The 85,829-nt window shown below is 31.8% G+C and carries 72 protein-coding genes, 1 pseudogene and 1 other annotated feature (1 of these 74 cut by a window edge); of the genes and pseudogenes, 52 read left to right on the plus strand and 21 right to left on the minus strand.

All coding sequences use genetic code 11. The annotated features are described in order from the left end of the window. The 3 genes from Ctaglu_RS25755 to Ctaglu_RS09140 form a co-directional block, all read left to right on the plus strand. On the plus strand, positions 1–348 hold the 3' portion of the coding sequence (locus Ctaglu_RS25755; protein ID WP_125000293.1) for an HD-GYP domain-containing protein. Its footprint begins 933 nt before the window's first position; only the last 348 of its 1,281 coding nucleotides appear in the window; its start codon lies beyond the left edge, outside the window; the stop codon is at positions 346–348. Next, the gene (locus Ctaglu_RS09135) at positions 349–882 is read left to right on the plus strand and encodes a DUF5317 domain-containing protein (protein WP_125000296.1); all 534 of its coding nucleotides are present in this window, start codon (positions 349–351) and stop codon (positions 880–882) included. It abuts the gene before it with no gap. A 210-nt stretch (positions 883–1,092) separates the two neighbouring features. After that, positions 1,093–1,305: a heavy-metal-associated domain-containing protein gene (locus Ctaglu_RS09140; protein WP_125000299.1), complete on the plus strand. Its 213-nt coding sequence runs from the start codon at positions 1,093–1,095 to the stop codon at positions 1,303–1,305. Positions 1,306–1,354: 49 nt separating this feature from the next. Here Ctaglu_RS09140 and Ctaglu_RS09145 read toward each other — a convergent pair whose 3' ends face one another. Then, on the minus strand, positions 1,355–2,212 hold the full coding sequence (locus Ctaglu_RS09145) for a phage holin family protein (protein ID WP_125000302.1): 858 nt from the start codon (positions 2,210–2,212) through the stop codon (positions 1,355–1,357). 170 nt (positions 2,213–2,382) lie between these two features. Continuing rightward, entirely contained in the window at positions 2,383–2,874 is a 492-nt protein-coding gene (locus tag Ctaglu_RS09150) for a metallophosphoesterase family protein (protein WP_125000305.1), read from the minus strand. A 160-nt stretch (positions 2,875–3,034) separates the two neighbouring features. Here Ctaglu_RS09150 and Ctaglu_RS09155 point away from each other — a divergent pair, with 160 nt between their 5' ends. The 4 genes from Ctaglu_RS09155 (at position 3,035) to Ctaglu_RS09170 (ending at position 6,060) form a co-directional block, all read left to right on the plus strand. Then, positions 3,035–3,391 carry a DUF2500 domain-containing protein gene (locus tag Ctaglu_RS09155; protein WP_373861670.1) on the plus strand — a complete coding sequence of 119 codons (357 nt, stop codon included), beginning with the start codon at positions 3,035–3,037 and terminating at the stop codon, positions 3,389–3,391. A 28-nt stretch (positions 3,392–3,419) separates the two neighbouring features. After that, complete coding sequence (locus tag Ctaglu_RS09160) at positions 3,420–4,130, plus strand: DUF8091 domain-containing protein (RefSeq protein WP_125000311.1); 711 nt, start codon at positions 3,420–3,422, stop codon at positions 4,128–4,130. A gap of 165 nt (positions 4,131–4,295) precedes the next feature. Beyond that, positions 4,296–4,943, plus strand: coding sequence for a L,D-transpeptidase family protein (locus Ctaglu_RS09165; protein ID WP_125000314.1), 648 nt, complete (start codon positions 4,296–4,298; stop codon positions 4,941–4,943). Between the two features lie 139 nt (positions 4,944–5,082). Continuing rightward, positions 5,083–6,060, plus strand: coding sequence for a 2-hydroxyacid dehydrogenase (locus Ctaglu_RS09170; protein ID WP_125000317.1), 978 nt, complete (start codon positions 5,083–5,085; stop codon positions 6,058–6,060). A gap of 78 nt (positions 6,061–6,138) precedes the next feature. Here the strand turns inward: Ctaglu_RS09170 and Ctaglu_RS09175 are convergent, their stop codons facing one another. Further along, positions 6,139–6,603 carry a nucleoside deaminase gene (locus tag Ctaglu_RS09175; RefSeq protein ID WP_125000320.1) on the minus strand — a complete coding sequence of 155 codons (465 nt, stop codon included), beginning with the start codon at positions 6,601–6,603 and terminating at the stop codon, positions 6,139–6,141. Between the two features lie 28 nt (positions 6,604–6,631). After that, the gene (locus Ctaglu_RS09180) at positions 6,632–7,273 is read right to left on the minus strand and encodes a helix-turn-helix transcriptional regulator (RefSeq protein ID WP_125000323.1); all 642 of its coding nucleotides are present in this window, start codon (positions 7,271–7,273) and stop codon (positions 6,632–6,634) included. Between the two features lie 244 nt (positions 7,274–7,517). On the opposite strand from Ctaglu_RS09180, the gene Ctaglu_RS09185 reads away from it, so the two are divergent. The 4 genes from Ctaglu_RS09185 to xdhC all read left to right on the plus strand — a co-directional run bounded on the left by Ctaglu_RS09185 (position 7,518) and on the right by xdhC (position 12,075). Next, on the plus strand, positions 7,518–8,075 hold the full coding sequence (locus Ctaglu_RS09185; RefSeq protein WP_125000326.1) for an adenine deaminase C-terminal domain-containing protein: 558 nt from the start codon (positions 7,518–7,520) through the stop codon (positions 8,073–8,075). Positions 8,076–8,407: 332 nt separating this feature from the next. Then, positions 8,408–10,687 (plus strand): xanthine dehydrogenase subunit XdhA, encoded by a 2,280-nt coding sequence (gene xdhA / locus Ctaglu_RS09190; RefSeq protein WP_125000329.1) that lies wholly within the window; start codon positions 8,408–8,410, stop codon positions 10,685–10,687. A 19-nt stretch (positions 10,688–10,706) separates the two neighbouring features. Continuing rightward, the gene (xdhB, locus tag Ctaglu_RS09195) at positions 10,707–11,594 is read left to right on the plus strand and encodes a xanthine dehydrogenase subunit XdhB (protein WP_125000332.1); all 888 of its coding nucleotides are present in this window, start codon (positions 10,707–10,709) and stop codon (positions 11,592–11,594) included. Continuing rightward, the gene (xdhC, locus tag Ctaglu_RS09200; RefSeq protein ID WP_125000335.1) at positions 11,587–12,075 is read left to right on the plus strand and encodes a xanthine dehydrogenase subunit XdhC; all 489 of its coding nucleotides are present in this window, start codon (positions 11,587–11,589) and stop codon (positions 12,073–12,075) included. The genes xdhB and xdhC overlap by 8 nt, the downstream gene beginning before the upstream one ends. A 94-nt stretch (positions 12,076–12,169) precedes the next feature. Here the strand turns inward: xdhC and Ctaglu_RS09205 are convergent, their stop codons facing one another. The 5 genes from Ctaglu_RS09205 to dpaL form a co-directional block, all read right to left on the minus strand. Beyond that, complete coding sequence (locus tag Ctaglu_RS09205; RefSeq protein WP_125000338.1) at positions 12,170–13,522, minus strand: uracil-xanthine permease family protein; 1,353 nt, start codon at positions 13,520–13,522, stop codon at positions 12,170–12,172. A 29-nt stretch (positions 13,523–13,551) separates the two neighbouring features. After that, a complete protein-coding gene (arcC, locus tag Ctaglu_RS09210; protein ID WP_125000341.1) occupies positions 13,552–14,481 on the minus strand; it encodes a carbamate kinase in 930 nt (309 codons plus the stop codon). A 94-nt stretch (positions 14,482–14,575) separates the two neighbouring features. After that, on the minus strand, positions 14,576–15,769 hold the full coding sequence (gene ygeW, locus Ctaglu_RS09215) for a knotted carbamoyltransferase YgeW (RefSeq protein WP_125000344.1): 1,194 nt from the start codon (positions 15,767–15,769) through the stop codon (positions 14,576–14,578). Between the two features lie 240 nt (positions 15,770–16,009). Beyond that, complete coding sequence (locus Ctaglu_RS09220) at positions 16,010–17,320, minus strand: YgeY family selenium metabolism-linked hydrolase (protein ID WP_125000347.1); 1,311 nt, start codon at positions 17,318–17,320, stop codon at positions 16,010–16,012. A 55-nt stretch (positions 17,321–17,375) separates the two neighbouring features. After that, positions 17,376–18,584, minus strand: a complete 1,209-nt coding sequence (dpaL, locus tag Ctaglu_RS09225; RefSeq protein WP_125000350.1) for a diaminopropionate ammonia-lyase — start codon at positions 18,582–18,584, stop codon at positions 17,376–17,378. A gap of 397 nt (positions 18,585–18,981) precedes the next feature. On the opposite strand from dpaL, the gene ssnA reads away from it, so the two are divergent. From ssnA to Ctaglu_RS09310, 17 genes are all read left to right on the plus strand, one after another. After that, a complete protein-coding gene (gene ssnA, locus Ctaglu_RS09230; RefSeq protein ID WP_125000353.1) occupies positions 18,982–20,313 on the plus strand; it encodes a putative aminohydrolase SsnA in 1,332 nt (443 codons plus the stop codon). Between the two features lie 29 nt (positions 20,314–20,342). Further along, a complete protein-coding gene (gene ygfK / locus Ctaglu_RS09235; protein ID WP_125000355.1) occupies positions 20,343–23,345 on the plus strand; it encodes a putative selenate reductase subunit YgfK in 3,003 nt (1,000 codons plus the stop codon). 122 nt (positions 23,346–23,467) lie between these two features. After that, complete coding sequence (xdh, locus tag Ctaglu_RS09240) at positions 23,468–26,026, plus strand: selenium-dependent xanthine dehydrogenase (protein ID WP_125000357.1); 2,559 nt, start codon at positions 23,468–23,470, stop codon at positions 26,024–26,026. Positions 26,027–26,152: 126 nt separating this feature from the next. Further along, positions 26,153–26,887, plus strand: a complete 735-nt coding sequence (yqeC, locus tag Ctaglu_RS09245) for a selenium cofactor biosynthesis protein YqeC (RefSeq protein ID WP_125000360.1) — start codon at positions 26,153–26,155, stop codon at positions 26,885–26,887. 200 nt (positions 26,888–27,087) lie between these two features. Continuing rightward, positions 27,088–27,681, plus strand: coding sequence for a molybdenum cofactor cytidylyltransferase (mocA, locus tag Ctaglu_RS09250; RefSeq protein ID WP_125000363.1), 594 nt, complete (start codon positions 27,088–27,090; stop codon positions 27,679–27,681). Then, a complete protein-coding gene (gene yqeB, locus Ctaglu_RS09255; RefSeq protein ID WP_125000504.1) occupies positions 27,674–28,483 on the plus strand; it encodes a selenium-dependent molybdenum cofactor biosynthesis protein YqeB in 810 nt (269 codons plus the stop codon). Before mocA ends, yqeB begins: the two co-directional genes overlap by 8 nt. 4 nt (positions 28,484–28,487) lie before the next feature. Beyond that, entirely contained in the window at positions 28,488–29,297 is an 810-nt protein-coding gene (locus tag Ctaglu_RS09260) for an XdhC family protein (protein ID WP_125000366.1), read from the plus strand. A 52-nt stretch (positions 29,298–29,349) separates the two neighbouring features. After that, a complete protein-coding gene (locus Ctaglu_RS09265) occupies positions 29,350–29,682 on the plus strand; it encodes a winged helix-turn-helix domain-containing protein (protein WP_125000371.1) in 333 nt (110 codons plus the stop codon). 243 nt (positions 29,683–29,925) lie between these two features. After that, positions 29,926–30,948: a molybdopterin-binding protein gene (locus tag Ctaglu_RS09270; RefSeq protein WP_125000374.1), complete on the plus strand. Its 1,023-nt coding sequence runs from the start codon at positions 29,926–29,928 to the stop codon at positions 30,946–30,948. A 28-nt stretch (positions 30,949–30,976) separates the two neighbouring features. After that, positions 30,977–31,771: an ABC transporter permease gene (locus Ctaglu_RS09275; RefSeq protein ID WP_125000376.1), complete on the plus strand. Its 795-nt coding sequence runs from the start codon at positions 30,977–30,979 to the stop codon at positions 31,769–31,771. After that, the gene (gene modA, locus Ctaglu_RS09280; protein ID WP_125000378.1) at positions 31,764–32,594 is read left to right on the plus strand and encodes a molybdate ABC transporter substrate-binding protein; all 831 of its coding nucleotides are present in this window, start codon (positions 31,764–31,766) and stop codon (positions 32,592–32,594) included. Before Ctaglu_RS09275 ends, modA begins: the two co-directional genes overlap by 8 nt. A 41-nt stretch (positions 32,595–32,635) precedes the next feature. After that, on the plus strand, positions 32,636–33,946 hold the full coding sequence (locus Ctaglu_RS09285) for a dihydroorotase (RefSeq protein ID WP_125000380.1): 1,311 nt from the start codon (positions 32,636–32,638) through the stop codon (positions 33,944–33,946). A 386-nt stretch (positions 33,947–34,332) separates the two neighbouring features. After that, the gene (locus Ctaglu_RS09290; RefSeq protein WP_125000382.1) at positions 34,333–35,196 is read left to right on the plus strand and encodes an FAD binding domain-containing protein; all 864 of its coding nucleotides are present in this window, start codon (positions 34,333–34,335) and stop codon (positions 35,194–35,196) included. 250 nt (positions 35,197–35,446) lie between these two features. Then, entirely contained in the window at positions 35,447–36,622 is a 1,176-nt protein-coding gene (locus Ctaglu_RS09295; RefSeq protein ID WP_307720478.1) for an SAM-dependent methyltransferase, read from the plus strand. A 90-nt stretch (positions 36,623–36,712) separates the two neighbouring features. Then, entirely contained in the window at positions 36,713–37,066 is a 354-nt protein-coding gene (locus tag Ctaglu_RS09300) for a CidA/LrgA family protein (RefSeq protein WP_125000384.1), read from the plus strand. Continuing rightward, a complete protein-coding gene (locus tag Ctaglu_RS09305) occupies positions 37,059–37,763 on the plus strand; it encodes an LrgB family protein (protein ID WP_125000386.1) in 705 nt (234 codons plus the stop codon). The genes Ctaglu_RS09300 and Ctaglu_RS09305 overlap by 8 nt, the downstream gene beginning before the upstream one ends. A gap of 79 nt (positions 37,764–37,842) precedes the next feature. Beyond that, positions 37,843–38,409, plus strand: coding sequence for a hypothetical protein (locus Ctaglu_RS09310; protein ID WP_125000388.1), 567 nt, complete (start codon positions 37,843–37,845; stop codon positions 38,407–38,409). Positions 38,410–38,523: 114 nt separating this feature from the next. Here Ctaglu_RS09310 and Ctaglu_RS09315 read toward each other — a convergent pair whose 3' ends face one another. After that, the gene (locus Ctaglu_RS09315) at positions 38,524–39,789 is read right to left on the minus strand and encodes a VanW family protein (RefSeq protein WP_125000390.1); all 1,266 of its coding nucleotides are present in this window, start codon (positions 39,787–39,789) and stop codon (positions 38,524–38,526) included. A gap of 525 nt (positions 39,790–40,314) precedes the next feature. Between Ctaglu_RS09315 and Ctaglu_RS09320 the strand changes: the two genes are divergently transcribed. The 4 genes from Ctaglu_RS09320 to Ctaglu_RS09335 all read left to right on the plus strand — a co-directional run bounded on the left by Ctaglu_RS09320 (position 40,315) and on the right by Ctaglu_RS09335 (position 48,420). Next, positions 40,315–43,743, plus strand: a complete 3,429-nt coding sequence (locus tag Ctaglu_RS09320; RefSeq protein ID WP_125000392.1) for a pyruvate carboxylase — start codon at positions 40,315–40,317, stop codon at positions 43,741–43,743. A 551-nt stretch (positions 43,744–44,294) separates the two neighbouring features. Continuing rightward, positions 44,295–46,028, plus strand: coding sequence for a HAMP domain-containing methyl-accepting chemotaxis protein (locus Ctaglu_RS09325; protein ID WP_125000395.1), 1,734 nt, complete (start codon positions 44,295–44,297; stop codon positions 46,026–46,028). A 109-nt stretch (positions 46,029–46,137) separates the two neighbouring features. Continuing rightward, positions 46,138–46,641: a hypothetical protein gene (locus tag Ctaglu_RS09330; RefSeq protein ID WP_125000397.1), complete on the plus strand. Its 504-nt coding sequence runs from the start codon at positions 46,138–46,140 to the stop codon at positions 46,639–46,641. 213 nt (positions 46,642–46,854) lie between these two features. Next, complete coding sequence (locus Ctaglu_RS09335) at positions 46,855–48,420, plus strand: FAD-dependent oxidoreductase (protein ID WP_125000400.1); 1,566 nt, start codon at positions 46,855–46,857, stop codon at positions 48,418–48,420. Positions 48,421–48,518: 98 nt separating this feature from the next. Here Ctaglu_RS09335 and Ctaglu_RS09340 read toward each other — a convergent pair whose 3' ends face one another. Further along, the gene (locus tag Ctaglu_RS09340) at positions 48,519–48,860 is read right to left on the minus strand and encodes a cupin domain-containing protein (RefSeq protein ID WP_125000403.1); all 342 of its coding nucleotides are present in this window, start codon (positions 48,858–48,860) and stop codon (positions 48,519–48,521) included. 470 nt (positions 48,861–49,330) lie between these two features. Here Ctaglu_RS09340 and Ctaglu_RS09345 point away from each other — a divergent pair, with 470 nt between their 5' ends. The 7 genes from Ctaglu_RS09345 (at position 49,331) to hcp (ending at position 56,779) form a co-directional block, all read left to right on the plus strand. Next, positions 49,331–50,290 (plus strand): methyl-accepting chemotaxis protein, encoded by a 960-nt coding sequence (locus Ctaglu_RS09345; RefSeq protein WP_125000406.1) that lies wholly within the window; start codon positions 49,331–49,333, stop codon positions 50,288–50,290. Positions 50,291–50,451: 161 nt separating this feature from the next. Further along, complete coding sequence (locus Ctaglu_RS09350) at positions 50,452–51,219, plus strand: formate/nitrite transporter family protein (protein WP_125000409.1); 768 nt, start codon at positions 50,452–50,454, stop codon at positions 51,217–51,219. Between the two features lie 166 nt (positions 51,220–51,385). Further along, the gene (locus tag Ctaglu_RS09355; protein ID WP_125000412.1) at positions 51,386–52,072 is read left to right on the plus strand and encodes a Crp/Fnr family transcriptional regulator; all 687 of its coding nucleotides are present in this window, start codon (positions 51,386–51,388) and stop codon (positions 52,070–52,072) included. A gap of 131 nt (positions 52,073–52,203) precedes the next feature. After that, positions 52,204–53,211 carry an anaerobic sulfite reductase subunit AsrA gene (gene asrA, locus Ctaglu_RS09360; RefSeq protein ID WP_125000415.1) on the plus strand — a complete coding sequence of 336 codons (1,008 nt, stop codon included), beginning with the start codon at positions 52,204–52,206 and terminating at the stop codon, positions 53,209–53,211. Further along, positions 53,212–54,003 (plus strand): anaerobic sulfite reductase subunit AsrB, encoded by a 792-nt coding sequence (gene asrB / locus Ctaglu_RS09365; protein ID WP_125000418.1) that lies wholly within the window; start codon positions 53,212–53,214, stop codon positions 54,001–54,003. A 13-nt stretch (positions 54,004–54,016) separates the two neighbouring features. Then, entirely contained in the window at positions 54,017–54,964 is a 948-nt protein-coding gene (asrC, locus tag Ctaglu_RS09370) for a sulfite reductase subunit C (protein WP_125000421.1), read from the plus strand. 96 nt (positions 54,965–55,060) lie between these two features. Further along, positions 55,061–56,779, plus strand: a complete 1,719-nt coding sequence (gene hcp / locus Ctaglu_RS09375) for a hydroxylamine reductase (RefSeq protein WP_125000424.1) — start codon at positions 55,061–55,063, stop codon at positions 56,777–56,779. A 201-nt stretch (positions 56,780–56,980) separates the two neighbouring features. Here hcp and Ctaglu_RS09380 read toward each other — a convergent pair whose 3' ends face one another. Then, on the minus strand, positions 56,981–57,742 hold the full coding sequence (locus tag Ctaglu_RS09380; protein WP_125000426.1) for a DeoR/GlpR family DNA-binding transcription regulator: 762 nt from the start codon (positions 57,740–57,742) through the stop codon (positions 56,981–56,983). A gap of 316 nt (positions 57,743–58,058) precedes the next feature. Between Ctaglu_RS09380 and Ctaglu_RS09385 the strand changes: the two genes are divergently transcribed. The 3 genes from Ctaglu_RS09385 to Ctaglu_RS25095 all read left to right on the plus strand — a co-directional run bounded on the left by Ctaglu_RS09385 (position 58,059) and on the right by Ctaglu_RS25095 (position 61,572). After that, positions 58,059–58,862 carry a Cof-type HAD-IIB family hydrolase gene (locus Ctaglu_RS09385; RefSeq protein ID WP_125000429.1) on the plus strand — a complete coding sequence of 268 codons (804 nt, stop codon included), beginning with the start codon at positions 58,059–58,061 and terminating at the stop codon, positions 58,860–58,862. Positions 58,863–59,081: 219 nt separating this feature from the next. Beyond that, a complete protein-coding gene (locus tag Ctaglu_RS09390; protein WP_185732639.1) occupies positions 59,082–61,211 on the plus strand; it encodes a transporter substrate-binding domain-containing diguanylate cyclase in 2,130 nt (709 codons plus the stop codon). A 65-nt stretch (positions 61,212–61,276) separates the two neighbouring features. Then, positions 61,277–61,330, plus strand: a sequence feature (sodium ion sensor (DUF1646 type); this cis-regulatory element may regulate processes involved in with the transportation of sodium ions). Positions 61,331–61,428: 98 nt separating this feature from the next. After that, the gene (locus Ctaglu_RS25095) at positions 61,429–61,572 is read left to right on the plus strand and encodes a hypothetical protein (protein ID WP_185732640.1); all 144 of its coding nucleotides are present in this window, start codon (positions 61,429–61,431) and stop codon (positions 61,570–61,572) included. Positions 61,573–61,740: 168 nt separating this feature from the next. Here the strand turns inward: Ctaglu_RS25095 and Ctaglu_RS09395 are convergent, their stop codons facing one another. Both Ctaglu_RS09395 and Ctaglu_RS09400 read right to left on the minus strand, forming a co-directional pair. Next, positions 61,741–62,934 (minus strand): leucine-rich repeat domain-containing protein, encoded by a 1,194-nt coding sequence (locus Ctaglu_RS09395; RefSeq protein ID WP_185732641.1) that lies wholly within the window; start codon positions 62,932–62,934, stop codon positions 61,741–61,743. Between the two features lie 44 nt (positions 62,935–62,978). Further along, positions 62,979–64,436 carry a sensor histidine kinase gene (locus Ctaglu_RS09400; protein ID WP_233439727.1) on the minus strand — a complete coding sequence of 486 codons (1,458 nt, stop codon included), beginning with the start codon at positions 64,434–64,436 and terminating at the stop codon, positions 62,979–62,981. 346 nt (positions 64,437–64,782) lie between these two features. On the opposite strand from Ctaglu_RS09400, the gene Ctaglu_RS09405 reads away from it, so the two are divergent. From Ctaglu_RS09405 to Ctaglu_RS09420, 4 genes are all read left to right on the plus strand, one after another. Beyond that, positions 64,783–65,541 (plus strand): AIM24 family protein, encoded by a 759-nt coding sequence (locus Ctaglu_RS09405; protein WP_185732642.1) that lies wholly within the window; start codon positions 64,783–64,785, stop codon positions 65,539–65,541. Between the two features lie 90 nt (positions 65,542–65,631). Further along, complete coding sequence (locus Ctaglu_RS09410) at positions 65,632–66,081, plus strand: hypothetical protein (protein WP_125000439.1); 450 nt, start codon at positions 65,632–65,634, stop codon at positions 66,079–66,081. Between the two features lie 192 nt (positions 66,082–66,273). Then, positions 66,274–67,971: a methyl-accepting chemotaxis protein gene (locus Ctaglu_RS09415; protein WP_125000442.1), complete on the plus strand. Its 1,698-nt coding sequence runs from the start codon at positions 66,274–66,276 to the stop codon at positions 67,969–67,971. A gap of 275 nt (positions 67,972–68,246) precedes the next feature. Continuing rightward, entirely contained in the window at positions 68,247–69,560 is a 1,314-nt protein-coding gene (locus Ctaglu_RS09420) for a hemolysin family protein (RefSeq protein ID WP_125000445.1), read from the plus strand. A 59-nt stretch (positions 69,561–69,619) separates the two neighbouring features. Here the strand turns inward: Ctaglu_RS09420 and Ctaglu_RS09425 are convergent, their stop codons facing one another. Both Ctaglu_RS09425 and Ctaglu_RS09430 read right to left on the minus strand, forming a co-directional pair. Continuing rightward, the gene (locus Ctaglu_RS09425) at positions 69,620–69,877 is read right to left on the minus strand and encodes a hypothetical protein (RefSeq protein ID WP_125000448.1); all 258 of its coding nucleotides are present in this window, start codon (positions 69,875–69,877) and stop codon (positions 69,620–69,622) included. A 68-nt stretch (positions 69,878–69,945) separates the two neighbouring features. Further along, the gene (locus Ctaglu_RS09430) at positions 69,946–70,971 is read right to left on the minus strand and encodes an aldo/keto reductase (RefSeq protein WP_125000451.1); all 1,026 of its coding nucleotides are present in this window, start codon (positions 70,969–70,971) and stop codon (positions 69,946–69,948) included. A 324-nt stretch (positions 70,972–71,295) separates the two neighbouring features. On the opposite strand from Ctaglu_RS09430, the gene Ctaglu_RS09435 reads away from it, so the two are divergent. Beyond that, positions 71,296–71,478, plus strand: coding sequence for a hypothetical protein (locus Ctaglu_RS09435; RefSeq protein WP_125000454.1), 183 nt, complete (start codon positions 71,296–71,298; stop codon positions 71,476–71,478). A 183-nt stretch (positions 71,479–71,661) separates the two neighbouring features. Here Ctaglu_RS09435 and Ctaglu_RS09440 read toward each other — a convergent pair whose 3' ends face one another. Together Ctaglu_RS09440 and Ctaglu_RS09445 are read right to left on the minus strand one after the other, a co-directional pair. After that, on the minus strand, positions 71,662–73,599 hold the full coding sequence (locus tag Ctaglu_RS09440) for an oxidoreductase (protein ID WP_125000457.1): 1,938 nt from the start codon (positions 73,597–73,599) through the stop codon (positions 71,662–71,664). A gap of 288 nt (positions 73,600–73,887) precedes the next feature. Then, on the minus strand, positions 73,888–75,456 hold the full coding sequence (locus tag Ctaglu_RS09445; RefSeq protein WP_125000460.1) for a PucR family transcriptional regulator: 1,569 nt from the start codon (positions 75,454–75,456) through the stop codon (positions 73,888–73,890). Positions 75,457–75,593: 137 nt separating this feature from the next. On the opposite strand from Ctaglu_RS09445, the gene Ctaglu_RS09450 reads away from it, so the two are divergent. Together Ctaglu_RS09450 and Ctaglu_RS09455 are read left to right on the plus strand one after the other, a co-directional pair. Then, complete coding sequence (locus Ctaglu_RS09450; protein ID WP_185732643.1) at positions 75,594–76,373, plus strand: SDR family NAD(P)-dependent oxidoreductase; 780 nt, start codon at positions 75,594–75,596, stop codon at positions 76,371–76,373. A gap of 174 nt (positions 76,374–76,547) precedes the next feature. Continuing rightward, positions 76,548–77,471, plus strand: a complete 924-nt coding sequence (locus Ctaglu_RS09455) for a DUF6414 family protein (protein WP_125000466.1) — start codon at positions 76,548–76,550, stop codon at positions 77,469–77,471. 456 nt (positions 77,472–77,927) lie between these two features. On the opposite strand, the gene Ctaglu_RS09460 is transcribed toward Ctaglu_RS09455, so the two are convergent. Beyond that, positions 77,928–79,106, minus strand: a complete 1,179-nt coding sequence (locus tag Ctaglu_RS09460) for a MalY/PatB family protein (protein WP_125000469.1) — start codon at positions 79,104–79,106, stop codon at positions 77,928–77,930. Between the two features lie 209 nt (positions 79,107–79,315). Next, positions 79,316–81,376 carry a sigma-54 interaction domain-containing protein gene (locus Ctaglu_RS09465; RefSeq protein WP_307720480.1) on the minus strand — a complete coding sequence of 687 codons (2,061 nt, stop codon included), beginning with the start codon at positions 81,374–81,376 and terminating at the stop codon, positions 79,316–79,318. Between the two features lie 378 nt (positions 81,377–81,754). On the opposite strand from Ctaglu_RS09465, the gene Ctaglu_RS09470 reads away from it, so the two are divergent. Continuing rightward, positions 81,755–83,017 (plus strand): dicarboxylate/amino acid:cation symporter, encoded by a 1,263-nt coding sequence (locus tag Ctaglu_RS09470; protein WP_125000472.1) that lies wholly within the window; start codon positions 81,755–81,757, stop codon positions 83,015–83,017. Between the two features lie 204 nt (positions 83,018–83,221). Next, entirely contained in the window at positions 83,222–84,211 is a 990-nt protein-coding gene (locus Ctaglu_RS09475) for a D-cysteine desulfhydrase family protein (RefSeq protein ID WP_125000475.1), read from the plus strand. Between the two features lie 214 nt (positions 84,212–84,425). On the opposite strand, the pseudogene Ctaglu_RS09480 reads toward Ctaglu_RS09475, so the two are convergent. Beyond that, positions 84,426–84,905: pseudogene (locus Ctaglu_RS09480) on the minus strand (sensor histidine kinase); the annotation flags it as partial. Positions 84,906–85,060: 155 nt separating this feature from the next. On the opposite strand from Ctaglu_RS09480, the gene Ctaglu_RS09485 reads away from it, so the two are divergent. Next, positions 85,061–85,738, plus strand: a complete 678-nt coding sequence (locus Ctaglu_RS09485; RefSeq protein WP_125000483.1) for a DUF6431 domain-containing protein — start codon at positions 85,061–85,063, stop codon at positions 85,736–85,738. The last annotated feature ends 91 nt before the right edge of the window (positions 85,739–85,829 follow it).

Genomic DNA, 85,829 nt, shown 5'->3' on the forward strand with positions numbered 1-85,829 from the left:
GAAGAATTTGATATCATAAAAACTCATCCACTTATAGGCTATAACATATTAAAAGATATTAAAAATCTTGAAAATGTACTACCAATTATACGCAATCACCATGAGCAATATGACGGAAATGGATACCCAGATGGAAAAAAAGTTGAAGAGTTAAGTCTTGATGTTTTTATTGTGCAACTTGCAGATTCTATAGATGCTATGTCTACAGATAGACCCTATAGAAAAGCTTTAAATCATGAGATGGTTATAGAAGAAGTGAAAAAAAATTCTGGAACTCAATTTCATCCAAAGGTAGTGGCAGCATATTTTAAAGTTCTAGAAAAACAAAAAAATAAAGTGAGGATTTAAATGTTTATTGAAGCTTTAATTTTTGCAGTGATTATTGGATACATACTAAAAGGAAATATAAGAAATTTAGAAAATGTAGATATAAAACGCACATATCTTGTTTTTATATCTTTCTTTATAGAATTTTTTATTGTTATTTGCATAAGAAAGGATTTTTTTAATATAGGTATCTTTACATATATATTAAATTCAATCATGTATATTTTACTTGTAATTTTTATTTATTCTAACAGAAAAAATAAGTATATTGTACTTATGGGATTAGGTTTTTTGCTAAATGCTATTCCAATTTTTTTAAATGGGGGAGCAATGCCAGTAAGTGCTAAAGCAGCGAAGGCAGCAGGGATTACTTTAAATATTAGCAAAGAAGGACTTTATTCCTTAATAAATGAAAATACTAGGGTATGGTTTTTAGGAGATATTATTCCACTAACTTTCCTAAGGAACTTTGCCATAAGTATTGGGGATATTATTGCAGTACTAGGACTGATGTTATTTATAATTATGGGAATGAAGAAAACAGCTAAAAATTAGCTGTTTTTGTTATATAGTCAGGAATCAAAATTAAAATAAAAGGTAAAAATTATAAAATAGAATTTATTTTGTTTTTTTGGATATAATATTTTAAATGTAAAATAAAAAGAATTTGTGCCATTATATAAAATTTAGTTGACTTATTGATTATATAATCTAAAATGAAACATATATAATAATATAAATTAACAATTGAAAGGGGAATTATAAATGAAGAAAAAGATATATATTGATGGAATGAGTTGCAGTCATTGCGTAAGTCATGTTAAGGAAGCACTATTGGACATTGGTGCTATGAAAGTAAGAGTTGACTTAGAAGAAAAATTTGCTATAGCAGAATTTGATGATGAGATAAATGATAGTGAAATTACAGAAGCTATTGAAGAAGTAGGATATGAAGTTACTGAAATAGAAGAAGATTAACATAATTAACTTTGCCCCTGTTCATTTACATTGACAGGGGCAAAGTCAATTATATGGTTTTACGTGCATCAATTATTGTTTGATATAAAATTATTACAATACAATCAATAATTTGGATTTTTTTCTCTCTTGTTGTTTTTGTGGAATAACAAATAAATTTTAGTTTTTCTAGACACTTATCTACTTTAGGTTGATTCACTTTAGAAAAAAAATCAATATATTTTGTGGGGATTTTTTCTTCTGACCATTTTTTATTCATATCCTTAAGGCCGAGCTCTATTGTGGACAGTATCCTATAAAATAATATATCTGGATTATCATTAGTAGTTTCATCTATAAGAATGATTTGATTAATAGTAGATTTCATTACATCACATTTAATTTCTAAAAAGTTTCGAATATATTTATCCTCAAAAGCGGGAATTTGATAATTTATTATATCATCAATGTCAGAAAATTCACTATGCTTGTCCTTGGAAGTTTTTAACATAGCATCTAATCCTGGTATCTTCAGGGTCTTAATTAATATAGGCAGAATATTAGAAGGTATAGGAACTCCCAGTAGGGTTAGATTTTCTAAAATACTAACACTCTCTGTAATCGCTAGAAAAGCTATTATAATTTGGGATAACATGGTGGTGATTGTTATGGAATTTAAAATAGTCTCGAGCAATCTAACGGTAATTACGCAAAGGGAATAAGTGATAATCTTTTTAGTAGCTTTACGTAATCCTGCACTGGAAAACCTTTTATATTTTATAGCAGTAAATACCCCTGTAATAGTATCTAAAATAATAAGCATCAAAAGAATAATATAGGAGGTTTGCATGTTATTAAACATTTCGCAAATAAAACCTAAGATTCCAGATACTCCAAATATTTTTAACAAGAAGTCATTCTTGTGCATTTTTTCATCTCCATTAATAATCGACAAATATAAATATGGAATAAACAATTCCAATAGATTATTTATTCCATACAATATATGCTGTATTAAAGAAAAATGCTATCGCCGTATTCACCTATATGGCAAACCCTCTTTGGCGAGTTTAAATAATAAGGCAGTAGATATGATTATTAATTGAAAAAATTTAATTGAACATTTATTTTCTTATCTTCAATCTCTAAAATAACATAAGAATACCATGGTTCCCTCCGCTTGTAAGATGGTGAGCCTGGATTTATCATAAGGACTTTGTTTTTAGTTATAATCAGTGGTTGATGACTGTGGCCAAAGATAATTATATCTACTTTATCGCCACTAAATTCCGCGTAAGCTCTCTCAAGTGTAGATTTGTCATTACCATGACCATGGTACAAACCAATTTTGTATCCTTCCACGGGTATAATTATCTTTTCTTTTAATAAATCTCTAATGTATCCCTTATCATTATTTCCCCATACTCCAATAAAGTTCTTATGCTCTCTCAATTTTGCTACCACACTAGAGGAAACATAATCACCTGCATGAATTATCATATCAGATTCTCTAGATATATTATCTATGAATTTGAAAAGTTTATCGCTATGTTTTTTTACATGAGTATCAGATAGTATTGTAATTTTCATATTCATCACCTTCTAATAGTATATTATCTTATAGTGTGCATTGATACACAATTAGTATTTAAGTGTAAAATACATTTTTAAATTAATTCCTTTATCATAAAACTTTTGGTATTATTATAATATAATATAGTATAACTAAATAAAAGGGGATGAAAAATTAATGTTTATGTTTAACATTATCCAATTTATGGTTCCGGTTATATTTATGATAATATTTGGTATAATTATATTCGGCATAATTAAAGGCACAGGTCAATGGTCGAAGAATAATAAACAACCTGTTTTATCAGTAAAGGCAAAGGTAGTAACTAAAAGGGCACATACCACCAGTAGTAGTATGAATGATAATCAACCAGCCCATAGTAGTACATTTTATAATGTAACATTTGAAGTAGAGAGTGGAGACCGAATGGAACTGAAAATAAGTGGCGGGGAATATGGCTTATTAGCAGAAGGTGATGTTGGAAAGCTTACATTTCAAGGCACAAGATATAAAAACTTTGAAAGACAATTCTAATATATTTTTATAAATGTGAGGAGAAAAAATGGGACAAGCAGAAGATGTAGTCTATATTTTGGAGCAATCAGGAATAAACATAAATAATGAGAAATCACTGCACTCATCCATTAAACAATGGTATGCTATTCCAGGGGATAGATTAGAAGTAAAAGTAGATAAGTATATAATTGATTTAGTAAGGGAAGATTCATTAATAGAAATTCAAACGAGAAATTTCAGTGCAATTGGCAATAAGCTAAGAGAACTGGTTAAATACAATATGGTTACGCTAGTTCACCCTATAGCTATTGAAAAATATATAGTAACAATGGATGACTCGGATAAAGTAATTAGTAGAAGGAAATCCCCTAAAAAAGGCAAATTAGTGGATCTGTTTGATGAGTTAATTAGGATACCGGATTTGATAGATGAAGAAAAATTTATATTAGAAATCTTAATGACTAAAGAGGAAGAAATAAGATGTAAGGATGGCAAAGGGAGTTGGAGAAGAAAAGGCATTAGCATTGTGGACAGAAAGTTAGTGCAGGTAGTAGAAAAGGTAACCTTTAAAGAAGGAAAAGATTTTTTTATGTTTCTACCAGAAGATCTGCCAGAAAATTTTACAAATAAAGATTTAGCGAAAATATTGAAAGTTACTGTATATAAGGCGAGAAAAGTAACTTATTGCTTAAGGAAAATGAAGATTATAAAAGAAGTAGGAAAGCTACGAAATGAACTCATATTTGAGAGGCGATAAATCATAGGTATTAATTTTGCTTTTATTTATAATAATAGAAATGTCATTAAGAAGGAAAGTATAAAATTTAACTCTTTGATATATTTGCAATTATATGATAAATTAGATTTAATATAAAAATAGTAAAAAATATATAGTGTAAAAAAGATAGAAAGGAAGATATAAGTGAGAAAAAAAAATGTAGTTATTGGAGCCTTGCTTGCAGTTGGAGTAGTAGGAGCTTATGAATTTTATAAAAGCAATTTTAAAAATTGTGATTCTAATATTGGTGAAGTAAATGAAGCAGATAAACAATTTATATGGACGCTAGAGGGAGAAGGATTGTTTTTTACAAAACCTGAAGAGAAGCCACAACAGGTAGGTATAAAGGTATACAAAGGTATAAGGATATTAGAATTATATGGAGATGGTAATCTAATAGGTAAATTTAAAATTGCAATAGGGAAAGCTCCTATTGGTGATAAACATATGGAAGGAGATAGAAAAACTCCTGAAGGCAAATATCATATTTGCACAAGAAATGATAAAAGTAAATATACCTTATTCTTAGGACTTGATTATCCCAGTGTACAGGATGCTCAAAGAGGACTTGAAAATGGGTTAATAGAGGAACTTGCATTTAAAGAAATAAATACTCAAATTGAAAGTGGTAAAAGACCGGATTGGAACACTCCTTTAGGTGGCGCGATAGGCATACATGGCGGGGGAACACTAGGTGATTGGACTTCTGGATGCATCGCTCTATCAGATGATGATATTAAGATTGTTTGGGAATATGCTCAAATGAATACTCTTGTGGAAATTTGTGAATAATTAAAGCTATTGGTGATGAAGCTTATAAAGGTGATATAATAATAGAAACAAAATAGTTTAAATTTACTCAGAATCAGTAAAAAAGATATTTGTAATTATAAAACTCTATTCAAGAGGAATACAAGGAGGCTGGGATATAATGGATAAGAAGAAAGTCTACATAACAAGAAGAATACCAGATGAGGCTATTGAACTTTTAGAAGAACATTTTCATGTAGAAATAAATCCGCAAGATAGAGTTTTATTAAGAGAAGAACTTTTAGAAAAGGTAAAAGGTATGGATGCAGTTTTATGTCTTATAACTGATAATATTGATAGTGAGGTGCTGGAGGCAGCGGGTACTAAGTGTAAGATATTTGCTAACTATGGTGTGGGCTATAACAATATTGATATAGTAGCAGCTACTGAAAGAAGAATAATAATTACAAACACTCCTGGAGTATTAGATGATGCAACTGCAGACCTTGCATGGACGCTGCTTATGGCGGTATCCAGAAGAATAGTGGCAGCAGATAAATTTACAAGAAATGGTGCTTTTCAATCTTGGGATCCTATGATGTTTCTTGGACGAGACATTACGGGTAAAACCTTAGGACTTATAGGTGCAGGACGGATTGGATTTAACTTTGCAAAGAAAGCTAAGGCTTTTGATATGAAAATACTTTATACCGGACTTAGGCATAATTCAAAAATAGAAAATGAATTAGGCGCTATTTATGTGGATAAAGAAACCTTGCTTTCGGAAGCAGACTTTGTTTCATTACATGTGCCACTTTTGCCATCTACTACTCACTATATTAGCGATCTGGAATTTTCAATGATGAAAAAAACTTCAGTTATTGTTAATACATCTAGAGGGCCAGTAATTGATGAAAAAGCATTGGTTAAAGCCCTTAAGCAAGGTGAAATTTGGGGGGCTGGACTTGATGTATATGAAAATGAGCCAGAAATTGAGCCAGAGCTTTTAAACATGTATAATGTTGTAATTGTTCCGCATATTGCGTCAGCTACAATGGAAACAAGAACAAACATGGGGTTAATCGCCGCTAGGAATATTATTAAAGTGCTTTCGGGTGAAAAGCCGGATACCTGTGTTAACATGCAAGTATTAAAGTAATGAACAAATATTGAAATAATGTAGATAAAAAAGCACTTCCATTCAGATGAGTGAATAGAAGTGCTTTTGATTTATTATTTAATATTGAACTCTGTCCATCTTACCTTTCCATTTTTTAAAAGGTTCTAGACTCTCTTCTCTATCAATCTGTATCACCTCAACTTGTAACTGCGTTGCAGTACCATTGATTACGTCATATATGTATTGGTCATCAAAATCGATAGCTGCAGCATCGTGCCTTGTTGAACCATAATAAAGCTTTTTTATTTTTGCCCAATGAATTGCTGCAAAACACATAGGACAAGGTTCACAAGAAGAGTATATTACGCAATCTGATAAATCAAATCTGGAAAGTATGTTAGAAGCCCTTCTTATTGCTGTAACCTCAGCATGTGCAGTAGGGTCATTTGTATGAATAACTTCATTATGAGCCCTGCTAATAATTTCACCATTTCTCACAATAACTGCTCCAAAAGGACCGCCATCATTGTTTGCCATTCCTACCATTGCTTCATCTATAGCTATTTTCATAAATTCATTCATTTTCAAACCACCTTATTTTCAAATTATATTAAAGTTTATTTTTAATATCTATATAATTGTATATTGAGTATTTTGAAATACCAAAAAAATTAGCTGTTTTATCGCCAGCTTTTGTAATTAAGAAAGCACCGGCATCATTAAGAAATTGAATAGCTTGTATTTTTTCATCTTTACTCATAAGTGCCACAGGTTTACCTACTTTTTTTACCGATTCATCTAATAAGTCATCTAATAGTTGATTTACATTTTGAGGGATGTTACTTACATCCTCAGTATCCTCTTTATGGCTAAGCATTGAGTCTAAGCAATTTTTAGCTATAGTAAGCTCAGTAATATCATAATTTATAGAAAAAATCCCTGTAGGTTTATTTTGACTATCTCGTATATAAATGGTACTTGATTTTAGAGTCTTACCATCATGAGTTTTGGTAATATAGTTTAATTTATCTTCAAGTGAATTAACGTCATGTTTTAACGCATTTAAAACAACACGTGAAGTGCTAGTGCTTGTATCTCTGTGTGTAACATGACCATTTTCAATAAATATAATTGGATAATCTAAATGATCAGATGATAGGTCATGAATAACCACTTCGCAATTTCGTCCAAATTCAGATGATATACCCTTTGCTAATCTTTTTAAAAAATCTAAATTACAATCATTATCCATACAAAAACCTCGCAATTCATATTATAAAGTGTGAAATTAAAGAAATTTACAAATATTACATGGAATAAGTATATCAATGTTTATTTTTAAAATCAATATAATTTGTGAAAAACATTTTTAATTTACAAAATTTTTTTAATGTTATGAAAAAAAATTGATAAAATATTCTGTAAACTTTATTGACTTTTATTTTCTGAAATGATAATCTGATGAAATAAAGTACCATAAAGGAGAATGTTTTGCTATGAAATCAAGTAAAACCAAAAGTTTAATACAGGTAGCCACAGCTAGAAAAAAGGCGGATCTAGTCATTGAAAATTGCAATGTTGTAAATGTTTTTTCGCAGGAAATAATATGTGGTAAGCTAGCCATTAGCCAAGGTATATTTATTGGTATTGGTGATTATGAAGCTACAGAGATAATTGACGGTGAAGGGAAATATATAGTTCCGGGATTAATTGATTCCCATGTTCATATAGAGTCATCTATGGGTTCACCATATCAATTTGCAAGAGCTGTACTACCAAGGGGAACTACCACTGTCATTTCTGATTGTCATGAAATAGCTAATGTTAAAGGTCTTGAGGGTATAAAGTACATGATTGAGTCTAGTAATGATTTAGAGACTGTATCAAAAGGCCATGAAGAACTTAATAAAATTGCCATGGAGCAATTGGGCATTAATGAGAATGTAAATGCTTTTATGACCTTAGCATTTATGGCATTGCCAGTTATTCCAAAACTTAAAATTACTGATAAAGGCTTGTTTGATGTAATAAAATTTGAGCTTACCAGTTTATAGGTAGATATAAAATTTTTACATTAACTTTCTAGCCTTATAATATTAGCTAAATCTAGTTTTAAAAAAATTGTAAAAATAAAAAAAAATTGCAAAACATTATTGACTTACTTTTTTGTAATGATATACTAAATTTATATTTAAGTACTAAATTCATTATACTATATCTAGTATTATTAGAAGATTAGTTAGGAGATAATTATAAAAAATTTAATATTATTGAAATTTATCAAATATATTGTAACATGTGACGATAATGAAAATTTATTTGAAAGTATAAATATGTATATAGGAAGCTATGCTGTGGCAAAAAAATTTATACAGGGAGGAATAAAATGAGTATAGGGAAAAGTATTAATAGGGTTGATGCTTTTGATAAAGTAACTGGCCGTGCACAATTTACAGATGATTTTAAATTAAATAATGCACTTGTTGCTAAGGTTCTTCATAGTACCATTGCAAGTGGAGTTGTTAAAGTCATTGATATTTCGGAGGCTATGAAACTTAAAGGAGTCGTGAAAATTGTAACTTGCTTTGATGTTCCTGATATTCAATATCCAACAGCGGGGCATCCATATTCACTAGACCCTGCCCATATGGATATTGCAGACAGGAAATTACTAAATAAAATAGTTAGATATTATGGTGATGACATAGCAGCTGTAGTGGCTACAGATATTGTAACTGCAACAAGAGCAATTAATCTTATAAAAGTTGAATATGAGGAATATAAACCAATATTGTCTATTGAAGCTGCACTTAAGCAAGGAGCAAATAAAATTCATGAGGAGTATCCGGGTAACATTCTTGCACATACAAGTTATGAAATCGGTAATTATGAAAATGCTATAAAAGAAGAGGGACTTATTGTTTTTGAAGGAGAATATGAACTTTCTCCGGTTAAACATTGCCATATTGAAAATCCGATTTCTTATGCCTATGCAGAAGGAAAAAGATTGGTTGTGGTATCATCAACTCAGATTCCTCATATTGCGAGACGTGTAATTGGGCAAGCTCTTGGTATGGATTGGGGTAAAATAAGAGTTATTAAACCATATATAGGTGGAGGATTTGGGAATAAACAAGAGGTTCTGTACGAGCCACTTAATGCTTATTTATGTAAGGTTATTGGTGGAAGATGTGTTAAACTTGATATTTCAAGAGAAGAAGATTTTGTTAATACTCGTCTACGTACTGCTATGAAAATTAAAATTAAAAGTTATGTACGGGCAAATGGGCGTTTTGTTGCAAGAAAGTTAGAAATGTATGGTAACAAAGGTGCTTATGCATCCCATGGTCATAGTGTGACAAATAAGTCAGGTCATGCATTTAAACAGATATATAAAGATGAAGTTGCAACTAAAGGTGATATGTACTCAGTTTATACAAATATGCCTGCATCTGGTGCCATGCGTGGTTATGGTATACCACAAATCACTTTTGCTCTTGAATCTCATGTTGATGATATAGCAAGTAAACTGGGTTTAGACAAGATTGAAATGAGAAAACTTAATGCTATGAAATTAGGATTTATTGATAATCAGGTTAAATGTAATAGTAATGGTCTAGCAGAATGCATTGATAAAGGTAGAAAATACATTGATTGGGATAATAAACTTATAGAGTATAAAAATCAAACAGGGCCTGTAAGGCGCGGTGTTGGTATGGCAATATTTAGTTATGCAGTAGGGGTGTTTCCAATATCACTGGAAACAGCAGCTTGTAGGATTGTGCTTAATCAAGATGGATCTGTTCAAGTTCAAATGGGTGCCACAGAGATAGGGCAAGGAGCAGACACGGTATTTGCACAAATGGTATCAGAAGTTCTTGACATTCCTATTGAAAACGTACACACTATATCAACTCAAGATACTGATATTACACCCTTTGACACAGGAGCTTATGCATCTAGACAATCTTATGTATCAGGTATGGCAGCTAAAAAAGCTGCGATGGAACTTAAAGAAAAAATAATAGAACATGCAAATTTTATGTTAAGACTTCCTGCTGGGAACCTTGAACTTAAAGATAATAATATTATAAAAAAAGAAACTGGTGAAGTTTTAGCTTCACTTAAAGATGTTTCTATGCATGCACTTTATAATACAGAAAAATCCGTTCACATTACCTCAGAGGTAACAAACCAATGCAAATCAAATACATTTGCTTTTGGAGTATGTTTTGCTGAAGTTGAAGTTGATATACCTGTGGGGAAGATTAAAGTTATTAAGGTTATTAATGTTCATGATAGTGGCACGATTCTTAATCCTGCACTTGCTGCAGCGCAGGTACATGGTGGCATGAGCATGAGTTTGGGTTATGGTTTAACAGAGCAACTTTTATTTGATGATGCGACAGGTAGAATGCTCAATGATAATCTACTTGACTATAAACTTCCAACTACTATGGATACACCACATTTGGAGGCACAGTTTGTGGAAACCTACGATGTGTCAGGACCTTTTGGCAACAAGGCGCTAGGAGAACCTCCTGCAATTCCAGTTGCACCTGCAATTAGAAATGCTGTACTTAATGCCACAGGAGTTAATTTTAATATTGCTCCTTTAACGCCACAAAGACTAGTAGAAAAATTTAAAAAGGAAAATTTAATATAAAGGTGGGGGTGAAATAATAATGTATGATATAGAAAAAATATATCAAGCAACGTCAGTTAAAGATGCAATAAACCATCTTGTAGCTGATCCTAAATCCATAATTATTGCAGGCGGAAGTGATGTACTTATCAGCATTCGTCATGGCAAGCTTGCAGGGTGCTCCCTTGTTAGTATTTATGGTCTGGAGGAACTAAAAGGAATAACACTTGCTGAAGATGGCAGTATAAAGATAGGCGCTATTACAAGTTTTTCACATATAACAAAAAATGAGATTATTCAAAAATATATTCCGGTACTTGGGGAAGCTGTCAATGATATAGGAGGACCACAATTGAGAAACATTGGAACAATTGGAGGAAATATTTCAAATGGAGTTACAAGCGCTGATAGTGCATCCACGTTATTTGCGCTGAATGCTAAGCTTCAAATTGAAGGACCCACAGGTGTTCGAGTTATTCCTATTTCAGAGTACTATGTAGGTCCAGGAAAAGTTAGTTTGAAAAATGGGGAATTACTTACAGCTATCTATATTACAAAAGAAAATTATGAGAATTTTACAGGCAATTATATTAAATACGCTATGCGTAACGCAATGGATATTGCAACCCTTGGATGTAGTGTAACTTGCAAACTTAGTGCGAGTAAAGATACTATTTACGATGTACACCTTGCCTTCGGTGTTGCAGGCCCTATACCTATGAGATGCCCAAAAGCTGAAGAAGCTATAAAGGGAATGAAAATTTCTGATGAAATGTTCAATATTTTTGCAGAAGTTGCAAAAAGCGAAGTGAGTCCGCGTTCTTCTTGGCGTGCATCTAAAGACTTTCGTCTTCACCTTGTATGTGAACTCAGCAAACGGGCCTTAAAGGAATCAATAAGAAAATCGGGAGGCATAATAAATGGCTAATGGAATTTTAAACTGCACAGTAAATGGTGAAGCTAAGCAAATTATGATAGATGATAGAGAGTCGCTTACGGATGTTCTAAGAAATCAGCTAGGCCTTACAAGTGTTAAGAAAGGTTGCGAGGTTGGAGAATGCGGAGCTTGTACCGTGCTTATTGATGGTGAAGCATTTGATTCTTGTATTTACCTTGCAATTTGGGCAGAAGGTAAAGAAATTCGTACAGTTGAGGGACTTATGGATGCTGAGGGGAATATATCAGATATTCAAGAAGCGTTCATTGATGAAGCTGCTGTTCAATGCGGTTTCTGCACATGTGGAGCTATTATGTCATCCATACCTGTTCTTGAAGACAGTAAGGAGTATACAACAGAAGAAATTAAAAAAGAACTTTCCGGTAATCTTTGTCGTTGTACAGGTTATGAAAATATATTAAATGCTGTAGAAAAAACTAAAAAGCACCGTTGTGAAAATTGTAAGAATTGAGAATTATAATGAAAGGTTTTGTATTGCAAACTGATAAAATAAACAGAAATAAAAAAACAATTCGCTTTATCTAATAATGCGAATTGTTTTTTATTTACATGCCTTTTGTTTGGCAGTTAGCTTTAGTAATAATAGCATCTTCAGGTTTATCTTTAGGTAAGATAAGATTCAGTGCTATTGCAACTAATGTTGTAACAACAATGGATGATTTACCGAATATAGATATAAACCATGTTGGGAATAGAGCAAATGAATTAGGAACTTCAACAATACCTACACCGAGTGCAATTGCAATTCCTACAATCGCTGAGTTTCTCATTGTAAGCTCATTTGAAGTAATCATTTTAATCCCTGTCATTGTTATTGTGGCAAAAACAGAGATCGTTGCGCCACCAAGTACACATTGAGGAATAGTTGTAAGCAGTGAAGCAAATTTAGGAATAAGACCTGCTAAAATTACAACAAAAGAAGCAAAAACGAATACCCACTTATTGATAACTTTATTTGTAGTTATTATACCGGCATTTTGGCCATAGGTTGAAGTTGGCATACAACCAAATAGTGCACCAAGTATGCTTGAAAATCCGTTTCCAATAATACCACCAGAAAGCTCTTTGTCAGTAGGAGTTCTATTCATGCCCCCAAGTGTTATAACTGATAACTCACCTATAGCTTGAACAGAGTTTACAACATACATTATAGCCATAGATATTATAGCTGTAGTATTAAAGCTTATACCGAAATGTAGTGGTTTTGGAGCTTGAAAAAGTCCTGCGGAAGCAATGGCATCAAAGGATACCATTCCAAGAAATATAGCAATAACATATCCTACTATCATACCTATTAAAATAGATGCTAATTTTAAAGCTCCCTTAGTAAAGAAATTTAGAAATATTACAACAGAAAGTGTCACTAGAGCAACAACCCAGTTTTTAGGAGAACCAAAAGTTGCAGAACCAACACCACCAGCTATATATTTAATAGCAACTGAATACAGGGATAATCCTATGGCGAATATAACTGTACCAGTAACAAGCGGTGGAAAGAATTTTATAAGTTTCTTTAAGAATATTCCGAAAATTATCGCAACTAAACCACCTACTATTTGGGCCCCAAAAACCGTGGCAATATTAAATTCACCTGTAATAGCAGCCAGGGTTGGAACGTATGCAAAACTTACTCCCATCATTACAGGTAATTTGGAACCAATAACTTTACCTAGTGGAAAAATTTGAATTAAAGTTGCTATGCCAGCAAAAAACAGTGAGGATTGTACAAGCAAAATTTTGTCGGTCGCATTAAGATTAGCAATTCCAGCAATTATAAGAGCGGGTGTAACACATCCAACAAACATAGCAACAACATGCTGTAGGCCTAATGGTATAATTTCTTTGAGTGAAGGCTTACCATCAAATTGAAATAATAAAGACTTTTGATTAGAACTCATAAAAACTCCCCCTCAGAATTTGATTTGCATTACGTTATAATAGTACCTGTAATGCCTGCTATACCATCCTTAGCCTTTTCAAGTAGTGTTATAAGTGAATATCTTCCATCTTTTGATGAGGCAAAATCAATTGCAGCTTCTACTTTAGGTAGCATTGAACCAGGTGCAAAATGTCCTTCCTTTGCATACTGTTTAATTTCAGCAGTTGTAATATTATGGAGCCATTTTTCATTTGGTTTTCCAAAGTTTATAGCAACTTTCTCTACGGCTGTTAAAATAATAAGACAATCTGCATGGAGTTCTTTTGCAAGAGTACAACTAGCAAAGTCTTTATCGATGACAGCGTTTACGCCTTTTAGATGATTACCTTCTTTTATAACAGGTATACCACCACCGCCACAGGCGATAACAACTTGTCCCATTTCAACTAATGATTTTATTGTTTCAATTTCAATAATACCTACTGGTTTTGGCGAAGCAATGACTTCTCTATATCCACGACCTGCATCTTCAATAACCACTTTACCACTTTTCATGGAAATATCAGCTTCTTCTTTTGTCATGAAACTTCCAATAGGTTTTGTTGGATTTTCAAAGGCTTTGTCCTTCGGGTTTACTTCAACTTGTGTTATTATTGTTGAAACACTTTTGGTTATATTGCGGCTGAGAAGTTCTTCTCTAAGCGCATTTTGCAAATCGTAACCAATATAAGCTTGGCTCATTGCAACACATACAGACATAGGGCATAGTGAATATTTAGGATTATTTTTATGTAATTCACTCATAGCAATATTAATCATACCAACCTGAGGCCCGTTTCCGTGAGATATAACAACTTCATTTCCAGCTTCTATAAGATCGACTATAGCTATAGCAGTAGATTTTACAGCCACCATTTGCTCCTCTAAATTAGTTCCAAGAGCATTACCACCTAATGCAATTACTATTTTTTTCTTCATAATATTATCCTCCTAAAACTAATTTTATATAGTAAAAGGCTAGGTAGAATTTATAATCCACTCTAGCCTTTCACTATAAAAGTAAACTAAAAAATTATTTTATTTTACGGCTTTTATTGTTTTTCTCAAGCATAGATAAAACTCCCTGTGGATTTTTAATTTTACTTAAAAAGATCATGGAAGCGATTGCATAAGGTTTATAACTAGCTTCTCTATAAAGTGGTTTACGGTAACGATCAAATACAGAAGCGTCAACTTCTCCGACTTCGCAGCTAAGTCCTGAGATGTCAGCGGGAAGGCAGTGAAGATAAAGTGCTTTTCCATCTTTTGTTGTTTTCATAAGCTCTTCAGTACACTGCCAATCTTTATGCTCAGCATTTTGTGCAAGCAGTTCTTTTTCAAGTGAATTTATACCAGCCTTATCACCTTTTGCATATAAATCTGTACGTTTTTCCATAGCAATAAATGGAGCCCAGCTCTTAGGATAAACTATGTCAGCATCTTTGAATGCTTCTTCCATAGAATTTGTTTTTGTAAATGAACCACCAGATTCTTTAGCATTTTTCATTGCAATTTCTTCTACCTCATTCATAACTTCGTAACCTTCAGGGTGTGCAAGAACAACATCCATACCGAAACGAGTTAAAAGTCCTATTATTCCTTGAGGAACTGAGAGTGGTTTACCATATGATGGAGAATATGCCCAGGACATAGCTATTTTTTTACCTTTTAAATTTTCAATTCCGCCAAATTCATTAATGATATGAAGAGCATCAGCCATACATTGAGTAGGGTGATCTATATCACATTGCAAGCTAACAAGAGTTGGTCGTTGTTCTAAAGTGCCTTCTGCATTACCTTCTTGTACATATTTAGATACGTCTCTCATATAAGTATTGCCTTTTCCGATATACATATCATCACGGATTCCTATAACATCTGCCATGAAAGAGATCATGTTAGCCGTTTCTCTTACTGTTTCACCATGTGCAATTTGAGATTTTCCTTCATCAAGATCTTGAACTTCAAGACCAAGGAGGTTACAAGCAGAAGCAAAGCTAAATCTTGTACGAGTTGAATTGTCACGGAATAGTGAAATTCCAAGTCCACTATCAAAAATCTTTGATGATATATTATTTACTCTTAATTCTTTAAGAGCTTCTGCAACAGTAAAAACTGCTTCTAATTCATCTTTTGTTTTTTCCCATGTAAGTAGAAAATCATTGTTATACATTTTTTTAAAATCTAAGGAGTCAAGTTTTGTTACGTATTTATCCATTAAAGCCATTTTAATAGTCCCCTTTTTATTTAAGATTATTTATTCCATCTTTTAGCACGCTAAAAAGTCATATGTTGTGTAAAATGCTATTTGAACGAACTTAGCAATTCTTAACGGATTTTATTGAAGTAGCCGTTAAGAAAATCATATGTTTGAGCGATAGCGAGTTTATGATTTTTAGGATATTTTAATAAAATCCGATTAGAATTGCTTAGTGAAGAGAGATAGCATTTCTAGCAACATATGACTTTATTTATTTTTACAATAAATTGTTGGAAGAGCAGCATATACAGCAGCACAGCGAACAAGGTCTGCTTTCCAAGTTACTTCATTTGGAGCATGTGCTTGAGATTCTGCACCAGGTCCGAATCCTATGCATGGTATTCCATGACGACCCATTATAGCAACACCGTTTGTTGAGAATGTCCATTTATCAGTAAGTGGACGAGCTTTTCTCATTTCATCAGTGCTAGTAGAACCGCTTCTTGTTGTTCCGAACATTCCTTTGTATGATTCTTCCATTGCCTTAACAACAGCATGATCTTCAGGAATAACCCATGTAGGGAAGTAGCAATCCTGAGGGTATGAAAGTCCAGTCCAACTTTTTTTGTCATATTTATACATAGTAACTTCAGCGTTGTATTTTTTAGCAGCTGGAAGCTTACGAATTTCTTCTAAGCAACTTTCAAAGGTTTCTCCAGATGTCATACGACGATCTAATGAAACGGAGCAAGAGTCAGCTACAGCGCAACGGCTTGGTGAAGTAAAGAATATTTCTGATGTAGTTACAGTACCACGTCCTAAAAACTTCGCTTCTTCGAATTTAGGGTTATATTTTTTATCTAACATTTTTACGAGACCTTTGATTTCTGTAGAATCAGAAGCATCATTTGTGTTAAGGTTTTTGATATCCATTAAAATTTCAGCCATTTTGTAGATTGCGTTATCTCCTCTTTCTGGAGCTGAACCGTGGCATGAAACACCCTTAACATCAACACGGATTTCCATACGTCCTCTATGTCCTCTGTAGATACCGCTATCAGTTGGCTCTGTGCTTACAACGAATTCAGGTTTGATTTTGTCTTGTTCTATGATGTGAAGCCAGCAGTTTCCGTCACAGTCCTCTTCCTGTACTGATCCAACTACGAGAGCTGTGTAGTCTTCGCTTAACATGTCAAGATCTTTCATTATCTTAGCGCCGTATACAGCTGATACGATACCGCCAAGTTGGTCAGACGTACCACGTCCACCGATTTCTTCCTCAGTTTCAAAACCTATATAAGGATCAAAAGTCCAGTTAGAAAGCTCTCCAAGACCAACAGTGTCAATATGAGCATCAAAAGCTATAAGAGTTTTACCTGTTCCAACATAACCTAAAACATTTCCCTGTGGATCAATTTCTACTTTGTCAAAACCAAGAGAAATCATTTCTTGCTCTATTCTTTTAACAACACCTTCTTCACCACAACTTTCCCCAGGGATAGCAATTAAGTCACGTAAAAATTTTGTCATTTGTGCTTTATAGCCCTCTGATTTTTCTTTAATAGCGTTAAAATCCATAATACATTCCTCCTATAATTAGTATAAATTTTTTACCTAATATTAATATATATTATTATGATGAATAATCACCATTCCAAACGATTTCACGGAAAAAATCTGGGTCAGTATTTCCTTCTGTTGAAAACAATAGAACTTTTGAATTTTCATCAAGCTTCAGAGCTTCTTTTAAATCTTTTAGCTCATCATTTTTCATGATTTCAAATAGAACACCCATTGTTACAGCACCAGATTCACCAGAAATAACTTTAGGATCTCCCTTAAGAGGTACAGCGTATGTTCTCATACCTTTAGCAGAAATATTATCTGGGCAAGATACAAAGAATGAACTATTATTTTTCAAAATGTCCCATGCTATTGTATTTGGTTCACCACAGGCAAGTCCTGCCATAATTGTTTGCATATCATCAGTAACAATTCTTATATCTCCATCTTTAGCTGAAGCAGAACGGAATATACAATCTGCTTTATTTGGTTCTACCACAGTGACTATTGGTGGATTATTGGGATAAACGTTTGCAAAATATCCTTGAACTGCACCAGCAAGAGAACCTACGCCTGCTTGTATAAAAATATGAGTTGGTGCATCACAATTATTATCATGCAATTGCTCGTTAGCTTCCATTGCCATTGTTCCATAACCCTGCATAATCCAAGTAGGAATTTCTTCGTAACCTTCCCAAGCGGTATCTTGAATAACTACAGAACCAGGAACTTTTGCGGATTCAGCCATTGCAATACGAACACATTCATCGTAATTTACATCTTCTATTGTAGCTATAGCATTTTCTTTTTGAATGTTTTTAAGTCTAATTTCTGATGAACCTTTTGGCATAAAGACAACACATTTTTGGTTTAATCTATTAGCTGCCCAGGCAAGACCTCTTCCGTGATTTCCATCAGTTGCTGTGAAGAAGGTTGTTTGTCCAAAGTCTTTAAGAACTTCTTTTGATGTAATAGTATTGTAAGGAAGCTGTGATATATCTTTACCTAATTTTTTTGATATGTAACACCCTATAGCAAAAGAACCACCTAAGACTTTAAAAGCATTTAAGCCAAATCTATAAGATTCATCTTTTACATACAGATTTTTAAGACCAAGGAATTTAGCCATATTATCTAGTTTAGCTAAAGGTGTTTTAGTATACTCGGGGAAGCTTTTATGAAAAGAAGCTGCCTTAGCAATTTTTTCAGGTGACATTATATTTAGCATATTATTATCGGTTTTGGGTAGTTCATTTGATACCCACTTTATTTTGTTCATAATAGAACCTCCTAAGTTATTAAGCTACGTTGTCGTTAATTAAATTCATTTTAATATGAATTTAATTTTATAGTGTTATATTATATAGCCTATATGTTTTATTCTTTAGTTATTAATGAAATTGGGCTGTATAATTTTTTTAAAAATTCCTCTGTTTAGATAAAAAATCTAGAGTTAAAAGAATCTTATAAATATTTTATAAATTCAGTATATCAATATTTATTTCTAAAATCAACAATTTTTGCAAAAATATTTTTTATTTACAAAAATATTTTTTAAAACAAATTGACTAAAATAGGAAAACGGTGATAGAATGAATTTAAAGAATTAATAAGAATAATCAATTAATTGGTCATGTATTGTTTTAGAATTATAAATATATTTTAGGAGGAGTATTATGATATTAATAGGTAATGGTAAGTTATTGACGAGAGATGCTGATAATACATTTATTGAGGATGGCTGTGTATGTATTGATGCTAATATTATTGTTGACCTGGGAAGCACGCAGCAAATGAAGAAAAAGTATGAGGGTGCTGAGTTTGTAGATGCTAAAAATGGTTTAATTATGCCAGGAATGATTAATACTCATCATCATATATATAGTGCATTTGCAAGGGGACTTTCTATTAATGGTTATAACCCTAAAAGTTTTGGAGACATACTTTCGGGAATGTGGTGGAAAATAGATAGGTCTTTAACCTTAGAAGATACAAAATATAGTGCCTATTCAACTTATATAGATTGTATAAGAAATGGTGTTACAACTGTTTTTGACCATCATGCAAGTTACGGTAGCATTGAAGGAAGTCTATTTCAAATATCGGACGCCGCTAAAGAACTTGGCATTCGTACATCTCTATGTTATGAAGTTTCTGATAGAGATGGACAAGAAAAAATGAGACAAGCTGTTAGTGAAAACGTTCAATTCATGAAGGCAGCTAAAAAGGATTCTTCTGATATGCAAAAGGGTATGATGGGACTTCATGCATCATTTACGTTAAGTAATAAGACTCTAGAATATTGTGCGCAAAATATGCCTTATGATGCTGGATATCATGTGCATACAGCAGAAGGTATAGATGATGTATACGATTCATTAAAAAAATACAATAAAAGATTAGTGAATCATTTATTTGACCTTGATATTTTGGGTAGCAAAACTATTGCTGTTCATTGTATACATATTAACCCGGCTGAAATCGATTTACTAAAGGAAACAGATACAATGGTTGTACATAATCCAGAATCTAATATGGGTAATGCTGTTGGATGCACACCTGTGCTAGAGTTTGCACGAAAAGGATTGACTGTAGGGCTTGGAACTGATGGATACACCAGCGACATGTTTGAATCTATGAAGGTTGCAAATATTTTGCACAAGCACCATAACTGTGATCCGACTGTTGCATGGGCAGAAGTACCACTAATGATTTTTGATAACAATGCAAAGATTGCCAATAGATTTTTTGAAAAACCTGTTGGAGTTATAAAAAAAGGAGCATATGCTGACATTATAGTAGCAGAATATGATCCACTAACACCATTAAATGCGGATAATGCAAACTCCCATATCTTATTTGGAATTAATGGAAGATGTGTAACAACTACCGTGATAAATGGTAAAGTTCTTATGAAGGACCGTAAAATTATGGTTGCTGATTCTGAGAAAATTATGGCCAAATCAAGAGAAGTATCAAATAAATTATGGAATAAAATAAACAGTTAAAAATAAATTTAAATTAGGGGGTATTAACTATGGGTGATAGAATGACACCTATTCCATTTAAAGAATTAATGGAATGGATAACTTACGAAAATAAAAAGTACGGCAAGATATTTGGAGTGAATAAATTTTTTAAAAAGCAGGATGATAAGGTGCTTGAAATATTCGGAGAAAAAATTGAAACTCCTTTTGGACCAGCAGCTGGTCCACATACACAGTTAGCACAAAATATAATTGCAGCTTACGTTTCTGGATGTAGATTCTTCGAATTAAAAACAGTACAAACTCTTGATGGTGAAGATTTACCTGTATCAAAGCCATGCATAAAAGCAGAAGATGAGTGTTATAACGTAGAATGGTCAACAGAACTTAGAGTTCAAGAAGCATATGCTGAATACATTAAAGCTTGGTTTGCACTAAAAATATTATCAAAAGAGTTAGAACTAGGAAGTCCAGATGGCTTTATTTTTAATATGAGTGTAGGATATGATTTTGAAGGAATTTCTTCACCTAAAATAGATGAATTTATTATGGGGCTTAAGGATGCATCTAAGAGTAATATCTGGAGAGAATGCAGGCAGTATGTATTAGACAATATAGAAAAATTTAAAAATATAGATAAAGAGTATGTTGAAAGTATATCACCTAGGGTATGTAGATCAATAACACTATCAACATTACATGGATGTCCATCAAAAGAAATTGAACATATTGCAACATATCTATTAAATGAAAAAGGACTAAACACTTATGTGAAATGTAATCCTACTTTATTAGGGTATGAGTTTGTACGTAAAACTTTAGATAGTATTGGATTTGATTATGTTTCATTTGATGAGCATCATTTCCAGGAGGACTTACAATTTGATGATGCTATTGTTATGTTTAGAAAACTGCAAGATTTAGCAAGCCAAAAGGGATTGTCCTTTGGTGTTAAATTAACTAATACTTTTCCAGCGCTTATTAAAAATGCAGAATTACCAGGCGATGAGATGTATATGTCAGGAAAATCTCTATATCCTCTTTCCATAGCGATGGCATCTAGGCTATCAAATGAATTTGATGGGAAATTAAAAATATCTTATTCAGGTGGAGCAGATTTTTTTAATATAAATAGTATATTTGAAACTGGAATATGGCCTATAACTATAGCAACAACAATGTTAAAGGTTGGCGGATATCAAAGATGTGTTCAAATTGCTGAAAAATTAAGTAAGTTAGAATATGCAAATAAATATGTTATGAATAATGAAAAATTAAATGAGTTAAAAGATGAATCAGTAAAAGATATTCATCATATAAAACCTATAAAACCAAATTATACTGGCAAAATAAATAAAAAAGTACCATTAGCTGATTGTTTTATTTCAGCATGTGAAGAGGGATGTCCTATATCTCAAAATATTCCAGAATATATAAATTTTGTAGATAAAGGTAAACATCTTGAAGCGCTAAGGGTTATAGTAGAAAAAAACCCACTCCCATTTATTACGGGAACAATATGTAGCCATGCATGTATGGGCAAATGCACTAGAAATTTCTGCGATGAGTCCGTTAATATAAGAAATATAAAATTACAAGCAGCAGAAAATGCATATGAGGATTTATTAAATGAACTTGTGAAAACAGAAAAGAGTGGTGGACGAGTAGCCATAGTCGGTGGAGGAACTACAGGTCTTGCAGCAGCATATTTCCTTGCAAGAGAAGGAATGGATGTAACTATCTTCGAGAAAAGAAATGCTTTAGGAGGAATAGTCAGCCATATTGTTCCGGAATTTAGACTGCCACATGAGACTGTGCAAAAGGACATCAATCTTGTTTGTAGCCTGGGAGTTAAAGTTGAGTTAAATTCAGAGCAGAATTCTGTAGAGAATTTGAAAAAACTTGGATATAAATATGTCTTATTTGCTATTGGTGCGTGGAAACCAGGTAAGTTAAACATTGAAGGTGAAAATGTAATTAATGTACTACAATTTTTAGAGAGATTAAGAAGTAAAGATAGTACATTAAACCTTGGAAAAAATGTAGTTGTAGTAGGTGGTGGTAACACGGCTATGGACGCAGCTAGAGCAGCTAAAAGAGCAGAAGGAGTAGAAAATGTATATTTAGTTTATCGTAGAACTAAAAAATACATGCCTGCGGATATGGAAGAATTGCAGCTAGCAATTGAAGAGGGAGTAGAATTCAAGGAATTACTAGCACCAGTTAAAATTACAAAAGGTGTTCTCAGTTGTGAGATTATGGAACTAGGACAGCTAGATGAAAGTGGTAGAAGAAGACCAGTTGCAAGTGGCAAGATGATAGATATACAAGCAGATATTGTTATATCAGCAGTTGGTGAGAAGGTAGATGCTGTAATATTTAAAGAAAATAATATTAATGTAAATGAAAAAGAGCAAGCTATTGTAGACGTTATAACATTAGAAACAAATATTAAAGGGGTATATGTGGCAGGAGATGGGCTACACGGACCTGCTACTGTAGTAGAAGGAATAGCAGATGCAACAAAAGTTGCAAGAGCTGTAGTTAAACAAGAAAAAAACCATGATTTGGAAGTGGAATTACCTGAGACAAACACAAATATTGAAGCCATAATGGCTAAAAAAGGTATACTGAAAATGTCCCTGAGTGGTAAAGCAGAATGTGAAAGATGTCTTCAATGTTCAACAGTATGTGAAGCATGTGTTGATGTATGTCCTAATCGTGCCAATATTGCTATAAAAGTAAAAGGAAATAGTATGCATCAGATAATTCACGTTGATAAAATGTGTAATGAGTGTGGAAACTGTGAAATGTTCTGTCCTTATGATAGTGCTCCATACAAAGAAAAGTTCACATTATTTGCTAAAGTTTCAGACTTTGAAAATAGCGAAAACATGGGATTTGTATTAATAGATAGCGATAAAAAAAATGTAAGAGTTAGATTACAAGATAAGGTTTTAGAAGTTAATCTTAATTCAAGCAATACAGGAATACCTAAAGATATTGAGAATATGATTTGGGCTGTAATTTCAAATTATAACTATATGGTTTAAGAATCCATTAGGTAAAATTAGAGGTCAATTATTATAAAAGGTGGAAGTATTGTAACTCCAAAAGGGATCACTATAAGTTGAAAGTGATCCCTTTTGGAAAATATATAAAAGGAGGGGCACTAATGTTTAATTTTGTTGTAAATGGGGATAAGGTTTATGCAAAAGAAGATAAAAAATTAATTACTTTTTTAAGAGAAGACTTGAATTTAACATCAGTTAAGAATGGGTGCTCTGAGGGGGCCTGTGGAACTTGTATGGTTTTAGTTGATGGCGTGGCAAAAAAAGCATGTGTGCTAAAAACAAGCAAGCTTGTAGATAAAAACATTATAACTGTTGATGGTCTAACAGGCAGAGAAAAAGACGTATATGGATACGCGTTTATGGAGGCAGGTGCAGTTCAGTGTGGTTTTTGTACTCCCGGAATGGTTATAAGTGCAAAAGGTCTTATTGATAAGGTAGAAAATCCAACTGAGATTGAGATAAAAAATGCTTTGAAAAATAATATTTGTCGTTGCACTGGATATGTAAAAATAATTGAAGCTGTGAAGCTGGCTGCAAAGCTAATACGAGAAAATACAGAGGTACCTAACTGTACTTGCAAAGGCATAGTGGGAGAAAAATTAAATAGAGTTGATGCTGTGGACAAAGTACTTGGCATAGCAGAATATGTAGATGATATGCGTATAGATGGTTTAATTTACGGGGGAGCAGTTAGAACTAAATATCCCCGTGCTTTAGTAAAGTCTATAGATATTAGTGAAGCTAAAAATTTAAAAGGGGTTCATGCAGTAATAACAGCAAACGAACTTCCCGGAAATCAAAAGATTGGTCATATTGTAAAGGACTGGGATGTATTAATACCAGTGGGAAAGATAACTCACTGCATTGGAGATGCTATAGTTCTAATAGCTGCCGATTCACCAGAAATACTAGAAAAAGCTAAATCACTAGTTAAAATTGATTTTGAAGAATTAACACCAGTTACATGCCCAGAAGAGGCACTAAAGGGTGATGCTCCGCAAATACACGCAAGTGGTAATGTACTTACAACTGAAAATTTAGTATTCGGTAATGCAGATAAACATATAAAAAATTCAAAATATGTTGTAACAAATAAATACAGTACACCATTTACAGAACATGCTTTTCTAGAAACAGAAGCAGCAATTGCTGCGCAAGATGGTAATGGTGGGATGATAATATATTGTGCAGACCAAGGAATTTATCAAACGCGTAAGGAATGTGCAGAAGCCCTGGGAATGGATCAAAGTAAAGTAAGAGTTATAAGTAAAATAGTTGGTGGTGGTTTTGGCGGAAAAGAGGATATGAGCGTTCAACACCATGCAGCAATTCTTAGCTTTTTATCTAACAAGCCTGTGAAATTTGCATTAAGTCGCAGTGAAAGTATAATGATACATCCAAAACGTCATGCTATGGAGATGGAGGTTACAACTGCTTGCGATGAAAATGGATATTTGACTGCTATGAAAGCTATCATAATAGCTGATACAGGAGCCTATGCATCACTAGGCGGACCTGTGCTACAAAGGGCATGTACTCATGCAGCGGGCCCTTATAATTATCAAAACATTGATATAATTGGGAAAGCGGTATATACAAATAATCCGCCAGCTGGTGCCTTTAGAGGTTTTGGGGTAACACAAAGTTGCTTTGCAATAGAGTCTAATTTAAATCAGCTTGCAGAAATGGCAGGAATAACTCCCTTTGAAATAAGATATAGAAATGCCATTAGGCCTGGACAAGTAATGCCTAATGGTCAAATTGCAGACTCATCCACATCTATTGTGGAAACACTAGATGCAGTAAAAGAGATATGTCTTCAAAATCCTAAAGCCGGAATAGCCTGTGCTATAAAAAACAGTGGTGTGGGGGTTGGACTTCCTGATATTGGACGTTGTAAACTGATTATAAAGGATGGTAAGGTAAATATTTATACCAGTGCAGCTTGTATTGGACAAGGACTTGGAACTATATTAACGCAAATAGTTTGTGAAACTCTTAATATGTCACCGGATAAAGTTGTGCATGCGGCCCCAGATACTTTGACTTGTCCTGATTCTGGAAATACAACAGCTTCACGTCAAACACTGTTCACAGGTGAGGCAGCAAAAAGGGCGGCTAGAAAACTTCTAGATGTATTAAGCTATCAAACATTAGAAAACTTAGAGGATCAAGAATTTGAGGGCGAATTTAAAGGAATAACTGATAAAATGAATTCAAATAAACAAAACCCTGTAAGCCATGTAGCCTATGGCTATGCAACACATGTTGTTATTTTAAATGATGAAGGAAGAATTGAAAAGGTTATTGCAGCTCATGATGTTGGGACTCCTATAAATCCTAAAAATATTGAAGGACAGATTGAAGGCGGTGTTGTTATGAGCCTTGGATACGCGCTAACAGAAGATTATCCACTTGTTCGTAGCGTGCCAACTGCAAGATTTGGAACACTAGGACTTTTTAAAGCAACAGAAACACCAAAAATAGAATGTATTATACTAGGTAGAGGAAATACTAATCTTGCTTATGGGGCAAAAGGCATAGGGGAGATATGTTCAATACCTACGGCGCCTGCAGTGGCAGGTGCATATTATAACTATGATAGAGAGTTTAGAAGCAAGCTACCTCTTCCGAATACACCATATAGTAAGAAAAAATAGAAATGTGCGTTATTGTTCACTGTTAATTAAATACGTTAACAGTGATATGATTTAAATCAAGCATGTGAAAAAAATAACTATTGTACTGGCTAGTTATTTTTGAATATGCAATAAGTAGGTGATAGCATGATGCTGAGCAATTATATTGGACTAGTGGAAAAAGATATTTTATCTATTGTTGGGGCTGGTGGAAAAACCACCATGATGTTTAAGCTTGCAGAAGAGCTTAGAGGGAGTAACAAGGTTTTAGTAACTACAACTACTAAGGTATATACTCCAGCACTAAATAAATATGATTTTATTTGTACTGATAAAAATGATTTTTACAAATATTGTAACATGAAGGAAAATGGCATTTATATATTAGGACTGGGAATAAATGATGAAAATAAAATATTAGGACTTAGCTACAAAGAATTAGATGAGTTAGCACCTTATTTTGACTATATATTAATAGAAGCAGATGGAGCAAAGAAAAAACGACTAAAAGCATGGAATGAATTTGAGCCAGTTATATACGGAAAAACTACGAAAACTATAGGTATTATGGATATACAATCATTAGGTATGGTAATAAATGAGGATAGTGTTCATAGAAGTAAAATATTTCGAGAAATAACTGGGGCACATGAAGGTGAAATTGTTAAATCAGAGCACCTATCTGAGATAATAGTGAATCCACGAGGATTGTTTAAAGGCGCCATAGGGGAAAGAATATTATATATAAATAAAGTAGAAGATCCTAAGGATTTAAGATTAGCTGAACTGTTAGTTGAAGAAATAAATTTAAAGAATAAAAAATTATTAAATAGTGTATTTATCGGAAGCTTAAATAACAATGTGTATTACAGTAAAGTATGAAATTTCTCCTGCGTGCCTTGCAATCGAACTCAAAACAAGAATTTCTAAATCAAATTTCAATTGTTTGTCGTTTCTTATTGCAAGTCACTCCGGATAAATTTCATGATTCTAATTTATATTTAAAATACAGACATAACAAAAGTAAAAAGAAGGAATAAAGTTTAAACTATTTAGTTATGGATAAAGGCAGGTGATTAATAATGGTAAGTGCAATAATACTAGCAGCAGGGTACTCAAGGAGAATGGGTAAGAATAAGCTTCTTTTAAAATATAGGGGCAAATCACTGATCCAGCGCACTATAGAGACTATTGAAAAGTGTGATTTTTCAGAGGTAATTCTTGTAGGGAGAGAAGAAGAAATAATAGAAACTGGTAATAGGTATGGTTTAGTTGTTATTAAAAATGAAAATGCAAATAAAGGAATAAGTGAATCTATTAAACTGGGTGTAATGCAAGCGGCGCAAACAGATGGATATATGTTTTTTACGGCAGATCAGCCTTTTTTAGATAGGGATACAGTTAAAAGATTAATTCGTGAATTTACAGAAAATCCAGCCTATATAATTGTTCCGCGTTGTGATAAGAGTCGTGGGAATCCTGTAATATTTCCATACAGTCTTAAAGAAGAGTTTTTGCAGTTACAGGGAGATGTTGGGGGAAAACTAATAATAAATAAAAACTTGGACAAAGTTAAATTTGTAGAAATAAGTGATAGCTTAGGACTATTTGATATTGATACTAATGAAAATTATGAGTATATTCTAAAACTAGAGGAGAATAATGAATATGTTTAATGAGGTCGTCATTATACGTGGTGGAGGAGATTTAGCATCTGGTACAATTCAAAAACTATATAGAAGTGGATTTAGGGTATTAGTTTTAGAAGTTCCAAAGCCTACTGCTATTAGACGGGATGTATCCTTCAGTGAAGCGGTATATCAGGGAGAAGTAGAAATAGAAGGAATTACAGCTGTACATGTATGCTGTTTAAGTGAAATAGAAAAAGCCTGGAGTAATAAAAAAATCCCCGTGATTATAGACCAAGAAGGTAAATATATTAAAAAAATAAAGCCTAGAATTGTAGTGGATGCTATTATTGCTAAGAAAAACATGGGAACAATAAGGGATATGGCAGAAATAACTATTGCTCTTGGACCTGGATTTATAGCAGGAGAAGATGTAGATATAGTCATAGAAACTGCTAGAGGGCATAATCTTGGTAGGTTAATTTTTCATGGAGGAGCTTCGAAAAATACAGGGATTCCTGGAAGTATCATGGGTTATTCTAAAGAAAGAGTTATACATTCACCTTGCGTCGGAATAATGGAAAATGTTCTCCATATTGGTGATGTGGTTGAAAAAGATGATGTAATTGCCTATATAGGAGATGTAGAAGTAAAAGCAAAAATATCAGGATTGTTAAGAGGGATTTTACATAGTGGAAGCCCAGTAGTTGCGGGATTTAAAATAGCAGATATTGATCCAAGGTTGTCAGAAAAAATGAATTGTTATACTATTTCTGATAAAGCAAGAAGTATAGCAGGGGGAGTATTAGAAGCAATATTTTATTTGATAAATCAATCTAAGGAGGATTAACGGTGTGGAAGAGAAAATTTTAAAAGAAATTTATGAAAGTTTATCAAAAGGACATAAGGCAGCATTAGTCACTATTACAGATATAAAGGGTTCTACGCCTAGAAAAAAAGGATCTCTTATGGCAGTTTGGGAAGATGGAAGAATTGAGGGAAGTGTTGGAGGAGGTAATATTGAGTATTCGGCCATAGAAAAAGCCATAGAGTGTATTAAGAAAGAAACTGATGGGCAATTTGAATTTGAATTGAATGATGAAGGGGATTTGCATATGCAGTGTGGAGGAAAAGCTACTTTATATGTGAAGATATTTAAACCTAGATCAAAACTACTTATAATAGGGGCAGGCCATATAGGAGTAGAACTCTTTAAGCTAGCAAAGGTAATAGATTTTTATACTGTAATATTCGATGATCGGGAAGAATTTGCAAACGAAAAGCGATTTAACTCCGCCGATGAGATAATTGTAGGCGACATTGGGGGCAAGCTTTCACAGTATCCTATTGATGAAAATACCTATATTATAATAGTAACAAGAGGTCATAAATGTGACGCTGATGCTCTTAAGGTTACAGCTGAATCTGATGCTTCATATATTGGAATGATTGGAAGTAGGAAAAAAACAGAGTTTGTTATGAAGAATCTCATAGGTGAAGGAATTGGAAGGGAAGCACTTAAAAAGGTATATGCACCAATAGGAATTAACATTTCTTCGCAGGAGCCAAATGAAATTGCTTTTGGAATTATGAGTGAAATATTAATGGTTAAGAACGAAGGGTCATTGCAACATCTAAAGGATATAAAAAAGGTGGATTTTTAGATATACCATAGGAATATGTAGCTAAAATTTTAGAATAACTAGGAGAAGTAAAATGAATGTAAATTGGAGAATTTACTTGAAAGAAGACAATATAAAGGTTTTTGGCAAGGGTCCTAAAATGTTGCTTTTAAAAATTGATGAATTAGGATCTATAAGAAAGGCAGCAATTTCTATGAAACTTTCCTATACAAAAGCTTGGAATATGATTTTAAATTTAGAAAAGGGTACTGGCATAAAGGTACTTGAAAAGCAAATTGGGGGTAAAAATGGAGGTGGGTCTATACTTACCGAGGAAGTTAGAATTTTGATTAAAAAATTTGATGAACTTGAAATAGAAGTAGGAGAGTGCATTACAGAATTATTCAATAAAAAATTCAAGGAATAAACCATATTGATATTGTTTGTAATAAAAGGATTCATTATAGCAACCGTTATGTATTAGAAAACATAACCTGTTTTCTACCTAGAATTACGAGGAGTAAAGAAAATTTGAAAGCACAAACAAGGGAGGACAGAAAATTGGGTAATAAAAATATGGGAGGATGTTAAAGTGATGCGGTTCACATAAATCAGATGAAGATGTATTGAAGGAAGTTATAATGAAAAATATAAGTTAGGGGTGTATAATATGAAAAAAATACCTGTAAAAGATGCAGTTGGATCCGTTTTATGTCATGATATTACTCAGATTATTCCAGGAGTAGTAAAGGATATAGCATTTAAAAAAGGACATATAATTAAAGAGGAAGATATACCATTATTACTTTCCATAGGTAAAGAGAATCTATTTGTATGGGAGAAAAAAGAAGGATATCTTCATGAAAATGATGCTGCAGAGAGGTTAAGAGCCTGTGCAGCAGGTCAAGGCCTTACTTTTAGTGAAGTAAAAGAAGGCAAAATAAATTTTATAGCGGAGTATGATGGACTTCTTGTAATTAATACAAAGCTATTATATGAGCTTAACTCCTTAGGGGAGATAATTTTAGTTACACTACACAATAACTACCCTGTAAAAAAAGGACAAAAAGTTGCAGGAACAAGAGTTATCCCCCTTGTAATTGATGAGGATAAGATAAAAAAAGCAGAGGCGTTAATGGAACAGCAGAAAATTGTAAGCATCCTACCTTATGTGGCAATGAAAGTAGGAATTGTTACTACTGGTAGCGAAGTATATCACGGTAGAATAAAAGATGCTTTTGGTCCAGTAATAAGAAGGAAAGTTGAGGAATATGGCTGTGAAGTGCTTGGACAATCTATACTTTCCGATGATGAGAATAAGATAACACAAGCAGTTCAGGAATGGATAGACAAGGGCGCTGAAATGGTAATTTGTACAGGTGGTATGTCAGTGGATCCTGATGATGTTACTCCCTCAGCGATCATAAAAACAGGAGCAGAGCTTATAACTTATGGGGCACCAGTGCTTCCAGGAGCAATGTTTTTATTAGCCTATAAAGGAGATATTCCAATCTTAGGACTTCCTGGCTGCGTAATGTATAGTAGAACAACTATCTTTGATTTAGTTTTGCCAAGGATACTTGCAAAGGAAAGATTGTGCTTTGCTGATTTTGCAGCTTATGGACATGGCGGGCTTTGTAATGAATGTGAGGAGTGCAAATATCCCGATTGTGCCTTTGGAAAAGGAGTTTAGGGAAGAAAACTTAGAATAGAGGGCTGATATGAAAGACAAAGGATTATTTAGGATAATTTTAGCTTTAATATGCGGTATATGTGTTTTATTTTTAATAACACCTATCATTGCACTTTTCACTTTTCCTTGGGGGAGGTCACTGAATTTAATTTTGGATTCCTTTGTATTGAAGGCAATTATTATTAGTTTGAAAAGTACTTTTCTTTCACTATTAATAATTATAGCAGTGGGTATGCCAACAGCTTACTATATGGCAAGATACTCCTTTTGGGGCAAGAGATTTGTTGAAATAATTATGCAACTACCACTTGTATTGCCTCCAGCAGTAGCGGGGTTACTATTATTAGTTACATTTGGTAGAAATGGACTTATTGGAAAGCATCTAGCTCCCTTTGGTATTCAATTGCCTTTCACTTTTATAGCGGTGGTTATAGCGCAGGTGTTTATAGCAATGCCTATATTTATTCAGGCAGCACGTACTGGTTTTGAAAAGGTTGATAGGGAACTAGAGAATTCAGCAGCGGTTTTAGGAGGTTCTAATTTACAAATATTTTATCATATTACTATGCCACTATCAAAAAATTCCTTGATAACTGGTGCTATTTTATCTTGGGCAAGAGCACTTGCAGAATTTGGGGCAACTATGCTATTTGCAGGTAATTTAGCGGGAAAAACACAGACCTTGCCTCTTGCTATTTATACAGCAATGGAGGTGGATCTAAATATATCCATGGGGATTTCAGTATGTCTAGTGGTGGTATCAATTGGAGTTTTGGTCATATTAAAATGTATTGTAAGGTCGGAGGAGGATATCAATGTTTGATAGATATATAAGAAAAAAGATGAAAATCAGGTATATTAGAATAATGTCAATTATAATGAGCCTGCTATTAATTATGTTAAGCGGGGGATGTAAATCAAAACAGGAAGGGAATGTAGTTAAACAAGAAATTACTGTATTCGCAGCAGCTTCTTTAACAGAAAGTCTTCAAGAAATAGTAAAGTTATTTGAGAAAGAAAATCCAGAGGTAAAAGTAAAGCTGAATTTGGACAGCACAAGCAGATTAAGATTACAAATAGAGCAGGGAGTGGAAGGAGATGTTTTCTTTTCGGCAAACAAGACGCATTATGATGCACTAAAAAAAGAGGGATATATCACTAAAGGACAAGCCCTATTATATAATTCCATGGTTGTGATTGTGCCAAAGAATAATCCAGCACATATAGAAAAAGTAGAGGACTTGCAAAATAAATGTAAACTTGTTTTAGCCTTGAAGGAAGTACCTGCTGGAGACTATGCAAGAAAAATAATTCACTCTTTATCAGGGAGCATTGGAGCAGAATTTGAGAAAAAGGTACTAAATAACATTGTGTCAGAGGAAAATAACGTAAAACAGGTGGTAAATAAGGTTGTAATGGGGGAAGCTGATGCAGCATTTGTTTATTCATCAGATATTACACAAAGTGTGAAAGATAAGGTTAAAGTGGTGGAAATTGCACCGAAGTATAATGTACGTGCAGAGTACTTCATTGGTAAATTGAAGGCTAAAAATGAAAATCAATATATTAAAAAGATCTATTCTTTTCTAATAGGAGAAGAAGCTCAAAATATTTTTAAAAAATATGGATTCAATAGCATTAAATAGCAAGAGAATTCGTAATATAAATAGAAGGGAAGGGATAGTAGATGTTTGATTTAGGGATTGTAAATGGAAGGATATATATAGATGGGCGTTGGTATGAAGGAAATTTGTATATAAAAGATAATAAAATATCAACAATTTCCAATGAAGTACTAGAAGCTAAAGAAGAATATGATGCAAAAGGAAGAGATATATTACCAGGTTTTATTGATCCACATGTGCATTTTCAACTTACAGTAGGCACGCGCACCTCAGCGGATGATTTTTATAAGGGCTCAAGAGCTGCAGCCTTTGGTGGCATTACAACATATATTGATTTCTTAGACCCAGTAAAAAACAATACATCATTAAAAAAAGCTTTTAATCTAAGAAGGACTTTGGCTGCAGATAGTGTAATTGATTATGCCTTCCATGCAACTATTGCTGATTTAGATGAGAAGCCTATTAGCTTTATAAATGAAGTTAAAGCCTTAGGAATTCCTACAATAAAACTATTTACCACCTATTCAAGTTCTGATAGGCGTACAAAGGATAGAACTATAGATAGACTTTTAAGCCATACTAAAGAAACAAGAACTCTTTTACTAGCACATTCAGAAAATGATGGACTAATACTTGAAGGTGGCAAAATACCTGTGATTCAACATGAAAGATCAAGACCTGCAATAGCAGAAATAAGTGAGGTTATAAAGCTTGCTGAAATGACTAAATATAGAGATGGAAGAATGTATATTGTGCATACAAATTGTGGGACAACCGTTGAGAGACTTAAAGAAAATTATAGGTCCATTCTCAATAGGGATTTTATCCTTGAAAGCTGTCCACATTACTTTGTTTTTTCTTCTTCTAAATATTTACAGAGAGATGGGTATTTATACACCATGACTCCACCTCTTCGAAGTGATAGGGAAGTGAAAAAATTAAATGATCAAATAGATAATATATTTACAATAGGTACGGATCATTGTCCCTTTAATTCCACAGAGAAAAATAGAGAATTTATTGATGAAATGCCTATGGGTATAGGTGGAGTAGAATATTCGTTCCCACTTATGTATGCAAAGTTTGGAGAAAAAGTAATTGATAAGTTCACAAAAAATCCTGCAATTGTACATGGATTGTATCCTAAAAAAGGAACCCTGCTTCCAGGATCAGATGCAGATATAGTTATATTCGATCACAATGAACAGTATATTATAAAGGAAAATCATTCAAATGTAGACTACAATCTATATAAAGATATGGAGATAACAGGAAAAGTTTGTTCAACTATTTCTAAAGGTAAATTTGTAGTTAAAGATGGTGTTTTCATAGGTGGGAAAGGTGAATATTTGAGTCGAGAACTTAAATATTAATAATTTAAGAGGTTTTTCTTAGATTATGCCATAAGGAAAAGTATATATTACTATATATAAATTTGCATGAATTATGTGGAAAATGAACGCGAAAGGTTGCTATCAAGTGAGAAATCCTGATGCCAGATATATTATTTAACTTTAGCATTTTTATAATGCGTAAGTTATAATCCTGTATCTGGCATTTTAACGATATTTCAGATGATGATTTAATGTGGAGTTAAATTTCAGTGATGGTTATAAAATAATAAGATTTATTAAGCAGAAACATAGATAAGGTAAAGGAGAAATATGGGGATAAATATTAGGCGATTTATGTATATATGCATGATATAATAATATTATTATAGAAGCAAGTTCTCTAGCTTCAAAAAGGGGGAAGAATCATGACAGAAACTTTTATACCTAAAAGTAAGCAGGAAGCCTTAGGGCTCTTAAAACAAAAAAAATGTGTAATTTTAGCAGGTGGCACTAATTTAATGGTAAAAACAAAGAAATGGTCTGAAGGAATATCTGACCTTGATAGTGATATTATCCTTATAAAGCATTTGCAAGAACTTAAAAATATTGACATAAATAATAGATATTTATCCATGGGAGCTGCTTGTACACTTTCTGAATTAGCAGAGACTATATTATTACCCAGCTATTTTAGTGAAATAATATTAGATATGGCATCTCCAGCTATTAGGAATGTTGCTACTATAGGAGGAAATATATGCAATGTGGCATCAGAAGGAGATATATTACCTATTTTATATGCTTTAGATGCCATATTAATAATAGAGTGTTTAAGTGGAACAAGAGAAATAGCAATAGCAGATTTTATTTTGGATAGGGGTAAAAAAGATTTAAGAGCAGAGGAACTTCTAGTGGAAATTAGAATTCCTACAAATATGTTCAAATCATTTTATTATAAGAAAGTAGGCACAAAAAGATCTAATTCTCTTGCAAAAGCATCTTTTATTGGATTTTATATATTGGAACATGAGAGAATTGTGGATGTAAGAATGGCATTTGGATCAGCAGGGGCTATGGCTGTAAGGTCTAGAGAGCTTGAGGATAGACTTAAAGGGCTTAGTAAGGAAGAAATGGAAATAATTACGAAAGATTTAGAGCAAGAGTATATTAAAATTATATTATCTATTGATGATAAGAAGATTACAACTGAGTATAAAAAAGAAATTTATTTGCAGTTAATGAGGGAGTTTTTGGTGAGTATTTATGATAGTAATTCAACAAAAAAATAGACCACCAGAATGCCACCAACATGCCATTTGCTATGTTGGTGGCAATGTTTTTAGAAAATCTAAGTAAATCAAACAATTCCATATCTATGAAATTATGATTATCGTTTACTAAGCCCTATGCTTCTGTGTTTGGCTTTTGACTGCTACAGGAAAGAATGTTATACCTAATTAGACTGGTTTTTATTATTATGAGGTACATAAGTAATTATTAGTGGATTATATTTAAGATTTATATAAGGAGTGATAGATTTTGGTTGCTGATAAACTGTTTTATAAAACTTTATTAAAAAACATGTTTTCTGATTCATTTGGAATTGTGTTTTGGGATGGGAGTGAAGAAAACTACGGTGAAGGTGAGTCTAAATTTAAAATTATTTTTAATGAGCCAATACCAAAAGGTGATATTATAAATGATCCATCAATAGCCTTAGGAGAAGCATATATGACTAAAAAAATAGATATAGAAGGTAGTGTACAGTCTGTTATAGAATCCTTATATAATAATAAGGAGAGCTTTTTGAGGAAAAGTGAGATGTATCAAAAACTAATTAAAATAGTAAAAAGTACTATAAAAAAAAGCAAAGATAACATACAATTTCATTATGATATTGGTAATGACTTTTATAAATTATGGTTAGATGATAATATGACTTATTCTTGCGCATATTTCGAAAAGGATACAGACTCTTTAAATCAAGCTCAAAAGAACAAAATAGATTATATTTTAAGAAAATTAAACTTAAAGCAAGGTCAAAGCTTACTTGATATAGGTTGTGGATGGGGCGAACTAATAATTTCAGCAGCTAAACAATATAAAGTGAAGGCTACTGGAATTACCTTAAGCTCAGAACAGCTCCAAAAGGCTAATGAAAGAATAAAAGCTGAAGGATTAGAGGAGTTAGTTCAGGTTAGGCTTGTAGATTACAGAGAATTGAAGAATATGAGTTTTGATAGAATAGTTAGCATAGGAATGCTAGAGCATGTAGGAAAAGAAAATTTGCCAGAATACTTTAATGTAGTAAATAATCTTTTAAAGGAAAAAGGTCTGTCTTTACTTCATTGTATAACGGGAGTAAATGAAAGCGGTACAAACACATGGATAGATAAATATATTTTTCCAGGTGGAGACATACCTGGAATTAAAAACATAATTACTTATATAGCAGAACGGAAATTTGAATTAATAGATATAGAAAATCTTAGAAGACACTATGGAAAAACATTGGAACATTGGGCTGAAAATTTTGAAAATGCTCTTCCTATAATAGAAAAGAGTAAAGATGAAACATTTATAAGAATGTGGAGACTATATTTAAGTTCCTGTGCAGCATCTTTTAATTGTGCTAATATAAATCTTCACCAAATATTATTTGTAAAAGGTGTAAATAATGATTTGCCTTGCACAAGAGAGTATATGTATAAATAGGTAAATGCCTTATGAGATTTAATAATAAAATTACAAAAATAGATTTTTGATTGCATGTATGTAAATACTATATAAAAAGTAGGTGAAATAATGAAGTACTTAAGACAATTAATGATTATTTTGATTCCATATCTTATTGGAACCGTATTACAACTAATATTTAATTTGCCAATTCCAGGATCAGTAATTGGACTTATTTTATTGTTTTTAGCATTACAAATAGGAATAATTAAAGTTGAAATGATAGAAGAACTTTGTGAGTTTCTTTTATCAAACATGTCTTTTTTCTTTATTCCTGCTGGAGTAGGTTTAATGACAGCCTTCGGTGTGTTAAAAGGAAAATGGATACCATTTATCATTATAGTTATTATTTCCACGTGTTTAGTTTGGATTGTAACAGCCTTCGTAGTTAAAATTTTGAGGAGTGGACGTAAATATGAATAATTTAATTGCCTCACCAGTTTTTGGTGTGCTAATATCCCTTATTGCTTATGAAATTGGAATTTATATAAAGAAAAAAGGAAAACTTCCAATTTTCAATCCACTTTTAATAGCAATTATTATATTAATAGTTTTTCTTACAAAATTTCATATTAAATATGAAGACTACAATAACGGAGGGCAAATAATCTCGTTTTTCTTATTTCCTGCTACAGTGGCATTAGCTTTGCCTATGTATAAGAAATTTTCATTATTTAAAGAAAATGCTATGCCAATACTTATAGGGATTTTTAGTGGTGCTATTGTGGGTTTTGTATGTGTAGTGTTTCTTTCAAAATTATTTGGGATTGACCATGTAATTATTGAATCTTTGATACCAAAGTCTATAACAACACCTATAGGAATAGTTTTATCAAAGCAGTTAGGTGGACTTCCATCAATTACGGTTGTAGCTATAATAATGACCGGGATTATAGGTTCAATTGTGGGCCCCTTTCTATATAGTATTTTTAAAATTAAAGATAAAGTTGCCCTAGGAATTGCTATGGGAGCGTCTGCTCATGCGCTTGGGACAGCCAGGGCTATGGAAATAGGGGAAACTGAGGGGGCAATGAGTGGCTTAACTATGGCTATTTCAGGAATTGTTGCTGTTCTTTTATACCCTATTTTGTGGAAAATATTTCTTGCACTCTTAAAATAATTTATTAATATACTGTATTTTAGGTGGCAATTAAATTGTGTCTACAAATATAATATAAGCTTGATAAGGAGGTATTTTTATGGAGAAAAATGAAAACAAAGGGCCGCTAAATAAATTATTTGATTCAATAGACAATTTAGTATCTGATGAGAAGGAGCAAAAATTAAGAAGTAAATTGGGAAAAGAGATACGCAGGTGTATTTTTACAGATGATATAATTGAGAAACTTAATGAGAATGATTTTACAGGTTTGGTTGAACAGGAAGAAGAATTAATAGAGCTTTTTTCTATGATATTTCCTGTTTTTGTTGAAAAAAATGATGTTATATTTAGGTTATATAAGCATAAAATTGAAGTTGATTTATCAGAAAAAATGAGTGATAGATATATTTATATCTTTTCAGATGGGAGACTTACGTCAGGTTTATTTGAGTGTTTTAAGCTTTATGATGATGAATATATTTATGGAGTAAAAAAGATAATAAATATCATCCCAAGTTTTAGAGAAACTATACTAGAGGAGCTGATAAATTTAGATAAAAATGAAAAGCTACATAAAGAAAAGATGGGAACTTATAAGGACAGAGAAATAGTAGCTAAGAGAAATTTCAATGAATTGTTAGAGAACTTAAATAAAGTTAAGTAAATGTGTATAAATATTTTATATAGGAATTCTTTTGTGGATAAATAATTAAATAGTGGATTTTAAGGAGGCAGTAAGGTTGCAGAATATTTTGCAAACTTGCTGTCTTTTTTCAGGTTATGTTGGGTTAATAGTATCGGTGTAAAGCAAAGATTTAGATAAGAGGTTGCCATTCTCATAAGTAACCCTAAACACATTTACCTTATCTCCCACCACTTCATTAATAACCTCATATTTTTTATTACTAAGAATTGAATTTGAGTACACATTAAATGTTACAGTTTTGTTTTGCACTATAGATTCTATATATATTGGGTAAGAATATGTATTTTTAAACCTATAATCCAGAAGCCCATAGGCAACTGTAGCATCTAGACCTTGACCAATATATGCGGAATGTAAAGTGTGAGGGTACCTTTCCACGGAAATTATATTAGTTCTCAAAATAGCATTATAGAGTGTAGTTGACACTTGGCACACTCCACCACCTATGTCATCTACAATTTTATCATCTATAATTCCTTTTGCAGTTTTATAGCCTCTTTCAATAGATCTTTCACCTACTTCATCATTAAAGCTGAAAATATCACCTGGCATAAGAATTTTTCCATTTATAGCGCTGGAAGCTACTCTAATATTTTCTGAGCGATTTTCACTTGAATTCTCAAAGTCAGTTGTAACAGTAGATATCATAGTATTTACACCTTTTAAATCATTTTCTTTAATTTTTGGTTCAACTTTTCTTAATTCAGCTTGGACTATTAAATTTTGTTCTTGTTCAATATTATTAATTTTGTTAATTATAGCTTGTTTTAAAATTGCGGGATCAACCGTATATCCATATTCCTCTTTAGCTATAAGCAATTGCCCTAAATTGTTTTTAATAAGAGTTGCATTGGTTGCTTTTTTACTATTCTCTTTAACAATCTCCTTAAGAACTGTATCTACAATATTATAATTGTAAGTATGCTTAAGCTTAAGAACTTTCTCACCATGTGAATTTATAGCAAGAAAATTTTTGAAAATATTATCTTTTCTGCCAATATCATAAGCACTATCAAGGACTTTGATATAATTATATTTCATATCAAGTTTTGATGTATCAATAGTATATTGTTTGTTATTAAGTTTTACTGTTATATTTTTTTGCGCAATGAGTTTATTTTGATTTTCAACAATAGCTTTTTTTGCTTCATCCACTGTCTTTCCACCTACATATATATCTTCTACCCATACCTTTGGATATATTTTTGATTTGTATTTTGTTATGTTATAATACATGCTAATTCCTTGCATACTAAATAGAACTCCAATTATAATAAATACTGGCTTTTTTCTTTTTTTCGTTTGTTTTTCTGTTTTTGTAATAACATTTGACAACATTGTTGTTGCACCTCTTCTTATGATTAATAATAAATATATTATATATGTATAATAATAAAACTATTGTAGATGTTTTACAATAGCATTACTCTTATATATTTAATATTTTCAAATACTCCTTTTTCGAGAAATATTATTATACAGCTAAATATAAGGTTATAGGTGATAAATGCAGAATAGGCCACCCACATGCCAATTGCCATGTGGGTGGCATTTATTATTCATCCTCATATTGTTTAGCGATTTTATCTGCACGTTTTTTTGAAAGTCGATTCAATCCCCAAGAAATTAAAAACCAATAAACAAACGCACACAAGAAAACAATGATAATGGTTGCTTTATTTCGCATATATTTTGTGTAATCATTTAGTATGGGGCCACTCGCATGCCAAATGCCACATAGATGGCACTATTTTGACGGAAAAATAAAAAAAAATTGCATTTATTCTAAAAATCATGTATTGTAGTTGGTAATGAACAATGAAAAATAAAGTGCGCAAAAGCTTAATACAGGGGGTATAAACAGTGAAAAAATTTAAAAGAGTACTAGTAGCAAATAGAGGCGAAATTGCCATAAGAATTTTTAGAGCCTGTCATGAACTCGGGATTCGTACCGTGGCGATTTATTCCAATGAGGATAAATATTCACTTTTCAAAACTAAGGCAGATGAAGCTTATTTAATTGGAGAAAACAAGAGTCCCGTTGAGGCATATCTAAACATTGAGGAGATAATAAGTCTTGCACTTAAAAAAGGAGTGGACGCCATTCATCCAGGGTATGGTTTCTTATCAGAAAACCCTGAATTTGCAAAAAAGTGTGCTAGTGCAGGTATTGAATTTATAGGACCTACAGCAGAAATGATGGATAAACTGGGAGACAAGATTAAATCAAAAATTGTAGCAAATGCAGTGGGAGTTCCTACTATACCTGGAGATAAAAAAGAAGTTGAAACAATTGAGCAGGCAAAGGAACTTGCAGCGAAATGTGGATATCCCGTTATGATAAAGGCAGTTGCTGGTGGCGGTGGGCGCGGTATGCGAATTGTAAGAAACGAAGGAGAACTTGCCTCTTCTTATAGAAGTGCTAAAAGTGAAGCAAAAAAAGCCTTTGGAATTGACCAGCTTTATATAGAAAAATATCTTGAAAAGTCTAAACATATAGAAGTTCAGGTTCTTGGAGATAAGTTTGGCAATATTGTTCATTTGCATGAAAGAGATTGCTCTATTCAAAGAAGGCATCAAAAGGTTGTAGAATATACTCCTGCTTTTTCAATATCGCAGGAAAAAAGAAATGAAATATGTAGTGACGCACTAAAAATAGCTAAATCAGTAAATTATAGAAGTGCTGGAACCTTAGAGTTCTTAGTTGATACCCATGGAAATCATTTTTTTATAGAAATGAACCCTAGAATTCAAGTTGAGCATACTATTACAGAAATGGTAACAGGTATTGATATAGTTCAAAGTCAAATACTTATAGCAGAAGATTACGCACTAAATTCCGAAAATATTGGAATCTCTTGTCAAGAGGATGTTAAAGTTAACGGATATTCTATTCAGTGCCGAATAACAACAGAGGACCCTTCTAATAATTTTGCACCAGATACTGGGAAAATAGAAGAATATAGAACAGGTTCTGGATTTGGAATAAGGCTTGATGGTGGTAATGGTTTTGCAGGAGCTGTAATTAGTCCTTATTATGATAGTCTACTCGTAAAAAACATATCTTGGTCTAGAACCTTTCAAGATGCCATAAAGAAGTCTATAAGAGCTGTGGAAGAAACTAAAATTACGGGAGTAAAGACAAATGTAGGTTTTTTAATTAATGTATTGAATCATCCTACTTTTTTAAAGGGAGAATGTAATACAGATTTTATTGAAGAAAATCCAGAATTAATATCCATTGCACCTAAGGCAGATGAAGAAAGCAAAGTGTTAAAATTCATTGGTGAAAAAGTGGTAAATGAAACTAATGGCATTAAAAACCTTTATGATGTGCCACAAGTTCCCAAAATTATAATGCCAGAAAAATTAAGTGGGACAAAACAGATATTAGATATGCAGGGGACAGAAGGTCTTTTAAAATGGGTGAAAGATCAAAATAAATTATTGTTAACAGATACTACTATGAGAGATGCTCATCAATCCTTAATGGCGACTAGAGTGCGAACAAAGGATATGTTAAAGATAGCAAGTGCAACATCTGTTTATGGAGGAGATTTGTTTTCTCTTGAGATGTGGGGAGGAGCTACTTTTGATGTAGCTTACCGTTTTTTAAATGAATCCCCATGGGAAAGGCTGTCGCAGCTACGATCGAAAATTCCTAATGTGCTTTTCCAAATGCTTATACGTGGAGCAAATGCAGTAGGCTATAAAAATTATCCGGACAATATAATTCGGGAATTTATTAAAGAATCTGCAGAGACTGGTATTGATGTTTTTAGAATTTTTGATTCACTGAATTGGTTAAAAGGAATGGAAGTTTCAATAGAGGAAGTTCTTAAAAGTGGAAAGGTTGCAGAAGCGTGCATTTGTTACACTGGGGATATCTTAAATGATAAAAAAGATAAATATAATTTAGATTATTATATTAAGCTAGCAAAGGAAATTGAAAAAACAGGAGCTCATATTTTGGGAATAAAAGATATGTCTGCATTACTTAAACCTCATGCTGCATTTAAGCTAATAGATGCTCTGAAAAAAGAAGTAGGAATGCCTATACATCTTCATACCCATGATACTACGGGCAATGGAGTTGCTACAGTACTTATGGCGGCAGAGGCTGGTGTGGACATTGTAGATACTGCTTTTAATAGTATGTCAGGACTTACTAGTCAACCAGCTCTAAACTCAGTTGTTGCAGCACTTAAGAATACTGACAGAGATACTGGTATAGAACTTAAAGGGATTCAAGGAATTTCAGATTATTGGGATGCAGTAAGACCAGTTTATTCTAAGTTTGAATCAGGACTCAAATCCGGTTCTGCTGAAATTTATCGATATGAGATTCCAGGAGGTCAATACTCTAACCTTAAACCTCAGGTAGAAAGTTTCGGTCTTTCTCATAAATTTAATGAAATTAAAGAAATGTATAAGGTAGTAAATGATATGGTAGGGGATATTGTAAAGGTAACTCCATCATCTAAAATGGTTGGGGACTTTGCAATATTTATGGTTCAAAATGACCTTACACCAGAAAATATATACCACAAAGCAACTAATATGTCTTTCCCAGATTCCGTTGTAGCATACTTTAAAGGAATGATGGGTCAACCAATGGGAGGCTTTCCAGAAAAGCTTCAGAAATTAGTTTTAAGGGGAGAAGAGCCAATTACTGCAAGACCTGGTGAATTGCTTCCTGACGAAGATTTTAGTAAAATAGAAAAACACTTAATAGAAAAATTTAATATTGTTCCAGATAAAAAAGATTTGCTAAGCTATTCCTTATACCCTGAGGTATTCGATGGCTATATGAAATACACTAAGGAGTTTGGAGATTTAAGTAGAATTGGAAGTGATGTTTATTTCCACGGGCTCAGCGAAGGTGAAACCTGTGAAGCTGAAATTGCTGATGGAAAAGCCTACATGATAAAGCTACTTAAAATAGGTAAATTGGATTTAGAAGGCAACAAAGTTGTGGCTTTTGAAGTGGATGGAAATAGAAGAGAAATAAAAATAAAAGATAGAAATAACAAAGTTCTACAAGAGTTTCAAGCCTCAGAAATGGCGGATGCATCAAATCCTTTAGAGATTGGATCGCCAATACCTGGAACTGTCTCAGCCATTTTAGTGGCGCAGGGAGATACAGTAGCTGAAAATCAACCATTAATGATAGTTGAGGCTATGAAAATGGAGACTAGAGTAAGTGCAAGCATAGCAGGTGTGGTTGAGTCAATTAATGTTAAAGAAGGGCAACAAGTAAGGGCTGGAGAATTGCTAATAAATTTAAAATAAAAAGAAAACTTCAGTGGGAGTCTAAATCTCCTTCTGAAGTCGTTAATTACAGCTCCGCAGGAGATGATTTAATGCGTTGGTAGAGAGAATTGAAATTCTTGAACCAGCGCATTTTGTTTTGATTATAATAGGGCATAAATTTTATTAAGATTAGATTTGTGAAAATAACAGATATTTTGACAAAAAAATTGCAAAAAAAAACAAATAACTGATTGAAATATGTTATTAATAAGTGTAAGTTGAAAAAATAGTAAAAAAATACAATAAAGGGTTGATATATATATAAAGTAAATAGCAATTTAAACGATAATAAGGTATAGGATTATAACTATTTCAAAACAGGCTTAAAAAACAAAAATCACATAACTTAAATGATTACTGTAGTAATATAGGATTAGGTATGAAAGTATTGCCAAAGGCGGATTACAGGAGGTATTTTGAATATTAAAAGAGTGTAGTTATGACATAATCTAAAGATATTATTATAGTAAATCACTTTATGTACGAAATCTTAAAGAATGTATGATGAAAAAAAGAAGGGATGAGTTAAAATGAAATTTTTTATAAATTTAAGTGTAAAGAAAAAACTTATATCAGTATTTTCAGTAGTTTGTATTTTTATAGTTTTAATAGGAGCAGAGGGTATAGCAAGTTCATCAAAGATAAATAAGGGTTCTAAGATTATATATAGCACTAATTTAAGAGCTATCGAAGATTTGGAGGAAATTAAAGGAAAATTAAATTATGGTAGCGCTAATATGCTTAGAATTGTTTTTGAAAGAGATAAGTCTAAATTAGATGAACAAATAAAAATCAATAATGATTTAACAGATGAAAATGAAAAGACACATCAAACATATAATAGTTTGCCAGCCGAATTAAATCTTGATGTAGAAAAAGAAATGACAAAAATCGATGAGGATTTTAAAAATGAACTAGCAAAATATACAGAGTTAAAAACTAAGAGTATTGAACTTGTGAAAGCAGGAAACTATGAGGAAGCAGTTAAAATTTATAACACACAGGAAGCCTCAATAAGACAACCTGTTTTTGATACCTTAGTTAAATTAATTGCTATAAATTCAAAATCAGCGGAGCAGGTAAATTCAAATACTACAGCCCAATTTAATAATGCTAGAAATTTAATTATAATTTATACAACCATAGCATTTTTAATCATAATTCTTATGGGGTACATATTAAGTAAGAATATAATGGGGCCATTAAACAAAATTAAAGATTTAGCGCAGAGATTATCGTCTTATGATTTCTCAACTCCAATTACTATTACAAGAAAAGATGAATTTGGACAAACAGCTTTAGCTTTAAATACTTCACAGGAAAATGTAAGTAGCTTAATAAAAGAGATAATGAACAATTCTTCTGATATGAGTGCATCTTCTGAAGAACTTTCAGCTACAACTCAGGAAATAACATCTAGAATAGAAGTTATAGATCGTTCAACAGCGGAAATAAATACTTCGGTTCAAGAAGCCAGTGCTACATCAGAGGAAATAACTGCATCAGTTGAAGAAGTTAATGCAAGTATGGAAGAACTATCTTCAAAGGCTATGGAAGGTAGCGGTAATGCTACTCAAATTAAGGATAGAGCCAAAAGTGTTCAGGAATATGCTAAAAGCGCATTGGAAAAAAGTAACAGTGTTTATGAAGAAAAGGAAAAGAGTATATTAAAAGCTATAGAAGATGGAAAAGTTGTAGATGAAATAAAAATTATGGCTGATGGAATTGCAGCAATTGCAGCACAAACTAATTTACTTGCATTAAATGCAGCTATTGAAGCTGCTAGAGCTGGAGAACAGGGTAAAGGTTTTGCAGTAGTTGCAGATGAAGTAAGAAAGCTTGCAGAAAAATCCTCAGAAACTGTAAATACCATTCAAAGCACAATAGTAAAAGTTCAAGATGCATTTAAGAATTTATCAGGAAATAGCAATGATATACTTAAATTCATTATAGAAAATATTAAACCTGTTTTAGAACAATATTCAAGAGCAGGAAAACAATATGGTGAGGATGGTGACTTTATAAGCGCCATGTCAGAAGAAATTGCATTAATGTCAGAAGGGGTGGAAGCTACAGTAAATCAAGTTAGTACGGCAGTTCAAATTTTGGCGGAAAATTCACAGCTTTCGGCAGAACGTACAGGAGAGATTCAAATTAGTATTGATGAAACCTCAAAAGCTATGGAACAAGTATCACAAACTTCACAAATTCAAGCACAATTTGCACAAAAGCTTAATGAATTGGTACAGAAGTTTAAGATTTAACGAAAAATAGTAAGGTATGCAATTATAAAAACTATAGAAAAATATTTTTATAAAGAGTAAAATGAGATATATAAAAGTTTGTTTGTTAAACAAATGAGGAGGGATAGTTATGGAGATTAATAAAATATCACAACTGGTGAAGACTATAAGTAATGGAGAGGCACAATCAACAAAAGGAATTTTAGGTAACGATTCAACAGGAGATGCTAGTTCTAGTTTTGAAGCTTTACTTAATCAGATAGTGAACAATTCACAAAATACGACTTTAAATAATGCTGGGACAAGTATTCCTAATGTTAACAGTAAGGATAATATAGTTAGTGGACTAGATAGTATATCATTACAATCTCAAAAGACTGAGCAGCTTCAACAAATGGTTATGCAACAAATGATGCAGATTATGACAAAACAAGACACAAATAGTAGTTCAAGTATTGGTACTGTTGAAAGTGAAGATAGTTCAAATAGTCTTTTTCCAAGTACGAATAGCAATAATGACATGTCTAAATTACTACAAACTATAGTGCAAGAGCAAACTAATATTAGTACTACCAATAATAACCTAGATAATTCAAATCAAGTTAATGCTATTTTAAGTAATAGCAATCTTTAAATTTAGATTTTAAAGAATACTTTTCATATTTAAGTTACGAATTAAGGGAACTCATTTGAGTTCCCTTAATTCGTAACTTGAAAAGTCTTTATTAGCTGCAACAAGTCTTTTTTTATAATTTCAGATTAAAGCATTACTAATAATATACATGTTTTTAGGTGCATAAACACAAAATAGATACATCCATTTATTTTTAAAGAAAGGGTGTTATTTATGAATGAAAAAAACAATATAGGTATTAATGATGAGCCAACTGCTAAATCTTATTGGTTAGATTCAACCCCTGAAACAAACTATCCTAGGTTAGAAAAAGATATTAATGTTGATATAGTAATTATAGGAGGAGGCATTACAGGAATTACAACTGCTCTCCTTTTAAAAAACGAAGGTTTTAAAATAGCATTAATAGAAGCAGATAAAATAGCTCAGGGAACTACAGGACACACAACAGCTTATGTTACTTCACAACACGATATAATATATAGTGATTTAATCGAAAGAATAGGAATAAAAAAAGCTAAGCAGTATGCAGATGCTAATGAGGGTGCCATAGATTTTATAGAAAACACAGTAAAAAAATATAATATTGATTGTGACTTTTGTAGGGTGCCAGCATATACCTATACAACAGATGAAGATTATGTAGAAACCATTATGGCAGAAGTAAATGCAGCCATAAGCCTAGGTATAAAAGCAAAATATGTTGAAAAGTTAGATTTGCCATTTTCAATAAAAGGTGCACTATGTTTTGAAAATCAAGCTCAATTTCACCCTAGAAAGTATCTTCTTAAAGTTGCAGAAAATATCTCTGGTAATGAAAGTCAAATATATGAACATACAAGAGCTGTAGATATAAAGCATGATAATTTATATACTGTAATAACAGATACAGGATTTAAAGTAAGAGCTTCAAAGGTTATTTTAGCTTCGCATTTTCCATTTTATGATGGATTAGGATTATACTTTGCAAGACTTCGACCAGAAAGGTCATATGTAATAACAGCTAAAATAAAAGATGAGTTGCCAAAAGGTACATTTGTGGATTCAGGAGAGGCAGGGTGGTATTTTCGCTCACAGAATTATAGAGATGGTCAAATGATAATTATTGGGGGGCAAGACCATAAAACTGCTCATGGTGGCGACATGTTGGAGCATTATGACAATTTAAAAAAATTCGCACAGGAAAATTTTGCTGTTGAGGAATTTTTATATAAATGGTCGACTCAAGATTATATAACAATAGATAGTGTACCTTATGTAGGTAATCTTACTTCTAAATCAGAAAATATTTATGTAGCTACAGGTTATGGCGAATGGGGAATGACAAATGGAACCGCAGCTGCAAATATATTAAGGGATATTATAGTTAAGAATAAAAGCCCCTATGAGGATGTATACAATCCATCGCGCCATATTTCAACTGATGGAATTACGAACTTCGTTAAGGAAAACTTTGATGTTGCAAAGGAGTTAATAAAAGGAAAACTTGAAATTGGGCAACACAATATTGATTTAAAAAATGATCAGGGAAAGGTTGTAGATATTGATGGAGAAAGATATGGGGCATATAGGGATAAGAACGGTGAGCTTCATATAGTTGATATAACGTGTACACATATAGGTTGCGAACTAAAATGGAATAGTGCAGAATCATCCTGGGATTGTCCTTGTCATGGGTCAAGATTTACTTTTGAAGGCGACATTATAGAAGGGCCAGCTGTTTGCAGGTTAAATCACTACAAAGAAGGTAAAAATACCATTGATTCAAATATAATTTGATAAAAATTATGCTATATAAAAACAGATAAAAGAGTAAAAACTCGAAAATACTTAGCCTAGGTTAAGTATTTTCGAGTTTAAAGAAGCGTTTTATTCCATTAGCCTTTAACTATAACTAACATCATTTTAAATCTTTCATTAGCCTCTAAGCCATGGGGTATGTTGGCTGGCATTAATATTATTTCACCCTCTTTAACTATAACAGGATCATTATCCCCTATTGTTATTGTAACCTCTCCTTCAGTTACATATACTAATGCATCTCCAGGTGCTGAATGTGTACTTATTTCTTCTCCTTTATCAAAGGCAAATAGTGTTATACTAACGTTATTTGTTTGCGTTAGTGTTTTACTTACAACTTGTTTTTCTACATATAATACCTCTTCTTTTAGTCCTAATGCCGTTGCAACTTCAATATTTTTAAAAAACTTTCCATTCATAATTATTCCTCCTTATATTTCATTATTATTATTATTATTATTATTATTATTAAAACTTTTGAAGCTTAATATTCATTTCTTTAAATCTAGTTAGTCCAAGCACCTTGCTTTCTTATAACTCTATTGTATGCTTAATTTGATTAGAAAAATATGATTCAAATCAAAATATAAAAATAAATTCAATTTGAATTTTTAGAGTTTGGCGAAAATTATGAGGATTATCCAGCAGGAAGACTAGTTACAAAATCACTCTATAATATCTTGTATAATAATAAAAGGTGTAACAAAAGTTACCGTATATTTACATTGAAGTAGTTATAATAAAAATAAAAATAAATTTTATCTATACATATTTTATAGTATATTAATATAGATTAAGCTTTTAAGTAGTAAGGTGATATGAACTATAAGTTTAAGGAAATTTCAGAATGATTCTAATGTTAGAGAAAAATTAGGAGGAAGATAAACAAATGAATTTATTTAAAAATACAAAATCCAGAGAATTAGAAAGTAACCAGGACAAGGGTTCTGAAGAAACAACACAGAAGGAAGTTCAATTTCATAATGAAACTAAGGGCTTTATTCAAGATTTGAGCAAGTTGTTAGGGGAGACTGTAAAGCAGCACCATATTGTAGATAGTGAGCATGATGTTTTAGGCGAACTTGCGAGTAAAGTAAAGGTACATATGAATGAAATTTCTCATTTAACAAAAAATACTAATGGCTTAACTGATAGTCTATATTTGGAGGGAAATAAGCTTATAGAAATTACAGAAGACACAGTTAAAAAATCTTATGAAGGTAAGGATGCCATTTATGAAATGGTGGAAATAATAAAGTCTTTAGAAAGTGAAAATAGGAATAATACCCAAAGTATAAATGAATTGGCAAGAAAGTTTGGACAAGTACATGAAGTTGTTCAGTTAATAACGAGCATTGCAACGCAAACAAATCTCTTGGCTTTAAACGCAGCAATTGAAGCGGCTAGAGCAGGAGAACATGGTCAGGGGTTTGCAGTAGTGGCAGGTGAGATAAGAAAATTAGCAGAAATGACTAAACAAAGCACTAAGGACATATCAAATTTAATAGGTGGGATAGAAGATGAAACAAAGATAGTTTTAAATAATTCAGGTAAATCTAATGAGGTTATTGCCAGGGGGGTGAGGGCTTCTAATAATGCTGCAGAAAAAGTAGACGGAAGTTTATCTTCTATATCAAAAGTGGAACAGGAAGTAAGGGGAGTAATGGAGCTTTTAACTGATCAAAAGCATCACATTAAAAACATGAGTAAAGAAATAGTAGATGTTGATGAAATTTTAAAAATAACATCTCAAAGTATAATAAAACACATAGAAAAGGCAAGTGTTGTAGATCGCCAATTGGAAGAAACTAAAAGACAACTAACCTCTTATAGTAAGAAATTAATCTAGAAAATGTTTATGTAGCAGGGGATGTATCAGTTAAATGTGAGGATAGTGGCTAGTGCAATAACAGTGGAGTAACTTTTAGAAAATATGTGATATTAGTCACATATTTTTTTTGTGTGTAATGATAAAATGTGGATATGATTTATATAAGGAGATGGTATATCTTGTTTAGTGAAGAAATTAACAAAGTCTCTGCATCAGCGATAAAAAAATCTGAACTCTTAAAAAAAAGCAAAATGAGGTACCTCATTTGTGCGGCACTAGCTGGTGCTTATGTGGGATTTGGAATTTTATTAATATTTACTATTGGAGGGTCATTTGCAGCAGCTGAGTCTCCGGCAACAAAAACTATTATGGGAGCTTCCTTTGGCATTGCCTTAAGTCTTGTAATAATGGCGGGCTCAGAGCTCTTTACAGGGAATAACATGACTATGACCATAGGGTCTCTAGAAAAGAAAGTTTCGTGGCTTAATTCAATAAATATTTGGATATACAGTTTTATAGGAAATTTTTTAGGATCAGCAGTGATATCCGCAATATTTGTAGGTGCAGGACTTGCAAAGGGAAGCACAGCCACCTTTATTTTAAAAACATCACAAGTAAAGATGGCAACGCCAAGCATAGAACTATTTCTAAGAGGCTTACTTTGTAACATGTTAGTCTGTTTAGCAGTATGGTGTGCTATTAAATTAAAGGAAGAAACGGCTAAACTTATAATGATTTTTTGGTGCCTATTTGCATTTATAACTACAGGGTTTGAACATAGTATTGCGAATATGACTTTGCTTACAACGGCATTATTTATCCCACACACCCCATCAGTTTCCATAGGGGGATTAATTCATAACTTGATTTGGGTTACCTCAGGCAATTTCGTAGGTGGTGCTGTATTTATTGGGGCAGCATATTGGTATGTATCAAAGGAGAAATAAATAATAAAAGTATATATTACTTATAGTTTGAATTAGTTAAGGTAAATATAAACTTTCTTTTTGTTGCTCAATTTTAAAATTCATTGTTGTATAATAAGAGTATAAGTATAATAGGAGTATTTTTATAATAATGAGGTTCAAAATGAGCTCATAAGGAGAAATTAAGATGGCACAAATAACGCTTAGGCAATTAAAAGATCTTCATTTATTTGAATGTGTTGAGGATAAAACTTTGGATTTAATAAGAGAGAGTGTTATAATAAAAAAAATAAAAAAATCACAGATTTTGTTTGCTGAGAGAGAAATTATAAATAATATATATATAGTGCTAGAGGGAAAGGTAACCATGTACAGATTATCGGAAAAGGGTCAAAAGAGGGTTATCTATATCCTAAATAGTGGCGAGATTATAAATGAAGTAAATTTCGATAATAGTACAGCCTCAATTAATTGCGAAGGCTTTGAAGACAGTGAACTTATAAGCATATCAAAAGCAGACTTATTAAAAATAATGAAGCAGGATTTTAAGCTTACAGAAGTTATATTATACTCTATGAGTAAAAAAATAAGAAGACTGTACAGACAGATTAAGAACACAGTTCCTATTAAAATGGATAAGAGGGTAGCCGCAAAGCTTTGGAAAATGTCCAAAGATTATGGTGTAGAAACGCAGGAGGGCGTTTTAATAGATATTAAGATAAGCATAACTTATTTGGCAGATATGTTAGGAAGCTCTCGCGAAACTATTTCAAGGGCAGTAAAAGAACTTGAAATTATGGATATGGTTAAAATAAAAAATAGAAAATTCATAGTTAATAGAGAAAAGTTAAGTAGGTATTTTAAAGGTGTGTGATGAAAATCACATATTTTTTTTTGGGTTTAAAATACACTATGTATAGTTAGTTATAAATTTAGTTTTTATAGTGAATTAATTAACAATATTTGATGATTAAGTAATATTAATATAATGGAGGGTATGCATTTATGGGATTTAAGCTTACAATAGAGAAATTTGATGAGCATCTTGAGGCATTAAGGCAGGAATATAAGGTATATGCACCAGTAATACTAAAGGGAAAAGGAACTTTTGCGGACACAGATACTATTAGGTATAAGGAAATAAAGAGTATAAGGGAAGTAGAATTTAAACGTAAATCTAGTTTTTCTCCTAAAGAAATAATAATTCCAATTACTCAAACATTATTTTATTTTACTGAAAATGATTGCGTGGAGCCAAAAGAAGATGATAAGAAAATATTAATATTTTTAAGAAGTTGTGATATTCATGCCATGATTCGGCTGGATGAAATTTATTTAAGAAATGGAAATGAGGATTATTATTATAAGGTTTTAAGAGATAAAATTAAATTTGTGCTTATGGGTTGTAGTGAAAGTTTTGAAAATTGCTTTTGCGCAAGTATGGGATCCAATAAGACTGAAGATTATGATATGTACACTAGAATTCAAGACCATGAGGTTTTTGTGAATTGTAAATCAGAAGAATTAATGAATTACTTTAACATAGATAAAATAAACCAGGTAGAAGTATCCCCAGAATTTGTGGAGGCTAATGAAATAGTGGTTACTATACCAGAAAATTTAGATCAAAGAGTTTTTAAATCAAAGATGTGGGATGAATATTCTTCAAGATGTATCGCTTGTGGTAGGTGCAATTTTGTCTGTGGTACTTGCTCTTGCTTTACTATGCAGGACATCTTTTATAAAGAAAATAAAAACCTAGGAGAAAGAAGGCGGGTTTGGGCATCTTGTCATGTAGATGGATACAGTGATATGGCAGGTGGACATGGTTTTAGAAAAGACAAAAAAGATAGAATGAGATTTAAAGTTATGCATAAGGTATATGATTTTAAAAAGAGAGCCGGATATCATATGTGTATAGGTTGTGGGAGATGTGATGATATATGCCCTGAATATATATCTTTCTCAAATTGTATAAACAAATTAAATACTGCAATGGATGAGGTGGAATAGATGAAAAATATATACATGCCTTTTAAATCTAAAATACTTAAAATAAGTAAGCATACAGAAACGGATTATACCTTTAGAATGGAGTTCGATGGGGTTGTAAAGTCAGGACAATTTTTTGAAGTATCTATACCAAAATTTGGTGAATCACCTATATCTGTTAGTGAGATAGGTGAGGGTTATATAGATTTTACAATAAGACGTGTAGGTACAGTTACAGACGTAATTCATAGTTTTTTTGTAGGCGGTACCTTGTTTTTAAGAGGCCCTTATGGAAATGGATTTGACGTAAATAACTATAAAAATAAAGAAATTATTGTAGCGGCAGGTGGAACTGGATTGGCACCGGTAAAGGGAATAGTAGATTATTTTGCAAAAAATCCAAAGCAATGCACGTGCTTTAATCTAATGGCAGGATTTAAGTCGCCTAGTGACATCTTATTTAAAGAAAATTTCAAAGTTTGGGAAAAGAGTATTAATGTAACTTTAACTGTGGATAGTGCATATGAGGGTTATATTGGAACTGTAGGACTTATAACAAAATACATTGCCGATATTCCAGTAGAAAATATGGATGAGGTACAAGTTATTGTAGTAGGTCCTCCAATGATGCTTAAGTTTACAGTAGCTGGATTTATAAAAAAAGGAGTAAAAGAAAAAAATATATGGGTATCTTATGAGCGAAAGATGTGTTGTGGAGTTGGAAAATGTGGCCACTGTAAAATTGATGATACGTATATATGTTTAGAGGGACCTGTTTTCAACTATTTGGATGCAGTTCATCTAGTAGATTAAGGGGGAGAATGTAATGGATATAAACACTAAATTGCTTAAAAAGAATGCATACAGAATAACTAAGAAAAGAGGTAAAACCGCTATAAGAATAAGGGTACCTGGTGGTCATATAGAAGCTAAACATTTAGAAATTTTGCAAAAGGTAGCAGAAACTTATGGAGATGGGAATATTCATATAACTATAAGACAAGGTTTTGAAATACCAAATATTGATATAAATAAAATACCAGAGGTTAATAAGATGATTCAATCAGTAATCGATGGCCTTGAAATAAATCAAATTTCACCTAGTACTGGATATTCTGCCGCAGGTACTAGAAATGTGTCAGCTTGTATAGGGGCAAATGTCTGTCCATTTGCAAATTATAATACTACGGAGTTTGCAAAAAAGATTGAAAAGGAAATCTTTCCCAATGATTATCATGTGAAGGTAGCACTAACAGGTTGTCCTAATGACTGTATCAAAGCTAGAATACAAGATTTTGGGATTATAGGAATGACAGAGCCTCAATATGAATCTTATAGATGTATTAGTTGTAAATCCTGCGTAAATAACTGTAAAAAAAGAGTTACCGGTGCGCTTAAAATGGAAAACTTCAAAGTAGTACGAGGTCCAGACAAATGCATTGGATGTGGAGAATGTATAGGTAAATGTCCAACAGGTGCATGGAGTAGAAGCCTTGAAAAATATTATAAACTTGTGATAATGGGTAGAACTGGTAAGAAAAATCCTAGACTTGCTCAGGATTTTATAACTTGGGTGGATGAGGATAGTATTATTAAAATAATAAAAAACACTTATTCATATATAGAGGAATATATGGATGGAGATGCTCCAGGAGGAAAAGAGCACATAGGGTATATTGTTGATAGAACAGGATATCAAGTGTTTAAGCAGTGGGTCTTAAAAGACGTAACCTTAGGAGAAAAAGCAGAGGTTAAGAAACATATCAATTGGTAACGTACGTTACCGACAATATAATTATAAATCTGTATACTAATCTCATAACACAAGCGCAAATAGTGCGTAGAACAGTGAAAATGGAGGATGATTTGTATGTCTATGTTTTGTTATCAATGTCAAGAAGCAGCTAATTGTAAAGGCTGTACGGTAAAGGGAGTTTGTGGTAAGACTGAAGACCTTGCAAAGGCTCAGGACTTGCTAATTTATATAACTAAAGGAATATCTGTATACAGTGTTCGTGCTAGAGATAATGGTATAGTTAATAAGGAAGTAGATAATTTTATAATAGAAAGTTTATTTGCAACTATAACTAATGCAAATTTTGATAGAAATGTATTTATTGAAAGAATCAGAAAGGGATTAAGCTTAAGGGAAGAAATAAAAGGGCAACTTCTTAAAGCTGGTGTTAAGTTAAGCGATAAAGGCGAAAATGCTAGTTGGCTTAGTAAAATACTAAATACATTTGGATTTGGGAAAGAAGAGGAATTAAACGTGCCAGATGCAGCGGTTTGGTTTTCTAATGACCTAAAAGCCTTTGATGTAAAGGCAGGGAAAGTTGGTGTGCTTTCAACAGAAAATGAAGATATAAGATCCTTAAGAGAATTACTTACTTATGGACTTAAGGGTATGGCTGCATATGTTAAGCATGCTGATAATCTTGGATATGAGGAAGATGGACTTCATGCATTTACTCAAAAGGGATTAGCTTCTACTTTGGATGATAGTTTAGGAGTAGACGAACTTGTAGCACTGGTTCTTGAATGTGGTAAGTACGGCGTTTCCGCCATGGCATTACTGGACAAGGCAAACACTTCTAGTTACGGAAATCCTGAAATAACAAAAGTTAATATAGGAGTTAAAAACAAGCCTGGTATATTAATTAGTGGACATGACTTAAAGGATATGGAAGAGTTATTAAAACAGACAGAAGGTACTGGGGTAGATATTTATACTCACAGCGAAATGCTTCCAGCTAATTATTATCCTGCATTTAAAAAGTACAAGCACTTGGTAGGGAATTATGGAAATGCATGGTGGAATCAGAATCAGGAATTTGAAAGCTTCAACGGACCAATACTTATGACTACAAACTGTATTGTAACGCCAAAAGCATCTTATAAAGATAGAATATACACTACAGGAGTAACAGGCTTTGCAGGTGTTAAGCATATAGCAGATGGGATAAATGGAAAACCGAAAGATTTTTCTTCAATAATTGAACAAGCTAAAAAATGTGCGGCACCTAAAGAAATTGAAAAGGGCGAAATAGTAGGAGGCTTTGCTCATAATCAAGTTATAGCTCTTGCAGATAAGATTGTAGATGCTGTTAAAACTGGAGCAATAAAGAGATTTTTCGTAATGGCGGGCTGTGATGGAAGAATGAAGAGTCGCGATTACTACACAGAATTTGCTGAAAAACTACCAAAGGATGCAGTTATACTTACAGCAGGTTGTGCAAAATATAAATACAATAAATTGAATTTAGGTGATATTGGTGGAATCCCAAGAGTATTGGATGCAGGACAATGTAATGATTCATATTCATTAGTAGTAATAGCACTTAAACTTAAAGAAGTATTTGGCTTGGATGATATAAATGAACTTCCGATTTCCTACAATATTGCATGGTATGAACAAAAGGCAGTTATAGTATTACTTGCACTACTTCATTTAGGGGTTAAAAAAATTCATTTAGGACCAACTCTACCAGCCTTTTTATCACCAAATGTGGTAAATGTATTGGTTGACAACTTCGGCATTGCTGGAATAACCAGTGTAGATGATGATATAAAGATGTTTATGGAAGGCTAATACTTAGATTAGTGAACTACAGGAAGCTGTGGCAGATTTCTAGATTAACGCTCATAGATATACAGACATAATTGAAAATATAGAGGCACTAAACTTTTAATTGAGTTTAGTGCATTTTATTTTATTGAAATTTCATTTTTGCTAAGATACTCTCTTAATGTATTAGGTGAGAAAAATTATTGGATAAATTTATAAATATGGCTAAAGTAATTTTATAGTTGAATTTTCCAGCTTTTCTCGAATCTCATCAGCAAGATCTGAATCCGTGATTATAACATCTATGTCCTCTAAAGTAGCAAATCTATAGGTTCCATCTACATTAAATTTTTCTTTTTCTACAAGTAAAAACACCTCTTTACTATTAGAGACTATGATTTCTTTAACATTACCATCTTCTAAGGTAACAGTATCTACGCTGTTTGTTATTAAATTTATGCCTGAACTTCCTAGAAAACCTTTATTAAATGTATATTTAGATATACTCTTAGTCACCTCTGAACCAAAAACTCCACCAGATTTATTATTATATACTCCACCTATACAAATTAGCTTAACAGTTTCATTATCATTAAAAAGGGGTGGTATTATTGACATATTAGTTATTAAAGTTAACTTCTTAGTACCGTTAGATATTAATTTAGCTAACAAAAAATTGATACTTGAGGTATCTAAAAAAATTACATCCCCATCATTTATAAGGTCAAAAGCTTTTTGGGATATTAACTCTTTGCTATTTAAGTTTATATTCATCCTAGTAGCTATAGAACTATTTTTAGAGAGTTTTCTATTTAGGATAGCGCCTCCATAGGTCCTTTGAAGAGCTTCAGCTTTTTCTAGCTTTTGTAGATCCTTCCTTATCATCCCTTCTGAAACATTAAATCGCTGACTTAGGTCTTTTACTTTTATTCTACCAGTTTTATTAAGTATACTTAAGATTTGTTCTAGTCTTTCTTCAGTAAACATTTAAGCACCCCATCAATCATTATCATTTAGTGTTGCTAGTGATTAATATTATAACATTACTATCTTAATTTACAAAACATCTTGAAAAAAAGCTTCAAATAGTATACAATGATAACAAACAATAAACAATAATACCAAACAGCTCGAGTTGAACAGAGGAAGTATTTGAAGATGGTATAATTTAGCGTCATAGGGTAATGCCTAGCGTGATATTTTATATATTTAGGCATCTGATAGAAACTACTCATAATGGTTAGTTATTTTTTGAAGATGCCCAATTAATAAGTATTAAAGAAAAAATGCTAGGAGGAAAAGTATGTACAAGCTATTAGCTATTGATATGGATGGAACATTACTAAATAGTAATAAAGTTATTTCAAAAGGGAACAAAGCAGCAATAAAAAAGGCTATAGAAAAAGGTGTTAAGGTTGTTATAACATCTGGAAGAGGACTTAATGGGTTGGATAAATTTTTAGATGAAGTCCATTTAAGAGGAGAGAATGAGTACATTATTGCAAATAATGGGGGAACTATATATAGAACCAGTGATTTTGAATGTATTAACTATAAAGGATTAAAGGGTAGAGACTTAGTAAAGGCTCATGCTTTAAGCGTGGAATTTGGACTTAATATGATTGCGTATACTCATGAAGGTTCTATTGCATCAGAGGAAAATGAGTTTACAAGGTTTGAAACAGAATACGTTGGAAACCCTGTTAAAATTCTTGATTTTAATGGTGATGTTAATGATGAGGATGAGATTACAAAGATATTATTTTCTCAGACCCAGGAACTTCTTGAAAAAAAAATGCTTGAGTTACCAAAAGAATTTTATAGTGAATATAATGTGGTAAAGACTATGCCTATAGTATTAGAAGTTATGGATAAAGATTGTAATAAGGGATACGGTGTAAAAGTTTTAGGGGATATGTTAGGGATTAAAAAAGAAGAGATAATATGCATTGGAGATGAGGCAAATGATATTGAAATGATAACTTATGCAGGTCTTGGAATTGCAATGGGAAATGCTATAGAGGAACTTAAAGATGTAGCTGAATATGTAACTTTAGATAATGATAATGATGGAGTGGCAAAAGCTATTGAAAAATTTATATTATAGGTACAAGAAGGTTTAAAAGGCTCTACTAACATGCCAGTTGCCACCTGGGTGACACATAATATTTAATGAGAATTGCAGTTATATCAATAGTTTGATATGACTGTTATTTTTTAGAGGAATTTTAATTAGTTTATAGAATTATAGTAAAATAGATTAATTATACCTTTATGTTACTTATTGAGGGTTAATGTAGAATTACTACTTTGGGGCGTGATGATATTGAAGAAACTTTCGAAAATATTCTTAGTTGTTTTAATTATACTATTCTCTTTCAAAAAAAATGCATTCTCAGATTCAAATATTATGGTATCTTTAACTAGCGAAGAGCAGCAGTGGTTAGCTAAAAATAAAGATAGGGTATTAACCCTTGGCATAGACCCTTATTCTGGAAGTGAGTATTTCAAATATAATGGTGAGGAAAAAGGCTATTTAATTCCTATTATAAAAATTATTAATAAAAACTTGGGAACAAATATAAGACTTGAAGCATCAAAGCCTTGGGGAGAAGTTTATTCAGGACTTCAAAATGGAAGTGTAGATATTATTTTTGGGGCAAATAAAACCGCAGGAAGAGAGAAGTTTATGACTTTTACTAAGTCTGTAAGTAAGTCTCCATATGCACTTATAGCTAAAAAAGATGGGGATATACATACCATAGGAGATATTGATGAAAGATCAATTGGGTTTCTTAAAAATGATATTGTAATGGAACTATTGCCTGAACTCTATAAGAATATAAAGTATGACAAAAAAATCTATAACTCTGAAATAGATCTAATTTCAGCATTAGAGAATAATAAAATTGATGCATTTATAGTATCAGGTGGTGATGCTGTATATAATTATATTTATGAGTTTCCAGATTTGAATTATGCTTTTAAGATAGAAAAAATCACCTCTAACAGAACTTTTTCCACAAGAAAAGATGATAAGATTTTGGCATCAATATTAGATAAACAAATTAGTAATTTGTTAGGAAGTAATCTACCTCAATTGATTAAGCAAAGTAAGATTGAATATAACATGAAAATTATGAATCTTACGGAAAGGGAAAGGGACTGGATTAAGAATAATGGTGAGGCAATTATAGGAATTACAAAGGATTATCTTCCCTTTGATTACTATAAGGATGGTATTTATGGAGGCATAAGTGGAGAAATTATAAAAGATATAACTGATAAAATTGGTATAAAATTTAAATGTATTTATGGTGATTTTGATATGCTAAGGCAAAAGCTTATGAAAGGTGAGATAAATGTTTTAAATATTGCTAAAACTGATGACAGATTAAAAAACATATTGTACCCAAGACCTTATAGCACTGAAAGAGATATAATTGTGGGCAAAGTAGGGGTAAAAGATGCTAGGGATGTTTTTGATCTTGAAGAGAAAAATGTTGCTGTCATAAAAGGTTTTTGGCATAAGGAATATCTAAGGAAAAACCTCACTAGTGTAAATATTATAGAAACTAACAATATTAAGGAATCATTAAAGCTAGTTCATGAAGGAAAGGCAGATTATCTTATAGAGAATCCAAGTGTACTTAGCTTTTATGTTGAAAATATGCAGCTATATGATATTGTTCAAAAGGGGATAACAAGTACAGATTCATATCTATATTATGGAATTTCAAAGAATACCCCTGAACTTGCGAGTATAATTGATAAGGTTATACCACTTCTAGATATAGATGAATTATACAATGTGGGGTATACGGAGGTACCTAATCAAACAAGTAATCAAAAGTATGAGAGGCTTATTTTTATAATTTTAGGGTTGGCTGCTATAATATTTTTTATAATATTATTTGCAATTAAATTATTTAAAGATTTGTTAAATGAAAAAACTAAAACATCAATTCTACGGGAAAAGGAGCATCTTTTATATACAGATGCATTAACCAATGTTTACAATAGAAACTACTATAATGATAAAGTAAAGGATAAACTAGACGGTTATGAATATCCTCAGACAATAATTGTTTCTGACGTAAATAATTTGAAAATCGTTAACGATAATTATGGACACCTTATTGGTGATGAGTTATTAAAATGTTATGCTGATATGCTGAGACAAGCGTTTCCAGACTGTAGGTTAATTTTAAGAATGGGTGGAGATGAATTCCATTTAATATTGGACAATACAAATCAAAATCAGGTGGCAAATGATATATCAAAGGTTAAAAAGATTATTTCAGAAAAACGCTTAACAGTTGATAAGAATAAAACTATTAAAATCTCAGTAGCATTTGGATATGCTACAAGAAAATGTTCTAAGGAAAAAATTGATAACATAATTGCTCTTGCTGACAAAAGAATGTATGAGGATAAAAAGAGAATTAAAAAGTAAGAGCTTCAGTCGAAAATTGAATTAATATGAGTTTTGTAGTATTATATTAATATAATATTTTTATCGGTTGGACAAACTTAGGTTTGATTCCAAGAAATTTGTTTCTAGGGTGGGAAACTCTTATTTGAGTTCCCCACCTTTTTGTTTTTTGATAAAATTATTTGTAAACGCTAATAGATAGCGGTAGCCACAGGTACCAATATGAGGAGGTAATTATATGAATGGTCAAGATATAATGGTAGCAATTACTGTTGGAATATTAATTGTAGTATTTGTTTATTTTAATTTTGTTTTTCCGAAAAGAGTTGAAAAGGAAGAAAGGGAAAAAAAAGAAAACCAAAAATCACCAAATAAAAAATAAAATATACATAGAGCTAATAAGCACTAAGGATTTGTTTTGATCTTTGGTGCTTATTTTTTTCATTCCACATGGCAGGTGCCACTTGTCTTATAGGAAATATCTATTGATATATTTATAACTATTAGTATTCCGAATTTTTAATATATATGGAAGGTAAATTATGGAAAGCTAAGGTTTTACATTACTAATTTGATTATTATCCAAATCCAAATCAGTAGAATCTTTTTTCACTGATAGATTGCTATTATTTTTGTCTCCAATGTTTTGGGGTTTTATTATATCATTAACATCATACTTTAAATTATCTTCAGTAGGAAGTTGTATTGTATCTTTTATTAAATCTCCAGTTGGAAATTTAACGACTTTAATATCTGAAACTCGATTACTGGTATTTGTTAATGTTTGTTTAGAGGTAATGATTGTATTTGCAATATCTGTTTTGTCTAGATTTCTACAATAGGCGCTAACTGGAGAAAAATCTTCGATTTTATTAGGGTCTAAATTTATATCAGTCAATTTAATCAAGTCTTTTAAAGGCTCCATGTTGCTCATTTGATTAGTAGCTAAATCCAAATTAGTTAAGCTCGCGAGTCCTTTTAAAGGTTCTACGTTACTCATTTGATTAGTAGCTAAATCCAAATTAGTCAAGTTAGTTAAGTCTTTTAAAGGTTCTATGTTACTGATTTGATTAGTAGCTAAATCTAAATTAGTCAAGTTAGTCAAGTCCTTTAGAGGTTCTATATTGGTCATATCATTAGTGGATAAATCCAAACTAGTTAAGTTAGTCAAGCTTTTTAGAGGTTCTATGTTAGTCATTTTATTGGCAGCTAAATTCAAATTAGTTAATTTTATCAAGCCTTTTAAAGGCTCTATGTTAGTCATTTGATTAGTAGCTAAATTCAAATGAGTTAGGCTAGTCAAATTTTTTAGAGGCTCTACGTTACTCATTTGATTAGTAGATAAATTTAAATCAGTCAAGTTAGTTAGCCCTTCTAAGGGTTCTATGTTATTGATTTGATTATTACTCAAATTTAATGAAGTTAAATTAGTCAAATTTTCTATTCCTGAAAGATTCTTAATACTTTTGTCTTGAGTGCTTTGAAGCTTAGTTATATTATCAACATCATCTTTCAAAATATCTCCAGTAGGGCATTGTATCTCATCTCTTATTGTTTGCTCTAAGTTCTTATCTGAAAATGTAATGACGGTACTTTCTGTAATCTGGACACTTACTGAATTTTTCTCGGATACACTACCTGAAGAGGTAAATTCTTTAGAACTATAACCAAGAAGGTTAATACTAAATAGAAAAATAACATAAATAGTTAGCCACTTAAATTTAATGCAAAATACGTTTCTCATGCTCATAATCCTCCATTTGTATTAATAATTAAATCATGTAAATACTACGAATAAACATCTGAAAGTTCAACTTTTATACTTTCATCTTCACTTCTAACTTTGTTAGTATATAGCATATTTTCCTGGAGCACTTTCTCTGACGGAAGAGTAACTGTAAACTTACTTCCTTTTCCAAATTCACTTTCAGCATAGATACCACCACCATGTAATTCCACAATAGACTTAACTAAACTAAGGCCAATACCCGTGCCTTCTGCATTTCTTGATAGGGATTTGTCTACCTGTTTAAATCTATCAAATATCATATCCAAGTTCTTTTCTTCAATGCCAATGCCATTATCTTTAACAGAGATTTCAACAAATTTATTTTTATCTTTAACATCCACAAATATTTCATCACCAATTTTCGAGAACTTTATAGCATTTGATATAAGATTTAATACTATTCTCTGTATCATTTCCGGATCACAAGCAATAATGTTTTCTTCTACATCTGTATCAAAAATAATGTGTAACCCTTTAATATCAGTAAAATTAGTCACAGACATCACTATTTCTTCTACAACTTCCACTATATTGTTATTTGATAAGTTCAATTTAAAGAACCCTGCTTGAATTTTTGATGAATCCACTATGTTATTTATAAGTTTAGATAGTCTGTAGGAATTTAGTTTCATTGAGTCAAGATATTTAATAATTGTTTCCCGCCTTTGGTCTAATGAACCATTTTGGCAATACATTTGAAATAATTGGATAGCAGAAAAAATTACATTTAATGGTGTTTTAAGCTCGTGTGAAATATTTGCCATAAATTCTTCATGTGAAACTAGCAATTTTTGTAATTCCTTGTTCAGTTCATTTTTCTTCTTAACTTCTTCATAGGTATAATTCCATATATACCTAATAAACATAAGATTAACCAAGGCAAGTAGACTACCTAAAAAAATCAATAGGTACCGTTGAAACTTTTGAGCGCTTATAACTTTGTTACGTGAAATGTTTACCTCTAAATTAATTTTATTTATTAGTATGTTATCAGTTGCCCTAAATTTATCAACTAAACTTTTACCTTGATTCATATTTAAATTTGCTTGATGTGAATTACCATTATCCACTAACACTATTTGCTGTTTAAAAAATGTTTCAATGGACTTCATCTGATCAGTAAGTTGATTAGTGGTGTCCAGTCCTAATGGTGTATATTTCAAATTATCCAGAGAATTGTAGTATCCTTGTACTTGTTTACTTCCTAAATAGTAAGTGTCTAAAAAAATTTTATCTTTTGTAATGATATAGGCCCTGATACCAGTTTCTTGATTAATTAGTGATGTTAAGATTTCCGTTGAAAATGTTTTTGCTGGAAGTATTTTTTTTATAATAAAATCAGACTCATTACATACCTTATTCATACTATAAATACTAAATAATATTATTATTAATGATAGACAGGCAATTGAAATATATCCCAATACCATAGTACGTCTACTTCTACTTTTACTCATAATAATTCCAGCTCCTTAAAAAAATTCTACTCTAATTTAAAATTAGTTATACCTTATAACATATTACTACAATATGCGACAATTTACTATATACTTAGGAACTAAGTCATTGCATTCCAGTATTATTTTTTTATTACCAACATATAACTTGATACATGAGTGGCATATTTTCATCTTAATCATAAAAAAACGTCAGTTTAATGTTTATTTATTACAATTTTGTCGATTTTATGTTGCATATGATTATAGTTAATGGTAATATTGTACTTACAATAAAGGAAATTCTTAAGATATGAATAAAATTGATATCTTGAAAATTCAAATAAATAATTGGAGGAAATTAATTATGTTTAATCCTGATTTTTCAGATGCAGTAAGAGTAATGGATAGTTCAACAAGTAGTAATAATACTATATTCGAAGTGATTGAATATAAAAAGCCTAGAAGCGGCAGTGCTTTTAACAGTAATGCTGTAAACCCATATCCCATACAATATGATGGGGAAAAGCTTCGTCAAGTTAGAATTAGCATTAATGGCGGAGGGGTACTAGTACAACCTGGGGAGCTCCAATTTATGAAAGGACCTATCGAAATACAAATTCAGAAAAATGCTCCTTCTGCCTCCAAGGGGTTTTTTAAAAACGTGGGTACTGGCGAAGCATCATTTACATCAAGGTATTACGGGAAATATGGTGAAATATATTTAGATCCCTCATATAAATATTTTTATATTCTAGAGTTATCTAATGAAGAGATTATTTTAGGTGATGGAATGTTTTATTGCTGCGAGGACAGCGTTGAGCTCTCTGTACATACAAATAAAGATATCGCCACAGGCATGTTAAGCAGCGATGGGTTTAGACAACCGAAACTAAGTGGAAGTGGCATCGCCATTTTAGAAAGTGATGTTCCCTTCGATGAAATCCTCATTTATGAGTTGAATAGTGAGACATTAAAAATAGATGGTAATTTTTCAATTGTTATACGAGGTAAAATAGAAACAAAAGTAGAAAAGTCAAAGCGTGAAGGATATTTACATACCTTCGTAGGAACTGGTGAGATTTGGATTGCACCTACCAAAAACAACAGACCGATGAATTTATAAATGGTAACACAAAATGTTTAAAAATCAGCAAGGTACCTATATTAATTTGTACATAGAGAACTTATAAATAATATGGAGAGGGAGAGTTTAATGAACTATAGTTATATATTTATAATGGTGGCAGCTGTTGGTGTTGTGGGTGTATCAGTACTTAAATCTAGAAGACGTGATGAAAATTATAATACAGTAGAAAAAACAGAATATGCCGTATTTATGACGGATACATTTACCAAGGATGATGCTGAAGTTATGAAGCCTATTTTTACTATGGCATTAACTGAAAATGTTATTAGAGAAGAGTTAATATTATGTAAGGTACTAGATGGAGATGGTGAGTTAACTATTAAAGATGCTGAAGGATTGATTATTGAGAATATAAAGGATGCATTAAAAAACAAAGCATTTATTGAAAGCTTCATATATGAAGAAAATTGTTCAATTGAAGAAAAATTGATAGCGCATAATATTAAAAAAGAGATAAGTATTCTATCAGCAGCCTCCGCTTTGAAGAGTGAAACTAAGAATTATCATATAAAATAGCATATTAAATATCAAAGAAATCACGCTAAACATAGCGTGATTTTGTACGTATAAGACTAGATATTTTTGTCTTTATATAGTTACTATTGTTAAAAAATGTTGACAGATATGCGAAATAATACTATTATTATTTTATCAAGCTAAAGTGTAATTATAATCTAATTAAAAGAATGTTAAAAAGGGGTGAAAGCAATGTATTTATCAAAGTTTTTGAAATTAATGAGTGCAATTCTTATTATGGTAATCATTAGTACTGTTATGACTGTATATCTTCTTAATAAAAACTTTGCAAAAGCGACAAATGCCATAAATAACCAGGTTATATTTAAACAATTAGGTTTAGATTTAGCTGATGCTTCAAACTATTTAACTGACCAGGCAAGAAGATATGTAATTGATGGAGATAAAACATTTTATGACAATTATTGGAAAGAGGTAAATGAAACGAAAACTCGTGATAGGGTAGTAACAAAATTAAAAGAACTTAATGCACCACAAGCTGAATTAGATTTAATAGAAAAAGCAAAAAATAATTCTGATGCACTAATTAAGACTGAAGAAGCGGCAATGAAAGCAGTGGAAGTTAAAGATTTAGATAAAGCAAGAAAACTAATGTTTGATAGTAATTACGATAAAAACAAAAGTGTAATAATGGAGCCTATTAAACAATTTCAAGAAATGATGAATATAAGAGCAGAGAAAGAAGCACAAAATGCCAAAAGTAATGTAAATATGGACCTTATAATTACTGATAGCTTAATAGTAGTACTAGCTATATGCATAATTTTCGCTTTCATTATACTATTTGTTAAAATTTCAAAACTTCTAATTATCTCGACTAAATTAACTGAACTTTCAAACAATGAAGGGGATTTAACATCAAGATTAGAAATTAACAGTAAAGATGAAGTAGGTGAAATCGCAATTGGATATAATAAAATGACATCAAATCTACAAAACCTTGTTAAAGAAATTCGTGGTACAGTTGATCATTTTGTACAATCATCTGAACAATTAACTGCGACTACTGAAGAAATTTCGGCTACAATGGAAATGGTAAATGAATCTATTGATCAAATATCTAAAGGTTCTATGGATTTATGTGCAACAACTGAAGAAGTATCTGCATCAACAGAGGAAATTGCGTTAACAACTGCTAGTCTTTCAAAGAAGGCTGAGGATTCAAATGATGCATCTAAAGAAATAAAAAATCGTGCTACTAACGTTAAAAAGAATGCAATTGAGGCTATTAAAGAAAGTAATGAGATATATGAAAAACAACGTGTAAATATAATTAAAGCTATAGAAGAAGGCAAGGTAGTGGAACAAGTTATAGTAATGGCAGATTCTATTGGAAATATAGCAGATCAAACAAATCTTCTTGCGCTCAATGCAGCTATTGAAGCAGCTAGGGCAGGAGAGAGTGGAAAAGGATTTGCAGTTGTAGCTGAAGAAGTAAGAAAATTGGCTGAGCAATCATCTCAAGCAGTTACAAATATTCAAAATACGGTAATTCAAATAAAAGCTGCATTTGATAATTTATCTCAAAGTGGAAGAGACATATTGAAGTTTATTGATGATAAAGTAAAACCAGATTATAATTTTCTTAATGAAACAGGTATACGGTATGAGGAGGATGCAAACTTTGTAAATGAAATGTCAGCAGGTATTGTTTTAGCTACAAAACAAATGTCAGAAACTATATTTGAGGTAAATAGTGCTATTCAAACTGTATCAGCAACGGCAGAAGAATCTACAGCGAGTACAGAGGAAATATTAGCAAGCATTAATGAAACAACAACGGCTATTCAGGGGGTTGCAAGGTCTGCACAGGATCAAAGTGAATTAGCTGAAAAACTTAATGGATTGATTCAAAAATTTAAGATATAGCATATATCCTTAAAGGATTTAATAATAACTATGAAAAAATCAAGAGGTGCCTCCCATATTCCATTTGGGGGCATTTTTATTTTTAGTAAATTAATTTTACAAAGAGATTACAAATGAAAAATTAAATATTAAAATAAAGTATTGACTAAATTTTCTACTAATATGGGGAGCGGAAAAAAATAAATTAAATAATAATTTTTATATTATCAATAAAGTGTTCAGATTAGTGTTATTATTATAATATGAAGTTTTTTATTTAAGAGGAGGAATTTTTAATGGATTCAAACCCTGACCCCGCGCTAAGTAATATAATGGCGCAATTTATACTAATTGGTATTTTAACACTGATAAATGCATTCTTTGCATCAGCAGAAATGGCGATGGTATCATTAAACAAAAATAGAATTAAACAGCTTGCACAAGAGGGTAACAAAAAAGCACAGCTTTTAGTAAAACTTATTGAAGAGCCAACAAAATTTTTATTCACTATTCAAATCGGAATTACGCTTGCTGGATTTTTATCTAGTGCATCTGCAGCTACGGGTATATCTAATGATTTTGCAAAATTTTTAAACAGTTTAAACGTACCTTATAGTAAGCAAATTGCTTTAGTTAGCATAACTATTGGTTTATCTTATATAATGATTGTATTTGGTGAATTGTTTCCAAAGCGTATAGCACAGCAAAAACCAGAAGCTATTGCAATGTTTTCAGTAGTACCCATTCTTTGCGTATCTAAATTGATGATTCCCTTTGCAATGTTACTTTCAGTATCCACTAATGTTTTAGTTAAGATTACTGGTATTGATAGTAAAAAAATAGAGGAGAAATTATCCAAAGAAGAAATAAAATCACTTATAAAAGTTGGGCAAGAACGCGGCGCCATAAACGAAACTGCAAAAAAAATGATAAATAACATTATTGAATTTGATGATAAATCAGCTACAGAAGTCATGACTCCAAGAACAGAAGTGTTTTTGATTGACATAAATGATCCTGCTTCCAAGTTTTTAGATGAGTTATTAGAGGGGAAATATTCTAGAGTGCCAGTATATGACGGTGATATTGATAATATCATAGGAATACTTCACATGAAAGATTTTATAATAGAGGCTCGTACAAATGGTTTTGAAAATATAAACATTAGGAATATATTACATTCTCCTTACCTTGTTAATGAAAGCAAAAATATAGATGAATTATTTAGAGAATTAAAAAAAGCTAAAAATCATATGGCTGTACTGATAGATGAATATGGAGGATTTTCAGGAGTAGTTACTACTAAAGATCTTATAGAAGAAGTTATGGGGAATATTGAAGATGAATATGATTATGACGAACCTGATATAAGAAAAATTGATAACAATACTTATATAGTGAGTGGATTGCTATCAATAGACGACTTAAATGACAATCTTGACTTGAATTTAGTATCAGAAAATTACAATACAATAGGAGGTTTTTTAGTTAGTCTATTGGGATGTATTCCAAAGAAAAATGAAAACAAAACTATTGAATATGGTAATGTAATATTTACAATAGAGGAAGTTAAAGAAAGAAGAATAGGAAAGATTAAAATATGCATATAAATAAGAGACTTTAGCATAATTAGCTAAAGTCTCTGTTATTTTAAATGCTTAAATTAGCTTTATTTTTTAATATTGGTATCAGAGTCATCATTATGAAAAATTTTAGCAACGACGGTTCTTATTGCAACAACGACGATTCCTATTGCAACAACAATTATTGTTACCGCAATTATTGTCATCAAATAGTAATAATAATAGTATCCACCAACAACCCATACATATTTCCCCCCTCTCTGAAGGCAAATATTAAAAATGATTTTTCTTAGGTTTCTTCCATTAATATTTCTTTTGTTAGTATATAATATTACTCTTATCATAAAAAAGTTCCAATTATGAATAATCAAAATGAATGTTTGGTAAATAACCGGGTTTTATCACTCCTTAACTAAGTGTTTTTATGTTTAGCATAAAATTCATTGTAGTTCTTCAATTCTCTTTTTAAAAGATTTGGAGTATCAAGCTTATAAGGACAATGATTTTTACAGTGCCCACATTCTATGCAATTATTTATAAGCTTCATCTTCTCATTAAAACTATCCTCTAAAAATCCTTGATAAGGAGCTCTTTTAAGAAGAAGTGATATTCGGGCAGAGGTGGGAATTTCGATTCCAGCAGGGCATGGAAGACAATACCCACAAGCACGACAGAAATCTCCTGAAAGTTCAGTACGATCCTTGTTAATAATGGACCACATGGATTCATCCAATGGTGGTGGGTTTTTTTCAAGAGAAATAAATTCATCTAACTCAGTTTCTCTTTGTATTCCCCATATTGGTACAACGTTATCAAATTGCCTCAGAAATGAAAAGGCTGAGGCTGCATTAGTTATTAGTCCTCCGGAAAGAGCTTTCATTGCAATCAGTCCTACATTTCTTTCACTACATTCTTTAATTAAGCTTAAATCAATATCAGCAGATAATGAACTTAAGGGGAATTGTATAGTGTCATATAATCCTGAAGATGCGGCATCCATTGCATTTTTTATTTTATGATTTGTAATTCCTATAAAACGAACAAGCCCTCTTTTCTTAGCTTCTAGAAGGCCTGCGTAGAGGCCTTCTGGATCTTCAGGATTCGGAAGAATATCTGGGTTATGTAATTGAAGGATATCTACATAATCTGTTTTTAAATTTTTAAGACTTATTTGCAAATGCTCAAGTAAGGTTTTTCTATCATTTGCATGGCTTTTAGTTGCGATTATGATTTCATTTCTCACATCTGCAAGAGAATATCCTATTTTTTCTTCACTATCAGAATATGCTCTTGCAGTATCAAAAAAGTTTATACCATTGTCATAAGCTTTTCGTAGAATCTTTTTAGCCTCTTCAAAAGAAACTCTCTGCACCGGTAATGCACCAAAGCCACTTCTTGTAACCATTAAATTTGTTCGTCCGAGTTTTATTTTGTCCATTTATATTCCTCCATATCTTTTATAATTATAGTTTGTTATAACTAGACCTGCAATATTTAAGGCATATACTTATTCATTCAAAAGATTTTATGTTATTTTTACTATTAATAAAATTATAATTGTAAGTAGAAAACTTTATTAATTATAAAAATAATTTATTGGTATATTTATCTATTATTTTATGATATACTTTATTTAGGCAAACATATGTTCTCGTATTATACATTCAAAATTCAAAACTGTATCAAAAGGAGTATGTAAAAAGTTATATATTTTAATAGCATCTTACTGGGAGCAATTATATGCCATAAAGGAGGTAATCTATTGAAAAACAAAAAACAAAAGAATCCTCCAAAAGCTCACAACCACTGTTCATTACAAGTCGGCCAACCTGTAAAAGAAGGTTTTGATGAAGCTTTGAAAGATTCATCTAAAAAAATTTTATGCTTTTGTTTTGAAAGGTTAGTTTTTTTTGTTATAAATTTTTTTATAAATTTATTTAAATAGGAGCATTTTAATGCTCTTATTTTCAATATGAATAGATATTCATATCTTAGATATATTTCTATTATATACCATATGGGACTCTTGTTAAAGATTAAATTAGAATTAATCCAAATTGTTATGTTTTTTTTGACTATAAATGTTAGGTTATTTCAAAAGACATAGTCAACAAAGCGTGTCTGTAACCTAAAGCACATATGCTTTTTCAAATCCATTTAGGACTGCATCCACAACTCTGCCTGGTTTACAAACATCTCCTAATAGTTCAACAATATTATAATTTTCTTCTACTCCTTTTACCATTTCAACATTCGATTTAACTCCCAAAGATAATACTAAAGCATCAATTTTTAGTGTAGTCACTTTTTTATCTTTAGTATTCTCAATATCTATTTCACCGACTTTAATATTTGTAAGTTTGCTACAAGGCATAAGCGATACGCCTTCTTTAGCAAGTCTCATACTTATATCAATTACATTAGGTAAATATCCTGAAGGCCCAATTTTATCTGCCATCTCAATTACTGTTACGTTGTTCCCCTTAGATGCTAATAGTTCAGCTATTTCAAGACCTGTCATTCCTGAACCTGCAACTACTATATTTTTATTTTCTAATATAACGCTACCTTCTAAAATATCAGTTGATGTATATACAATACTTTGGTCTATTCCTGGAATTTTAGGTATTATAGGGTTTGATCCTGATCCAATAAATACTGCATAAGGATTAATTTCATTAATTTTTTCCAAAGTAGCTTTTTCATTTAGTCTTACGACTACATTTAATTTCTTAATTGCTAATTTTTGATATTCTAGGAACCAATCCAATTTTTCTTTTAATGGAGGTTTAGCAGCTAGATATACATTTCCACCTAAATATTCTTTTTCTTCAAATATTATAGGTGCAAATTTTCTTAATGCTAAAACTCTTGCAGCTTCCATTCCTGCTGGCCCACCTCCAATAATTACAACTTTTCTACCTTCACCGGTTTTTGAAAAATCTGGATATTCTAGTTCGCGCCCTACCCTTGGATTAACTGCGCATTTAATGTTTTCGCATTTGATAACGCTTTCTATACAGTTTAAGCATGATATGCAAGGTCTAATGTCTTCCTCCCGGCCTTCTTTTGCTTTAATGCCCCATTCTGGATCTGCCAATTGGGCTCTACCTAGTGCAACAAAATCCAAATTATCATCCCTTAATATAGTTTCAGCCATATCAGGTTTTCTAATTACATCACAAGCGATTACAGGTATATTAACAGCTTCTTTTATAGCTTTAGCTAAATGTCTTTTCCATCCTTGAGGATATGAAATTGGTTCTATAATTGTAGTAACTGATTCGTATGTTCCAGAACTTACATTAATAACATCTATGCCCAATTTTTCTAAATAAACAGCTTCTTGGATTGCTTCTTCTAAAGATATACCATCTTTAACAAATTCATTTCCATCGATTCTTACTGATATTGGAAAGCTAGGACCACATTTTGCACGTATGCCCATGATTATTTCAGTTATAAATCGCATTCTTTTTTCAAAACTACCGCCATATTTATCTTCTCTATGATTTGATTGTGGGCTCATAAACTGTGCAACAAGATATCCATGAGCAGCATGGATTTCTACTCCGTCAATACCTGCCATTTTAGCAAAGACAGCACCTTTTACAAATTTTACAACTAGTCCTTCAATTTCATCTATTGTCATTTCTCTAGGCATTTCACCAATAGCTGATGACATTATGGGACTTGGGCCAGCTATTTGACGACCATCTATCATCATAGCGTGATTTTCTCTCCCTGGATGATGTAATTGCAAGAATATCTTCGTATTATATTTGTGCATTGTGCGAGCTAAAGTTTCTAATCTTGGAATTTGTTTTAAATTCATAGAGCACAACTGATTGGGCATACCTACCCCTGTTTCATCATCAATTCTAGTTATTTCAGTAATTATGAGGCCACATCCACCCTTTGCTCTTTCTTCATAATAACGAATGATTTCATTAGATGCTTCTCCAGTATATGAAGCTAGATTTGTTCCCATTGCAGGCATTACTATCCTGTTTTTTATTTCTAAGTTACCTATTTTACCTTTAGTGAAAAGCTTTTTATATTTCATTGTATATTACCCTCCCATACACCGTTTAATTGTCTTTTAGATTAATTGAAGTATAACATTGTAGAAAATTGGATGCTATGGATGAAAATCCGAAAAATATTATGTGCGTTGTGCGTTATGCACTATAGCTTTAACCATATTTCCTAAGTCGTTAATAGTGAAACACAGTAAGTGATGATTTAGCTACATTTCAGTATAAAAGTTTCCCATTTTTATAGGTGGGTAAGATACTGTAACCAAAAAAAATAATCTCTGAAAAATCAGAGATTATAAAAGGAATATTTATCTTTATTTACTTTGTGAATCAATAAGTTTTTTATAAAAACTTATTGATTTGCAAGCATAATATAATTTAAAACTATTATCATTTTTATCTAAATCTATCCCTATTAAGTTTACAATTTGTTGTAATCTATATCTTAGCGTATTTCGATGTATAAACAATTCCTCTGATGATTTTGTCATATTATGATTATTTTTTAAATATGTATATAATGTTTTATACAACTCCGAACTATTTGTGTAATCAAATTTTTTTAATATATATATAGAATTATTATAAAAATCTTCCTTTAATATTTGACCTTTTGCCATATAAATGAAATTATAAGGAACAATATCTTCATGCTTATATACACATTTTTTTTCACCAAGGATGCTGCCTATTTCTAAGGATCTTATTGCTTGATGATAGTAAATGCTACAATCCTCTATTGAAGAAAACTCACTACTTATTCCCATCTTTAAATTATTTTCTAATAAAAATTTTTTAACGCTTTCAGTTTTATTTTCATTTTCTATGTACTCTTCTCTATCATCAATTATTACAATAGCTCCATTATAATAAATTGAATTGCTTATTGGAAAAAGATTAAGTAGTGCTGTGCTCAAATATCTGGAATATATAGATTGTCTAAGTTCAAAATTTGATATATCAATTACCATCACGAAAATATGCTTACTAAATACTAAAGAACAATTTTTTAACCTTTCTTTAATTATTTCTTTATTTTCAATAGTATTTTCTAATAAATCATATAATATTTCTTCACTTAGAACATTTTTTGTGTTTTTGTAAAACTGTTTTTTGCCTAATTCTTTGGAAATTATTTCACTTATCAATATCAGATAATCATAGTCATCAGGGGATACCTGTTTTTCGCATTGGAGTAATAAAATATTTCCTATAGTTTTATTATTTATTTCTATTTTGAATACAATTTTTTCGATAGGACTTATGGGGCATGTCACAACGAAGGGACGTTTTGTTTGTCTTCCTTTTTTTAAAGCTTCTAATTTTGTTAATTCAGCGATAAATTCATAAGAACAATAGCCTTTTTTAACATTATCCATCCACAACAAATCAGTAATGTTTTCTATGGGTGAACTAGCTAATACTTTGAAACTTAGGTCAATTACAATTAGAGGGTTACCAATTAGTTTTGAAGCAGTGTTTATTATTTTATATAGGCCTTCTCCGGAAAGAAAAGCTTCTAATAATGATACTTTAAATTGATTATATTTTATATCTCTACGAAAAAAAGATTTTACTTCATTAAAAATTTCTAATATATTTTCATTTTGATTTATCTCAATTATTTTTAATTTATTATCAATATATTTTTCGAGTTTTGTACAATCGTCATTTATTAAAATAAAGCAAACATCATTTATTTTATCCAAATTTCCTTTAAATATAGAGGTATTAGCAACGTATATATAATCTTTTAAATAAACTATTTTTTCCTCTGTAACTAACTCTGTATCAATAAAATTGATATCAGGTTCCATATCAAAGTAAGCCACTTTAGTTTTTTTTATAAAATATTCACGTAATTTATTAAAATTAATACTCATAATCCACCTCAATTCTATTATAGTGCATTTCGCACAACTAAGACAATAGCTTTTGGATGTTTTAATATAGTAACAAATTTTTCAATATGATATACTGTAATATATTAATAATATATTACAGTGGGAGGGAAAACATTATGAAAAATGTAAATGATTTATCAAATATTAAAGGAAAAGTAGCTATTGTTACAGGTTCAGCAACTGGAATTGGTCAAGCAATCGCAGTAGGACTTGCAGAAGCAGGTGTAGATATTGCTGGCACATATTCTAGTACATCCTTTGAAGAAACTAAAGCTCTTGTTGAAGCAGCAGGACAAAAGTTTTTCCCAATACATGTTAATGTAGCAAAACCAGAAGAAGTAGCTACTATAATACCTTTAGCTATTGAAGAATATGGAAAATTTGATATACTTATAAATAGTGCAGGAGTAGAGTCACATAATCCTATTGGTGATACTTATAGCGAAGAAGAATATCAACGTTGTTTGCAAATAAATTTAAATCAAGTTGTTGCACTTATAGCAGAAGCTGGGAAATACTTTATAAAAGCTGGCAATGGCGGAAGAATTTTAAATGTGTCTTCAGTTGCTGGCTATTTAGGAATGAAATCTGGAATGTCACCATATGTTATTACAAAGCATGCAATAAGAGGAGTTACTAGATCCTTTGGACTTGAACTAGCACCTTATGGAGTTACTGTAAATGCTATTGCTCCAGGTCCTATTTTCACTAAAATGACTGCAACCACACCAACGAAAAAATCAATGATGGATAAAGTTGTTGCTGCAAAATGTCCAGTAGGACGTTGGGGATTTCCAGAAGACTTTAAGGGAATCACAAATATGCTATGCTCTGAAGCTGGTGGATTTATTACAGGTCAAACCATTTTAGTTGATGGTGGATATACATTGACTTAATTGTAGCGACCCAGGATATGATTTAATGAGGTCATATTATGATTCTGTGCAAAAAAATATAAATGCCTTAAACTCTTAATTGAGCTTAGGGCATTTTATTTTACAGTAATTCAAGGTCTTTATTAAAGAATGAAGAAATATATTTAAATATGATAGTAGTGAGGTGTATCTATAATGATAGCTAATATATATATGACTATTTATTTAAATAAATCATTGATGCTTGATTCTTATTCTATATTAGGTGAGGGATATATAGAGAGTAGGTCTATTAGGTGTGTTGCCGATAAATCTGACAACATAAAGCTACAAATGTCATCCAAAAACCAAATAGTTGAAGGTGAAAAAATATCAAATAATGATAAGGAAAAGAATAAAGCAAATGATACTACAAGCACTAATATCGGAGATGTCTTAGGTATGGTAGACGATAGGAATATAAATAGGAATGAGATTACCATAAAGAAAATATATACTAGTTTTAATCTTTTTAATAACTTTAGAAATGATATGTTTAATAAAAAAATTTGTAGGGTAATAGATGAAAATAACATTATTGAAAATGATATAGTATGCGGAGAGTTTGTAGAGCTCGAGGCAACTCTTATAGACTACTCCTTGAGTAACTATGTGAGCAATCTTATAGATGTTATAGAGTGCTATGATAGCAAGGAGCTAGATAAGCTATTAAAAAATGCAACGCTACCTAATAGTATAATAAATTACTCCATTATTCTAAAACAATTAAAAGTATTAAAGATTTATTTAGAAAGAAATAGTACAGTAAATATGATAATGAAAATGGGTGATTGTACTGTAGTTGCAAATGTAAATCTAAATTTTTTTCAAGATAAGAATTCATATATATATGACAATGCTAATTTCAAGTCTAAGGTTTTATGTAAAATCGTTAAAAGTGGAGAACCCATAAATTTACTTTCAAAAACTGGAATGGAGTATTATAATAATGAATTTTTAATTTCAATAGCTCCATATCTTAATATACTTAAAGAGAACAATATAATCATTCCTGAGAATTGTATAACAGAAATAGTTAAAGAGGCTATTGAAGTAATCCCTATTGCAATATACATATAAACCAGAAGTACTAATTATAACTGTTTAAATGTTTTTAAGGCTTTCGTCAAGTTATGTTTAGATATGAAATTATGCATAAAAAATTACTTTAATAATATAAGATTATATAGTGTAGTTACCCGTTGATATTGGGAAGTAGCTTAAATAGAGGAATTAAAGCACTTGATATTTATATTAATGAAAAGACAAATAAGTGAAAGTAATGAGTTAAAGGGGCATACTTTAAAGATAGATTTTCAGAGGCTAAATTCAGTGTGAGTTCACTAGTTTTTATGTACTCCTTCATTTAAGTCACTCCAATCGGATTAATTATATGTTAACTATAAACCTTAGGTCTGACCTAAGGTCAAGAAAAATTATATTAAGGCGGATATATATACTAAAAAAAGAAAAACTTCAGTAAGAGTATAAATATCCTGCTGAAGTCCATAATATTACATCACTACAAGTGATGCTTTAATTTTCCAATGAATTAACAGCTTTTTCAAGCTGTAGCATGGCTTTTTCAAGTGTTGAACGTGGACATGCAACATTTAGACGCATATATCCAGAAAGGCTACGACAAAAGTCATTGCCAGCATTGAGTCCCAAACCTGCCTTATTAACCATAAATTTTTGTAGTTCATCATTTTCAAGTCCTAATTCACGACAATCTAACCAAACTAGATAGGTACTTTCTGGTCTGCTAGGTTTGATTTTTGGTATCTTAGTTTTGCAGAAATCTCCTATGAAATCAATATTTCCCTCAATATATGTTATCAATTGTTCTAACCATTCTCCGCCATGCCTATAAGCTGCTTCTATAGCCACAAGACTAAAACAATTATTGCGATGGATATCCATGCCTCTCCAGAAAACATCAAATGTCTCTTTAATTTCAGCGTTTGGAAAAATTACTACAGAGGCCTGTAGTCCTGCCAAATTGAAAGTTTTTGTACATGAAGTACAGGTGATAGTTTTGCTTGAAACATCCTTTGATATACTTGCAGTAGGAATATGTTTATTGTTCCATAATATCAAATCTGAATGTATCTCATCAGAGATAATCATAACGTTGTAGCGTAAGCATAGCTTAGTAATCTGCTCTAATTCATCACGGTGCCATACTCTACCTACTGGGTTGTGAGGGCTACATAAAATAAATAATTTTGGTTTCTGCTTTAATTTTTCTTCAAAGTCCTTAAAATCTATAGAATAGACTCCATCCTGTTCTAATAATTGATTTTCGATTACCACCCTGCCCCAAGATTCTATTACTTCATAAAATTCCGGATAAACTGGAGTTTGTATCAAAATTTTATCTTCACTATTAGAAAATTCCCTTACAATAACTGATAGAGAGGGTACAACACCGGGGCTAAAACTAATTAGATTTTTATTAACTATCCAATTGTTTCGGGTCTTTTCCCAATCACAAAAGGCTTCATAATAGGAAGCAGGACGAGATGTGTAACCATAAATTCCTTGCTCAGCTCTTTTTAGGATAGCATCATTAATAGGACTGGCTACCTGGAATTCCATATCTGCTATCCATAATGGTATTACATTAGAAGTTCCGAATTTTTTTTCTCTTTCATCATATTTTGCAGCAAAGTTGTTGCTACGGTCAACTATTTTATCAAAATTATATTTCATAATTTACACCCTTCTTATACTTATTTGTGCAAGAAATACTTGCTATAACATAAATAACGCAAAAATGATGCCAAATTTATGATTGAACTTTTGGATTGTTTTTCAGATAGACATCTATTATATATATAGGTTTCATTAAAAAAAGTATTTTTAATGAAATCAAATGGTTGAAGTTATACAACTTCAACCATTTGATTATAAAATATTGTCTATTTTAGTCGAGATTGAAGTTCGCTAAAAACTTTGATGCCTCGATTATTTATTTTACTACCACCTCTGCCACGAGACATTTTAATTAAACCTAAATTATTTAAGTCGTTTAAAATCCCCCTAACTTCTTGCTGGGTTAGGTAGTGTCCTATTTTTTCTGCTTCCTCAGAAATTGATAGTCTACCCATAGCAACTTGGTTAATAAATCCCACATGTAGCATATCTAGCACAAAGAAGTAGTCATCTATTTGGTTACCTGCTAATTGCTCCAAAAGTTTAGCATCTATATTAGTAGAGCTGTCAGAATTATGTTTTAATGTGGATAGAGAATTATTGTGGAAACCAGGTGGTAAATCATCATAATACACTATATCTTTATCTATATAGGTGAGATATTCTACATAATTGTGTAGTTCACGAATATTGCCATTCCAGTTATGGGAGAGCAATGTATTAATTACTTTAGGAGATAAGGTGAAGCGACCTCCCAATTTACATTTAAAGTAGTTAAATAAGAGCATAATGTCTTCACCCCGCTCTCGCAATGGAGGAAGCTGGATTGGCAAGGTATTTAAGCGAAAGTAGAGGTCATTACGAAAACTTCCCTTAGATACTAGCTCTTCAAGATTTTCATTGGCTGCAGCTACAATTCGTACATCAATACTAATAATTTTATTGCCACCAATTCGCATAATCTCTCTTTCTTGAATAACACGAAGTAGCTTAATTTGGAGGGCCGGACTCATTCCCTCCACTTCGTCTAAAAATATTGTTCCTTTGTGAGCATATTCAAAAAGACCTAACTTTCCGCCACGTCTAGCACCAGTGAAAGAGCCTTCATCGTAACCAAATAGCTCACTTTCTAGTAGATTATCTGGCATTGCTGCACAATTTATGGCGATAAAAGGATAGTTATGACGATCTGATTCATTATGCACAGCATGTGCAAAAAGCTCCTTTCCTGTTCCGCTTTCACCTGTAATTAGGACAGTAGAATGGGTTTTTGCCATCTTTTTAGCTATGGCACAGGCTTTTTTGAGCACATGGCTTTCACCTATGATATCATCAAAAGTATATTTAGCTTTGTGTCCTTTATTAAGTAATTGAATACGTAAGTTATGTTGTTTATACTCTTCTTCCGTAAATTTTTGTATAGTAGCAAAAGATCCGAGATATTCATCACCACGGATTACAGGAGTAACAGTTACTGTAATGTCAACATCACTCACTCTAATTAAACGATTATTTATCTTTTTTCTTGTGCTCCTGCATTCCTCAAAAGGTAAAAACGAGAAAATGGATATAGCAGGATGATCTATGGATTGTTCTTTGGTAACACCTGTAATTTCTACTGCTTTTGAATTACAAGCAAAAATAACATCATTCTCATTAACACCAATAATGCCTTCATCCATAATTTCCATCAAAAGTTCAAATTGACTTTCCATTTGGAGAGACCTACCAAATAGTTGGTTAAAGCTATAATTGTTGACAGCCAGTGACCGAAAATATTCCTTGAATTTTACCCTCTCTAATAGGTAATCAAATTTTAGTCGCAGTGCTATTTCAACCATGGTGCTGGAATCGAGCACACGTTGCCCAAGGTCAATAATGTTATTTAAGTCTTTTGGTACATAACGAGATTCACCTGGTGTTACTGCTAACTGGAAACCACTAATGGACTTAGCTCCAGGATAGTAGGGAGTGAAATTTATGTGATTAATACCCAATTGACTGAGTCTAGTTATAGCTTCACGCACCATTTTTTCACTGAGATTGACAAACAAAGCTTTGCTTCCACTTGGAATGCTTCTTAAAGTATCAAGAGATTTATTAGTAAAGGCTACTGCAATTTCTACTTTAGGAACACCGATAGGTATGCACTCTTGAAGATCCGTAATGCTTTCAAAGGCGTCGGTTGAAACTACAAATAAATCAGCTTCCTTTATTTTCTTGACGGATCCATTTAATACATTATAAGCACAGGTAGATACTAGCTCACCAAAGAGCTCTTTTATCTGATGTTCGTAAAATTTTGCAGCCGTATAATCCAATGCCACAACAGCGATTCTTTTTTTTATAGGACTCACCCTCTTAAGTTTTAATTAGTATAATGTTAATTCTTTTTAAAAAACATGTCAAGGAAAGTATCTAATTAACAAATTAAGTCGAAACAAGCAACCAATAGTTACTTGTTGGCATAGAATTTGCTGGTTATTATAAGAAGCTTGATATAAAATAAATAGAAAAAATGAAAGGGCAATTATTTTTAACAAAGTAAAGGATGCCGTATTTGTAAATCATCATCAATAATCCATATTATTATTAATCCCACAGGTAGTATATCCAGTAATTGCATATTAACAATTATAAAAAGGTATAAAGTCTAGTATTGTTAAAATTTTTAACAATGCCAAAGAAAGAAAGGGAGTATTATAATGAATGCAAAAAAACAAAGTGTATGGAAAAATTATCGTTTCCCAATTATTTTAATTCTATCTATTATAGTAGGGAGCATCATTGGCATTGTTTTTGGTAAAAAAGCAACAGTACTTAAGCCTTTTGGTGATATATTTCTTAACTTAATGTTTACAGTTGTAACCCCTCTAGTATTTGTTACCATAGCTGGTGCGGTAGGAAATATGGTTAATATGAAAAGACTAGGAAAAATTATAAGTAATATGTTCTTGACGTTCCTTGCTACAGGATTTATTGCTGGTCTTATCATTATTACTGTTGTAAAGGTTTTTCCACCTGCTGCTGGCGTTAAACTAACATTTGAGGCTGCAAAGGCTTTGGAAACAGTCAAACTTTCTGATCAAATTGTTAAGACACTAACCGTAACAGATTTTGGTGGCTTGTTTTCTCGCTCTAATATGATGCCTCTTATTATATTCTCTATTTTCTTTGGATTATGTGTTAGCTCCCTTGGTGCTGAAAATAATATTATAGCAAAGGGTCTAGATGCTATGTCAAAAGTTATGATGAAATTTATTAGCATTATTATGTTGTACGCTCCAATCGGTTTGGGTGCATATTTTGCAAGCCTCATTGGTGAGTTTGGGCCTCAGCTATTGGGTGCTTACGCAAGGGCTATGGTTATCTATTATCCATTATGTATTATATATTTCTTTGTTGCATTTTCTGGATATTCATATTTTGCTGGAGGTACTCAGTGTATAAAAACTTTCTTTAAAAACATTTTAGAGCCCTCAATTACATCACTTGCAACTCAGAGCTCTCTTGCAACTCTACCTGTTAACTTAAAGGCTACTGAGAATATGGGAGTTCCAAAGGATATCCGCGAAATTGTGTTGCCAATCGGCGCAACCATGCATATGGACGGTACTGTTATTTCTTCTATATTAAAAATTTCATTTCTGTTTGGAATATTTGGACAAGAATTTTCTGGAATAGGAACCTACGTTGCCGCACTAGCAATTTCAGTTATGGGCGGCGTAGTTATGTCGGGCGTTCCAGGTGGTGGACTCATTGGTGAAATGTTGATTGTAAATTTATTTGGATTTCCAGCAGAAGCATTTCCAATTATTGCAACTCTTGGCTTTCTTGTAGATCCTGCTGCAACATGGATAAATTGCACTGGTGATGCTGTAACATCTATGGTTGTTACTCGACTGGTGGAAGGTAAAGACTGGATGAAGAAGAGTGTTCAAACACTATCATACGCTATCAAAGGCTAATACCTTTAATATGGTTTTTAAATGATATTCTAATGACATTGGCATAGTTATTGCTTATAAAATAAGTGTATTTGCAAATATACTTATTTTATAAGAAAAATTTACACTGGATGATTTTTAAAAAATTAAAATTAAAATATAGTTTCATAAAGAATGAGAATAATCATGATTTAAAAATATTAGTAAAGAAAGAGGGTTTATTTAATGATTAAAATTCCAGAAAAAATAATATTTGCAAACCTACCAACAAGGATAGAAAAATTAGAAAGATTGTCGCAAAAGCTTGGTGGCCCTAATATTTATATAAAAAGAGATGATCAAACAGGAACAGAAGTTTCCGGTAATAAAATAAGGAAACTTGAATTTTCTGTAAAGGAAGCTCTTAATCAAGGCTGTGATGTACTTATTACTTGTGGAGGAATTCAATCTAATCACTGCAGAGCTACGGCAGCAGTGGCTTCAAGGCTTGGAATGAAATCAGTCCTTGTTTTAAGAGGGGACTCAGAAACAGAATTAGATGGCAATTTGTTTATAGATAAGCTTTTGGGGGCGGAGATTCAATTTATTACTCCAGAACAATATAAAAATAGTAAAGCTCAAATTATGGAAGAAATCAAGGGAAAATTAGAGAAGCAGGGCTTTAAACCTTATATTATACCAGAAGGTGCTTCTAATGGAATTGGTGGATTCGGATACTATAATGCCATGGAGGAAATTATTTTCCAGGAAAAAGAGATGGGTGTACACTTTGATAAAATTGTACTTGCAGTAGGATCTGGTGGAACTCATTCTGGACTATTACTAGCAAGTAAAACACTAGAGTATACTGGTGAAATATACGGTATAAATGTTTGTGATGATGCGCAGCACTTCAAAAATGAGATTTATAAAATATTGCAGGAAAGTATGAAATACATTGATGTGAATTTACATATTTCAAAAGATGAAATTCATATTATGGATGGATATGTAGGAAGAGGATACGCGCTTAGCAGGCCAGAAGAGCTTAGCTTTGTTCATGACTTTGCAAAACTAGAGGGAATAATTTTAGACCCTGTGTATACGGGTAAAGCCATGTATGGATTGGTAGAAGAAATTAAAAAAGGAAGCTTTGAAAATTGTGAAAATATCTTGTTTATTCATACTGGAGGAGCATTTGGATTGTTCCCGCAGAAACACTTATTTAAGCTTTAAAAATAGTAAACTAGTATAAGAAAGTAGCCTGCGCATAAGGCTACTTTTTTTGAAGACCATATGATTTAACGACATTTCAGAAGGGAAATATCCCACTTCTATAAGTGGGGGTCACATATTACAACAAAAAGAAAACTTTAGCAGGAGTCTAAATCTCCTTCTGAAGTCGTTAATTACAGCTCCGAAGGAGATGATTTAACGACATTAAGTGTGACTAAAAATATATATCTGAAAGTTCTAAATTAATTAATTCTAAATTTTTATTGTTTTTAGATTCTTGAAGGTTTTCTGGATTAGTATTAACTGTTTTCACTTGCGTATTAGGTAATTCGATTATAAATTCGCTACCATTTCCAATAGAAGTAATAAGGTCTATTTTACCATTATGTAATTCAACAAGAGACTTTACAAGAGATAGACCTATACCACTACCTTCTCTATTTCTCGAAGTGGATTTATCGACTTGTATAAATCTTTGGAAAATTAAATTTTTCATATCTTCTTTTATACCAATACCTGTATCTTTAACAGAGATTATTGTTTTATCTTGCCCATCATATATATTTACATATATATATCCCTTAGAAGGTGTGAATTTAATAGCATTAGAAAGTAAATTAAGTATTATTCGTTCGATTTTATCGGGATCACAGGCAATGATTTTTTCTTCTGTTTCAGTATCGAAAATCAAATTGTAGTGCGTCAAAATATAGCTTTATGGAACTGCATTCCTAAGTCAAATTATAACTATAATACTAATAATTATCTAGTGGTTATTTGCTTTTTTACTAAGCAGATTATTCCTATAACAAAGCTCCTAATGACTTGACATCATCAGGAGCTTATTTTATGCTTATTATTAAAACTAGAGAAAGGAAAAGGGAGAACCCCAGCCGACCAAAGCAACGTTCTCCCTTTAAAATAAGAGTTAAAAACTCTTATAAAACTACTATTATGATAAGATTATTTTCACAATTATGCAAGTGTTTTAAGCAAATTTCTTTTGAAAATGAGATAACTGCCTTTGATAAATATGTAAGCTCTGTTAATATAGAGACTTTAGTATGCCCATTTTGTGGCGCTAAACATGCATTATCTCCATTTGCGTCTTACAAACGCCATCTTGTGACTTATAATAATACCGCTCAAGATAATATAATTATCATTTCTAGATATATTTGTTCATCATGTAAACGTACCCATGCCCTCCTACCTTCGGTAATTGTGCCGTATATGTCATTTAGTTTTAAATTCACTGTGTACCTCATCCATGACTATCTTGTACATAAATATCACTCTGTGGAAGCTATGTGTGAACATTATGGCATTGCTATATCTACATTCTATCGAATTTTAAAGAAGTTTAAAGAACATAAACAGATATGGCTTGGACTTTTAGAGGACAAGCTCATTTCAAACTTAACTTTTGTGCAGCATATCATAAATAGTTCCTTTGATAAACTTGAGGACTTCATAATACAATTTTTCAAACAAAATGGTTCATCGTTTTTTCAAGGAACGTCATAGTTTAGCTATAATCATATATTTTTAATTTTAATTTAGGCAGACCACTTAATACGATAATGGTCATTGAAATACCTATATGATAACATTTTTC

It is taken from the genome of Clostridium tagluense (assembly GCF_003865095.1).
Lineage (GTDB): Bacteria > Bacillota > Clostridia > Clostridiales > Clostridiaceae > Clostridium_AD > Clostridium_AD tagluense.

What these genes read in the sequence shown, in the direction of transcription:
- Ctaglu_RS09485 (WP_125000483.1), top strand. Translation starts at nt 85,061, where the DNA reads ATGCTTATTATTAAAACTAGAGAAAGGAAAAGGGAGAACCCCAGCCGA.
- Ctaglu_RS09425 (WP_125000448.1), bottom strand. Translation starts at nt 69,877, where the DNA reads ATGATAAGAGTAATATTATATACTAACAAAAGAAATATTAATGGAAGA.
- Ctaglu_RS09205 (WP_125000338.1), bottom strand. Translation starts at nt 13,522, where the DNA reads ATGAGTTCTAATCAAAAGTCTTTATTATTTCAATTTGATGGTAAGCCT.
- ygfK (WP_125000355.1), top strand. Translation starts at nt 20,343, where the DNA reads ATGGGTGATAGAATGACACCTATTCCATTTAAAGAATTAATGGAATGG.
- ssnA (WP_125000353.1), top strand. Translation starts at nt 18,982, where the DNA reads ATGATATTAATAGGTAATGGTAAGTTATTGACGAGAGATGCTGATAAT.
- asrB (WP_125000418.1), top strand. Translation starts at nt 53,212, where the DNA reads ATGAAAAATATATACATGCCTTTTAAATCTAAAATACTTAAAATAAGT.
- Ctaglu_RS09340 (WP_125000403.1), bottom strand. Translation starts at nt 48,860, where the DNA reads ATGAATGGAAAGTTTTTTAAAAATATTGAAGTTGCAACGGCATTAGGA.
- Ctaglu_RS09455 (WP_125000466.1), top strand. Translation starts at nt 76,548, where the DNA reads ATGATAGCTAATATATATATGACTATTTATTTAAATAAATCATTGATG.
- Ctaglu_RS09170 (WP_125000317.1), top strand. Translation starts at nt 5,083, where the DNA reads ATGGATAAGAAGAAAGTCTACATAACAAGAAGAATACCAGATGAGGCT.
- Ctaglu_RS09380 (WP_125000426.1), bottom strand. Translation starts at nt 57,742, where the DNA reads ATGTTTACTGAAGAAAGACTAGAACAAATCTTAAGTATACTTAATAAA.
- Ctaglu_RS09310 (WP_125000388.1), top strand. Translation starts at nt 37,843, where the DNA reads ATGGAGAAAAATGAAAACAAAGGGCCGCTAAATAAATTATTTGATTCA.
- mocA (WP_125000363.1), top strand. Translation starts at nt 27,088, where the DNA reads ATGGTAAGTGCAATAATACTAGCAGCAGGGTACTCAAGGAGAATGGGT.
- Ctaglu_RS09305 (WP_125000386.1), top strand. Translation starts at nt 37,059, where the DNA reads ATGAATAATTTAATTGCCTCACCAGTTTTTGGTGTGCTAATATCCCTT.
- Ctaglu_RS09410 (WP_125000439.1), top strand. Translation starts at nt 65,632, where the DNA reads ATGAACTATAGTTATATATTTATAATGGTGGCAGCTGTTGGTGTTGTG.
- Ctaglu_RS09180 (WP_125000323.1), bottom strand. Translation starts at nt 7,273, where the DNA reads ATGGATAATGATTGTAATTTAGATTTTTTAAAAAGATTAGCAAAGGGT.
- Ctaglu_RS09440 (WP_125000457.1), bottom strand. Translation starts at nt 73,599, where the DNA reads ATGAAATATAAAAAGCTTTTCACTAAAGGTAAAATAGGTAACTTAGAA.
- Ctaglu_RS09400 (WP_233439727.1), bottom strand. Translation starts at nt 64,436, where the DNA reads ATGAGTAAAAGTAGAAGTAGACGTACTATGGTATTGGGATATATTTCA.
- Ctaglu_RS09460 (WP_125000469.1), bottom strand. Translation starts at nt 79,106, where the DNA reads ATGAAATATAATTTTGATAAAATAGTTGACCGTAGCAACAACTTTGCT.
- Ctaglu_RS09185 (WP_125000326.1), top strand. Translation starts at nt 7,518, where the DNA reads ATGAAATCAAGTAAAACCAAAAGTTTAATACAGGTAGCCACAGCTAGA.
- Ctaglu_RS09220 (WP_125000347.1), bottom strand. Translation starts at nt 17,320, where the DNA reads ATGGATTTTAACGCTATTAAAGAAAAATCAGAGGGCTATAAAGCACAA.
- Ctaglu_RS09430 (WP_125000451.1), bottom strand. Translation starts at nt 70,971, where the DNA reads ATGGACAAAATAAAACTCGGACGAACAAATTTAATGGTTACAAGAAGT.
- Ctaglu_RS09475 (WP_125000475.1), top strand. Translation starts at nt 83,222, where the DNA reads ATGATTAAAATTCCAGAAAAAATAATATTTGCAAACCTACCAACAAGG.
- Ctaglu_RS09150 (WP_125000305.1), bottom strand. Translation starts at nt 2,874, where the DNA reads ATGAAAATTACAATACTATCTGATACTCATGTAAAAAAACATAGCGAT.
- Ctaglu_RS09450 (WP_185732643.1), top strand. Translation starts at nt 75,594, where the DNA reads ATGAAAAATGTAAATGATTTATCAAATATTAAAGGAAAAGTAGCTATT.
- dpaL (WP_125000350.1), bottom strand. Translation starts at nt 18,584, where the DNA reads ATGAACAAAATAAAGTGGGTATCAAATGAACTACCCAAAACCGATAAT.
- Ctaglu_RS09270 (WP_125000374.1), top strand. Translation starts at nt 29,926, where the DNA reads ATGAAAAAAATACCTGTAAAAGATGCAGTTGGATCCGTTTTATGTCAT.
- Ctaglu_RS09355 (WP_125000412.1), top strand. Translation starts at nt 51,386, where the DNA reads ATGGCACAAATAACGCTTAGGCAATTAAAAGATCTTCATTTATTTGAA.
- Ctaglu_RS09415 (WP_125000442.1), top strand. Translation starts at nt 66,274, where the DNA reads ATGTATTTATCAAAGTTTTTGAAATTAATGAGTGCAATTCTTATTATG.
- xdh (WP_125000357.1), top strand. Translation starts at nt 23,468, where the DNA reads ATGTTTAATTTTGTTGTAAATGGGGATAAGGTTTATGCAAAAGAAGAT.
- Ctaglu_RS09335 (WP_125000400.1), top strand. Translation starts at nt 46,855, where the DNA reads ATGAATGAAAAAAACAATATAGGTATTAATGATGAGCCAACTGCTAAA.
- xdhC (WP_125000335.1), top strand. Translation starts at nt 11,587, where the DNA reads ATGGCTAATGGAATTTTAAACTGCACAGTAAATGGTGAAGCTAAGCAA.
- Ctaglu_RS09385 (WP_125000429.1), top strand. Translation starts at nt 58,059, where the DNA reads ATGTACAAGCTATTAGCTATTGATATGGATGGAACATTACTAAATAGT.
- Ctaglu_RS09160 (WP_125000311.1), top strand. Translation starts at nt 3,420, where the DNA reads ATGGGACAAGCAGAAGATGTAGTCTATATTTTGGAGCAATCAGGAATA.
- Ctaglu_RS09470 (WP_125000472.1), top strand. Translation starts at nt 81,755, where the DNA reads ATGAATGCAAAAAAACAAAGTGTATGGAAAAATTATCGTTTCCCAATT.
- Ctaglu_RS09145 (WP_125000302.1), bottom strand. Translation starts at nt 2,212, where the DNA reads ATGCACAAGAATGACTTCTTGTTAAAAATATTTGGAGTATCTGGAATC.
- Ctaglu_RS09445 (WP_125000460.1), bottom strand. Translation starts at nt 75,456, where the DNA reads ATGAGTATTAATTTTAATAAATTACGTGAATATTTTATAAAAAAAACT.
- Ctaglu_RS09285 (WP_125000380.1), top strand. Translation starts at nt 32,636, where the DNA reads ATGTTTGATTTAGGGATTGTAAATGGAAGGATATATATAGATGGGCGT.
- asrA (WP_125000415.1), top strand. Translation starts at nt 52,204, where the DNA reads ATGGGATTTAAGCTTACAATAGAGAAATTTGATGAGCATCTTGAGGCA.
- Ctaglu_RS09345 (WP_125000406.1), top strand. Translation starts at nt 49,331, where the DNA reads ATGAATTTATTTAAAAATACAAAATCCAGAGAATTAGAAAGTAACCAG.
- Ctaglu_RS09315 (WP_125000390.1), bottom strand. Translation starts at nt 39,789, where the DNA reads ATGTTGTCAAATGTTATTACAAAAACAGAAAAACAAACGAAAAAAAGA.
- Ctaglu_RS09330 (WP_125000397.1), top strand. Translation starts at nt 46,138, where the DNA reads ATGGAGATTAATAAAATATCACAACTGGTGAAGACTATAAGTAATGGA.
- Ctaglu_RS09420 (WP_125000445.1), top strand. Translation starts at nt 68,247, where the DNA reads ATGGATTCAAACCCTGACCCCGCGCTAAGTAATATAATGGCGCAATTT.
- xdhB (WP_125000332.1), top strand. Translation starts at nt 10,707, where the DNA reads ATGTATGATATAGAAAAAATATATCAAGCAACGTCAGTTAAAGATGCA.
- Ctaglu_RS09140 (WP_125000299.1), top strand. Translation starts at nt 1,093, where the DNA reads ATGAAGAAAAAGATATATATTGATGGAATGAGTTGCAGTCATTGCGTA.
- ygeW (WP_125000344.1), bottom strand. Translation starts at nt 15,769, where the DNA reads ATGGCTTTAATGGATAAATACGTAACAAAACTTGACTCCTTAGATTTT.
- Ctaglu_RS09175 (WP_125000320.1), bottom strand. Translation starts at nt 6,603, where the DNA reads ATGAATGAATTTATGAAAATAGCTATAGATGAAGCAATGGTAGGAATG.
- hcp (WP_125000424.1), top strand. Translation starts at nt 55,061, where the DNA reads ATGTCTATGTTTTGTTATCAATGTCAAGAAGCAGCTAATTGTAAAGGC.
- Ctaglu_RS09135 (WP_125000296.1), top strand. Translation starts at nt 349, where the DNA reads ATGTTTATTGAAGCTTTAATTTTTGCAGTGATTATTGGATACATACTA.
- xdhA (WP_125000329.1), top strand. Translation starts at nt 8,408, where the DNA reads ATGAGTATAGGGAAAAGTATTAATAGGGTTGATGCTTTTGATAAAGTA.
- arcC (WP_125000341.1), bottom strand. Translation starts at nt 14,481, where the DNA reads ATGAAGAAAAAAATAGTAATTGCATTAGGTGGTAATGCTCTTGGAACT.
- Ctaglu_RS09275 (WP_125000376.1), top strand. Translation starts at nt 30,977, where the DNA reads ATGAAAGACAAAGGATTATTTAGGATAATTTTAGCTTTAATATGCGGT.
- Ctaglu_RS09395 (WP_185732641.1), bottom strand. Translation starts at nt 62,934, where the DNA reads ATGAGAAACGTATTTTGCATTAAATTTAAGTGGCTAACTATTTATGTT.
- yqeC (WP_125000360.1), top strand. Translation starts at nt 26,153, where the DNA reads ATGATGCTGAGCAATTATATTGGACTAGTGGAAAAAGATATTTTATCT.
- Ctaglu_RS25095 (WP_185732640.1), top strand. Translation starts at nt 61,429, where the DNA reads ATGAATGGTCAAGATATAATGGTAGCAATTACTGTTGGAATATTAATT.
- Ctaglu_RS09405 (WP_185732642.1), top strand. Translation starts at nt 64,783, where the DNA reads ATGTTTAATCCTGATTTTTCAGATGCAGTAAGAGTAATGGATAGTTCA.
- Ctaglu_RS09290 (WP_125000382.1), top strand. Translation starts at nt 34,333, where the DNA reads ATGACAGAAACTTTTATACCTAAAAGTAAGCAGGAAGCCTTAGGGCTC.
- yqeB (WP_125000504.1), top strand. Translation starts at nt 27,674, where the DNA reads ATGTTTAATGAGGTCGTCATTATACGTGGTGGAGGAGATTTAGCATCT.
- asrC (WP_125000421.1), top strand. Translation starts at nt 54,017, where the DNA reads ATGGATATAAACACTAAATTGCTTAAAAAGAATGCATACAGAATAACT.
- Ctaglu_RS09155 (WP_373861670.1), top strand. Translation starts at nt 3,035, where the DNA reads ATGTTTATGTTTAACATTATCCAATTTATGGTTCCGGTTATATTTATG.
- modA (WP_125000378.1), top strand. Translation starts at nt 31,764, where the DNA reads ATGTTTGATAGATATATAAGAAAAAAGATGAAAATCAGGTATATTAGA.
- Ctaglu_RS09300 (WP_125000384.1), top strand. Translation starts at nt 36,713, where the DNA reads ATGAAGTACTTAAGACAATTAATGATTATTTTGATTCCATATCTTATT.
- Ctaglu_RS09265 (WP_125000371.1), top strand. Translation starts at nt 29,350, where the DNA reads ATGAATGTAAATTGGAGAATTTACTTGAAAGAAGACAATATAAAGGTT.
- Ctaglu_RS09325 (WP_125000395.1), top strand. Translation starts at nt 44,295, where the DNA reads ATGAAATTTTTTATAAATTTAAGTGTAAAGAAAAAACTTATATCAGTA.